Source organism: Gordonia sp. McavH-238-E (assembly GCF_022348225.1).
Lineage (GTDB): Bacteria > Actinomycetota > Actinomycetes > Mycobacteriales > Mycobacteriaceae > Gordonia > Gordonia terrae.
The window spans coordinates 172,789-288,131 of record NZ_JAKRFE010000001.1 but is presented as its reverse complement, the minus strand read 5'-3'; the positions used below and the strand labels follow the sequence as shown (position 1 = coordinate 288,131).

78 protein-coding genes and 3 pseudogenes (2 of these 81 only partly in view) are annotated in these 115,343 nt (G+C 64.9%); 36 read left to right on the top strand and 45 right to left on the bottom strand.

Annotated features, from left to right (window positions below; translation table 11 throughout):
• Both MHN80_RS01185 and MHN80_RS01180 read right to left on the bottom strand, forming a co-directional pair.
• Window positions 1-2,057, bottom strand: the 5' portion of a protein-coding gene (locus MHN80_RS01185) for a branched-chain amino acid ABC transporter permease/ATP-binding protein (RefSeq protein ID WP_239398882.1). Its footprint begins 736 nt before the window's first position; only the first 2,057 of its 2,793 coding nucleotides appear in the window; its start codon is at window positions 2,055-2,057; its stop codon lies beyond the left edge, outside the window.
• A 66-nt stretch (window positions 2,058-2,123) separates the two neighbouring features.
• Window positions 2,124-3,359: an ABC transporter substrate-binding protein gene (locus tag MHN80_RS01180; RefSeq protein ID WP_239398880.1), complete on the bottom strand. Its 1,236-nt coding sequence runs from the start codon at window positions 3,357-3,359 to the stop codon at window positions 2,124-2,126.
• A gap of 360 nt (window positions 3,360-3,719) precedes the next feature.
• On the opposite strand from MHN80_RS01180, the gene MHN80_RS01175 reads away from it, so the two are divergent.
• Window positions 3,720-4,325, top strand: a complete 606-nt coding sequence (locus MHN80_RS01175) for a TetR/AcrR family transcriptional regulator (RefSeq protein ID WP_239398878.1) — start codon at window positions 3,720-3,722, stop codon at window positions 4,323-4,325.
• A 7-nt stretch (window positions 4,326-4,332) separates the two neighbouring features.
• Here the strand turns inward: MHN80_RS01175 and MHN80_RS01170 are convergent, their stop codons facing one another.
• Entirely contained in the window at window positions 4,333-4,617 is a 285-nt protein-coding gene (locus tag MHN80_RS01170) for a hypothetical protein (protein ID WP_239398876.1), read from the bottom strand.
• 164 nt (window positions 4,618-4,781) lie between these two features.
• Between MHN80_RS01170 and MHN80_RS01165 the strand changes: the two genes are divergently transcribed.
• The gene (locus MHN80_RS01165; RefSeq protein WP_239398874.1) at window positions 4,782-5,537 is read left to right on the top strand and encodes a M23 family metallopeptidase; all 756 of its coding nucleotides are present in this window, start codon (window positions 4,782-4,784) and stop codon (window positions 5,535-5,537) included.
• Window positions 5,538-5,621: 84 nt separating this feature from the next.
• Here MHN80_RS01165 and MHN80_RS01160 read toward each other — a convergent pair whose 3' ends face one another.
• The 5 genes from MHN80_RS01160 to MHN80_RS01140 all read right to left on the bottom strand — a co-directional run bounded on the left by MHN80_RS01160 (window position 5,622) and on the right by MHN80_RS01140 (window position 14,457).
• Complete coding sequence (locus MHN80_RS01160) at window positions 5,622-5,819, bottom strand: hypothetical protein (RefSeq protein ID WP_239398872.1); 198 nt, start codon at window positions 5,817-5,819, stop codon at window positions 5,622-5,624.
• A 696-nt stretch (window positions 5,820-6,515) separates the two neighbouring features.
• Complete coding sequence (locus MHN80_RS01155; protein ID WP_239398870.1) at window positions 6,516-6,932, bottom strand: hypothetical protein; 417 nt, start codon at window positions 6,930-6,932, stop codon at window positions 6,516-6,518.
• A gap of 29 nt (window positions 6,933-6,961) precedes the next feature.
• Window positions 6,962-13,420, bottom strand: a complete 6,459-nt coding sequence (locus MHN80_RS01150) for a putative T7SS-secreted protein (protein WP_239398869.1) — start codon at window positions 13,418-13,420, stop codon at window positions 6,962-6,964.
• Complete coding sequence (locus MHN80_RS01145) at window positions 13,421-14,068, bottom strand: hypothetical protein (protein WP_239398857.1); 648 nt, start codon at window positions 14,066-14,068, stop codon at window positions 13,421-13,423.
• Window positions 14,065-14,457, bottom strand: a complete 393-nt coding sequence (locus tag MHN80_RS01140; protein ID WP_239398855.1) for an SseB family protein — start codon at window positions 14,455-14,457, stop codon at window positions 14,065-14,067. Before MHN80_RS01140 ends, MHN80_RS01145 begins: the two co-directional genes overlap by 4 nt.
• 673 nt (window positions 14,458-15,130) lie before the next feature.
• Here MHN80_RS01140 and MHN80_RS01135 point away from each other — a divergent pair.
• Window positions 15,131-15,799, top strand: a complete 669-nt coding sequence (locus tag MHN80_RS01135) for a DUF3558 family protein (protein WP_308219740.1) — start codon at window positions 15,131-15,133, stop codon at window positions 15,797-15,799.
• Between the two features lie 139 nt (window positions 15,800-15,938).
• On the opposite strand, the gene MHN80_RS01130 is transcribed toward MHN80_RS01135, so the two are convergent.
• Entirely contained in the window at window positions 15,939-16,202 is a 264-nt protein-coding gene (locus MHN80_RS01130; RefSeq protein ID WP_239399272.1) for a helix-turn-helix transcriptional regulator, read from the bottom strand.
• 214 nt (window positions 16,203-16,416) lie between these two features.
• Here MHN80_RS01130 and MHN80_RS01125 point away from each other — a divergent pair.
• The 4 genes and pseudogenes from MHN80_RS01125 to MHN80_RS01110 all read left to right on the top strand — a co-directional run.
• A pseudogene (locus tag MHN80_RS01125) lies at window positions 16,417-16,998 on the top strand (LLM class flavin-dependent oxidoreductase); the annotation flags it as partial.
• 6 nt (window positions 16,999-17,004) lie between these two features.
• A pseudogene (locus MHN80_RS01120) lies at window positions 17,005-17,511 on the top strand (flavin reductase family protein).
• Window positions 17,512-17,535: 24 nt separating this feature from the next.
• Window positions 17,536-17,847 (top strand): hypothetical protein, encoded by a 312-nt coding sequence (locus MHN80_RS01115; RefSeq protein ID WP_239398853.1) that lies wholly within the window; start codon window positions 17,536-17,538, stop codon window positions 17,845-17,847.
• Between the two features lie 245 nt (window positions 17,848-18,092).
• Window positions 18,093-18,698 (top strand): trans-aconitate 2-methyltransferase, encoded by a 606-nt coding sequence (locus MHN80_RS01110; protein WP_239398851.1) that lies wholly within the window; start codon window positions 18,093-18,095, stop codon window positions 18,696-18,698.
• Between the two features lie 35 nt (window positions 18,699-18,733).
• Here MHN80_RS01110 and MHN80_RS01105 read toward each other — a convergent pair whose 3' ends face one another.
• A complete protein-coding gene (locus tag MHN80_RS01105) occupies window positions 18,734-19,219 on the bottom strand; it encodes a nuclear transport factor 2 family protein (protein WP_239398849.1) in 486 nt (161 codons plus the stop codon).
• A gap of 346 nt (window positions 19,220-19,565) precedes the next feature.
• Between MHN80_RS01105 and MHN80_RS01100 the strand changes: the two genes are divergently transcribed.
• The 6 genes from MHN80_RS01100 to MHN80_RS01075 all read left to right on the top strand — a co-directional run bounded on the left by MHN80_RS01100 (window position 19,566) and on the right by MHN80_RS01075 (window position 30,268).
• Window positions 19,566-20,837 (top strand): VWA domain-containing protein, encoded by a 1,272-nt coding sequence (locus MHN80_RS01100; protein ID WP_239398847.1) that lies wholly within the window; start codon window positions 19,566-19,568, stop codon window positions 20,835-20,837.
• 87 nt (window positions 20,838-20,924) lie between these two features.
• On the top strand, window positions 20,925-22,409 hold the full coding sequence (locus MHN80_RS01095) for an ADP-ribosylglycohydrolase family protein (RefSeq protein ID WP_239398845.1): 1,485 nt from the start codon (window positions 20,925-20,927) through the stop codon (window positions 22,407-22,409).
• A 51-nt stretch (window positions 22,410-22,460) separates the two neighbouring features.
• Complete coding sequence (locus tag MHN80_RS01090; RefSeq protein ID WP_239398843.1) at window positions 22,461-23,189, top strand: hypothetical protein; 729 nt, start codon at window positions 22,461-22,463, stop codon at window positions 23,187-23,189.
• A 119-nt stretch (window positions 23,190-23,308) separates the two neighbouring features.
• Window positions 23,309-23,686, top strand: coding sequence for a hypothetical protein (locus tag MHN80_RS01085; protein ID WP_239398841.1), 378 nt, complete (start codon window positions 23,309-23,311; stop codon window positions 23,684-23,686).
• Between the two features lie 464 nt (window positions 23,687-24,150).
• Entirely contained in the window at window positions 24,151-25,263 is a 1,113-nt protein-coding gene (locus MHN80_RS01080; RefSeq protein ID WP_239398840.1) for a DNA cytosine methyltransferase, read from the top strand.
• A 190-nt stretch (window positions 25,264-25,453) separates the two neighbouring features.
• Window positions 25,454-30,268: a DEAD/DEAH box helicase gene (locus tag MHN80_RS01075; RefSeq protein ID WP_239399270.1), complete on the top strand. Its 4,815-nt coding sequence runs from the start codon at window positions 25,454-25,456 to the stop codon at window positions 30,266-30,268.
• Between the two features lie 21 nt (window positions 30,269-30,289).
• Here the strand turns inward: MHN80_RS01075 and MHN80_RS01070 are convergent, their stop codons facing one another.
• Window positions 30,290-33,139, bottom strand: coding sequence for a DEAD/DEAH box helicase (locus MHN80_RS01070; protein ID WP_239399268.1), 2,850 nt, complete (start codon window positions 33,137-33,139; stop codon window positions 30,290-30,292).
• A gap of 81 nt (window positions 33,140-33,220) precedes the next feature.
• Here MHN80_RS01070 and MHN80_RS01065 point away from each other — a divergent pair, with 81 nt between their 5' ends.
• On the top strand, window positions 33,221-35,563 hold the full coding sequence (locus tag MHN80_RS01065) for a DUF262 domain-containing protein (protein ID WP_239398838.1): 2,343 nt from the start codon (window positions 33,221-33,223) through the stop codon (window positions 35,561-35,563).
• Window positions 35,564-35,566: 3 nt separating this feature from the next.
• Here MHN80_RS01065 and MHN80_RS01060 read toward each other — a convergent pair whose 3' ends face one another.
• From MHN80_RS01060 to MHN80_RS01020, 9 genes are all read right to left on the bottom strand, one after another.
• The gene (locus tag MHN80_RS01060; protein WP_239398836.1) at window positions 35,567-37,339 is read right to left on the bottom strand and encodes an ATP-dependent helicase; all 1,773 of its coding nucleotides are present in this window, start codon (window positions 37,337-37,339) and stop codon (window positions 35,567-35,569) included.
• 269 nt (window positions 37,340-37,608) lie between these two features.
• Complete coding sequence (locus tag MHN80_RS01055) at window positions 37,609-39,771, bottom strand: UvrD-helicase domain-containing protein (protein WP_239398834.1); 2,163 nt, start codon at window positions 39,769-39,771, stop codon at window positions 37,609-37,611.
• Complete coding sequence (locus MHN80_RS01050) at window positions 39,768-46,031, bottom strand: DEAD/DEAH box helicase (RefSeq protein WP_239398832.1); 6,264 nt, start codon at window positions 46,029-46,031, stop codon at window positions 39,768-39,770. The genes MHN80_RS01055 and MHN80_RS01050 overlap by 4 nt, the downstream gene beginning before the upstream one ends.
• Window positions 46,028-50,764: an Eco57I restriction-modification methylase domain-containing protein gene (locus tag MHN80_RS01045; protein ID WP_239398830.1), complete on the bottom strand. Its 4,737-nt coding sequence runs from the start codon at window positions 50,762-50,764 to the stop codon at window positions 46,028-46,030. The genes MHN80_RS01050 and MHN80_RS01045 overlap by 4 nt, the downstream gene beginning before the upstream one ends.
• A 3-nt stretch (window positions 50,765-50,767) precedes the next feature.
• On the bottom strand, window positions 50,768-53,491 hold the full coding sequence (locus tag MHN80_RS01040; protein ID WP_239398829.1) for a DEAD/DEAH box helicase: 2,724 nt from the start codon (window positions 53,489-53,491) through the stop codon (window positions 50,768-50,770).
• A gap of 107 nt (window positions 53,492-53,598) precedes the next feature.
• Window positions 53,599-55,365: a DUF1998 domain-containing protein gene (drmB, locus tag MHN80_RS01035; protein ID WP_239398827.1), complete on the bottom strand. Its 1,767-nt coding sequence runs from the start codon at window positions 55,363-55,365 to the stop codon at window positions 53,599-53,601.
• Entirely contained in the window at window positions 55,362-58,553 is a 3,192-nt protein-coding gene (locus MHN80_RS01030; RefSeq protein ID WP_239398825.1) for a helicase-related protein, read from the bottom strand. The genes drmB and MHN80_RS01030 overlap by 4 nt, the downstream gene beginning before the upstream one ends.
• Window positions 58,550-60,364 carry a UvrD-helicase domain-containing protein gene (locus tag MHN80_RS01025; protein WP_239398823.1) on the bottom strand — a complete coding sequence of 605 codons (1,815 nt, stop codon included), beginning with the start codon at window positions 60,362-60,364 and terminating at the stop codon, window positions 58,550-58,552. Before MHN80_RS01025 ends, MHN80_RS01030 begins: the two co-directional genes overlap by 4 nt.
• A gap of 293 nt (window positions 60,365-60,657) precedes the next feature.
• Window positions 60,658-61,119: a very short patch repair endonuclease gene (locus MHN80_RS01020; RefSeq protein WP_239398821.1), complete on the bottom strand. Its 462-nt coding sequence runs from the start codon at window positions 61,117-61,119 to the stop codon at window positions 60,658-60,660.
• 250 nt (window positions 61,120-61,369) lie between these two features.
• Here MHN80_RS01020 and MHN80_RS01015 point away from each other — a divergent pair, with 250 nt between their 5' ends.
• A complete protein-coding gene (locus MHN80_RS01015) occupies window positions 61,370-62,035 on the top strand; it encodes an EcsC family protein (protein WP_239398819.1) in 666 nt (221 codons plus the stop codon).
• A gap of 370 nt (window positions 62,036-62,405) precedes the next feature.
• Here MHN80_RS01015 and MHN80_RS01010 read toward each other — a convergent pair whose 3' ends face one another.
• Window positions 62,406-63,536 carry a hypothetical protein gene (locus MHN80_RS01010; protein ID WP_239398818.1) on the bottom strand — a complete coding sequence of 377 codons (1,131 nt, stop codon included), beginning with the start codon at window positions 63,534-63,536 and terminating at the stop codon, window positions 62,406-62,408.
• 51 nt (window positions 63,537-63,587) lie between these two features.
• On the opposite strand from MHN80_RS01010, the gene MHN80_RS01005 reads away from it, so the two are divergent.
• From MHN80_RS01005 to MHN80_RS00995, 3 genes and pseudogenes are all read left to right on the top strand, one after another.
• Window positions 63,588-63,986, top strand: a complete 399-nt coding sequence (locus MHN80_RS01005; protein WP_239398817.1) for a hypothetical protein — start codon at window positions 63,588-63,590, stop codon at window positions 63,984-63,986.
• Between the two features lie 189 nt (window positions 63,987-64,175).
• Window positions 64,176-65,188, top strand: a pseudogene (locus MHN80_RS01000) (IS481 family transposase).
• 205 nt (window positions 65,189-65,393) lie between these two features.
• The gene (locus MHN80_RS00995; RefSeq protein ID WP_308219738.1) at window positions 65,394-67,358 is read left to right on the top strand and encodes an AAA family ATPase; all 1,965 of its coding nucleotides are present in this window, start codon (window positions 65,394-65,396) and stop codon (window positions 67,356-67,358) included.
• Window positions 67,359-67,559: 201 nt separating this feature from the next.
• Here MHN80_RS00995 and MHN80_RS00990 read toward each other — a convergent pair whose 3' ends face one another.
• The 3 genes from MHN80_RS00990 to MHN80_RS00980 are packed head-to-tail and all read right to left on the bottom strand — an operon-like array spanning window position 67,560 to window position 73,302.
• A complete protein-coding gene (locus tag MHN80_RS00990; protein ID WP_239398815.1) occupies window positions 67,560-70,904 on the bottom strand; it encodes an ATP-binding protein in 3,345 nt (1,114 codons plus the stop codon).
• Window positions 70,901-71,794 (bottom strand): DUF4194 domain-containing protein, encoded by an 894-nt coding sequence (locus MHN80_RS00985; RefSeq protein ID WP_239398814.1) that lies wholly within the window; start codon window positions 71,792-71,794, stop codon window positions 70,901-70,903. Before MHN80_RS00985 ends, MHN80_RS00990 begins: the two co-directional genes overlap by 4 nt.
• The gene (locus tag MHN80_RS00980; protein ID WP_239398812.1) at window positions 71,791-73,302 is read right to left on the bottom strand and encodes a DUF3375 domain-containing protein; all 1,512 of its coding nucleotides are present in this window, start codon (window positions 73,300-73,302) and stop codon (window positions 71,791-71,793) included. Before MHN80_RS00980 ends, MHN80_RS00985 begins: the two co-directional genes overlap by 4 nt.
• Window positions 73,303-73,426: 124 nt before the next feature.
• Here MHN80_RS00980 and MHN80_RS00975 point away from each other — a divergent pair, with 124 nt between their 5' ends.
• Window positions 73,427-74,542: an alpha/beta hydrolase gene (locus tag MHN80_RS00975; protein WP_101818921.1), complete on the top strand. Its 1,116-nt coding sequence runs from the start codon at window positions 73,427-73,429 to the stop codon at window positions 74,540-74,542.
• Between the two features lie 72 nt (window positions 74,543-74,614).
• Here MHN80_RS00975 and MHN80_RS00970 read toward each other — a convergent pair whose 3' ends face one another.
• Window positions 74,615-75,301, bottom strand: coding sequence for a ZIP family metal transporter (locus MHN80_RS00970; RefSeq protein WP_239398810.1), 687 nt, complete (start codon window positions 75,299-75,301; stop codon window positions 74,615-74,617).
• Window positions 75,302-75,882: 581 nt separating this feature from the next.
• Between MHN80_RS00970 and MHN80_RS00965 the strand changes: the two genes are divergently transcribed.
• From MHN80_RS00965 to MHN80_RS00905, 13 genes are all read left to right on the top strand, one after another.
• Complete coding sequence (locus MHN80_RS00965) at window positions 75,883-76,407, top strand: MSMEG_0572/Sll0783 family nitrogen starvation response protein (RefSeq protein ID WP_004019804.1); 525 nt, start codon at window positions 75,883-75,885, stop codon at window positions 76,405-76,407.
• A 55-nt stretch (window positions 76,408-76,462) separates the two neighbouring features.
• Window positions 76,463-77,368, top strand: coding sequence for a carbon-nitrogen hydrolase family protein (locus MHN80_RS00960; RefSeq protein ID WP_239398808.1), 906 nt, complete (start codon window positions 76,463-76,465; stop codon window positions 77,366-77,368).
• On the top strand, window positions 77,361-77,858 hold the full coding sequence (locus MHN80_RS00955; RefSeq protein WP_308219736.1) for an MSMEG_0570 family nitrogen starvation response protein: 498 nt from the start codon (window positions 77,361-77,363) through the stop codon (window positions 77,856-77,858). Before MHN80_RS00960 ends, MHN80_RS00955 begins: the two co-directional genes overlap by 8 nt.
• Complete coding sequence (locus MHN80_RS00950) at window positions 77,855-79,126, top strand: MSMEG_0569 family flavin-dependent oxidoreductase (protein ID WP_239398806.1); 1,272 nt, start codon at window positions 77,855-77,857, stop codon at window positions 79,124-79,126. Before MHN80_RS00955 ends, MHN80_RS00950 begins: the two co-directional genes overlap by 4 nt.
• Window positions 79,127-79,468: 342 nt before the next feature.
• Window positions 79,469-80,524, top strand: a complete 1,056-nt coding sequence (locus tag MHN80_RS00945; protein ID WP_239398804.1) for an MSMEG_0568 family radical SAM protein — start codon at window positions 79,469-79,471, stop codon at window positions 80,522-80,524.
• 1 nt (window position 80,525) lies between these two features.
• Window positions 80,526-81,956, top strand: a complete 1,431-nt coding sequence (locus MHN80_RS00940) for an MSMEG_0567/sll0787 family protein (protein ID WP_239398802.1) — start codon at window positions 80,526-80,528, stop codon at window positions 81,954-81,956.
• 64 nt (window positions 81,957-82,020) lie between these two features.
• Window positions 82,021-82,869, top strand: a complete 849-nt coding sequence (locus tag MHN80_RS00935; RefSeq protein WP_239398800.1) for a carbon-nitrogen hydrolase family protein — start codon at window positions 82,021-82,023, stop codon at window positions 82,867-82,869.
• A gap of 20 nt (window positions 82,870-82,889) precedes the next feature.
• Entirely contained in the window at window positions 82,890-84,002 is a 1,113-nt protein-coding gene (locus tag MHN80_RS00930) for an MSMEG_0565 family glycosyltransferase (RefSeq protein WP_308219748.1), read from the top strand.
• Window positions 83,999-85,111, top strand: coding sequence for a DMT family transporter (locus MHN80_RS00925; protein WP_239398798.1), 1,113 nt, complete (start codon window positions 83,999-84,001; stop codon window positions 85,109-85,111). Before MHN80_RS00930 ends, MHN80_RS00925 begins: the two co-directional genes overlap by 4 nt.
• On the top strand, window positions 85,077-85,487 hold the full coding sequence (locus MHN80_RS00920) for a nuclear transport factor 2 family protein (protein WP_239398797.1): 411 nt from the start codon (window positions 85,077-85,079) through the stop codon (window positions 85,485-85,487). The genes MHN80_RS00925 and MHN80_RS00920 overlap by 35 nt, the downstream gene beginning before the upstream one ends.
• Window positions 85,484-86,518 carry an LLM class F420-dependent oxidoreductase gene (locus tag MHN80_RS00915; RefSeq protein WP_239398795.1) on the top strand — a complete coding sequence of 345 codons (1,035 nt, stop codon included), beginning with the start codon at window positions 85,484-85,486 and terminating at the stop codon, window positions 86,516-86,518. Before MHN80_RS00920 ends, MHN80_RS00915 begins: the two co-directional genes overlap by 4 nt.
• A complete protein-coding gene (locus tag MHN80_RS00910) occupies window positions 86,518-86,982 on the top strand; it encodes an SRPBCC family protein (RefSeq protein WP_239398793.1) in 465 nt (154 codons plus the stop codon). Before MHN80_RS00915 ends, MHN80_RS00910 begins: the two co-directional genes overlap by 1 nt.
• Before the next feature lie 29 nt (window positions 86,983-87,011).
• On the top strand, window positions 87,012-87,620 hold the full coding sequence (locus tag MHN80_RS00905) for an FKBP-type peptidyl-prolyl cis-trans isomerase (protein ID WP_239398791.1): 609 nt from the start codon (window positions 87,012-87,014) through the stop codon (window positions 87,618-87,620).
• 205 nt (window positions 87,621-87,825) lie between these two features.
• Here MHN80_RS00905 and MHN80_RS00900 read toward each other — a convergent pair whose 3' ends face one another.
• From MHN80_RS00900 to MHN80_RS00885, 4 genes are all read right to left on the bottom strand, one after another.
• Complete coding sequence (locus MHN80_RS00900) at window positions 87,826-89,241, bottom strand: cytochrome P450 (protein ID WP_239398789.1); 1,416 nt, start codon at window positions 89,239-89,241, stop codon at window positions 87,826-87,828.
• A 100-nt stretch (window positions 89,242-89,341) separates the two neighbouring features.
• Window positions 89,342-90,616, bottom strand: coding sequence for a glycosyltransferase 87 family protein (locus tag MHN80_RS00895; RefSeq protein ID WP_239398779.1), 1,275 nt, complete (start codon window positions 90,614-90,616; stop codon window positions 89,342-89,344).
• Between the two features lie 71 nt (window positions 90,617-90,687).
• The gene (locus MHN80_RS00890) at window positions 90,688-91,134 is read right to left on the bottom strand and encodes a globin domain-containing protein (RefSeq protein ID WP_239398777.1); all 447 of its coding nucleotides are present in this window, start codon (window positions 91,132-91,134) and stop codon (window positions 90,688-90,690) included.
• A gap of 113 nt (window positions 91,135-91,247) precedes the next feature.
• Window positions 91,248-92,519 (bottom strand): reverse transcriptase family protein, encoded by a 1,272-nt coding sequence (locus MHN80_RS00885; protein WP_239398775.1) that lies wholly within the window; start codon window positions 92,517-92,519, stop codon window positions 91,248-91,250.
• A 459-nt stretch (window positions 92,520-92,978) separates the two neighbouring features.
• On the opposite strand from MHN80_RS00885, the gene MHN80_RS00880 reads away from it, so the two are divergent.
• Complete coding sequence (locus tag MHN80_RS00880) at window positions 92,979-93,509, top strand: glyoxalase superfamily protein (protein WP_239398773.1); 531 nt, start codon at window positions 92,979-92,981, stop codon at window positions 93,507-93,509.
• A 419-nt stretch (window positions 93,510-93,928) separates the two neighbouring features.
• Complete coding sequence (locus MHN80_RS00875) at window positions 93,929-95,170, top strand: HNH endonuclease signature motif containing protein (protein WP_239398772.1); 1,242 nt, start codon at window positions 93,929-93,931, stop codon at window positions 95,168-95,170.
• Between the two features lie 522 nt (window positions 95,171-95,692).
• Here MHN80_RS00875 and MHN80_RS00870 read toward each other — a convergent pair.
• The 5 genes from MHN80_RS00870 to MHN80_RS00850 all read right to left on the bottom strand — a co-directional run bounded on the left by MHN80_RS00870 (window position 95,693) and on the right by MHN80_RS00850 (window position 102,091).
• Window positions 95,693-98,101, bottom strand: a complete 2,409-nt coding sequence (locus MHN80_RS00870) for an excinuclease ABC subunit UvrA (protein WP_239398770.1) — start codon at window positions 98,099-98,101, stop codon at window positions 95,693-95,695.
• Window positions 98,102-98,307: 206 nt separating this feature from the next.
• Window positions 98,308-98,718: a VOC family protein gene (locus tag MHN80_RS00865; protein WP_064572129.1), complete on the bottom strand. Its 411-nt coding sequence runs from the start codon at window positions 98,716-98,718 to the stop codon at window positions 98,308-98,310.
• A 19-nt stretch (window positions 98,719-98,737) separates the two neighbouring features.
• Window positions 98,738-99,169, bottom strand: a complete 432-nt coding sequence (locus MHN80_RS00860; protein ID WP_239398768.1) for a helix-turn-helix transcriptional regulator — start codon at window positions 99,167-99,169, stop codon at window positions 98,738-98,740.
• Between the two features lie 25 nt (window positions 99,170-99,194).
• Window positions 99,195-100,865 carry a phospho-sugar mutase gene (locus MHN80_RS00855; protein ID WP_239398766.1) on the bottom strand — a complete coding sequence of 557 codons (1,671 nt, stop codon included), beginning with the start codon at window positions 100,863-100,865 and terminating at the stop codon, window positions 99,195-99,197.
• On the bottom strand, window positions 100,862-102,091 hold the full coding sequence (locus MHN80_RS00850) for a glucose-1-phosphate adenylyltransferase family protein (RefSeq protein WP_239398764.1): 1,230 nt from the start codon (window positions 102,089-102,091) through the stop codon (window positions 100,862-100,864). Before MHN80_RS00850 ends, MHN80_RS00855 begins: the two co-directional genes overlap by 4 nt.
• Window positions 102,092-102,203: 112 nt before the next feature.
• Between MHN80_RS00850 and MHN80_RS00845 the strand changes: the two genes are divergently transcribed.
• A complete protein-coding gene (locus tag MHN80_RS00845) occupies window positions 102,204-103,379 on the top strand; it encodes an NAD(P)/FAD-dependent oxidoreductase (RefSeq protein WP_239398762.1) in 1,176 nt (391 codons plus the stop codon).
• A gap of 20 nt (window positions 103,380-103,399) precedes the next feature.
• On the opposite strand, the gene MHN80_RS00840 is transcribed toward MHN80_RS00845, so the two are convergent.
• The 6 genes from MHN80_RS00840 to MHN80_RS00815 all read right to left on the bottom strand — a co-directional run bounded on the left by MHN80_RS00840 (window position 103,400) and on the right by MHN80_RS00815 (window position 107,638).
• Window positions 103,400-104,407, bottom strand: a complete 1,008-nt coding sequence (locus tag MHN80_RS00840) for an oxygenase MpaB family protein (RefSeq protein ID WP_239398760.1) — start codon at window positions 104,405-104,407, stop codon at window positions 103,400-103,402.
• A gap of 120 nt (window positions 104,408-104,527) precedes the next feature.
• On the bottom strand, window positions 104,528-105,253 hold the full coding sequence (locus MHN80_RS00835; RefSeq protein ID WP_239398758.1) for a VOC family protein: 726 nt from the start codon (window positions 105,251-105,253) through the stop codon (window positions 104,528-104,530).
• Window positions 105,250-105,573 (bottom strand): hypothetical protein, encoded by a 324-nt coding sequence (locus MHN80_RS00830; protein ID WP_064572134.1) that lies wholly within the window; start codon window positions 105,571-105,573, stop codon window positions 105,250-105,252. The genes MHN80_RS00835 and MHN80_RS00830 overlap by 4 nt, the downstream gene beginning before the upstream one ends.
• 96 nt (window positions 105,574-105,669) lie before the next feature.
• Window positions 105,670-105,891, bottom strand: coding sequence for a DUF3263 domain-containing protein (locus tag MHN80_RS00825; RefSeq protein WP_004019024.1), 222 nt, complete (start codon window positions 105,889-105,891; stop codon window positions 105,670-105,672).
• Between the two features lie 218 nt (window positions 105,892-106,109).
• Window positions 106,110-107,276, bottom strand: a complete 1,167-nt coding sequence (locus MHN80_RS00820) for a DUF475 domain-containing protein (RefSeq protein WP_239398756.1) — start codon at window positions 107,274-107,276, stop codon at window positions 106,110-106,112.
• Entirely contained in the window at window positions 107,273-107,638 is a 366-nt protein-coding gene (locus MHN80_RS00815) for a hypothetical protein (RefSeq protein WP_374206298.1), read from the bottom strand. Before MHN80_RS00815 ends, MHN80_RS00820 begins: the two co-directional genes overlap by 4 nt.
• A 293-nt stretch (window positions 107,639-107,931) precedes the next feature.
• Between MHN80_RS00815 and MHN80_RS00810 the strand changes: the two genes are divergently transcribed.
• Window positions 107,932-108,276, top strand: a complete 345-nt coding sequence (locus MHN80_RS00810; protein WP_004019027.1) for an RNA polymerase-binding protein RbpA — start codon at window positions 107,932-107,934, stop codon at window positions 108,274-108,276.
• Window positions 108,277-108,353: 77 nt separating this feature from the next.
• On the opposite strand, the gene MHN80_RS00805 is transcribed toward MHN80_RS00810, so the two are convergent.
• From MHN80_RS00805 to cobN, 5 genes are all read right to left on the bottom strand, one after another.
• The gene (locus tag MHN80_RS00805; RefSeq protein ID WP_239398754.1) at window positions 108,354-109,172 is read right to left on the bottom strand and encodes a polyprenol monophosphomannose synthase; all 819 of its coding nucleotides are present in this window, start codon (window positions 109,170-109,172) and stop codon (window positions 108,354-108,356) included.
• Window positions 109,156-110,850 (bottom strand): apolipoprotein N-acyltransferase, encoded by a 1,695-nt coding sequence (gene lnt / locus MHN80_RS00800; protein WP_239398752.1) that lies wholly within the window; start codon window positions 110,848-110,850, stop codon window positions 109,156-109,158. Before lnt ends, MHN80_RS00805 begins: the two co-directional genes overlap by 17 nt.
• On the bottom strand, window positions 110,847-112,481 hold the full coding sequence (locus MHN80_RS00795; protein WP_239398750.1) for an amidohydrolase: 1,635 nt from the start codon (window positions 112,479-112,481) through the stop codon (window positions 110,847-110,849). The genes lnt and MHN80_RS00795 overlap by 4 nt, the downstream gene beginning before the upstream one ends.
• Before the next feature lie 105 nt (window positions 112,482-112,586).
• Window positions 112,587-113,096 (bottom strand): FxsA family protein, encoded by a 510-nt coding sequence (locus MHN80_RS00790; protein ID WP_239398748.1) that lies wholly within the window; start codon window positions 113,094-113,096, stop codon window positions 112,587-112,589.
• A gap of 145 nt (window positions 113,097-113,241) precedes the next feature.
• Window positions 113,242-115,343, bottom strand: partial view of a cobaltochelatase subunit CobN gene (cobN, locus tag MHN80_RS00785; RefSeq protein ID WP_239398746.1) — the 3' portion only. 1,660 nt of this gene lie beyond the right edge of the window; the window shows 2,102 of its 3,762 coding nt (coding positions 1,661-3,762); the start codon falls outside the window, past its right edge; the stop codon is at window positions 113,242-113,244.

The window sequence follows — 115,343 nt, the reverse complement described above, 5'->3', positions numbered from 1 at the left end:
TTGTCGACAGCGGTCACCGCCCCGTAGCGCACCGTGACGTCGCGGGCCGAGAGGAGAACCTCGCCGTTGGTCGGCGAAGGTACCGGCGCAGTCGCGACGGACTGATCGTCGACCTGCGTCGGTGCCGGTCGGCGTCGACCCGGCAGCGGGATCTTGTGCAGGTATCCGATGATGCCGTCGGGACTGGTGACCACGGTGAGTACCAGCAGGATCCCGCTGATCAACATGTAGTAGTCGCCGAACGAGGCGTACTTGTCGGCGGCGAAATACATGACCCCGCCCGGGGCGATGATCCCGGCGAGGATCGCTCCGGAGATCGACGTCACCCCTGCGATGTAGAAGACCGCGAAGAGTCCGATCCCGGCGAAGACGGCGTAACTGCCCGCGGTGGCGAGGGTCTGCTGGTATGCCAGCAGCGATCCGCCGAGGCCGGCGAGGAAGGACGCGATCGCGAAGGCGATGAGTTTGGTTGCGCCGACGTTGATCCCGGCCGCGGCCGCGGACCGTTCGTTGGCGCGGACGGCCAGCATCGACGCGCCGAGTCCGCTGCGGCGCAGAACTGCCACCGCGTACGCGACCAGGGTCAGCACGACGAGGCATAGGACGCCGAAGGCGATGCGCGGATACCCCTCGCCCGCACCGATTCCCAGATCGATGCCGAACAGTGACGGCGCGTCGACAGGCGCACCCTGCAATCCGCCGTTGAGGGACGGGTTGCGGAACCAGAACGCCTCGCAGAAGACGGCGAGCGCGAGGGTCGCGACCATGAGCGGCAGCCCGCGGACCCGAAGCGCGGGCAGGCCCACGATGACACCGATGACCATCGCAGCGCAGGCGGCGAGCAGCGGTGCGAGCGGGAACGGGATGTTCAGGTCGTCGGTGAGTCGGCTGAGCGCGTAGGCGCCGACGCCGGCGAGGGTCAGCTGCGCGAGGGACACCTGGCCCGCGTACCCGGTGACGACGACCTGAGACAGCGCGATGATCGCGTAGATCATCGTGGCGATGACTGCCAGGCGGAGACTGCCGGAGGTGGTGATGAGCGCCAGGACCGCGACGACGACACCGACGATTCCCGGGATCAGCAGATGATCGGGACGCGGCGACCGGCCGAGGTCATTGCGCGTCACCGCTCCCCGACCGGGAAGTGGACGTCCACGGATGAGCAGGAACCCGATGATGAGGATGAGCGGGACTGCCTCGGCAACACCGGCGTCGGGCATCCAGTCCCAGGTGGTCTGGAGCTTGGTGGCTTCCGACTGCAGCATGCCGATGACGAGTCCGGCGCCGACGGTGATCGAGATCGCGGTGAAGTTGCCGACCAGCGCCGCCGCGAGGGCCGGCACGATGAACATGGTGTAGGCCACCGGGTTCAGCGGAACAATCGGTGCGATCAGTACACCGCCGAGTCCCGCGGTGGCGGACGACAGCGCCCAGTTGGCGACGGCAATGCGGTCCGGCGAGAGTCCGGTGACCAGTGCGCCCTTCTCGGATTCGGCGGCAGCCTCGGTCGCGACGCCGAAGCGTGTGTAGCGCAGGACGAGTCCCGCACAGACGGCAAGGCCGACGATGACCACGGCGAGCATCAGACGGTCCGTCGGAACCGCGCTGGAGCCGATCGTGAACGTGTCAACCTTGAAGATGGGGCCGACACTCGGTGCGTTCTCGCCGACCCGAAGCGCGATGAGTGCCTGGATGACGAGCATCAGACCGATCGCGGCGACGGCCTTGGCCAGGGCCGGGGCGGCGCGCATCGGGCGCAACACCAGCAGGTAGAGGATGACTCCGAGGATCGCTGCGACGACGACGGAGATGAGCAGCGCCCCAGCAACTCCCAGGTCGGAGCCGAGGGAGATGGTCGCCGGGAAACCGGGTATCGGGTTGAGGAGTTCCCCCTGGCGCAGAAACGCATACGTGTACGCGGCGTACAGGGCGACGGCTCCGGTGGCGAAGTTGACGACGCCGGAACTCTTGAACGTCATCACCAGCGCCAGGCCGAGGGCGGCGAAGACGGCGCCGTTGCCGAGGCCGAGGACCAGGAACGCGAGATGGTCAGTCATGGAACTCCCACTGGGAAGTGCGGGGATCGGGGGTCGCGCGGACGCGACCCCCGATCTGGAGAGGAACTAGTTGTTGGTGACGACGGTGTTCTCGAGCTTGGCGTCGGAGGTCACGTCACTGACCAGGATCGCCTTGCTGCACAGCGACGTCAGCGGCGGGAAGGCCTTGCCGTCGCAGGTGAAGGTGATGCCGGGTGCGGCCGGAAGCGGGACGTTCTTCGCCTGCGACAGTGCGGTGGTGAACGTCTGGGCGCTGACGGTGCCCTCGAGCCCGGTCAGTTCGCCGAGAGCGGTCATGACCTGGTACCCGATGTAGGCGAGGCCCGCCGGGTCGGTGTCGGGCGCGTATTGCGCCATCACGCTGCGGTATTGGGTGACGCTCGGGTCGTCGGAGCTGAGGTTGACCGTGGTGAACGCCTTGGCGCCGGAGACCGCTTCGTTGCCGACGGCGTCGAGAACGGGCTTGTCGAGGCAGCTGGCGATGAGGTACTTCGAGGCGTCGGGGGCGACGGTCTGCAGCGTCTTGAGGACCGAGATGCACTGGCGGGTGTCGCCGAGGATGCTGACCGCATCCGGGTTGTCGGCGAGACCGGCGGTGATCTGCGGTGTCAGGTCGGCGGCGCCGACCGGCACGGTGACGACGTTGAGAGCAACGCCGGCACGCTGGAACATCGGGTCGCCGAGCGCTTTCACCGATGCGGCTGCGTCACCGGAGTCGCCGATGATCAGGGTGACCTTCTTGAGTCCGTCCTTGGCCGCGGTGGCGGCTTGTCCCGCGAGAACGGCGACGATCCCGCCGGACAGCATGAACGAGCCGGGGGTCGCCATCTCGGCCTGTGACACCGGAGCCTGTGCGACGAACGGGATCTTGGCGCCCGCGATGATCGGCAGCATGACCGCACCCTGCGCGCCCAGCGGCGACACCACTACCGAAACCTGCTGCTCCACCATCTGATTCGCGCATTTGGTGGCCGAGGCGGGTTCTTCTTGCTGCTTGCACACCACCAGTTCGATCTGATGGCCGCCGATGCCGCCACCGTTGTTGTTCAGGTATTCGACGGCGGCTTCGCTGCCCTCGCGCACCATCGGCGTCGTCACCGCACCGCCCTCGGGCACGATCAGGCCGACCTTGACCGGGTCGCCCGTCGCCGGATTGCTGGGGAGCTGGCTGGTTTCGCCCGCGGTCGAGCTCTCCGAACTGTCGTCGGCGCAGGCCGTCAGCGCTCCGAGCGCGAGCACCCCGGAACAGCCGATCACCGTCGCGGTCCGAAGCACACGCCTGAGTGCACTGGGTGATTTCATGCGATCCCCTTCGATCGTGATTCGACACGTCGCCGTCCCCTGGTGTGGGAACGGGACGAAATGTCGGATTTGATGGCTCGGTGGCGACTGTAACCGTCAGGTTGTCGTCGCTGGATGGTTTCGAAACAATCTGTCCTGCAATGAGTCTCGGTCACCGAGGCGATCCATGCGCACGGCAGCATCGATCGTCGGTCCGGCGCCGGAAGACCCCCCGCGGTCGACTCGCGTGGCCTCGTCGACGTGCTGCCGACGAACTCACACTGGACTCAGAGGCAAAAGTTAGACGACCATCCAAACTTTGGTGGCGGAATGCAAGAATTGGTCGGTCGGGGTCGCCCCGCCCGTACGGAAGGCACCGCATTGACCGAAGCTCCGGCCATGGGCCGCCGGGAACGCAACAAGCAGCAGACGCGTGAGCGCCTGCTGATTGCTGCGCGCGAGCTGCTGGCGTCCGACGGGAGCGCCGCGACGGTGGAGCTGATCGCCGAGCGGGCCGAGGTGTCGCGCGCGACGTTCTTCAACTACTTCCCGAGCAAGGACGATCTGCTCACCGAGCTGTACGGACAGCTGATGGGGACGTTCTCGCATGTCGTCGACGCCATGCTCGGCAAGCCGCTCAGCACGTATGAGCGCGTGGTGGGCGTGTTCGTCGACTTCGCGCGGTCGTCGGTCGCCGACCCGGACTACATGCGGACGGTGACGAGCGAGATCGAACGGATCTCGTCGATGTCCGGGACACTCGGCGAACGCAGCCATGTGTTCACCTCGGAGGTACTGCGGCTCATCGAGCGCGGCGTCGAACAGCAGGATGTACGCACCGACCACCCGCCGGAGTTCCTCGCCCAGATGGTGGCCGCGATCTATGTGTCGAGCATGCGGTACTGGCAGATCGATCCCGGCTTCGAGGTGAGCGAGAGCTTCGAGCGCGCCGGCCGGTACGCTGCGGAGTCGCTGCTGCCGCGGTAGGCGGCGGTCAGGCGTCGGGGCGGGCGACCTCGGCCTCCCACCGTTCGCGGCGTTCGTCGTCGGTCTGCTCCCACCACGGGGTGCCGCGCTCCCCGAGCGCGACCTTCGCCGCCTGGACGCCCTGACGTGACTCAGGTGCGCCCTTCGTCCGTTTCACGTCCCGACGCCACGCCATCAGAATCGACTGGAGTTCGGACCGGCGCTCGTCCGGGATCAATGGATCCGTCGCCCGCCACTTCCGACCGTTGACGACAATGTGGTGGCCGTCCGGGGTGTGTTCGGGTTCGGGCATGTTTCCACCGTGCCACGACCGTCTCGGGTGCTGTGACCCGGATCTCTCAGGCCGCGTGAGCAGGGATTCTGTACGCGCTGATCCTGACTTCTCAGGGTCTGCTTAAGTCGCCGTGGGTAACCTCGCCGTGTCCTTGCCGATACCGAACTGTTACCCAAACTGAGATGGACAACGCTTTGCCTCTTCACCGACTGAACACCGACTCTGCGACGCGCCCCGCCACCCGCGCACTGTTCGACTCGACGTCGAGCACTCGGCGCCCCGGACGCCATCGTGCCACCTCGCGTTCTGCCACCCGCACAGCGCTGCACACGGGCGCTCTGGCCGCGTTCGTCGGCGCGGTCGGCCTGACTGCCGGAACCGCCGCACAGGCGACGGCGCAGCCCGCTCCCCCGCCTGCGCCGAAGATTGCTCTGCCCGACAACGTGAAGCTCCCGGCCGGTCTGGTCCTGCCGCCCGAGATCGACGACCTCGCTCGCGACGTCCTGCCGCCATCGGCGTTCGGCCCGGGCAGCTCCGACCTCCCCGGAATCAAGAAGGCAGTGAAGCCGGTCAGTGGCACCGTGACCTCGGGTTACGGCCCGCGCTGGGGCACCCACCACAACGGAGTCGACATCGCCAACAAAGTCGGAACCCCCATCTACGCCGTGACCGACGGCGTCGTCCTCGAGTCCGGCCCGGCCTCCGGCTTCGGCCAGTGGGTCCGCGTGAAGCAGGACGACGGCACCGTCGGCGTCTTCGGACACGTCAACGAAAGCTTCGTGCACCCAGGCCAGAAGGTCCGCGCCGGTGAGAAGATCGCGACCGTCGGCAACCGCGGCCAGTCCACCGGTCCCCACCTCCATTACGAGGTCTGGGATGCCAACGGCACCAAGATCAATCCGCAGGCCTGGCTCAACAAGCGCGGCGTGCATCCCTGACGGTTGCCTGATCCTGCTCCACAAACGATCCCACCGACACGGTCGGTGGGATCGTTGTTTGCTTCCTGTCTGCCGACGAGTAGCTCAGCCGAATAGCCTCCGAATCTCGGCTCGTACTTGATCGATATTCGCGTGGGGGGTCTCCCCTCCCATCTCATAGAGCGATAGCAGGAAAACGAGCTCCTCGTATTCCTCCACTTCGTCCAAATCCCGCTTCAGAATTTCGCCCTCCAGGTTTGCGACTGCTCGCGGATTCTCCGGGTCTTGCATGACCTCGCTCATCGCTCGTGTCAGCCCAGGATCGCAAGAAAGCTTCTCGTCGATAGCGATCACCCCTTCGGTGCCATGACGGTCACAATGTGTTGTGGACCTGTTCCGCTCACAACTACGTATGCCCTGCCCTGAAACACTTTCACGGTGTCATTGTCGGGCCTGTAGGTGAGCTTTGTTGGGTTGACAACGGCCCGTATGCCCAACAGGCCAGTCGGCGAAGCAAGTTTCAATCACCTGACTCGCCGGCTCGACCTCTGACTAGCCCCCTGTCTAGCCGTTCGTGACCGAACGGCCGGCGACTTCGGCGTCACCGCCTACCTCGCGGTGCCCGCGAGCAGGTGGCGGTCTGTATCGACCTCGTGGAGGGGACAGCTCACTCGTGGTCGCCGGCGACTCGATGGGCACCGTCCTGCCGTCCACACGGCAGCTGGACCAAAAGTGAGGCTTGGAGTGTCAGATACGTTGCGCACGAGATGGATCAGCGATCGGCTGCCCGCGTTCACCGATCGGACGCTGACCGACGCGGCGGCATCGACTCAGCTGCGCGAAACATCCTCGAGCAGCAGCTTCGTGAGGGCTATCCTCAGACACCCGCCGGGCACACCATGACCGCTCATGCGGCCGCCCGAATCGCAAATGGAGGCGGAGGTAGTCCGCCGGTTTCCCTCGAGCGCGTCGACGACATTCTGGATGCCTGACAGCAGACTAATTCGACCCGTTGATATCACTAAGGATTCGTTGCAGTTCTTTTCCATTAGTAGCCTTGGCTTTGTTCGCGAATTCGGTATCGGGAATGACAAAAAAGCGCACCCACCCTTGGTGATACAGTCGGTGGACGCTCGTCGTCTCGAAGTCGAGTTCCTCTCCCTCAATTGTGAGGGTGAAGAGATCGCCATCCAGGGTCGTCTCGGTAGGCTTGACTGTAAACCCCCAGCCATACCCGAGGTCCGCGTGGATACGGTTGCCAGGTAGCGTGTCGACAGAAACAAGTTCCATGTACGAGTCGAGCGCCCTTCCTCTAGGTACGTCAGACAATTCCAAGAATATCGGCGTTAACGTCGAATATGTCTTGAAGAACTGCGTCAGAGCGTCGATTGCTAGCTGACATTGGTTCTCACCCATTACTGCACCTATCTGACCATGAGCTCGGTCTAACGAATCCATGAATTGGGAATCATCATGCCCGGCGCGAAGACTATCTGATTTCCGCCACCCAGAAGCACGCCACCTCCGTAGATTTCCTGTGGCGCGACAGCTCCCTCGAAGTACTTCGTGCCGGCCGGAACTTCAATCCTGGTCACAGCCGTGGCTTGATTCAGCCACTCGGGGTTCAGTGCGCTGTCGATACGAGCCTGCATAGGGCCGCTCGGTTCAGTCCGAGTCCAGAACTGACCCAGAGGCCGTCCGCCTTCTGTGTACGTCCTGTACAACGTCATCGGACTCTTCGAGACCCTTTCTGTATAGCTGCCGCCTCGGAATGTCTCGGCAAGCCACTTTTCCAGCGGCCCATCTACGTGAGGACCGTATCTCTTGACCGTCTCATCGCCAGAGCACGGGGTGAGGCCGAGCGGATCGATAGTCGCGGTCGGGTTGGTGGGATAGGTATGTGCATTAGGAGCAGGGGCAAGTCCCAGCGGGTCCGGACTCAGATACCTTCCGGTCCCTGGTTGGTAGTACCGGTAGCGGTTGTAGTGCAGCCCGCTCTCAGAATCGACATACTGACCGGGGAACGCCCACGGAGTCGACGAGCCCACCCACTTGCTCTCGCCGTAAAGCGTTCGTTCCGAATGCCCGGCGACTTCGCCGGTGCCCGAGTCGACGAGCGCTGTTGGCGTCGCGATCTGGTCAGTGACGATCGCGAAGAACTCCCGATCGACTTCGGTCTGCGTCCACTCGACCGGCTTGGACGGCGCAACCGTAGGTGAGCCCAGATTGAGGCTCACGTCTGCGTCGGGTCCGTTGTTTCCTGAGTCAGCATTGTCCGTCGCCGTGATCCATTCTGTGCTACGCGTCTGTGCGAGAGGTGTGTACGCATCAGGGGCGAACGTCCAGGTGATCGCCGTGAGGCCAAAGTCGGACTCGGCGTCCAGCACGTCAGCCGTCGACTCCGTCTGTTCGATTAGCTGTTCCCCGTGCCAGTGGAACCGAGTGACTGCCCCGGTTGCCGTGTTGGTTTTGCTGAGTCGTCGTCCCAAGTGGTCGTAGGTGTAAGCCCACGTCGTCCCGTCGGGAGTGGTCACGCTGCGCAGTCGATCGTGAGCGTCCCAGACGTAATGCCACACATCGGGTTTCCGCGACAATCGCCTGCGACTCATCGAAGTGAGGCGACCCGCTGGGTCGTACCGGTACGACGTCCGGCCGTCGTCGACGAGCAGGGTGCCGGAGTATCGCCAGCGGGGACCCTTCGAGGCTCGGCTAGCGCCTCGCACCTCAGGGAGCGGAGGCTGACTGCCGCCTCGCACCTCAGGGAGCGGAGGCTGACTGCCGCCTCGCACCTCAGTGAGCGGAGGCTGGCTGGCTTCCCGCGCATCAGGGAACGGAGGTCGGCCGGTGTCTTGCGCATCAGGCGACGTGATCGCTGAGGTCCCGTACTCGGTGATGTTGCCCGTCGCGTCGTAGGTCAGTTGCTCGGAGCCGGTTGGGCTGATTGCGGCAGTGATTCGCCCGAGCACGTCGACCTTGTACTCAGTCCGGCCGCGATCGGCAAGCGTCGTCGTCGAAGCAGTGAGGATGCCATCAGCGCGGTACGTGTACTCAGCTCGTGCGACAGCGCGTTCCTGTCCCCCACCAGCAGCACCGTCCGACCCGAAGTTCAGAGTCGCCGGATTGGCGGACACCGTCGCAACCGACCGACCGATGAGCCGACCGACCGGATCCCACGACGAGTCGATCGCCGTACCCTCGAAGCGTCGTCGCTGCTCGCGGCCGGACGCGTCGGTCGTGATGTCGCAGGTACGACCCGCCGACGAGATGAAGTCCAGCACGCCGCGCGGGTCGTACCCATACCGCGTATGAACCGCCGTCGGCGTCGTCACCGACGCCATACGGCCCGCGCCGGTCCACCCCGACTCGATGATCCAGTCGGTGGACCCGTCGTTCACGCCGGTCAGTTGCGGCATTCCGGCCGCGGTGTACGTCGAGTGCCACCGTCCGAACGGACCCACGACACTCTCTGGCCGACCGGCGGAATCGTAACTGTACTCAGCAACCTCCCCGTCGAAGTTGGTGTAGAGCGGGTCGGAACTGCGATCCGCGACAACACGACCAGCCCCGTCGTACTCAAACGCCACTGTCTGCCCGGCAGCGTTCGTCCGCGTGGCGAGTCGTCCGCCGGCGTTGTAGGCGTAGGTGGTTATCGCGTTGTTGAAGTCGGTCTCGGACTGCAACGAGCCGTCCGCGTTGTAGGAGTAGCTCCACACCAGACCGTCGGGGTTGGTGACCGCGACGAGCCGGCGTGCGGTGTCGTAGGTGAACGCGGTTCGCGATCCGTCCGCGTCGACCCGCGCCACCGGCAGGTTGTAATGACCGTACTCCCAACGAGTGGTCGCGCCAACGGGATCAACGTAGGTGATGCAGTTACCTTCGCCGTCGTACTCCCACCGCGACTGCCCACCATCAGGAGCGACGAGCCTGGTCCGGTTCCCCATCGCGTCGTACGCGACAACGGTTCTGGCACCCTCGGCGTCGACGACCTCGACCGGCCGTCCAAACGCGTCGTACGCAATGCGCGTCGAGTTGCCGAGCATGTCAGTGATCTCGGTCGGCAAGCCGGCCGAGTTGTTGCGGTACCGCACCACCACGCCGTCGGGATCCGTATGCGACGACAGCGCGCCATGTTCGTCGTAGGTGTACGACGTGACCGCGCCGGCGTTGTCGGTCACCGACAGCGGACTCCCGCTGTCGGTATAAGTAATACGTGTCGTCATCGGGCCCGGTTCGACGATCCTGTCCGGACGACCCGGACCCGCGTATTTCACCTCGGTCGCCGTGCCGTCGGGACCGACGATCCGCTCCACATCACCGAAGGTGTTGTAGTGCAACCGTGTTGACACGCCATCCGCGCCGCTGAGCACCAACGGTTGCCGACTGTCGTTGTAGTCGGTCCGGATGATCCGTCCCAGCGGATCGATCTCCTGCCGCACCCGACTGTCTGCATCGATGCCGTACAGCGTCGTCGCGCCGACGGCGTCGGTGTAGGTCGTCATCGACCCGGAACCCGCCGTCCTGAGCTGGTAATCGAACCGCCCGGACCACACTCCGTTCATGCCGGACTGGATGGTCACCCGGCCGAGGTCGTCATACCGGTTCCAGTACTCCATCCCGATCGAGTCCCGCCACCAGGTCATTCGCCCCGCGTCGTCGTAGCCGAAATGGGTTGTCGCACCGACGGCGTTGGTCGACGCTGCGAGATGGCCGCGATGGTAGGTGAAGGTGCGCAGCTGCTGGTCAACGGGGACGCCGTCCACCCCAGCGACCAGGCGGTACCCGAGGATCCGGGCTCCGTCGCACTGGACGTCGATGCGATAGCCGGCGGAATGTTCGACGGCCGAGGGCCTTCCGTGCTCGTCGAAGACGAAGCGGATCCGGTTGCGATGCCGGTCGGTCAGGGCTGAGACCGCAATGCTCCCCGCCCGCACATCAACGCCGTCCAGTTCCGGGATCGGGATGAAAAACCAGTTGATGAGCGTGCGCACATGGGTCAGCTGGTAGCCGTGTGTCGCCGTCGCGCGCAGTTCCCAGTCGGTGTCGTTCACGCTCCGCGACACGGAGTCCGCCTGCGGCTTGGGGAAATTCGTCATGGTGCCGTCGGCGTCGACGATGGTCACCAGGTCGTCGGTGACGATGGCGCGGGCGTCGAAGGTGGATGGTGTCGTCGGTCCGAGCCAGCGTCCCCACCGGTACCGCGAGCGATGGCGATGGGTGAGGCGGAGCGGCAGTACACCCGGGAGGTCGACTTCGGTCAGCGGAAGGAAGTACTCACCGGTTGCGACGTTGACCGGCTCGCCGTTGCTACGACACTGCTCTGGAGTTTCGTTGCCTTCGCTGGTGTCGGCGCGTTCGGTCGAGCCCGAGTCGGTGCGATCTGGGTGCCCGGCGTCGTGTGATTGGCCGGTGTCGTTGTCCGGGGTGGAGTTGGTGCCGTCCGGGTTGTCGCCGTCAGGTCGGTTCGACTGATCGGGGTCGCGCGGTGACGACGGCGCGTCGGGGCTCGCCGGGCGCGGGTTGGCCGCCGAGGGGCGATCCGGTGTGAACGGGCGGTCCGGGACCACGGTCGGTGGGATCGGCCGATCGTCGGGGCCGCTGCGAGGCGGGTGAGGCGCAGAGTCCGGGGCGTTCCGAACGGTCGGATCGGGCACATGATGGGTGTTCGACGGGACCGGACGACCGCGGTCGACGTCGCGCGGTGTGGTGGATTCTGGCGTGGTGCGCGCAGGAGGCGTGCGGTCCGGGGTGTGGTCGGGAGTGCGCGGAGGGGCCGCTGGGGCATCCGCCCGGCTCGGAGCGCCGGGAGTGGTCGGCGTCGGGCCTGGCTTCGGTTGCGCAGCATCCGGTGTGGCGTGCGGCGTCGACACCGGGTGATGACCGGCGACCGGCGCGACGGGTCCGGTTGCGGGTGTGTCGGCCTGGTCGGGCGTGCGCGTAGGGGCCTCGACGGTGTTGGGTCGAGTTGTCGGCGCATCCGGATGCGCCGAAGTCGGTGACGGACGTGGTCCAGGCGCGTCTGTGTCTGGTCGCACATGAGGTGTGGCTTCGTCGGCTTTGAGCGGGTGGCCGCCGGCCGGCTCGTCATGCCGGTTTGGAGTTCGGTCGACGACGGGCTCGTCGGGTTTGGGCGCCGACGGTTCGTCGTGCATCGGGCTCGGTGCGCCGTCGCGGTCGACGGCGTTGGTGCCGGGGGTGGATTGGCCGGGAGAGTGGTCGCCACCGGGCGCGGCTGCGGGCGTGGTGGTGTCGCCGCGGTTGGGTCCGGGCGGGTCGTCGTCGCCCAGATTTCGCGGGCCCGTGGGATTGTCCGCGGGTCCCGGCGTCGGGGATCCCGGCCCGTCCGAAAGAGGCGACGGCGCAGGCTCGGGTCTCGGCGCGGGAGCCGGAGTGTCGGGATTGGGTGCATGTGGCCCGGTGCCGTCGACAGGTCCGCCGGCGACGGGCTGATCCGGCGACCCTGCGTCAGGGCGCGGTGCGGGCGGTTCCGGCGTTCCCCCGGTGGGCGGAGGGTCGACGGCTCCTGCCGGTGGCGCAGACGAATCGGGCGTGGGAGCCGGATTAGGCGAGCCGGCAGGCGTCGGGGGCTCGGAGGCCGGAGCCTCAGGGGTGGGACCGTCGGCCCTGGGGACCGGTGGCGCGTTGTGATCGACGGGGATGTCGGGACCGTGCCGCCCGGGTAACTCGGCACTGGGACTGGCCCAAGGTGCATTGGGCGACGATCCGTGCGGGGCGGGTGACGGATGTGATGACGCGGGCGGGGCGTCGGGGTGATGTGGGGACGGGCTGGGGTGCGGGCTCGGTGACGGGGTCGCCGCGTCGCGACCCGCCTTCGATAGCAAGTTCAAACCCTTGGGTCCTGGGGCGCCCGCCAGCCCCACGTTGGCGAGAACATTCCCTAGCGATTGGGCTGGATCGGTTGACCATCCGGATCCGGCGAAGTTCCGCACGAATTGGTCGGGATGGGCGATCTGATGAACGATCCCCGTGACCATGGACGCTGAGTTGCGCATGTACTCATGAGGATTAGCGATGTTGTATGGGTTCTGGGGGCTCAGCATGTTGAGCCCTTTGAACAGTTCGGTGACCGCGCCGAGCCCCCCGGCCCCGAAGTGCGCGATAGCCATGGAGCCGGCTGTGCCGACGTCGGTGGCAGTCATTCGCGCCTGGTCGAATGCTGACGGCATCGGCGGCGCCATGTCCGCCGCGCCGCTCAGTTCGGCCTTGACCCCCGAAGCTGAGGCGTTTCGGTGGTCGCGGCCGACTTGCAAGACTCGCTCTGCCTCGGCCTTGTACCCGGGCCACGGGTTGGGTCCGGGATGAGTGGGCGGCGTGTCGCGTCGATCGTGCTTGTAGTCGTCGAGTTCGTCGTTGTAGGTGTTGGCTTTCGCGACCCATTCGTCGCGTTTGCGCTCGCCCTCTTCCCAGATGCGGACGGCCTCCGCGGCCTTCTGCTGTGCGAAGGTGACGACCCCGGCCCAACCGGCTAGTGCAGCAGCAGCTTTGGTGGCTGCGTCGCCGGCTTCGAACCACAGCGGTACTTGGTGGGCCGTCGCGTCTTGAAACCCGGATTCGCCGGATCCGGCCCAATCGCCGACAGAGATCCCTCGCAAGCCTTCTCCAGCCTTCATGAAGTTGCTGGCAAACCCGGTGAACTTGTCTGCGAGAGCGGTGATCCCGGCAGGGTCGCCGAGTACCAGTTCTTTCGGATCTTTGGTCTGCTCGAGGTTCTTCTCGCCGGGCATGGCGCCCAGTGAGTTCGCGATGTCGTCGCCTAAGTCCTCGACGCCGGTGGCGATGCTGTCGAGACCGATTGCGCGCAGGCCGCCACCGATGACATCAGTGGCGTCGTCGACCAGACCCCCAACGAACTCCTTGCCGTCTTCGAGGGCATCGAAGAGACCCATTCAGTTGGTCTCCCCGGTCGGACTCCGCTCGCCTTCGTCGCCCGGGTCGGGCGGCGAATCCGCGGTGAACCCGTCGGTCTTGAATCCTTCGATCGTGTCGGTGATCAACGTCGACGGGTTGAGCTGGTGACGAACAATCGTCTCGAGATCGTCGACCACCGACCTGTTTTCCTCGGCGAACTTTCGATGCCGCTCCATCTCCTCCGGGGTGAGAGCCCATTTTGGGTCCGTGATGGCGTCACGGTGGTGATCCCAGAGCTCACCCCACGACTTGTCTTTGACTTCCTCCGGCGACAGTCCTGGATCACCGACGAGGTCGGTCACGTAATTCTTGAGCTGGTCACCCGCCCACTTCTCTTCGCGCTCGTAGTGGCTGGCGCCAAGCTCTAGGCCGATCGAGATCTCGGCTGCGCCGGTAACCAGCGCTCGAACGCCCCATTCCCAGCGGTCGCAGTACTCCTCGAGCCCGCTTTTTGGGTCGGCATGGCCAATCGTGCGGCCGTCGAGGTCGAGGTCGCCGTAACCACGGCCGATCGCGGCGCTGTAGTCCGATCCGACGCCGGTGTCGGCGAGACCCTCGATGACACCGTTGATGCCGTCGCGAGCCATTCCGAGAACCACAGGGTCAACGCGCAGGTTCTCAATCATCGGACTACCTCGCCCACATCGTCGTAGTAGCAATGCGGTGTCAGCTCGCGGGAGGGCGGAAAGGTCATCGTCGAGGGCGTCGCGGGGTCGACGACGAGGCCGGTGGGTTCGGGGGCTTGGTCGAGGACTCGGTCGATGAGCGCGTGACCGGGAACGTCGAGGTAGCGGACCTCATCTAGGTCGCGGTCGGTGAGTTCGGCGAACTCGCGCAGGCGCTCCGGCGTGGTGAACGCCAGCATCCACGGGATACCGGCTTCCACCAGCGTGAACAGGCGTCCGTTGAGATCAAGTGGAACGGCGAGGGTGGCATCGCGAAGGGCTTCGTAGAGCCGAGGCGGATCACCGAAACCGGACAAATACGCCCGCACCTCATCGACATATGTCGTCATCACCGGACTCCCCCGCAGTCATCACCGTGTGCCGGTTGATGCTAGATCATGGAACTTGGATTCTCGCGGTGGTGTTCACAGGTCGGTGGACGCCATATTCGCGGCGACGCCAGATAGAGTACCGCCCGACTGTTGTCCGCGAAGGCTTCGGAATCTAGTTTCTGCTGAGGCCCTGTGATCCGGGGTGGATCCGGTATCCGCAACAACGCGCGTGCCGTGACTTCTCCACAACACGGCAGCCCCCATCACGATGACCCCACGTCGTACTAGTCTGTTCGACGAGTCGGCCCCAGCACGGGTCCGTCACCGGGAGGGGGACCCATGAGCACGCCATTCGCCGACGACTCTCTGCTGCCCCAGGCCGTCCCAGAAATGCCGGTCAGCCCGCACGGTCGAGGAACTGTACTGCGATCAGAGCGTGCTGACTGGGAGCGTCGGGCCACCGCGGCCGCGTCGGCTGCGGCGGAGTTGGCGGAGGCCTCAAAAGCTCTAGCGGGTGCCGCTCGAACTAACGTCTTTGGAGATTGCGTTGAAGGTAAGGCATTCCACGAGCGGCTCGTTGGTGCTGTCGGGCGACTATCGGAAGCGCTGACTGATCACTTGGATAGGGCTCGCCTTCTAAGCACACAGTGCCGCTCGGCGGCCGATCTGATCGAGGCCTCTGACGACGGGGGTGCGGCGAGCTTTGGCACGTGACAGCCGACAGCTTCGAAAGACTGCGTACACATTCGTGGCCATTGTGACCGTCGCCGCATCGGGGGCCTGTACAACTGAAGGTCTCCCGGAAGCCTCGGCACCGGCACCTTCGGTTTCTGCCTCCTCGCTCGCGGTTCGGCAAACTGACGACTCAGGCCGAAGGCTTCCATTCGAAACACCTTTTCCCAATCGGTGGAGCATCAATAACAACGGCAGTCCATATGAACCGTGTACACAAATCGCACCTGAAGTGATTGAGGTCTCCGGTCTAGTCGTGGCGTCAGTGAAAGATGCCGCTGCTTCTGATTTTCAGACCATACGAGGATGCGAGTGGACCTACCTCGATGACGAGTTGTCATCGCTTTCTCAGATCGTCGGAAACATCATCGATCCTGACGCTGGGCTAGAAGGCCACAAAGCGCTGAATAGTGCTGCAACGGACTGGTTTCCCGATCGAGAGATTCGCAATCGTCGGGTGCTAGTCGGTTCGATAACGCCCTCCGACTGTGCGGTATACGTGCGCTCAGGAGACGCTGTGGTGGTCACAGCAGTCACGAGATTTGATACCGACCGACCCTCGACCGAGCGCATATGCGACATGGCCGCCGAATTTCTACAGGCCACAATCGATGGCATACCGAAATGAATTAACCCGAGCCGGCGCATTTAACTCACAGTGGTGACCGTCGGAGTTAACTTGAACTCGCGAAATTGACTGCACAGTGTGCCAGCCACTTCCCTAGTCTGGGTTACTAGGTCCCAAGTTCGCCGCAAGCTGATCCCTCTCAATCCAGCCTATCCAAACAAACCAACTTGACCAATTCCGCTCGATTGCGAACGCGCGCAGCGACAAACACGCGACTGACGTACTTCTTCACTGTGTCGACCCCAAGATGGAGGATTGCGGCGATTTCCTCGTTGGTGTGGCCATCGGCGACCAACTCCGCGAGCTCGAGCTGTCGCGGTGAGAGGCGGTCGCGCCAGGACGGAACTGGCTGTCCTGGAAGCAGTTTCGCGTAGTTCGACAGCTGCCGCGACAACAGCCCCATCGCTTGCACCCGCGCACGATCGGGCGCCCTTCCCTCGGAATCGAAGAGCCCGACGAGGCCGTGGCAGTCGTGCGCGAGGTCGAGGTGCATCACCGAGGCGCTGTGCAGACGTTTGCGGTACAGAAAGTCCTGGAGATAGGTCACCGACGGATCCGACAGACCTCGCAGGTGGTCTGCCGACAGCGCCGGATACTTCGACAACGCGGCCCGCGAGGCGATCGGCGCCACACTCTCCGCCGACGGCTTCGACGCCCTTGGACATCACTGGAACGTCATGGAAGAACGGGCTGCGGCCACCAACGTCACGGTCGACCGCAGCAAGTGGACCCTGGCCGGTCCATTCCACATTGCCGAGACGGAGGCGGAGGCGCGCCGCCAGGTCGAGTACGGCATCGAGCAGTGGTTCGACTACTTCCAGCACGTCGCAGCCTTCCCGCAGATGGCGGTCTCGGGGAACAAGCTGACCGAGATGATCGACTTCATCAACGAGGCCGGCATCGGCGTCATCGGCACCCCCGAACAGGCGCGCGCTCAGGTCCAACGGCTGTGGGACCAGTCCCAGGGTTTCGGATGCCTGCTGCAGATGGGTCACGACTGGGCGAATCCACAGGACACGATGCGTTCCGCGGAACTCTTCGCACAAGAGGTGTTCCCTCACTTCCAAGGTCAGGCGCAGGCAACACTCGACGCTGCGGAGCACGCTCGCGCGGTTCGAGAAGGCCACGCCGCCAAGCAGATGGAGGCCGTCGACCACATGACTCGCAAGTACGAGCAGGAACTGGCATCGAAGGGCTGAACGACGATGTCTACCAACACGACAGCCACGATCTCGCTGGCCACGTCGTTTCGCGATGCGATGGCTCACGTGTGCTCCCCGGTCGCCGTCATCACGGCTTTCGACGGCGACCGGCCACACGGAACCACTGTCAGTGCGTTCATGTCATTGTCGATGAGCCCGCCGATGGCAACCATTGCACTCGACTAGAACTCAGAGCTGCTCGGAGTGATCCGCCGCCATGGCTCCTTCGCGATCAACGTGCTGGGCTCACACCAGTCTGACGTTGCGCTCAGCTTCGCGACGAAGGGGCACAACAAGTTCGACGGCATCAGTTGGGCGAGGACCGAGACGCTGCCGGCACTGGACGGCGCAGCGATCTGGATGAGCTGCACCGCTGAGAGTTTCGTTCCCGGTGGTGACCACACGATCATCGTCGGCGCTGTGCAACACGTCGTCCGCCAGGAATCGCCGCCGCTGACCTACCACGGTCGGGTCTTCGGCACCCACTCGCCGTTTCCAGACGCCATCTGACACAACCTAGGAAGGACCTTCACCGTGTACGTATCCGTCCAGCCCGGTCGGGTCGACGTCGTCGAACGCACAGACTACCGGCGGTTCCATCTGCAGGCCGATGCGAACGTCTCCCTTCCCGAGATCGGCGCGCTGCTTCAGCGGGAGCGGCTCGGGGGTGTCGATGACGGTCACGCATGGATTCGGATCGACTCGCTGAGAGAGCGACTCGCGGGATTCACGGACTTCGACGCCGAGCAGTTCAGCGAGATGGTCACCTATGCGACCCAACGGGGGTGGGTGTCACCGGACGGTGCAGCGCTGCGTACACACATCCAGTTCGGAGATCAGCGCTAGCCTCTGCTCGGCGAGCTCTGGGCGTACACGTGAATCGTGAATGCCCCAGTCAGCGAGCTAGTTCAGTGGCGCAACTCGTCCGAACCACGCCCACCCGGCGCGATGTCGAGCAGATGTTGCGGAGCTGTCGATGAGTTTGCCGGTGAGAGTCGGCACCCTCATCGAGGCTCTGACCGCTCGAGGAGGCCGTGGTCGTTCGCGCGCCCGAACGATCGCACCTTCCCGTCTTTGCCAGAATGAGGGGCATGGTCGAACAGAGCATCTGGATGCAGAAGGTCGCCGAGGATCCCAACCACTCGAGCTGGTACGTCGAACGTTTCCGTGACCTCGCCCGGGAGGGGAACGACCTGGTCGGCGAAGCGCGGCTCATCGACGCAATGGCTGCGCGTGGATCTCGCATCCTCGATGCCGGGTGCGGCCCGGGCCGCGTCGGCGCCTACCTCGCGGAGGTCGGACACGACGTCGTCGGCGTCGACGTCGACCCGGTCCTCATCCAGGCCGCCGAAGAGGACCACCCGGGCCCGCGCTGGCTGATAAACGACCTCGCCGAACTCGACCTCCCGGCCCGCGGCATCGCCGAACCGTTCGACTTGATCGTCTCGGCCGGCAACGTGATGGCGTTCCTCGCCCCGAGCACGCGCGTCACAGTCCTCGAGCGACTGCGCGCGCACCTCCGCGACGACGGTCGCGCCGTCATCGGATTCGGCGCCGGTCGCGACTACGCGTTCGACGAGTTCCTCACGAACGCCGCCACCGCCGGCTTCACCCAGGACCTGCTGCTGGAGTCCTGGGACGTCCGGCCGTTCACCGAGAAGTCGGAGTTCCTCGTGGCGGTCCTGCGACCGGCGTAGCCGATTCCGTCTGGACGCCTGGGGGCCGGGCCAATTCAATCCTCGAGACTCGCGGCGAACGTTCCCTCGGTGATCTCGACCTCTGGCGCTAGCGGTTGCCGCATTCGCCAGCGTTCGATCAGCGTCGAGGCGGCGATCTTCCACTCACCGTCCTCGACGACGTACTCGTCGTCGTACTCCCCCACCATGACCGTTTCGGTTCGATCGAGCAGGTTCACCTGACGGAAGCGCAACGACCATCGTCCCACCGCGGTCGTCTCGCTGGTGAGGGTGATGGCGGGATGCATGCCGTGGTGCATGTCGAGGATGGCAAACCGACCGTCCTTCTTGTGCAGTGCGACCCGGCGGAAGATGTCGGTGAGTGCATTGGCATCGTCGTATGTGCCCATCGGTCCGTAGTCGATCCGCGCTCCGGAGCGCACGAAGCAGTCGCGAAAGGCAGTCACGTCCTTGGCATCTGACGCCCGCCAGTAGCGAAATTCGAGTTGCTTGATCGCACCGACCTGTTCATCTGCAGCCATCGTTCCCGCTCTCGCACCTAGGCGCACCATCTGTCGCGCCACTCCGACTCGCCACAGGCAGCCTATGTCCGCGCGATGTTCTCTTGAGTGGATTCACTGACAGTCGACGAAGCAGTCACCCCAGCGTGGCCAGAGGCTGAGCCTGCGCTCCGGAACGCCTACCTGCATCGAGGCATCCGAAATTGTCGGTGGTCGATGCGATCATGCGGGAGTCATGAGGGGTTCTCGTCCCGATCTGAACGAATCAGCACCCGGTACCGCCGTCACACGCGCACACCGTGTCGCGGCGTCGTCGCCGTGGCCGGAGGTGACCTTTGGTCGAGACGAGTCGGAGGAAGGAAGACACATGAAACTCTCTGCTGCGCTCGATGTCGAGGTCGTCGCTCACGAAGCCGCGGACGAGGTGACCGTGCTGCTCGAACTGCAAGCACCCGCCGGCCCCCTCACCAACAGAACTCCGACTGCTTTCCAGGTCGTGCTCGACCGAAGTGGCTCCATGTCCGGCGCCCCGCTCGACGGTGCACGCAAAGCTCTCACCGGCGTTGTCGCGCAGCTCGATCCCGCCGATGTCTTCGGTGTCGTCACCTTCGACGACGCGGCTGACGTCGTGGTCCCTGCCGCCCGTCTCTCGAACAAGCAACGTGCCACCGACGCCATCGCGGGCATCTCGAGCGGTGGCAGCACAGACCTCTCATCCGGCTACTTGCGAGCGCTGCAGGAGGTGCGCCGCGGCATCGGTGCGGCCAGCATTCGCGGCGGGACCGTGCTGATCATCAGCGACGGCCACGTGAACCGGGGTATCCAGGACGTCGACGATCTCGCGTCGGTCACCGCCAAGGCCGCCGCCGACGGGATCGTCACCTCGACACTTGGTTACGGCCGCGGGTACGACGAGACGCTGCTGTCCGCGATGGCGAAGGCAGGGAACGGCAATCACGTCTTCGCCGACGACCCCGACGCAGCAGGGGCCGCGATCGGCGGCGAAGTCGACGGACTGCTGGCCAAGGCGGCGCAGGCGGTCACCCTCACCGTGCGATCCGTTCCGCAGGTGACGCAGCTGACCCTATACAACGACCTCCCGGTCCACCAGATCGCCGAGCACGAGCTCATGATCGAGCTCGGCGACCTCCACTCGCTGGAGCAACGGAAACTGTTGTTGCAGATGAAGGTCGACGGACTTGCAGCGCTAGGACTTGTCCAGGTTGCCGACCTCGAGTTGCGCTACGTGGAAACTGCGACGCTGACCGAGCACACCGTGACCGTGCCGATCTCGGTCAACGTGGTGCCTGGCGACGAGCTGGGAGATCGGATCCCGAACCCGAAGGTGCACTCAGAGAAGCTGTACCAGGAGGGACAGGCCGAGAAACTCCGAGCGTCGCGAGCCTTCGAGCATGGTGACATCGAAGGCGGCGAGTCCGCACTGGGTGTTGCGCGTGCTCGTCTCACCGAGGCTGCCGCGTTTTGTCCCCCGGAGGACCGTCAGACGATCGACGACGAGGTGGGCGCGCTCGATGGGCTCGCCGCCGACATCCGCACTACAGGTGCGGGTTACGTCTCGAAGGCGACCCGCGACTCGTATCATCTCGCCAACCGCAAGCGCGGCCGACGCCGGGAGTGACTTCGTTCACGACGACGCTCCGCGTGGTCGTGAACGAGAACCCGGCCGCCGCCCAGCCGTCGAACGATCCTGACTCGAAGGAGCCTCATGAAACTCACTACCGCGCAACTCGACCGAGCCGCAGGCGTTCTCCTGGCCACCGCCGCCGGTGACGCGCTCGGCGTCCCGTACGAGTTCGAGTCCCGCGTTCTGCGGGACGACGAGTCCCCGCAGATGCTCGGCGGCGGCCTCGGCGACTTCGCACCCGGCGAATGGAGCGACGACACGTCGATGGCGATGGCGATCGCGGATGTCGCCGCCACCGGTGCGGACCTCACCACCGACGACGCGCTCGATGCCATCGCGAACAACTTCCTGCGCTGGTTCGACGGCGGCCCCGCCGACGTCGGCATCCAGACCCGGGCTGTGCTGAGCGCGACGAGGCGTCGGCTCAACCGCGGTGAAGTCGGCGCGGGCGCGATCATGCGTGAGGAAGCGGCCACCTACGCCGAGGAGCACACGCACTCGGCCGGCAACGGTGCGCTGATGCGCACCGCGCCCGTGGCGCTTGCCCACCTCGACGATCGGGACACGCTCGCGGATGCTGCTCGTCTGGTCGCCGGCCTGACGCACGCCGATCCGCTGGCCGGCGACTCCTGTGTCCTGTGGTGTGAGGCCATCCGGGTCGCGGTCTCCGACGGCCGAATCGACGTCCGTGCCGGGCTGGACCTACTACCCGGCGAGCGGGCCGACCAGTGGTCGGCCTGGCTCGATGCTGCCGAATCCGAGCCTCCGAAGTCGTTCTCGCCGAATGGCTTCACGGTCACCGTTCTGCAAGCGGCGGCCGCAGCGATCACGCAGACACCGGTCCCCAACTCGATGTCGTGCCGTCATCTGCAGGCCGCGCTCGACGCCGCGATCCGAATCGGCAACGACACCGACACCGTCGCCGCAATCGCCGGCGGTCTGCTCGGCGCCCGATGGGGTGCCAGTGCGGTCCCGTGGTTCTGGCGTCGTGCCGTGCACGGTTGGCCCGAGCGCGACGGGCGTCCCAGCGACTCGCACGACTTGGTTGCGCTGGCGACGTTGGCGGTCCGCGGTGGCGAACCCGATGACAAAGGCTGGCCGCTGGTTGACGACGTCGCATACTCCGAGCACGCATTCACCGAAGTGGTCCCCCACACGTTCGACGACGGCGTGCTGCTCGGCACGCACGCGACTGTCCGCCATCGTGCCGATGCGGTGGTGTCGATGTGCCGTGTCGGACGACGCCAGGCGTGTTTCGGTAAGGCGACGGAGTTCGTCGCGTCGCGGCTCATGGATTCAGACGATCCTGCGGATAACCAGAACCTCGATTTCGTGCTGGCGGACACGGCTGACGCTGTCCGTGCGTTGCGCGCCGAGGGCAAGACCGTGCTGCTGCACTGCGTGGCCGGACACCAGCGGACACCGAGCGTCGCCGTCGAGTACGGCGTGATGCTGGGGCACCCGATCGAGAAGGTGCGTGCCGCGGTACTCGAGGTCATGCCTGGTGCACGAGGCCGTGGGGTCGTTTGGGCGGCAGCCGGCGAACGCCGGCCACAAGGACGATGACGTAGGCACCATGGGTGTCTTACTTGTAGATGAGAAAGAGGGGGTTCTGCGATGTCCGGAGAAACACTGTCCGCGGCTGATCTTCGGATCTGGATCAGTGCGGCGCTCGAGCCGCTGGTCGGCCACGAAGCTGTCACTGACGATGACGGTGACTTCCCAATCCCGTTGGAGACGGGCGGGGTGTTCATCCGCGCAGTCGAAGAAGAGCGGTCGATCCATTTGTTCTCGACCCTGGTCGAGGACGTGATCAAGACCGATTACGCGGCGTTCCTTGTGCAGACGCTCAACCGGAACAACCTGCTGCTCAAGTTCTTTCTGGTCGGCGACACGATTCGATTGCGCGCAGTGCTGTACGCAGACCCGCCAGTCGAGTCGCACCTGGTTCGATGCCTAACCGAGTTTGAAGCCGTGATGGGCGACGGCGCCGCAATCGCGCACGACGTAGGCGGTCGCTTCGCCTGGGATCCTGACTCATCGAACTCGGGTGACGATGACGAGCTGCCGACACCCGTCCAGATCTTGATCCAGCTCGATAGTGAGGGCGACGAATTCTTGTCACCCGAGGACGTCGCACGGATCTGTCATCACGACGCCGAGGCAATCCTGGCGTACATCCGGACTGTCGAAGAGCAGATGATCAGCTGGCGAACCCGTGCAGACAACGCGTCTGCGGAGGGTGACTCCGAGGAGGCCGCAGCGTGTTCGCACGAAGCGCGCGCGTGGGAGAAGACCGCGCGCGATTTGCGCGGCGCCTTGCGACACGTGGCGCTCAGACCCTGATGTTCTCGGGCGCTTCCCATGGTGGTGCCGGCGCGACACTTGGGCCGGGCAGGACGCGCCGCCAGGCGACGGCCCTGGTAAGTCCAATTGTGCTGTCGCAGAAGCGCTAGTCTCGCCACATGGCATCGTCCGTATGGCAATTCTGGGAAGTGACAGACAACGACGGCGAGTTGCGGTGGCTCGGCGCCACGCGGCCCGGCGGCCGTACGGCAGTCAGTCGTGCGATCGTGTGGACGCTCATCCCCAGCACCCGAATATTCATCGCGAACTGGTTCGTCAGCGAAGCTTGGTCGACTGAGGGCAGCGGGCTGTCCTTCGAAGACATCAATTCGACGTACGCGCAGAGAATCGCGCCCGACGTGCCGCAGCCCACGAAAGAGGACCTGGAGCGGATCACGCACCCGGAACGGCTGCTCACGCTGTCCGATCTCACGAGCTACCCCGTGCTCAAGGTGTTGGGCAAGCGAGTCGACACCAAGCTGCAGGAGCGACGGTGAGCGTGCAACACGTCTGTGAGGGCGCCCTGAGCCGGAGCGAGATAATGAGCGGCCCCGGCCCCGGCCCCGGGCCCGGGCCGGATAGAGCAAGTTTGTGCGGCGGCGCCGGTGGCCCTACCTGGGCGACGGCAGTAGTTTGGCCGGTCGCACGTGCGGCAGTGTGCTTTGCGTGAGACACGATCGCCACTGCTCCCCGGCGCGGCGAGTACTCGGGTCGACGCAGATTTACGGAGTCGAGGCCGCGATCTGACGCTCGACGCCGATAGCACCAGATTCGCAGCTTACGTCGGAGTCAAGTGGCCGATCCGATAGGAAATGCCAACCCATGGGAACCTCTGATAACCGAGCGCCGGTATGGCCCGTCCCGCCTGCCTAAAGCCGCAAACCACAGGTGAAGGCGACACTCTGCTTGAACGGCTGGCACACCGTCCACACTCGTCGTGCGGCCGGCTACGATCAGCACCATGGCACCGGGACCGGACGCGGGTAGCGCACAGCCCTACATCATCGACCTCTTTGCTGGTCCTGGCGGACTCGACGTAGGCGCTGCATGGCTCGGGGTCCCGGTTCTGGGCATCGAGCTGGACGACAACGCGTGTGCGACCCGCTCAGCCGCAGAGTTGGCCACGGTTCAGGGAGACGTACGAACATACGGTCCGGCGAAGTTCCATGACGCCAACGTTCTGGCTGGAGGGCCACCGTGCCAGACATTCACCGTGGCGGGGTCCGGTACCGGACGGAAGGCACTCGATGAGGTCATCGCCATCGTGGAGAAATTGGCTGATGGCGACGATGTCGAAGAGAGCCTGTCAATCTTCGACGATGAACGCACCGCCCTTGTTCTGGAACCCATACGGTGGGCGCTCGCAGCGCTGAATGCCGACGCGCCGTTTGAGGCGATCGTGTTGGAGCAGGTGCCGCAGGTGCTTCCTGTGTGGGCTGCCTTTCGTAAGGTGCTCGAACGGTATGGCTATGGAGTCGACCACGGCATTCTTCGTACCGAAGAGTTCGGGGTTCCCCAGACTCGCCGCCGTGCCGTGTTGGTCGCTCGACTGGATGACGAGGAAGTCGCTCTGCCGGCACCGACCCACCACGCCTTCCGCAGAGGTGCGTCACGTCAGGGCTCACCCGATCTCAAGCCTTGGGTGTCGATGGCTGAGGCGCTAGAGCGCGACCCTACATTCACCGTGATCTCGAACTACGGAAGCGGAGGCAATCCGCGCAACCGCGGGCGACGGCACGCCTCCGAGCCATCGGCAACGATTACTGGAAAGGTGATGAGGAATCGGCTGGAGGTTCCCGGACGTCCCGACAATCGGTTCACCCATCGCGAAGCCGGCCGCCTGCAGACGTTCCCCCCCGACTACCCCTGGTCCGGACTCGACGTCGCGCAGCAGATCGGGAACGCGATACCGCCCCGCCTGGCTGTTCACGTGCTTGCTGCGGCGCTGAACTGGTCGGTTGATGACGAAGAGCTGGATACTGCTGTCCGTACACCGTGGAAGATCTCCAAGACAGGGGCCCTGCAAGTAGAGCGGCGGACCGCTGGTCGCGAGCTCGTTACTCTGCTCGACTGAATTCGTTCCGAACGGCAGGCGACTATCGCCCCCATCTGGCACGATGCCGAAACGCGCGTGACGCCCGCTCACCCGCCGACCGACCTCAGCACGTGTTGTCGGTGGGATCGAGTAATCGTTTAGGGCTCACCAGAATTCGGTCTGAGCCCACATCACTGCATGTGGAACAACGAATGAGAAGCGAGTGGTGATGATGGGCGTCAACGGCAACGCGAGTGTCCTCGAGACAGTCGAGGCACTTACTCAGCTTGCGCTGCGAACGTACGAGGTCAATCCCGGCCTGATCGAAGAGCACGCAAATGGCGAGCGACGGATCCATCAGGGCGGCTACGGAGACCGCCAGCTGTTCGAGCTGGTTCAGAATGCAGCAGACGAGCTCCGCGACCTCGAGTTCCGCGGTGGCCGTATCGAAGCGGTCCTGACCAAGTCGCATCTCTACTGCGCCAATGAGGGCTCGCCCATCACCGCTGCCGGTACCGAGACGATCCTTCGCATGGGCGTCTCGAGGAAGCGCGGAGGACAGATCGGCCGGTTTGGCGTCGGAGTCAAGTCGGTTCTATCCGTGACCAAGACGCCACAGTTCTTCAGCTCGACCGGCGCTTTCGGTTTTGACGCAGACTGGTCGGCTGACGAGATCCGGACCGCGGTGAACAAATCGATGGTCGAGCAGGGACGTCAAGAGATGGACTTGGCAGACACTCCGGTCCTGCGACTCGCCAGACCGTTGAACGTCCGAGATGAGCGCGTAGCCGACGAAGTTCTGGATTCTCTGCTGGCATGGGCGACAACCGTGGTGCGACTTCCATTGCTACCCGGAGCCGCCCAAGAACTCGCCAAGAGCATGCACAAGGTCAAGAACGGCGGCGTGAGCCCAGTTGAGGAGTTCCCCACGCTCTTTCAACTGTTCTCGCCGCACGCCGGCACCGTCGTCCTGGATGATCGGCACGCCAAGCCGCCCGTCCGTCGCGAACTCAAGGTCGGGCACACCGGCCCGGTGACGATCATCCACCAGACGCGAACCGGGTCGAGGCCCACGGATGACGGTTTCCGGGTTTTCACGATGCAGCACAGCGTCACCGACGCGGTTCGCTCTACATCAGGTGAACTACACGATCGCGCTCTCCTCGACGTCTCCTGGGCGGTCCCTGACTATCGCGTCGAGAAGCCGGCTGATACCCGGCTCTGGACTGTGCCCGCCGAACGTGGCGTGTTCTGGTCCTACTTCCCCACGAAGTACCCGATGACCCTCAGTGGAGCGCTGAATGCGGCGTGGAAGACCAACGAAGACCGCCAGAACCTGCTGGATAGCGCGGAGCTGAACCGAGAGCTACTGAATGTGGCCGCTCGACTGGTGATCGAATCGTTGCCCGATCTGGTCGTCGATGAGGACCCGGCGGCATTCCTGGCGCTTCTACCCGGCCGAACCAGAGAATCGCCGAACTGGGCATGCAAGTACCTGACCGGCAAGGTGTGGGAACTGGCGTCCAAGAACCCATCGCTACCCGATCAGGACGGCAAACTGCGAGAACCACAATCTCTGCATATTCGGCCTGAGAAGATCTCGCACGGCACTCTCAGCCTCTGGTCTGAGTACGAAGGCGGACCGTCGAATTGGGTTCATCCGTCGGTCGACGCTATGGCGATCCGTCGCGGCAAGATGGCCCACATCCTCGAGGCCACGCCTGGTTGTCAGCCCGAATCGATCGATTCGTGGCTGGAGGCACTGGTCGAGGACCAAACTGCAGAAGCATCGAAGGCCGCTTTGCGCGTCCTATACCGACTACTCACGCACGATTTCTCTGGCGACGCAGAACTGATCGAAAGTGCCAAGTCGGCGCGCATCGTGTTGACTTCACGCAACGAGTTCGTTGCCCCGACATCCGGCCAGGTGTACCGCAAGACCTCTGACGATGTGCTGGAAGACGATCTCGAGTACATCGCCGACGCCATCGCAGATGACCCGTCGATGGGGGCAATCCTGGATCTGCTCGGAATCCGGGAGGCGGACACTGACGGCCGCTTCCGCAGCGTCCTCGATCAAGGATTTGATGGGTACACCGACGCCCATTGGACCCGGTTCTGGGAACTGGTGCGCGTCGCCGGTGGCGCAGGCCAGAGCAGAACGATTCTCGGCAAATACCCTACCGCCCGATCCGTCCTCAGGGTGAAGAGTCTCGCCGGCCGATTTGTTCGACTATGTGAGTGTCTGCTCCCCGGACCCGTTGTCCCAGATGACGGTTCTCGCGACGCGGATGTGACCGTGGACGTCGGGTTCCACGCCGACGACGTCTCGTTGCTGCGGGCCCTCGGCATGAAGGACCGACCAGAGATCGGCAACTACGACCCGACCAGTGAGCCGTGGTTTTCTGACTACCGCCAAGCACAGTACGAGAGATACTGCGAGAACCTCCCCGGCACCAGCCATAGAGTGCAGCCGCAGACCCTACGGATCGAGGGCGGTGCCATGGCAGGCCCCCTTCAGATATTCACGAGATTGTCCGAAGAGGGCAAGGCGCGGTTCATCGCGGCAACCCCGCCTGATGGCCTCGTCACCAACTGGACGCGTCAGGTCGGCCGCAACGCTAGCACTCGTGCGCAGATCCCCTCCCCGATCCGGTGGCTCTATGTCCGTCATGGCTTTGTCGACACAAGCCTTGGACTGCGTAGGACCGGCAAGGCAGTGGGGCCCGAACTGAAGGCTTTCGAGGAGTTCCTACCTGTCGCCAGGCTGACACCCACACTGTCCAATCGACTCAAACTACGGTCGAAGGCTGAGGAGGTTCCCTCTCAGCAGTGGGCTGCTCTCCTGGAGCGGGTCAAAGAGAGCACCGATGACGACTTCATCGGACGTTCCTATGCGCTGCTGCTCCGCGTGGCAGACGACCTGCTCAGCGAGGAGCCGGGCGTGCGTTGCCGAGTCGGATCCAACTGGGAGATCCGCACTGATCAGGAAGTCGCGGTTGCACTGAATCGGAACGAGTTCGATGAGCTCGTTCGCCAGCAGCAACCGGTGGTGCTTGTGGACCGGAAGCAAGACGAAGCCGAAGCCGAGTTCATGCTCGATGTGTGGGAGATGCTCCGCTACGAAGACGTCATCGAGAAAGAAGTCAGGTCTGTGCTCGCACGTCCTGCCGTCGCCCTCGGCGATGCACTGCCGGCCTTCAAGACCAATCCCGGCGAACGCGCCATCCGCGCATTCCGTCTGCAGGAGTGCGAAGAACTCGAAGAGGTCACTCGCACGCCGTCGGGGACCACGCGGCAGCCGCTGAAGTCTGCCCGGGATGGGGACACCGTCCTGGTTCATGTCGGGCTCGCACTCCCTGAACAGATGGCCGTGGTTGATGCCGAACTGGGCTTCGGACTGGGGCGCCATCGCTGCGAGAAGCTACTCGTTCACTACGCAGATCTTGTCAAGTCCCAGGAGTTCCGCGCTCGACTTGCGGCAATTCGCGACGAAGAGTCGATCGCGGGCAAGCTGGCGCTCCTGCTGAGCGCCAAGCAGCTACAGGCCGGGCTTCCCGGCGGACTGATCGCCCGCGAGATCAGCCAGTCAGGTCTAAATATCACGCACGCCCGCTTGGCGGAACTGGCCTACAACGCCTTCGATGACGGAGTTCTGCGTCAGTACTCGGCAGACGTCGGTGCCGAATACCAGAACGCCCCCGGCCGTTTTGATGGTGGTGCGAAGGCTCTCGAGTTCGTCACAGGCCTCGGCTTCCCCGATTCGTTTGCGGGAGCACGGATTCCTTCCCCGCCACAGCGGGAGGAGGCACGAGGCCCCGTCGATTTCCCGGCGCTGCACGAGTATCAAGACGTGATTGCTCGTCGCTTCGTCGACTTCCTGTCGGCTCCCAAACCCCAGCGCGCCATGCTCAGTCTCCCGACCGGCGCAGGAAAGACCCGTGTGGCAGCCGAAGCCGTCATCCGGTGGATCCGACAATTCGGCGTCCCGTCGGGCCCCGTGCTTTGGATCGCCCAAACAGGCGAACTCTGTGAACAAGCTGTTCAGTCGTGGCGCTTCGTATGGGAGCACGTCGGCCCGGGACAGAACCTGGTGCTGGATCGGTTGTGGAACACCAACTCGGCGACACCGGTGACCGGTCGACCACATCTGGTTGTGGCTACTGACGCAAAACTCGCGTCATGCTTGGGCACAGGCGAGTACGAGTGGCTTCGACGAGCTTCATTGGTGATCGTCGATGAAGCGCACGTGGCGATTTCCAAGGAATACACCGGCATCCTCGAACAGCTGGGACTGACGAGGAGCAAGACCGAGCGAAATCTCATCGGTCTCACCGCTACACCATTCCGCAACGATGAGAACCTGACCCAACGGTTGGCCGGACGATTTGGACACCAGCGGCTCGACGAGGAAATTCTAGGAGACAATCCTGTCGCCCGGCTTCAAGAGTTGGGTATTCTCTCGCGAGTTCAACACCGAGAGCTACCTGGCGCCGAGCTGACTCTCAGCAAGTCCGAGTTGAATGACCTGGCTCGGATGAACATCGACGGCGTACTCCCACGAAGCGCCGAACGACGGTTGGCCGCCGACGAAGCACGAAACTCGAAGCTGCTCGACGAGATCTCCGAGATGCCGCAGGACTGGCCGGTGCTCGTTTTTGCCACCTCTGTCGACCACGCCAAGGTCCTGTCGGCCGGCCTCAACGACAGGGGTATCAGGTCCTTCGCCATCGACGGCACGACGCCAATTGCCGACCGGCGCAGGAGCATCGACGAGTTTCGCAAAGGAACGATTCGGGTCATCACCAACTTCGGCGTGCTCTCGCAGGGATTCGACGCCCCCGCAACGCGTGCCGTCGTGATCGCCCGACCCGTGTACAGCCGCAACATGTATCAGCAGATGGTGGGTCGAGGTCTGCGCGGTGCGAAGAACGGCGGCAAAGAGGAAGTTCTGATCCTCGATGTCGCGGACAACGTCACGAACTTCGATCGAAAGCTCATCTTCAACGACTTCGAGCATCTCTGGTCGAGCGACGTTTCTTGAGCAGAGTGTGTCCGCCGGCGATCAAGTGCCGGCGGACACACTCATGCGAAGCTCGTCATCGACATAGCCTGCCAAGGTCTCTTGGGTGTTCTCATCTACTATCCAGTTGTCAAACCCCACGCCGAACATGGTGCGCCCGGACAGTGCCGACATCACTGTTCCGGCGGCGATAGCGGGATTTCGGAATTCCCTACCGGCCAATTTTGCTGCTCCTGGAGCCGCGGCGATCCGGAGACGCGAAGTTCGCGGATCGAAGAATCCGACGACCCTTGCGTTCTCGTGAACCAGGATCACTCGGACTTCGCCCTCGGGTGAGTACTGGATATCGGAGGGTCGCGTTATCGGTTCGGGCTCCCTCTGGAACTCGATGTCCAATCGTTCTGCACCAGGCTTCCCCTGCGAGGTCCTGGGGGAAGGTTTCTGCTTCGGCCACAGCAGATCCCACCGATCCAACCCGTCCTGAACCACCCACTTCTCGATGTTCACATGGCCGGACCGGTTGTCTCGTGGATGAGACTTCACCCACGCGTCGATCACGGCTCGCACGCGCTTGACGTAGGGAGTCACCGGAGCGATGTAGAACGCGGGGGGTGTGGCTCCCCGGTCGGTGAAGACAATTGCATCGACACCGTCGCCTGTTGTGAGCTTTGCGTCTGCTTGGCTGACCCGCCAGCTGCCCGCGATTCCGCTGTGCACCCGAACGGTTCGTTGCACCCCGTCGGGCCCGACAACATGTAGGACGCCAGAAGGGCGGCCGGTCGGTAGCTGCGCTGTGGCTCCGTGTGCCTCGAGCTCGTGGATGACGGACTGGATCGCCGGCCCTGCCCGTCCCGTCTCAGTGGCCCGCGGGATCGCCTCGGTGTCGACTCCCAGTGATTCGCCGTGCGCATCGTCGGAGCCGTCACGGCCTGCGGGCTCCGGGACCGCGGAGGATCGATCCACCTCTGGCCCGGTCACTTCGCCGCCGAGGTTTTCCCACACATCTTGCAGTCGTTGATGGGGGATGAATCTGAACTCTCTGGCGACGGCCTCGACTGTGGCTGCGATGTCCGAGACTGCGACGGGCTGCGTTTCGCGTGCTTCCAAGAGATTCGCAAGGTGACCGAGCGCCGCTATCCGTTTGTCTGCTTCTGTGAACCGACGCCCACCCATGCCGAGAAGACACCGACCGATCCTCATCCAGTTGATGGCGTCTACGCCATTCATGAGTGTTTGTTCTACCTCGAGGTCAGGCAGAACCTCTCGCAGTTCATCCCACGTGAGCAGTCCGTGGTACTCATCCACTATGTCGAGGATCGCGTCCTCCGGGTCCCACTCGTCGGATACGACCACGTCCGTGTCGACCTGGGCAGGCTCCTCACGTGGTTCCTGCGTCGGCGAGTCGACGGCCAGCCAAGAAGTCAGATGCCGGACAGCGTCACCCGCTCCCACATCGAGATGCTTGGCGGCGATGGCCATCAAGTCCGTGGCGTGGCCCTCCAGGCCCCCGAGGTCGGGATCTTCGACTGTGGCGTTGACGTAGACGAGAACGAATGCCGTGCGGCCGACCCAGTCTGTCGGGTGGATGACACGTCCCATTCGCTGGAGCATTTGGGCTCGAGAGCGCGCGGACGCCAGCACCACGCCGACTTGTGCCGTCGGTACTGATACACCTTCGTCCATCAACCGATTCGTCGCCAGCAGAGAAACCGCACCGCTCGTGAACCGCCCCAAGACTGACGAAACGTCGTGATTCGAGGCGATCGGTGCGGCTGAGACACCCGATGGCAGAACGGCGTCTACGACTCCGAGGGAGGCGGTGTCGGATGGAGTGAAAACGATCGTCCGCGTCGCATCGCCGAGGCCGCGCACCAGGCTCCCGACAGCACTGACCTTGGAAGCGCACTCGTCGAGTACGCGACGACGGGCGGCAAGCGCGTCGAGATACTCTCTGGCGAGAAAGCTGATCTCGCCCACCAACGCGCCGGAATCGATCTGACGTGCGGTGTCATACAATCCGGCGCTCAGGTCGACGCCGGTGTCGCGGAGCTTCCGTTCGGCGGCTGAGAGGCGCTGGGAGCACGCTTCGTAGGCTTCGCGCTCGTGCTGCAGGAAGCTGACCCCGACCGTGAGAATCAACGGCCGGGCGAGAATGCCCTCTTCGACTGCGCGCTGATAGTCGCAACCCTTGATGAGGTCCCCGAGGTACGGACGGACTATCCGCTCCGTATGAGAATTGGACCACTCGTATGCCGCGGTCAGCCCGAGTCGCTCGGTGATCTCGGTTCGGGGGAAAACCACGTCGGTGTAGTCCGCCACGGGTATGCGTTGCAGCTCGTCGACGATCAGTAGTCCCGCTCCGCGAAATGCCGTCAACCGGCGCTTGCCGAGTCCTGTCGGGGTGCAGACGATGAGCTGCTCCGGCACGGCCAACGCCTTGGAGCCGTCGGGCGTGCCGACCTTGATCCCCGGCAATGACTTCTCGAGTATGCGGCGCCAGTGATCAACGAGTTCGCGATCTGGGACGAGGATGAGCGTCGGGACGCCGCGGCGACGCGCATCCGCAATGGCTGCGATACCCACATCCGTCTTGCCTGCACCGGTGACTGCCTCGACCACGCCAACTCGGCCCGAACCGATCCACTTCTGGAGTGCCTCGATCTGCCAGGGACGCAGGGGTCGGCTCATACCGAGTCGTTCTGCCAGCTGCTCGGCCGAAACCAGGGCCCATGCCTCGGCGCCGTCGATCGGAGGCGCGAAGACTGCGTCGTGGCCCAGCAGCGCTCCTTGAACCTCGGTGACCGACACCGAGAGGCGGTCGGCGAGCTCGACCGAAGTCAATGGTCCGATGCGAGACATCTCGCCACGGATCGAATCGCAGAGTGTCTGCATGGTCACTTGCCCCCTTACTGCCGTGGTCCGCTAGTTTGACTCTCAACCAATAGATCTACCAACACCTACGGAGTCATCCACATGAAGGCCGAGGCGAAGCTGGTCCGCGAACTCTTCGAGGGCGAGCAGTGCTTGGTTGTCCCTGTGTTCCAGCGTCCGTACGTCTGGACGAGGACCAAGAACTGGGAACCCCTGTGGGCCGATGTCGTCGCGATGGCTGACACGCTATCTCGGAATCCGTCGGCCGAACCCCACTTCCTCGGTGCAGTGGTGCTCGATTCCACCGAGAAGGACTCGGCCGATATCAGCGTTATGCAGGTGATCGATGGACAGCAGCGGATCACCACGCTTCAGATCGCTTTGTGCGCAGTTCGGGATGCCTTCGAGACCGCGGGTATCCCCCGAAAGTTCGCCAGCGCCATCAACAAGCTGACGGTGAATGAAGATCAGCTCTCGAGCGAGAAGTTCGCGCCCTACAAGGTGTGGCCTACCCTGCGTGACCGGGAGGCGTTCACCGCGATCGTGGACCACAAGGACACGGGCGACGGCGACGACTCTCGACTCCGTGACGCGTACGAGTATTTCTTCGACGAAACGCTCGCTTGGCTGGGCGAGGCGGATTCGGATCACGCCAGAATCAAATCGCTGGTCGACGCCCTCCGGACAGGTCTTCAACTAGTTTCTATCGAGTTGACCGGCAACGACAATGCGCAGGTCATCTTCGAGAGCCTGAACGACCGCGGAACTCCCCTCTTGCCGAGCGATTTGGTCAAGAATTCCCTGTTCCAGCTGCTGGAGCGCGCCGGCGTCGATGTCGAGCAGGCATTCGATGACCACTGGCGCCGCCTCGAAACCACCTTCTGGCAGGAGGACGTTCGTCAGGGCCGCATCATCCGGTCGCGCCTGGACGCATTCTTTGGCCACTACCTGACGATGAGGACTGGCGAAGAAGTCACCACCACGGGGCTCTTCAACCGGTTCAAACGTCTGACGTCGACGATGGGTCGCGACGAACTCATCGAAGTGCTTGCGGATATCGCCGAGTGCAGCGAGACCTACAGGACCATCGTCGACCGCTCCGGGACCGACGTTCACGATCGGCTCCTCGAAACCGCCGATGCCCTGGACACGACCGTTCTCGCTCCCGTCGTCCTCTACCTCGACCGCAACGCGCACGTCGACGACCGGGTCCAAGCATTCGGATATATCGAGTCCTGGTTGGTTCGTCGCGCGGTACTCCGGTCGACAAGCAAGAACTACAATCGGATGCTTCTCGACCTCCTAAGGGTTTTACACAACACACAAGGTGCGTACGGTGAGGCCGTTCGGGATTTCTTCCAAGCGAACACTTCGGAGTCGGGCCGCTGGCCAACAGATGCCGAGATCCGCGAAGCGCTTGTGTCCGCACCGATCTTCAAGAATCTGACCCGCACCCGGGTTCAACTTGTGCTCCGTGGGTGCGAGCGAGGGTTGGCCGCCGGACACAGGGACATCACCAGGTCGGACGTGGTGTCCGCCTTACTCGCGACGGCAGATGACGACGTGGACGACATTCATCGACCGTCGCTCGGCAATCTGACGCTTGTTCCTTCGGCGATCTCGCGCGAACTGGGCAGAGCCCACAACTGGGAATCTCGTCGCCGCATTCTCGAGTCGACCGACCTCCAACTGAATCAGTCACTCCCCGAGACCCTCTCGGACGTTCCCATCAGCGTGCGGGGGTCCGAGCTGGCGACAGGCTTCATCCGCACCTGGCCCCACCCAGATTCGGTTGTTCCTTCCGGTGACGCGCCCGAGACCTACCGACAGGACTCTGCCCAGGGCGACTCGGACTGGATGAGCGATGTCTGGTCCGAGATCGAGGGTTTCTTCGCCGACCTCCCCGTGGGTTCCGTCTCGCGATTGGAGGATCGAATTGAGGTCGTCGACACCGATGGCAGGTCATCGCTCGAAACACTGACCCAGTCACCGTCAGACGGTTTCGCCTTCCGCGAGATCGCCGGCACCCTTTACATCGAGAAAGTGCGCTCCGCGATGTCGACCGCGATGGAGGAAGCCGACGACGACACTGTCAGCGAAACGCCGACGTCCGCGCAGTCCCAGGGCATCGATCATCAGCAGACAGCGCGGACCCGCACGGTCCACAGCGAGTCCATCAGCGAACTGATGCGTGCGGGCCTCATCACTGAAGGTGACCACGTCTACCACGAGCAGCCCCGCAAAGGAACGTCTTTCACCGCGAAGATCACGAGGGCAGGGCAGTTCCTCACCGGCGGAAGACATTACGCCAGTCCCTCTTCCGCCTTGTCCGACCTGACAGGTTCAAGCAGAAACGGCTGGCGAGACTGGCGGTTGGAACGTACCGGGGAGACGCTGGAACAGATTCGTGAGCGGTTCCGTCGGGAGCGTGAATCCGCGGAGTAGCGGTCAGCGCTCGGGAGTCACGAGTCCGAGCACTCTCGGAACCAACCAGAAGCCCGACGGACCGAGGCCGGCCGCGTCCGTCAAATGCGGATCGCAAGCGGCAGACTCCACCGATACCAAGCGGAGTCCTTCGATCGTGACGCCGTCCCAGCCGTCCTCGAAGCGGTACCCGAACTCGTAGTCAAGGGCAGCCCCGAATCTGTCGCTGGTCCAGCCCAATTCGGCGCTGTTTGCGGTGCTTAACACAAAAATGGGCATGCCGTCGCGTGACAGAGAGTCATAGACCCCGGTGATGAGCTCGCCGGGTCGAACCCTGGTCAGCTCGCGTTGCATCTCTCTCTGCCGTTCTACGTCATTGGGAGCCGGTGAAGTATCACGTACATCGCGAGGTCCGAACTCGATCGCGAACGTATATTTGTTGCCTTGCTTACTCTTCTTGCGTTCGCGCTGACGGTTGTCCCGCGACTCGAACCATGTCCACTGGCCGGGGACGTCGATCACCGCGACCTCGTCGCGCGCACGGCTCAAAGCGACGTAACGCTGACGTATCACCGACCACTCGGTCATGTCAGCGGCAGGGCCGTTGGGATGTGCGAAGTACACCCTGTCGAACTCCAACCCTTTGGCACGGTGAACCGTCGACACGATGATCCGTGCGTGATCGGGTTCGGTCAGCGTCAGGGGTAGTGAACCGGACGATACCAACGTACGAAGCCGAGGAAGGTTGAGCTGTTGCATGGTTCGGTTCCGTCCCTCCGCGGCCTTGAGCAGGTACCACGCTTCGTCCTGCAGATCAGGGTCCAGGTGTGCCTCGATCGCAGCCTCGACATCGGAGCGAGCGACCTCTGGACCTGCCATCCCCTCGAGTACCCTCGCAATCCACGGAGCCGCGCCGAAATCCTGTGCAGGCCTGCGAACCACGTGGTCGACGCCTTGATTGGTCAGGAAGCGGGATACGCGGAGCACCTCGCCGTTGGTGGCACACAGGACCGCCGTCCGCCCGGTGTCAGGGTCATTCAAGAACCCCCAGTCCTTCACCTCACCCGAGTGAGGAAGGGTGTACTCGAACTTCGTCACCGATTCAGCCGCATCGTCCCGACCCTTGTCACGGACGGCGTGGCCGAGGTCGACGACTGCACGTGGAAAGTCCCCTCGCGCACGATAACTCTTCTCCAACTCGACGACGCTCGCCCCGAACTTCCCGGTCAGTTCGGCCATGAACTCGGACGACGTCCGTTTGCTGTGGGAATCCTCGAGCGTGAAGTCGTAGATTCCCTGCAGCGGATCACCCAGGCAAGTGAAGCCGACCGACTCCTCGAGACGCGTCAGCAGTGCGAGCACCATCTCGGCGCGGTCCCCCACGAGGTCCTGAACCTCGTCGAGGATCACGTGTTCGACGTCGTCCAGTTCATCGAGTTCGTCGGTGTCAGACTCGAGCTGTTTCGTCGCCTGGCGCACGCGATGGTCAAAAGAGCCGACAGGTTCGACGCCGGTCTGTGAGATCAGGTACGCCGCGAGCGAATCGAAGGTGCGGACGTTGGTTGTCGCGATGTCACGGCCGGCGAGCCGTGTTCGAACAGCCTGGACGGCAGCTCTTGAGAAGCTGAGCACCATGATCCCGGTGGAAGCCGACAGATCCTCTTCGTCGACGAGATGGGCTATGCGGGAGGCCACGACCTCGGTCTTACCTTGTCCTGCACCTGCGATCACGAGCAGGCGCGAATCGGCCGGTGCCTCGGCAACTGCTCGTTGGGACTCATCGAGTTCGAAATCCATGCCTACCTGTCCCTATCTTATATGGTTACGCCGGCATCGACGAGGAGCGTCCAACGTAACGATGCCCATCGGTAGACGCGTTCATGAATCCGCAACATACAGGACACAGCGGTTGCGCTTGAGCTCGAGTTCGACGCCGGGGGCACGCGGTTGCGACGAACCGTCAATCACCCCGTCGTGACGCTCGAACTGCCGCTGAGTCTCTCGTCGGCCCGGTAGCAGACGCAGCGCCCCGGGAGAGTCATCCGGCCCTTTCGTTCCGTGATACCTCAGGGCGACCGCAGCATCTCCGAGGGCGATCCAGTACAGATGATTGCCATCCGCTCCCTTGCTCGCGAGCCCGCGACGTACAGGACACTGCGCAGCTTCTTTGTCTCCCGCTCGCGCGCCTCACCCTTCAACCGGGCGACATATTTCGGTGGAAACTCCGTAGCACCGGTTCGGGCGAGGATGACGCCGCGAAATTCCAGCCCCTTCGCACGATGCATGGTCATCACGCGGACCACGTCGCCCAGCTTCTCCTCGCGTGTATCCGCCCCTACGACGGCATTGTCGACGCCGGCCTCGCGAAGCGCTTGCGCGATGTCCTCGACATGGCGTGTCTCGTAAGCGAAGACTGCGATGCCTGCGGGCTTCATCCCGTCGGCATTCCAGCGCTTGATGACACTCACGATTCCGTCGTTCTCGTCGGTGACGCCGGCGAAGGCGAGAGTCTCCGGCTCTGGGCCGCCGAACACCGACCGTGCGCCGTCGAGCGTCTCGGCGTCGTTGTCGAGATCGTCTACTTGCGGGTCAGCCACTTTCAGTGTCCACCGCAAGATCTCCCGACTCGTACGGTAGTTGATCGTCAACCGGCGCGACCTTCCGCGGGTCTCGACTCCGTACCGCGACAGGGGTGTGGGCCGTCCATAGATTCGCTGATGCGCGTCACCGACGATGAACAGATCGTCGGTGTCGGGGGCGATGAGGGCCCGCAGCATCTTCCAATGGGCAGGGTGAAGATCCTGCGCCTCATCAACCACCGCATGCCGGTACCCAAACATGTTCCGTAGGTTCGTATCCGAGTCGAGCGCGGCCGCGGCCCGAGCGGCCAACTCGGTGAATGTGATCAGACCTTCAGCGCGCATGAGCCTCCGGAACTGCTCTACCGCCAGCCAGACATCGGCCCGCTGGAGCCGGCTCAGCCTTTGCGAGCGGCCGCTGCGCGGAACCCGCAGATAGTCCTTCTCCTCTTGAATTGCGTTGCCGAGCACGACCAACGACCATTCGTCCGCCAAGAAGGCCGCGTCCCAGTCACCCGAGGAGACCTGGGCGGCGCCTTTCCAGAGGTCGATTACCCGACGATCGGTGTCGTGGACGAACGTCGATCCGTGCACCAAACCGCGCCCAGAATCGGTCGCGGCAACGACTGATCGCGCCAGGGAGTCAACATTCTGCACGTCGACTTTCTTGAGGATGGGTGGCCCGGCGAGCTCGACGACCTGCGCTTCGATCGCCTTGGCCAGGTTCTTGGTGAAAGTCGTCAGCAGTACCTTCGACGTCGACTCCGCCTTTTCCAGTCGTTCGGCGAGATGGCGGGCGCGATGGACGGCGGTCACGGTCTTTCCCGTACCTGCACCCCCGGTCACGCGGAACGGGCCGTTCCACCCGTCGTGGTAGGCAAGCTTCCGCTGAAGCGGGTGAAGCCACACACGCCATTTCGCGAAATCGCCTTCCAGAACCGCCCGTAGTTCGTCCTCGTTGTCGGCGGCCGCAGCCGTGAAATTGAGCCTCGATATCGGCCGCTGAAGAGCCTTCTCGACGTCGTCCACATCGATCGGTCCGGTCTCGTCGATGCCGTAATCACGCCAGACCTCGTCGGGGCTCTTTCCGAATGCCAGGTCGAGGACGGCGCTGCCCTGAGTGGCCGGAAGCGCTCCGGCGATGGAAAGAAAGGCATCCTCCCCAGTGACCTTGGTCAGACGCTCAGCGACCTCCGACGCCACCCCGAACCGTTCCAGGTCCAGTTGCCGAACGGTGCTCGGCAGATACGGTCTCGACTCGGTCGAGGTCGCGATGTCGGCGTTGTCGAGCGCCGTCTGCAGCGCGAGCGGTTGATACAGCTCTGCGGCGCCCGTCTTCGCATTGACTTCGAGACGCAGTGAGTTGGCGAACGTGTAGGCATCGTCGTGCTTCTTGACTGCAATCAGCGACAACAGCTCGGTGTCGCCGGCCGACCCAGACGTGACGAGAACGGCGCGATAGTTGTCGGTCACCCGTGCCGTACGTACGTAGCTGGGTGCGCCCTGCGGATGCTTGAGATCGAGGCCGGGCGAGTCGGGTTCTCGTTGGAGTCGCACCATGAAGTTCAGGACCCGATTGCGGATACTGCCGTCCAGTCGGTCGTAGGAGTCCTCGAACTGCTGATGCATCAGAACCTGGGTGTTCGTCATCGTGCCCCCTTTGAGATCGCTGCGTCGATCTGCGTCGCGAGTTCTTGCGCGTCGTTGTCACCACGGAGCCGCGCGACCGTCCAACCACTCTTCTCCAGCCATACGTCACGCTCTGGTTCGGAGTCGACAACGACCGCCACCAGGTCGTCTTCCCATGCCAACTCCACCTGCCACACCGAGTCGACGGGCCCGACCTCGAACCCGGGTTCCGGTGCTTCGACACCGTTCTTCGCGAGCGTCCGGATGAGCTCGGCCAGGACCGGATCCGTGTACTTGTCGACGAGTTGCCATTCCGCGGACATCTCGAAAGCGATGTCTACCCGGTCTCCGGCTCTATCCGCCAAGGGAATGGGCTGAGCCAGGAACTCACCGATGGTTCGGTTCGTCCAGATCGCCGCCATGCGTCGAGGCATGACTGCGCCGAACCGGGGAGTGTCGACGAACTGGAGGACATTCGACCACCTCAACCAGTCGCGCCACCGCGTCTCATGGACCGGACCGCCGACCTCGTTGTCGGAGTCGTCGAGGACGGTGAGCACTCCCAGTGTGGCCTCGAAATCGGAGGGGTCGGCGCATACCCACACCGGCAGGCCGCTCCAGCCGAAACGCGGCACCACCATGACGGAGCCACCGTCCCCAGACGTTGCGGCTCCGCCCGCGAGCGAGGCCAGCATGTCACCGAGTCGGGATCCGTCCGTGTGTAGTGGCACAGTGTCGCCGTGCCGAGGGGAGGGTGCGACAAGAGCGAGAACGGTCGCGGCGGCCCCTTCACCCCAGACATCCGCGTCCGGGTCGCAGAGATACTCCACGAGGAAGTCAATGGGATTGGCCCACATGTGCCGCACGCGCGCATCTGTCACCATCTCGGCCGCCGCGTTCTTCACGTGCTGATGCAGCATCTCGGTGGTCGTGACCTTGGCCGAGGTGCTCTCGAACGCCGAAACGTCATCCCAACTGATCGACCAGACGCGATTGTCCGCGCGCCGAAGCGCATCCCGCTTCACCGCATCATCGGCGGTGCGATTGTGCTCCACGCTCGCGTGAAACTGCTTGCCGTCCAGATAGATCGCCACGTCGGCGGTTTGCGCATCGACGCGGGTGAGGAGGAAGTCGGGTTCGGTCGCCGTGCCGAGTTCCTTGACCTGGACCAGCGGGCGCATGCGCCAGCGACGCACCTGGCCGTCCGGTCCGGGCAACCGGATGTCGAGCTCTTGCCCTCGTGTCCCCATGGACACCTCGAAGGATGCACCGTCATGGTGCTCGAGGTGTGCCTTCAGTGCCTCCCGGAACCTGATCTCGAGCTCGCTGAGCTGGACGGAGCCGATGTCGACTCCCGTCACGGAGTCGATGGTCTCGACATCCCAGGCCGACAGGAACTCCTCGATCAGCTGTAAAGCGTTATCCCGGGTCGCATTCGGCATCTCGCGAGGTGAGAGCACTCCATACAGGCACCGATGGCACGCCGCTCGTTCTTCGGTTCGGCATGGGCATGCCGCCAGCGCGTCGCGCGCCAGGGTGAGGATGTGTCGCAAGCGTTCTGGTTCACCGAATCGGTCGAGGTACCCGGTGCCACCGGGCACGGTGTCATGCAGGACGAGGAAGCGTCGCACAGCGCCGGACGTGTCGGACATACTCGACGCGACCACCGACAGGTGCTGCGGGTCTCCCCCGAAGTCCTTGCGGAGCCCGAGCAGAAGCGCGCCCTTGAACGAGGTCAACGTTCCCTCGAAATGCAGCAACGAGACCGGCAGCAGCAGCCGAACCGCCTGGGTCCGCAATTCATGCGCAAGGAGCAGACGCGACCACTTCGGATCGGTGCCGCGGCGGGTGGCACAGAAACCCCTGTGCCGAACCTCGTCCAAGGCCGACGCCCGCTTGGCGACAACGCCACAATGTGCGCAGGTCATGAAGCCCGGCGCGTTGCGCTTCTCGCCGGCGATCGAGAGTTCCTCTCCAGGAGCGTCCCCGAATCCGGTGTTGATCGATCGGACGAGCGCGGTTCGGGCGTATTCCGCCCCGAAAGCCTTCTCTTTCAGACACCATGCCCTGCCGATGTCCGCGGGTTCGATGTCGACTCCGGTGATGGTCCCGAAGAAGGTGCGTGTCCGGTCTTCGGCGTCTTCGTCGATGAGCACGTCGTCGAGTCGGTGGACGGCCGAGACCTTGCGCAGTTCGAGGACGTCATGCACGGAACCCGAATCGGCGACCGCCGACGAATGGCATCGCGGGCAGGATGCAACTGGCGCGGGATCGGTGGCCCCCCAGCCGCAAGCAGGGCATAGACGCGTCGCCCGCCAGTGCGGACGTGACGACGGTCCGATGTCGACTGCGTCGATCTCCACCCGTTTGCCGCCCGCATAGAAGTAGGCGCCCGGAGCCAGTTCGGTGAGGGCAGTTGAGCTACCCCGCTGGTAGCTGAGGTCCAGTGCTTCTGTCTGAGGTCGTCCACCCGGTGTGGTTCCCGTCGTCCACCACAGGTGCACGTCCAGCGTGGTCGAGTCGTCCAGGAGGTTGTAGTTGGGCAGCAGTCCCACGCCGGACAGTCCGGTCAATGTCTCGAGCTTTCCACGCTCGTAACGCTGATCGCTCAGTGCCTTGAACTCTCCCGCACAGCGCTTCCGGTCCTCCTGCTCCTTTTCGTCGAGATGCCCATGCTTGTCGATCTGATCGATGGTGGCCGCCAGTTCGTTGAGACGAGTTCGGATCTCGACGCTCTCCTGCTCCCATCGTGCGGCTGCGATGGCCACCACTTCGCGAATGCCATCGGATGCAAAGTGCCTGAGTCCCGCGCTTGACTCGTCACCGAGACGCGCGCCGAAGAGCGCCAGGAACTCGTCTGTGAGATCTGGAGCATTCGTGATGCACCAGTCGACCACCGAACGAAGCCATTGCCCCTCCGTCATACCGTTCTCCAGGCACTCGGAGAGTCTCGTCGGCATGGGCTGCGGGATCCGGCCGATGCCACCCGACAGGCGGTCGAGGCAGAAGGCCAAATACTGACGTTGAAGTAGCTCTGTGGCATCCAGGTACGCGCCCGGCGGGAGGACCTCGCCGGCGATCAGGTGCTCGGGTTCGGCGAAGAAGTAGAGATCACGAGGCGATGTGGGGACGGCGGCCATGACGAATGCGTTGCCGGTCGAGCGCCCGGCACGCCCGACACGCTGAAGGTAGTTCGCGGTGGATCGCGGCAACGACGCCAGAGCAACAGTGCTGAGATCGCCGATGTCGATACCCAGTTCGAGGGTCGGGGTGCAGGCGAGGATGTTCGGGTCGGACGCAGAACCACCGATCTTGAAGCGCGTCTCGACCTCCTCCCGGTCGGCGCGACTGAGCAGACCGGTGTGTTCGGCGCTCACAATCCGCCTGATCCGACCACTGCGGTACATGCTGCGGTAGAAGTTCGACGGTTCGACCTCTCGGATCGTCAGTCGGCCAACGCATCTCATCCGCGGGCACGGAGCGTCTTCCCAAAGATGGGTACGAGATCCCGACGACGGTTGCACGTGGTGACAGACGGGACAGTCGAGCCGCGCCACGTCGTCCGGGTCGAGCAGGATAGATGTCGACCGCAACCCGTAGATCTGAGAACCCCGTTCACCGGTCCGTCGTTCGAGTGGACCGTCAGCGGCGGCAAGTTGCTCCACCACATCGACAAGCAAAGCTCTCGCTTCTCCCGGGGCGACCTCCAGACAGCGTCTGGTCCAGTCCGTCAACCAGGATTCGCCTTTCGGAGAAAGGGATTGGAAGTCTGTGTCGCCCGCGGCCCCTGTGGTGTAGAACGACGGCGCAGGACGCCCGCGAGGGAACTTCGGCATACCGTCCGGGCTTCCGCCCCAGATGGACCACCGTTTCCCTTCCTCATTGATGTAGGTAGCGAGCCATGGGTGAACGATCCCACCGTTGACCCTCAGATGATCGAGAAGCCCGAGCATCCAGACCTCGTAAAGTGCTGGCGACTTGGCCTCGAGGAGGCTCAGCTGCGGCAGGTTTTGATGTGTCTCACGGGCGCGTGTGGCGAAGTCCGTCAGATCGACGTCGATGTCGACCGACAACGCTGCGGTGAGCTCGAGAGTGCGCCCTGTCCGCGCGCCCAGGCCGACCTCGAGTTGGCTCTGGAAGGCCAACCGTGTCGTGAGCAACCCGCGAAGTCGCCCGCCAGAATCGTGGTCGAGCCAGTCGGCATCGGCAGCCAGGCGGCGGACGAAGTCCGGCGGGGCTATTGAGTACAGGTCGCCGGTCGATGTACCGGTAGCCAGACGCTCGGTCGCCGAGGGAAGGTCTGTTTGCTTGCCGCCCACCGCGCGGAACAGAGCTGACCGGAAGTTGAACGCGAAGGCGCGTCCTTCGATGAAGGCCGCGCGGTGTGCGGCGTCCTGCACGGAGTCCGTGAAGACCAGGGTCTTCTTCTCGTCGTCGGCCAGTACATTCGACCCGAACTCGGTGGTCAACCCGACGCTCAGGAGCGTGGCGACACTGGAGCCCATGTAGCGGATGGCATTTCGAGCGCCGCAAGACGGGCACACTTCGTTCGACGCATCCTCATCGTCGGTGGAGATCAGGACCGGAATGGTCGCCGGCCCGGCCGTGGTGGAAATCTCCAGCGTCTCCGCATCGAGGTGATGTGCACCGTCCTCCCCGGAGTCGGCGACGAGCACCGCGCGGGTCTTTGCGCGTGTGTGTGGGCGCGCACTGTTACGCCACACCGTGGTTGCCTCCCCTGACAGGCTGTCGCCGAGCTCGCTGGTCGCGGCCATCCAGCCGGCTCGTCCGCACACCCGGCAGAATGCCGCAGGAAGTTGACGTGGCCCCTCCCCCGGTCCGTCGTGCCACCAGTGAAATTCGGGCTCGGCTGCGACGCCCCGCATCATTCGGCTGACTTCTCGAACCCACAGCTGTACTTGGACGTTGACCAGCGGGCCGATTCTTCCAGAGTCGTCCCGCAATCGGGCCACCGACAGCAGTGCGAGGAAACGAAGCAGTGCTTCTTGGACCTCGCCGGGATGTGTCGAATTGTGCACACCCCACGGGAGAACGCCTGCCTGTGCCACCTCCGTCACGGCGTCCGAGATCGACCGAGGATTGCCACCGAGTACGTCGATCACGACCCGGGTGAGGAAGTGCCGCTGAAGGCCTTTGCCGATCTCGACCGGGTCGGTAAGGGCTGATTGTCCTGAGCTTCTACCGCCGGTGCCGAGGATCGCGGCGGCCAGAGGTGCCCAGGTGTCCGGTTCGGACGATCGAGGGATCGGGGTGCGGAGGATGTCGTCGACCGTCGGGATCTCCAGAGCGAAGTCCACATCTCGCACGACATCGGACGCGGCGAGTGCAAACTCTGTGACCAAGGCTTCTGGTTCGAACGGAGTTCCGAAGACTGTCTCGGCGAACTCACGCAACTCGGTGGTCCGCGACCCGCCGCCCAGCGTCGCCGATGTCGCGACCGGCGTAACACGTCCCAGCGGTCCCGCCTCTCCCGCCACATTGATCTTTGCTCCGAGCCGGCGGATGAGCATCGCGACGTCGGTGCCCTGAGCGCCGTCGTAGGTGTGGAACTCGTCCAGGACCAGATACTGCAACGATGTTGCGGCGTTCGACCACAACGGAGTGTCGGCCGAGCGCAGTAGCAGGAGGTCAAGCATGCGGTAGTTGGTCATGAGGATGTCTGGAGGCGTCTGCCTCAACGTGTCGCGATGATCAGTCAACGCGTAGCGGCTGGACTGACGACGCTTGCCTTCTCCGCCGATGTACACGCCCGCGGTGACGTCCTTCAGTCTCGGGTCGTCGTGGATGTACTCGGCCAGCCTGCGGGCCTGGTCCGTGACGAGAGCATTCATCGGGTACAGGACGATCGCCTTGATGCCCTCCTCTCCCCGAGCGGAGGCACGCTGAGCGTGGTCGAGGAGCGGAAGCAGGAACGACTCCGTTTTCCCCGACCCCGTACCGGTCGTGACGATTGTCGGCTGCGCCGGCTTTCCGTTGGTCGATAGTCGCTGAAACGCCTCGGCCTGATGCTGGAACGGACGAAACCCGCTGGGTAGCCACTCCAATGGCGACACCCATCCTTGGCCGACGGATTGGTAGGGCGTCCGGATTTTCAGGTACGGGCCACGAAAGATCCCCGTCTGCGGATCCGCCAGGAACGCTCTCAATGAGCGCTGGGTCGCCGGATCGGACAACGCGAAGGTTGTGGACAGGTACTCGATGATCGAGTCACGTGTCTCCCGAGCCAGCAGCGAGGGGAAGGTCGGTTGGGGGCTCGTCACGTGGCGGCCAGCCTATGTTCGAATTCCGCGTATGCAGCACGCATCTCCGCCTCACGGTCAGGCTTGTAGAACCAAGGTTCGTCGTGTTCCGCGTCGGGAGCGAAAGGGGTGTAACGATCGAGAAGGTCACCGCAGTCGTCGCCGATCATCCACGCCTGCAATAATTTGTAGTCGTCCTTTCGCTGTCGGACACCGTGCGCGTGATGATCCTTGGCGATCCTTCGTCCGTTGGCATCGAAGTACATCTCGTACTCGTACTTGCGAAGAGTCGGAAACTGCGCCCTGAACATCAACCCGAGGTGATCCGCAGTGAGTCCAAGCATCAGCGCCGCAAGAGCGTCAATCTCCACAAGCGCGGCTCTTCGCTCAAAATCGGTCCGAAGCGGAGTACGCATACTCCAGCTCCGTTCACAAACCGCGAGCATGCCGGGACCGGTGAGACAAGGCGCAAAAGACGGAGTCCAAGCATCATCCGCGAAACGCTTGAGGTACTGGCCCTCCCACAATGGCGCATAGTCGCGGGTGAGGCAGTTCAGGCGCAGTGTGCGTTGGAGCAGGTACGGCCAAGCAGGGTTGTCAACAGGAGCTGGGAGACGATCGATCAGGTCCGCGTGCACGTCGGCCTTACCACTGACCTTTACGAGGTAATCGAACGGAATCGAAGCCCACAAGCCCGCAACGAGCACGGTATTGAGCATGTCCTTTGGCTGAACAGACAGACTACCGCCACTAGAAGGGGTCGGGGAGGCGCATACCGTGCAGGAGTGCACGGTATCCACATGCGCTAATCCAGGGGGGACTAGAGCAGCCTCAAAAGTCCTATACGTCGAAGAATCCACACGCCGTCGCCACGCAATTCGCCAGTAATCAGTCGCCAACATCCCATCCCATCGAGGAATTCCTGCATCGTACTTATCCCGGCTGCAGGCGCGTTGATAGTTGGTGCGAGGAATAACAGATTGTGGCAGCGCTTCAAGATTCCAAGCTGTGTAGTCGTTCTTGCTCTGGCAAAACTCATTCGGCTCTTTGGCGAATGGCGTGGCCACCGTAAAGTGCGGCCCCTGGTAAATGACTTCGGACCACGAGGCCGGGTACTGCGTGCGCCACTCTATGCGGCGATCATTCTTTGCCTTCTTTTCATCCCAAACTAGCGTCCACCTATATCCGAGGTCTGCCAGCCTCGTTGGCTGAGTAGACAGAATAGAGAGAATCTCTAAATGCTCCTTCGTTAGGGGACGAAACAGGCGCGCTTCGGCCGCCGACGTGCCGACAGGGTCGAATAGCTCGGCGCACTGCTGGAGTACCGATAAATCGATACGTAAAACCCTGGAACTATGTGGACGAAGATCGCGCTCGCCCCAAGCGTACGAGATCCCCGGAATTTCGCCTGAATATTCTTGGGTAGCGTAGCTTCCGTTCAACGTATCTACCGACTGTAGGTTCGTCACCATATCGAATCCGACGCTTTCTCGCGCCGATTTCTGATAGAAATGGAGGCCAAACGCCTGCGAAGGACTTTCGACTCCGTCAAACCAACGATTCGCCTCGATGAAATTGAAGTATTTTACCTGCCATTTGAACGCCTCCGCCCTGAGGCGGCCCGCCTTGGGATCAACGAAATGGCCTTCTGGGTGGATCAGACCGGCCACGCCACCTACACCCGCGTTCCACCAAACCTGTTCCATGAAGTTGGTGTAAAGGTTTACCTTTAGACCGACCAGCCTAGGATGCTCAACCGCCGATCCCAGGTGTTCGACTGTCCCCGCCCAGCCGGAGAGGTCTCCCAGATACCGGCCGAGGGCTGGAGCCTGTTCGAGAATCGAGCGCCGGCGTGTGCTGAATTCAGTCGTTGGGATCTTCTCCTGCAAGGCGAACGAAGGCTCGAACTCGGCGAGTGTAACGTCGTCCTTCCACGATGGCCGCACCCAAGGCGGATTGCCTACCTGAAGATCGAATCCGCCGCGTTTGAACACCGACGCAAAGTCCAATTCCCAGTGGAAGAACCCCTGTTCCTGCCCGATCGTCCGAGCTATTCCCAGCCATCGGTGGCGCATCAGTAGATCAGGGATCGAGCGCATCCCCGAGAACTCCCGATCCTGATCATCGATCAGGGCGAGCTCATCGAAGCCCTCTGCGAGATCTTGAAAAGACGTCTGGTCCTTGTCGACCTTCTTGACTCCCGCCGCACCGAGTAATTCTTCGAGAGTAACGATCCATTCGTCGAGATTGGGTGGTTCCGGGGGGCCTTCGCCGGAATCCTCTACCGATCCCGTTAGCGGCCAGAACCAGAGTGCGCACCAGGCATCCATGGCCAGACGCAGACGTTCATAAGGCCCCTCCGGATCGTGCAGGTCTCCTTCGACCCGAGCCCGGTCTACTGCGTCGTCTACTGCAGGAAGGTTGGCACCCCACACATCAATCTGACGCGAGATCTGCTGCTCGCTGATCTCCAGGCGCCTGAGGACCAAGGACCAGAGCCGCTCCACGCGGGTGGCCAGTGCCTTAAGGCGGTCGAGCTGCTTCGCGCTCGGCCTCTTGGTGACACTCTTTCGCCATTCGCGAAGCGCGGACGCTTGGTCGGGTGCCAACTCCTTGGCCTGCTTGGCGTCAGCGACGGCTGCCCAGCCATCGGTCGGCAACAGGAAGTGGTGGATCTCGCCGTCACCGATCGCCCCCTCGGCCAGAGGACGATCCGTGGGAGATGTCTTGAGCCAGTTCTTCTTGGCACGTCCGAGCGAGGTGAAGTCATATGTCGCTCGGCGGGCTCCGATCAAAGAGTTGCCACGCCGTAGGTGCAGGCCGAACCACGGCGCCTGGAGACCGGAATGCATCACGTTGAGCCACAACGAGACCTCGGCCAACTCCACTGCCGTCGAGTTGAGGTCGACGCCATAGGTCCGGTGTAACGCAAGGTAAGCCTTGACCTTCTGGAACTCGGTCGTATAGGCCTCTGGCTTGATCCGCTGTTTCAGTTCGTCCTGCCGCCGGCTCAGGTACTTGGCCGCCAGTTGGTTGATGGCCTCGTTCAAGAAGGCGCCGCTGCCGAGTGCGGGCTCACAGATCCGGTACTCGAGGATATCCGCCGCGGCGGTCTCGTCGGTGATCAACTCGGCCAACGCGTACTTCACCACGCACTTGGTCAGAACCTCCGGCGTGTAGTACGAGGCGCTTCGCTGCCGGTCGCGCCCTGACAACCGGAACACAAAGCTGCCCTTCGCGTGTCGGACGATATCCTTGCGGCCGGTCAGGCGATCTTCGCGCCAGACGATGTCCTTCTCGTCGTAGTCGTGTGATCGTGTAGACGGCACCAGCCAAGAACCTCTGTCGGCGTCCCCGTCTTTGGCGACCTCGACCACGTCGTCGGAGGCGATCAACCCGGAGTACGACATCAGACCCTCGTATACAGCCCCGAGCTGGTTGATGCCGAGTTGCGCGTACGAGATGTATCCGCGCTGCCGGTTCTTCCTCTTGGAAGGCTTAGAGAGGAGTAGTAGGTTCAGCACCTCTTGCAATACGCGATTGCTGAGGCGCATACCCTCGCCATCAATCAGCGGGGTCTTCTGCGGATCGAACAGGTCCGAGCGCAGCGGCTCGAACACCATCGCGTCGGTGTCTTCCCTACCCGGGTTATGGCCCGTGTTCACCAGGCGGAAGAGCCGATCGAGGGACTCATGGAGATGGTGCCCATCGGCGGATCGTCCCGTCAGGGGCACCTGGACGAGCTCGCGCAACCGATCCAGGCCGTAACCCGACTCGTACTCAGGGGTCCCGACCGGCAACACACCCAGCTCTGGTCGTGCTTCGGCAAAGAGCAGAAACAGGATTCGGTAGAGAAACCGAAGTGACTGCGTCGTGAGGTCACGGGGTAGTTCCGGAATCCCGTCCACCGACAGGCCTGCCTCACGCCGGCGGGTGAGGACCTCGTTGGCGATCTTCTCGATCGAGATGCGAAGTCCCTCGCGAAGATCTTCGCTCACGCCGACAGCGTGCTTCTCCGAATCCTCCGTGTAGTGATCTAGCTCGGTCTTTCCGTCCTCATCGGGCAACAACGCGTCCGACGACCACAGTCCTGCGTGGTAGGCGAGTTCGCCCGCCGCCTTCTCGTCCCGTCGATCGAGAGCGGTCGCCAAGTCAAATGCCAGATAACGTCCTTCCGCCCAGCGCGCGACGTCGGTGAGGAGTAGCGTGCCCCCAGCAATGACCAGCAGATAGCGTGGCGGGTCGTCGGTGACGAAGAGTTGAGTGATCGCGTCGGTGACCGAGTCCACCGGATCGGTTCTCTCGCTGCTGACGTGCACACGGAGAGGTTCGATCAGCTCCGCGTCCCCGCCAAAGAGTCCGTCGGTACTTTCGACCGGGACGGCCTGCAGGATGTGCAGGGCATCGGTACTGGTTGCGCTGGCAAAGCGCCCCAGCAACGGCACATCGATCGTGGTCTCGGCTTGCGCGGTCTCGAGGACTGTCGGGACTGCCTCGAATCCGACGGCGGTCAAGAGTTCGATGTGCAGTTCGGTCACCCTGCGGACATAGTCGGCCGATGCCGGCGACGGCAGGTCGCCAAGGGCGGTCAGATACCGGCCCGAAAGCGAGGTGAGGCCACGCAGCGGGGTCTTCTTGTCCCGGTCCGCGAGTTCCTTCCACCGTCGCGAATGCTCCTTGAGCTTGGCGGGGAACACCTCGGCGAGCCAATGCTCAGAGAGGAAGTCGTTGACGTTTTGGATCGAGTCAAACATCGGTCAGACTCCCTTCCTGGGGATGACGACACCCACGACGCGGACGAACGGATCGCCGGACGCGGCCAGCGAGTTGATGATCTCGCTCCAGTCGCCCGCCGTCTTCTGGACCTCGAGTCGAGAGTTCTTTCGGCTGCCGGCGGCGGTGGTGATCGTCAACGCAGTCTGCTCCCAGGTCTCGAGACTCGTCCGATAGCGTTCGACTCGGTCGAGTAGGTCGGCTTCGAACTCGTCACGTCGTTCGCGTAAGTGGGCAAGAGCGGCGTCCACGGCAGCGGGTACGTAGTGCCGGAGACGCTCGATGTCGGCATCGCCGATGCCCGTGTTCGTTGCGCCCTCCCGGAGCCCCGCTCCGTCGACAATGTCGTCGAACGAATGCACCTCAGGTGTGTCGGGCAGTCCGCGAACCGCACCCCAGTGGGCGATCGATGGACTTCCGGCATCGTTGGACCACACCGCCTGGGTGAGGAAGTACGGTTCGTCGACGGCACCACTGACGACGGGAATCTCGTTCCGTCCGAATCTGCCGACCGCCCGGTCACCTGCCCAGTCGAGCACCGGATGAATGGGCGCGAGGAAGTGGACGTCCGGCCACGAGGTCTTCTCGGCCTCCTGAGCGCGGGTGAGGCGTTCTTGCGCGAAGCCTCTGCTGCCGGAGAGACGGAGCCGCCGTTCGATACCCTGCTCCTCCCGATAGTCCGCGGGTAGGTCGCGGAACCTTGTCACCAGGTCGTCCGGAGGATCGAAGGCGATCAGGTCCGTGTCTTCGTCGCGATGGAAATCGAAGTCGGCGCTCTGCGTTCCGGCAGCGATGTCGGTGAGTTCGTCGAAGAGGTAGTTGTCGTCGTCATCGAAGAACGACAGTCTCTCGGCGGTCTCCGGTGCGGGATCCGACCTGTGTTCACCACCCGAGACCATCAGCGCCGCAAACGGATTCAGCTTGGCCGGGGTGACTTCTGGGGTGATCGCGTCGAGGTCCTGACCGGCACTGATCGCCTTCATCACCGTGTCCTCTTCGATTCGAGCATCGTGCACGTCGAGCAGGACACCGGCGTCGCCGAGTGCTCGGTTGGCCTCGTCCTCCTTCTTGAGGAGCTTGGTGACGACATTCATGTCATCGGTCACGTCGGCGGTCGTCGTGAGTGCCAGCGCGGTGATCTGGGGAGAGTGCATCTGGCCGTACCGGTCGATTCGGCCATTGCGCTGTTGGATCCGGATGAACGACCACGGCAGGTCGTAATGGACCAGCTGATGGCACTCCTTGTGCAAATTTAGCCCTTCGGACGCCATGTCCGAGGCGATCAGGACCCGAAGGTTGGATGTGCTTTGTCCGAAGCCTTCGACGATTGCCTGGATCTTCTCGTCCGAGAGACCTGCATGCATCACCTCGACGGCGTGGAGACCGTTGACCGCCTTGCCGGACAGCTTGAGTCGTTTGGTGATCTCGTCGTGGAGCCACCCGAGCGTGTCGATGCGTTCGGAGAAGACGACCACACGGGTGTCCGAGTCCTTGCCTACACCGATGGCCCGCAGGTGCTCGATCAACGCCGTGAGCTTGGCAGGCACGCCCGCTTCGGCTGCGGCAGCGTGTTCGTCGAGTCGACGGAGCGCCTGCGCCTCGCGACCCAAATCATCGTCCACGTTGCGTAATCGCCGCTCGATACTCGACCGAAGTGCTGTCGGGGACGAGAGGAATGCCTTGTACAGCGTCCACGGGAACAGCTGCCGACCCTGGCCCCTGACGACGTGCGGTCCCGTGGGGTGCAGCCAGACATCCTCGAGTTCGCGCAGGACATCGAGTTCCGCGGGCGTCGGTTTCACACCGATGATGTTCGGTTGCTTGCGTTCTTTCCACTTGTGCGCGACATCCAGTTTGACGTCGGGCGAATTGCGATGCCGACGGACGTAGAGATGTTCGATGTCGTTGGCCGTGTAGTCGGCGGCGTCCGCGATAGCAGTTGGGTCCAGGAGATTCACGAGTTCCGCAAAGGACTCTTGCTTGCCGTTATGTGGTGTGGCGCTTGCAAGGATGAGTGCGTCTGTCTGCGAGGCGAGCAACCTGGCCAGTTCGTTGTTCTGTGTGCCCCGGTTGATGAGGTTGTGGCACTCATCGATGACGACTGCATCCCAGTGCTGATTCTTGAGGTGGTGCTTGTAGCGGGCCGGGTTCTTGAGCGTGTCAATGGAGACGATGACCCGCTTGTAGTAGCTGAACGGATTGCGAGAGGCGGGTAGTTCGCGTTTGACCTTCTGGATGCCCGCCGAGTCGAGTCGGATCAGCGGGATTGCGAATCGGGTCCAGAGTTCTTGCTGGAACTGTTCGAGGACAGCACGTGGGGTGACCACGAGTATGCGCTCGCCTCGTCCACGACGGATCAACTCAGACAACAGGATTCCGATCTCCAGCGTCTTGCCCAGGCCTACAGCATCGCCGATGAGGATTCGCGGTCGGAGGTTCTGCAGAGCCTGCGCGGCCGGTCGGAGCTGGTAGTCCATCCGGTCTAGGAGGGCTCGGTGCCCGACGGTGATCCGGGTGTCCGCTGTGGGGACCGGGCTGCCGCGGCGGACGGACTCCAACCACAACCTCGTCCGGCGAAAGCCAGGCGACGTATCCGCGACGAGACGACCGTCCTTCGGATCCAGCCGGTCGATGCTGTCGAGTTCGGGATGGTCGAAGAAGACCGCATCCTGATCGCGGACCAGCTCGCTGACACCGGTCACTTCCACGCGGGTACCGTCGAACTCGGTCGCTCGCACCGCGCGAACGAGCCACTCTTCGTCACGAACGATCACTCTCTCGCCCGCGGCAATGTCTGCCACCGTCGTGCCCTCTCTTAGGCCTGGACCTGAGCCAAGTATTCGCTGAACAGACCCGCGTTTTCCTCGTCGGGTTCGTGAGTGCCGAACAGCAACGCTCTGTCGAGCAACGTGTTGTTCAGTTCGCACGAGGTCTCGGGTGCGAGCACGCACGCGTGGCACGCCGCGAGATTGAGCGCGTCGCTGCCTGAAGCGGTCGACTCGATGCAGACCGGATCGGATGAGCACCAGGAGAGTCGGATCAGTCCTTCTCGGACGGCGCTCGCGAACTGCTTCGGATCTGCTTGAGAAGCAACGCCTCCGAGACTGCCGGCCGAGTCCGAGCTCGCCGTGTAGATGAGGATGCCTGCCATCTCCTCATCGACAAACAGACGTTCGCGCAGTGACGATGCCGGGTAGCCGGCATCGAGGGAGAGCTGGTCGATGAGGACGTGTGCGAAGGTGTGGAGGGCGACCTTGACGATATCAACCTTCATGGGCGCCTTCTTGAACTGCTCTCCTTGCTCGTTTGCAGCAGCCTGAAGCTGTTTCCTTTGCTTCTCAGCGAACGGCTCGTCTGCCCACGAGCTAAGCGCATCGCGGTCGAATGCCAGAAAGATTCCTTCACCGATCACTTCGATCGCTGGAAGCCAGTCCTTGGGTTCCCCAGAGAGCTTGCACATGCTATCGGGGTCGACCGCCCCGCTTAAGCGAGAGAATCCATACAGAGCCCGTACCTCTCTTAGACGGGTCACTTTGCGCAAGTCCGTCACTACCGCCGGGACCGGCTCGGGAAAGACACCATCAGATGCAGTCTTCTCGCAGACGAAATCCGATTCGTCCTTGCCCGCTTCCCTACCTTCCAGCAGAGCACTGAACTCCTGCTTCCGAAGCTGGTCCTCCCCGATCGCTTCGCCTCCTTCGTCGCCGCGGCGTCGCTCAGACTCCGCAACGATCTGGTCAACCGTGAAGCGGCCTCGAGACTCCTCGGCAATGTTCCGCAGCAGCACGTCATTGACGGCTGCTGGATCCCTCAACGAAGTCCAATGTTTGTTCACAAACTTCGCCAGCGGCTCTGAATAGGGCGGAATCGAGATTGCCGATCGGACCGCTGGGAACCATACATTGGACGCACCACGTTGCAGAACTCGCGGAGTCTCCCCGCAGTCCTCCGCGTACTCCGGTCCCAGCCAAGGACGCTTGCCCTTACAGGTCAGGACTCCCTTCATGGCATTGAACCGCGAGGCTCCTTCCAGCGACCGTTCCTTTACACCGCAACTGCACTCGAGGACCAGGTCCTCGAGCGATGAGGTCCGGCCGAGCGACTTCATGACCATCTGATGCGTGTCGCCCGGTGTGGTGACTTGATGGTTGTGGAGCCATTGAAAGAATGGGAACTCATCGACATGCCCGCGCATGCAAGCTGTGATCAGGCGAAAAGGCGAAAGCGAAGCTCCGGAGGGCCCTAACCTTCGTTGGCACTTGCACTTTTCGGCGTTCCAGTCGCCGCCAAGATCATGAGTTCTGCCGATCTTGCGACAAGCCGGACAGATCTGCGTTTGGGGGAAACGGACCACCGGCACATCCCGAGTTTTCTTATCCTTCGGGCTGGCTGGGGGCATCTTGAGTTCGCGTACACCGAGAGAGCGTGCCAGCCTCGGTTCACTGACCATCGGTGCGCGATCTTCACTCCAGTAGTCGAGGCCTGCAATCATGAAACTTGATGTCTCCGAGGGGAAAAGACCGCCGATACCGTACGTGCTTAGCAACTGGCTACGGCGTGCCTTGGCGTCGATCTTGCTCATGCTTTCCCCTTCATGACCACTTGAAACAGGCCGCTCTCGGCGTCGACATCACGCATGCTCTGCAGTGTGGGCCACGGAACCTCATCCTGCGAATAGTCGATCTCGTCCTCGGTCATCGCGTCCTCCGGCGTGATCAGGAGTGAGGCCTCGTGATTAGTGTTGCGATACTTCATGTTCGGCCGCGCCTGGCCCGCATTCGCCCAGACGTCTAGCAGGGCATCGACCTCGTCGCACGTCGCGTCCAGCTCGTCCGGATTCACTAACGCAGCCCTGGCCTCGATCAGACCTGCAATCTCCCGAAGCTCATCCCAATACTGGTCCGCAAGGTAGGCGGCGTTGTTCACGGACATTCCTGGGATGAGAAGACGTGCGAGGGAAACCAAAACACCGTGAAGCCCTCGATCGCGAGCACGGGCTGCGAATGGTGTCGCGCTCGTCGCTTCGACCGCGCGGTAGAGAGCCTGATGAAAGGGCGTAAAGCTCTCATAATGGGACCGGTCGCGCGACCGTGCCGAATTGAAGATCGTGACGACCAGACCCGGATGTTGGCGGCCTACGCGGCTTGTTGCCTGGATGTACTCGGCGCTTGCCTGCGGCTGCCCCATGACCGTCATCAGGCCCAGCCGGTCGATATCGACCCCCACCGAAATCATGTTCGTCGCGAGGACGACATCGATCGGACGACTGTCACCGCCCACGCGATTCTCGAGCTGCTTGAGATTCGCTGGTATCTCCGATGACGGGACACGGCTCGTCAGCTCGCTCACAAGATCTAGGTCGCGTTTCGTGCTTCCGTGTCGGGTCGCAAGCAGTTCAAGACGCTCGCGAACGTCACCCTCGACCTGGAGGTTGGCGCTCCCCAGCACCCTGAGGCTGTTGAAGTATCCGAGAAGAGTCCAGTAGGGGTCTCGGGTCTCGTGTTCACCCTGGATATCCTTCGCCGCCTGTAGGAGAGCCGCGTACACCCGGACGAGAAGGGTGGCGTGGCTAGTTCCCGAAGCCATGACACCGACGTAACGCCGGGTACCGACCATCTTCTTGTCAGAAGGCTCTGCAAAGAACGACATGTCAGGATCAACACCAGGCGGCGGAAATAGTGCGGCCTTGCGAGCGAACACCGCCTCGATCTGCTTGTCAGCGCGGCGAATGGTCGCGGTCGACGCAATCACCTTCGGGCGAGCCCGATTTGTCTCGTCCTGCAGGGAACTCACCGTGCACGCGGAATCGACTGCGGTCTCGTATAGCCCGACCATCGAGCCAAGGGGACCCGAGATGAGGTGCAGTTCGTCCTGGATGATGAGCTCAGGCGGGCTCCCTTTGCCATCGCGGGCGAACAGTTTTCCGACGTGGTCGTTCCAGCTCATCATCGCAAACTTGTCTACTGTACCGAGGATCAGCTCTGGCCTCGCCTCGTACACGTCGTCGTCAATGAGGTGCACCGGCAGCCCCGCACGGAAGTCGCAACGGGATTGCTTGCACGCAACAATCAGCCGGTTGTGCGGATCACGTTTGACCTTATAGTTTTCGTGGGTCAATGGTGCGCCACACCATGGACATTGAGTAAGCTGAACCGGATTCTCCGATTGCAGCTCTTGATTGTTCGCCAGCTTTCGAAGTGAGGCTTTTGCGTCCTTGATACAGTTGGGAGTTGCGCCTGATCCCACCCAAAGACCGATCGAGAAGCTGCGTGGTCCAAGTTCAGGGTTGTCTTTGCGCACCGTCTCCAGCGAACACATGAGCATGGACGCTCGTTCGAATTGCTGAATTGTGAGCAACCGCAACGTGTATCGCATGATGACAGCTACACCCATCGCGGACGAGTTCTTGATCCGCCGAAGGAAGATCACGAAGGCCACCAACCCGAGATAGGCCTCCGTCTTTCCGCCACCGGTCGGGAACCAGAGAAGGTCCGCCACGTCTCGGTCATCGTGCTTCGGATCGGCGATCCCCGGCAGATTGAGGAGGACGTAAGCGATCTGGAACGGGCGCCAAGCCGACTCTGAACCGTCGGTCAGTTCCCCATCCTTTGCCCCCGAGCGCACCCAGTCCTGTCTTGCTCGTTGGAGCTGCATTGCGCGGTTGGCCAGGCGGAAAGCCTTGAATGCGTCGGGATCGTCTTCCAGGAGCCGGATGCCGGCATCGATACGGCCTGCGGCCGAGCGCATGTCGTCGAGATGGCCCTGCGCAATCGGCCGTAGTTCGGTGGCCACGGCCACCTTGCCGCTGTCGATGTTCTGCTCCAGGCCATCGATCCACTCGCGGTACTTGGCCGTCAAGCCTCGGAGGTTGGTTGTCACCACGTCGACCGGCTGGTCCGCCAGTGTCGCCATGCTGAGATCGATGCCTTCCAACCGCCCGGGCTTGGCTCGATGCACCTCGTGGGAGGGGATGAATGTCGTTGCGACCTTGGACACGCTCCCGTTCTGGATCGCGTCGAGGTCCCAGTCGGCCGCGCATCCGTGTCCGATGGCGAACGTGTAGGCGTGCCGATACATGAGCGCCGCACTGGCAAGATCCGGGTCCTGCTCGATATTGCGCGGTGCGGAGCGGTCGACTATGTCGGCGTTCTGTGTGTACACGGCGATGCCGACCTGGAACCACGCGAGCGCATCGCGGAGATCGCCTTTGACGGCCTTGTGGGTGTTGTTTAGCGCAACGGAGACCGTGACGATGCCGTTCCGTTCGGGTCGCACGTACCGGTACAGCTCGAGACCTGGCACGACCTCGGTGCGGTACACACCTGACTTGTCCAATTTCTGACTGTACGAGTGGCCGGTGAGCGGAATTCGCTTCCAGTCCAACGCTGCCTGATCGTCGTCGACGGGCTGTTCGTACCTTGCGGCAGCGGGCTCGATGGTGATGTGGCCCGCCGTCGCACGGACGGAGAATGTGAATCCGACAGACGATGGAAAGCGCATGCGGGCCTGGGCAATCGGGCTGCCATCGTCGGCCCCCTCTCCATCGGCCTCAGCGCCTTCTGGATCAGCTCCGCGCTCCTGCTCGAGCTCGTCTGGCAGCTCATCGTCTGCAGGGCGCGGCCACAGGGCGCCGATGATGTACCGGCTCAGTGGGGCTTCCTCGATGGTCTCGTTGTCGCCTCCCGCCGGCCCGATTAGGTCGGCTGTCAGCGCATCGACCATCTCATCTCGGAACCTGTACTTCTCTGCGAGTTCCTCGTGTGTGCTCATCCCACTGCCTCCATCACATCCCACATCGGCCTGGCCAAGCCCACTACTCGTGGGACCAGCCAGAATCCGCCCGGCCCGACGCCGGCTTTCTCGGTGATTCCCGGGTCGCCCGCAGCCGTCTCTACCGAGACAAGCATCAAGTCGGTGAGTTCGGCGGGCCAGACACCTGGCTTGACGTTGAACGCCTTGGCGAACGCCGCGCCAAAGTCGTCGCTGGTTCTGCCGATCGGCACAGCGTCGACGGTCAGTGTGTAGATCGGGAACTCGATGTCTGTGCGTTCTCCATCGATGACTGCTCCGACCGGTGTTCCGGCGCGCACCGTCTGCAGCGTGCTCTGAATGTCGGCTGCGTCCCGCTCCCCGGCGCGTGTAGGGCGAGCTGCATACACGTCACCGGGACCGAACTCGATTGCTTTTGCGCGGGATTTACCGCGCGGTCCGTGCCGCTCTTGAAGTCGATTCGGTAGCCATCTGTGCTCGCGTATCACCGACCACTCGCGCGGTTTCGCCGGATGAACGATCACTACATGGTCCCGTGCGCGCGTCAGCGCGACATACCGTTCGCGAACCCGGGCCCACGGATCGTTGTCGACGGGTTCGTATCCGTCGTCGACGATGAAGACGTTCTCGAACTCGAGCCCCTTCGCCCGGTGGATCGTCGACACGATGATGTCGGCGTCGTCACCCTGAGTGAGCGTAAGAGGTACGGTCGCGGACCTGATCCGGTTGCGTAGTCGGCCCAAGTCGATCTGTCCTTGGCTGCGCGAAGAACCCTCGGCTGCTTTCAGCAGATACCACGCGTCATCGCTGTCGAGGTCCGCGACCACCTGTTCGAGTCTTGTTTCGACGTCGCTGCGCGCGACGAGCGGACCCGAGAGTTCGCCGAGTGCGGGGGCGATCCACCGCGCAGCACCGAAGGACTGTGCGGGGCGACGGACGGCGTGTTGGACACCCTGGTCGGCCATCTCCCGGGAGATACGAAGTACGCCCGCGTTGCTCCGACAGAGGATCGCCGTCCTCCCCGCGTACAGGCTCACGAAGCCCCAGTCCTCGACGCGCTCCATCTGTGGCAGGGAGTACTCGAAACTTTTCAAGCGGTCGAGCGCGGCGTCCGCGTCATCAAGCGCGCGGAGGGCCGGTGCAAGTTCGATCAGCCTGAGACAGTCGTCGCCACGCGCTCGGTAGTTGCGGGCGAGCGTTACCTTTTCGGCACGATGCGCGGTGGTCAGCCGCTCGTAGAACTCCTCGAATGAGGTCACGCTCTTCGAGGCATCCAGAACGAAGTCGTAGATCCCCTGTAGGGGGTCTCCGAGGACAGTGAGTCCCGCGGCATCAGGAAGCTTTGCGAGGATCTCGAGAACGAAGTCGGCCCGGTCCCCGACCAAGTCCTGTACCTCATCGATGATGACGTGCTGCAGCTCTTCGACAAGATCGGGCGCGTCCTCTGAGTCACGCAGGAGCTGCGTGGCCTGCCGGATTCGGTCATCGAAGCTTCCTGTCGGCTCGATGTCCCAATCAACCAGCAGCTGTGAGGCGAACGAATCGAATGTTCGAACGTTGACTTCTGCCATCTCGCGGAGCACCAGTCGCGTGCGAACGGCGTGCACAGCTGCGCGGGAGAAGCTGAGCACAAGAAGTTCAGTCGACGCAGAGAGCGCTTCGGACTCGATCAGGTGAGCAAGTCGTGACGCCACCACCTCGGTTTTGCCCTGGCCGGCACCTGCGACCACGACAAGCCGCTCGTCCACGTCTGCCTCGGCGACGCGGCGTTGATCATCGTCGAGCAAGGGCTGGGTGTCGTCCATCATCATCTGCATCTCATCGTCTCGGCCCAGGATGTCGGCCCGGTTGGCACGACTGATCCACGTTCACGTCTACAGCACTCACGCGGATAGATGCGAAGGTCCCGAGGAAACTCCGGTTTCGCGCTGTGTGCCTTCGACAGTTCTACCGTGGCCGACCGACAGTTCCGGAGATATGGCCGGCGCGGGTCGGAATCGGCTCGACAAGCGCCGCAATGATTTTCGAACATGCGATCGACTCGGCGAGACCTGATCGCGACCCGTGTCGTTCGAACGGTGGACATCGTTCAGACGGGTCGAGCTCAGCGTTTCGGCCGCTCCCGGAGTGAGTCGAGCAGCCTGACGATGTCCTCAGCGACTGCCTCCGGCGGTTCGTGTTCCCAGTACCGACGAACTGTCCAGCCGCGTTCGGTCAACATCCCATCTGTACGTCGGTCGCGGGCCTTGTTCATCTCGAGTTTCTGGGCCCACCACGCGGCGTTCGCCGCAGGCCGTGTTGCGTGTTCGGGACAGCCGTGCCAGAAGCAGCCGTCTATGAATATCGCCAGCTTGAGCCCGCGCCATGCAAGGTCAGCGCGGGTGCGCAAATCTGGCTCAACTTTGACGTCCGTTCGAAAGCGCACACCACGTGAGTGGAGCGCGCGCCGCACCTGTGTTTCGGCAGCCGTGTCCTTGCTGCGCTGCCGGCTCATCCGGGCGCGGACGGACTCCGACGATGCGCGAGGCCGGTCGCCCAGCGGACTCGGCGCGTCGTCGGATGGCATGTGGGCAGTTTAGGGGCGCCACGGTGTCGGCCGTTACGCCTGGTTCAGCGGCACCAAGCAACCACGACGAAATCGGTCAGAGTACGAACTGGCTCCCGTTGCGCGCAGCGACTCGGGCGTGCCCTTGATATCCCTCCGTACGCTATGTAACAGAGCACGAAGGCTCGGCGATTACGCGACGGGGCCCGGTTGTCGGGCCCCATGATTTGCTCGGCCTGCCGACGTCAGTTCTACATACCCCCGGAGAGACATGCGTAAGAACGCCGACCCATCGTCCACGACCACGCCTTCTGAGGGTGACTCGTCACACGCATTGGAACTCACCGAGAAGATTCTCGGAATGGCTGTCACGGGCGTCGGACCGTTCAAGTCAGCAGAGACGGTTGCCGAGGAAGTGCTCCGTACTCACAAAGATCCCGAGGTCGCGATCCAGAGGCTACTCGCGTCGCACCGGCGAGTTGTGGGTGCAACCGGATTCGCAACCGGCGTCGGAGGACTCGTCACAATGCCGGTCACAATCCCGGCCGACGTGACCACGTTCTATGCGAACGCGGCCCGCATGTGCGCTGCTATCGCTCACATACGCGGATACGACATCACATCGGACGAGGTGAGGAGCGGGATTCTGATCTCGCTACTCGGTGCGAGCGCAGGTGCCGCGGTGGGGGCCGTCGGAATCGAGATCGGCCACAAGATCGCAATCGCCCAACTGACCAGGCTCCCGGGGTCCGTTCTCATCAAAATCAACAAGGCGGTGGGCTTCCGGCTACTCACCAAGTTCGGAACCAAGGGTGCCGTCAATCTCGTAAGAGTGGTGCCGTTCGTCGGTGGTGGTATCGGTGCAGGCGTCAATGTCGTGACGCTCAACGGGATTCATCGCTACGCAAGCAATCTGTTCACCCCAGTCGGCCAGTAGAAGGTTCCGGATTTCGTCGCGCCGAGCGAAGCACCCGGTACGCCAGTAGAGGCCACTCGCCCGTTCTGAAGAGTTTGGAACCGGCCGCACTTGAACGCCCGAACAGTCGCACCGAGCACATCGCAGGTCAGCACCGTAGCGGAGCCGAAGAGCTGCGAGCCACCGTCCTCCCCGGGCCTACCGAGCATGCACAGAGCTTCGGGCGCCGACTCGAGGCAGCGGTCGACTCCTGCAACTGCGGGACGGCACGGTCTCTGCAGGACGTCGGGGACGAACCGAAGGGCGTCGAGTGAAGTTCCGTGCACTCGACCGTCGCGTCGCGAACTGACTCGTACGGAAACGCCGGTCTCTGGAGCAGGATTCTGCTCGGTCAGCAGTTCAAGTAGCGAACCGGGTTCGCTTCCCCGGCCTTATAGAGGTGCTTAACTTTCGTATTCTTGTAATCGGCTGCAAGCGACTCAGCTACATCACCCTGGAAGCGCCAACGGTCTGGCGGCCTATTCTGGGGCTCGGTTGTCCACGCCCCGTTGACGACCCAACCAGGCTCCCAGCTATCGATTCGATACACCTCGCGAATGATCCCTTGGGCGACTGCAAAAGCGTATCGAGCGTTTTGCCTTCTCTCGCCCAGACGCCACCATTGACGAGTGGCATCGTACAACTCGATCGCGTCCATGGTGGGCTTCCAAAGTCGCGGAATCTTGATCAGCAACGCAGGAACAGTAATTGGCGGCGCCTGCGCGTTAGTTATCACACTCGACGCCGAATCAAGGTCGACGCTGGCCAATCCGCCTCCCGAAGCGTTTGACGCGACGTTGAAGTCGCTTAGAGTGAAAAACTGATTGTGCAGGGCAGGATCGACCAGAGCGAGCATAGTGGTTATAGCAGCTGCGATCCCCGAAGCAACGCTCGCAGATTCCAAGCCACTCCGGATGATGAAGCCGTGGATCGAAGTTTCCTGGGTACTGGCAGCTACATGCGTGTGTTGAGTCGGACCTACGTCACTCCGCTCCCACTCCCTTTGCAGATGTACGGCATGAGTGAAGACACGGTCTCCGTGGCCCTCGCCGACGAACAGCACCCGGCCAGTCGAGGCATCGCGAAGCGCATACACATACCAGCCGGCACTTGGAGTGACAAGGTCGGCCAATGTCCGAGGGTTTCCTGGAGGTGGCGAAATCCGAACCCCGATAGACGGTCCGACTTCCCATCCCTGTCTCGGGTCCAAGTGTTCCGCATAAGCAATTGGTAATGCTTGGTGTTGGTTGACGCGTTCAAGCATCCGTTGGTACCAACTCGTGTAAGCAGGGTCAAACCCCACCCCTTTGTTGGTGAGCTGATTCAGAATCAACTCCGCGACGTGTTCGGGGTGGGTCGTGCTGTGAACGCGTACTCCAGCGATCCCTCGCCCATCCGCGGTGCTCCAGCCGAAGCTTGCTTCCCAGTTGACCAACGTCGGATACCCAACGTCGTCCATGTTGTCGACGGCAGTGACGTTCACTCGCCAGTACGCACCGGACGGTGATACGCCAGGGAGAATCCGCAACCGAGCATGACCGCGAAGATGCAGAACCGCCACAGCGGAGAGAATCAAACGCCCGACATCGGCGGCCGTGAACTCGTCGTCATCCGGGTCTCGCATAACGACATCCTGCCGCAGTGCGCGCACCAACTGTGTCATTACGACGAACAGCGCGCGGAACGATTTCTGTGCCCACGAGTCCGGTGGCTGGTGCTCGCGACGCGTGTCGAGGGCACCCGTGCCAGAAGCACCCTGTCGACGAACCCTGCGAGCTTCAGCCCCTTCAGGCTAGATCGGCTCGTGGAGCATGACAATCTCGAGCTTGATGTCTACCCGGAAACGGATTCATCGAACATGTGGCACACGACGGACAGCGAGTTCGGGCTCGGTGATGCGAGTCTTCCGCTGACTCATTCTCGACTGGACTAATGGGCAACTCGCAGGCGGACGGTGCGGCGACCGCCTGCGAGGGGGTCGCCGCGACACGGACGTTTGACCCACTAGATGTACTGACCCGGGACGTTAGGTACGGCGTTCGGCGAGTCGACGTGACATAGGGAAGACCTCCGAGTGAGGTGTGGAGCTGTCTAGGAACCGCTCCTCAACCCGGAGGTCTTCGTGTCTCACCGTAATTCACCGTTGTCCCCGACTGGTCGGTTGCGTCTGGCTCGGTGCGTCGTGGACGACCGGTGGCCACTGCGTCGCGCGGCTGATCGATTCAACGTGTCGGTCACCACGGCCAAACGGTGGGCCGACCGCTACCGCGAGGCAGAGTCAGCCGGAATGGTCGACCGCTCCAGCCGACCCCGGTCGTGTCCGCATCGCACCAGCCGGCGCCGGGAACGCCGGGTCGTCGGGTTACGCGTCTCCCGCCGCTGGGGGCCTGGCAGGATCGCGTTTCACCTGGGGGTGAACGTCTCCACGGTGCACCGCATCCTGACCCGGTACCGATGCCTACGGTTGTCATGGACCGACCCCGCAACAGGGGCGCCCGTACGTGCCCGCAGACGCGAGATTCATCAGTACGAACGCCAAGCGCCCGGAGACTTGATCCACGTCGACATCAAGAAACTCGGCAGAATCCCCGACGGTGGCGGACACCGCATCCACGGCCGCGCCCTGGGCGCCCGCAACTCCAGCGCCCACCGCGAGCCCGCACGACCCCGCAAAGTCCACGGCCGCCCCAACCTGGGGTACGCGTTCCTCCACCACGCCGTCGACGACCATTCCCGCTACGCCTACTCAGAGATCCTCGGTGATGAGAAGAAGGAAACCGCGACCGCGTTCATGACCCGGGCAGTGGCGCACTTCGCCTCTATCGGTGTCACCACCGCGCGGGTGATGACCGACAACGGGTCATGTTATCGGTCCCGAATGTTCCGACAGTTGTTGGCCGACAACGGGATCAGGCACAAGTGGACCCGCCCGTACCGGCCGCATACCAACGGCAAGGTCGAACGCTTCAACCGCACCCTGCAGGAGGAATGGGCCTACGCCCGCCCCTACCTCAGCGAAACCGAACGCGTCGCAGCCTTTTCCTTCGCATCTACAATCACGAACGCGGCCACACCGCACTGCGAGGCAACTCACCCGTCAGCCGCGTACCCAACCTGGCGGGTCAGTACAGATAGACGACCGTCGCTCTTAGAACTGGACCAATCTTCGAACTTCACACGCGGCCGTAGTCTCGACCAGTCCGTCTCGATAGCATCGCTGGAGCAGCCGACACCCGATCCTCCGTCGGGGCCCTTCGAACTTCGGTCGACATGTCTTCCGGAACGTAACCGTCGGAATGTCAGCAAGTCGGACAGGGTAACCGCCCCAGCGGCCGTTCCGATGGTTGGCTACAATTGGCAACCGGTAAGTAAAGCAACGGGGAGAATGGTGACAATTCAGATCGAGAAGTTACGAAGTCGATTCCGCGCAACAGCTGTGCCACACATAGAATCGATTCGGTTTCCACACTTCAAAGCACTTGAGAAAGACCTCAACATCGATTTCACATTTCCCATTACCGCACTTGTGGGCCAGAACGGATCCAACAAATCATCAATTCTTCATGCACTGGATTGCGCTCCGGGCCGACGCAGTATGTCGAACCATTGGTTCTCGACCAGTCTAGACCCAATAAACCGGCTAACCAAAAAGGACCAACATCGGTTTATCTATAGCTACATCGCACGAGCCAGTGATGGAACGTCACGTTTAGCAGAGGTACGAAAATCTCGAGTTACGAAAGAGTTTCGAAATGATTGGATCCCTCAGGCCTTGCGGGGCCAGAAGGATCCAGACTATTGGGAACCCACGAAGCGTGTCGATATTGACGCAATGGCTCCTTTGCCTACCGATAGTCTTTTCGATAGCTTCATGTCCCCGACGAAGGATAGGTGGAATGCCCTCAAGAAGCCAGTCATCTATCTCGACTTTCGTGACGAACTGTCGGCATACGACAAATTCGTTCACCATACTGCGGCCGACCAATGGACTAGAACATCGACTGGGCGGCGCTACCGGGTGATAACTCGATCGTACGAACTATCCGAGGCTTTTACCACCATGAAGAGGGTGGGCGACAGAATCCTCGAAAAGCCAATCGAGTTGTCTTCGGATGCTACAGCATCAGTATCTCAAATACTTGGCAAGAAATTCGATCGCATTCGCCTAGTTCGACACAAGTGCTACGGCGTCGAGGGATACTCGGCGCTTATTACTCTGGCAGGCAAATCCTACTCCGAGGCCCATGCAGGGAGTGGTGAATTCGCCGTTGTCAGGCTGGTCGCGGAAGTCTCGGAAGCCCCGGAATCGGCACTAGTTCTTTTGGATGAGCCGGAAGTCTCCCTGCATCCCGGCGCGCAGACGAGACTCATGGACTACATCGGAAAGATGTGCTTGAAGAAAGGACTCCAGGTGGTCCTCTCTACTCATTCCCTCTCAATTATTCAGGGTCTTCCTCCAGACGCAATCAAATTGCTGGGGACGAATGGTCAGGATAGCACTGTCAGACTGTTGTCAGACCATACATATCCCCATCAAGCTTTCTTCAATCTCGGGTACGTAAGTACACGAACTCACGCGAAGGTACTGGTCGAGGATAAGTTCGTGGAAGAGATCGTCAAGACGGCAATGCGTGTCCACGAGCCCAGCACGCTGCAGTCCGTTGAACCAACAGCCGTCCCCGGTGGTGCAGACCGAATTATTCGTACCGTCGTTCCTACGCTGGCAGTAGCGGGAACGACCGACACCGTCGTTCTCTTGGATGGTGACCAGCTCAAGGCCCTGCCGGAGGGATCAGGTAACCCGCACGAGCCCACATGGGATCGCATCGATGAACTCCCCACCGATGCGTCTACCCCCGCTGAAGCGGCAGCACTCGTGAAGCGATGGCGGGAGCTCGTTGAGGAAATCCTCGGCACGGGATCAAGCTTCGAGATTTACGGGCGGGATTCCGACTCTTTCCGGTCGGATAAGACCGAAGTATCCGAGATCAACCGGAATCTCCGATGGTGCCGGAGTCACGTCCGATTTCTCGCTGGCTACGTTCCCGAGGCAATGCTCGCCCATGAGTTGGACGATCAATACGATCTGATGACACCAACGAGCGAGGCCAAGAAGTATTTCGTGCATCTTGCCGAACAAGATATTGATCCAGAATACGAGCGCGTTACTGCAGAAGACATTCTGGCAAAACAGAAAACGTGCCTAGTTCGCCTCGCAAAGAAAAGCGGCGCGAAGAGCGCGTTGCTGCAGTCGGCGTACGATGCCGTCCGAACCGCATTGCAGGATGCACCAGCAGACCTCTAGGGATCGACCTGACTGTGCCTTGCTCGCCCACCAGGTTGGCCTTCCGCAGGGCAGTTAGGCGAATACCGCATCCTAGTTTGGTCAACATCTGCTGGTGCTGACGAACGAGATCCTCTGCGAGGTCCGACTTGCGCTTGATGCTGTCCCTGGCTGCCAACCTAGCTGTGGTGCGGGCGTCAGCTCTTGCAGCGTGAGATCCCCCTACACCGACAACTGACTTCCCGACCGCCGAAGTTCCGAGAACGCCTTGATCCCCGTCGACGTAGCTGTGGCAACAGGCCGCAAATCCGGCCCAGCCTCGGTCTTCGACACCATCACGACGTTGTCGACGTACGGCTGGATCGTGCTGGTGTTCTGGACCGTCGCCACGATGATCAGCTGGAACCCGAACTTGCGGAACGCGCTCAACGCCTGCTGAGCGAACTGCGGGTCGGACTTGGAGAACGCCTCGTCGAGCATCAGCTGGGCGAAGATGGGCCGGTTGTCGTTGCCGTGCGGGCTGGCGAGGTTGAAGCTCAGGGCGCCGGCGAGACAGAACGCCATCAGCTTCTCCTGCTCACCGCCAGAGTTGTCGCCGGCATTGGAGTAGGTGCGGATGGTCTCCCCCGACTCGGCGTCGTGCTCCTCGCAGTAGAAGTCGAACCGATTGCGCACGTCGAGCGCGTCACGCGTCCACTGGCGGTCCTCCGGGGTGTTGCCGGCAAGGCGTTCGCGCAGCAGCAGGATGTCGGAATACTGCTCGAGGATTGCCTGCTCGTCACCGAAGCTGACCGCGGTCGCGCGGTTGGAGATCTGGCGGGCCTTCTCGGTCAGCTCCTCGACCGCGGCGAGCTTCTTGCGGCCCGGTCGCAGGCGCAGGCGGGTGCCGCGGTTGAACGCCACCGCGCCGAGGCCGGTGTTGACGCGCTCGATCTGCTCGACGATGCGTCGTTCCTCGGCGTCGGCAGCCATGTGCAGACCCAGGATCGCGCCCGGCGCCTGCTCGGTGATCAGACGTCGCATCCGCTCGTAGGCGGCGGGTAGCTCACGCTCGTCGATGCGGCGGCAGACCGCGACGTAGTCGTGGAGACGTTCGTCGAAGTCGTCGCTGTCATTCGGGATGGCGTCCGGGAACTCCTCGTCGTAGGTGTCGAGGATGCGGGCCAGCTCATCGCGGGAGCGTCGTGCATCCGACCGCATACGGTCGCGCTCACGGCTCGCGGCCTTGACGATCTCCTGGCGGTACGGCTCCGGGTTGAGCACGTCGAGGATTGCCGAGAGGTCCTCGCGGAAGCCGTCGAGAGTCTTCTCCGCCTGCGCGGGAACGTCTTCGGGCTTCAACCGGTCGATGAGGTCCAGGAGCTGGGTGCGGCGGGAATCCTGGCGAGCGATCTTGTCCTTCACCAGCGCGGCCTGCGAAATCGCGTTGCGCACCTGCTCCCACAGGTCCTCGGCCTTGCGCTGGAGGGCTTCGACGTCGGGGTTCTCTTCGATCAGGAGGTCGTACTGGTCGGTGAGCTGGTCGACGCGATCATCCACGGAGTCGACGTCGATCTCGTTCCACTGCGTGAACTGCTCGCACACACGGCGATACGCGTCGCGACGCTTCTCCTTGGCGCTCCGCTCCCGATCGAGTTCGGCGCAATCCTGGCGGGCATCCTCGAACGCCCGCTCCTCGTAGTCGAGTTCGTCGCGCAGGGCTGTGATCTTGGATGCGACGTCACCGACGAAGATGTACTGCGACCGGCGGAGCTGCTGGCGGTCGTCCTTAACCGCGAGCTTCGCCGAGTCCTTGCGCAGGCCCTGGTCGGTCACGGCCTTCGCGTACTGAGAGAACTCGCCGGGGCTGTCGACGCACATGTGGTTGCCCAGCTTGGACAAGACCGTCATCGCCTCGGCGGCACACGGGTGCGCGGAGTCGACGGGACGCAGCTTCGAGGCCAGGCTCCCCGGCTCCAGAACGGGCATCGGGCGAGAGTCGGCCTGGTGCAGCTGGATCCGGCCGCGCATGTCGTGCGAGTTCACGAAGCGCAGCGCGGCGCGGAAGTGCCTGTCGGGCACCAGCAGGCGCAGGCCGACGTTCCGCAGCACCTTCTCCACGGCCAGACGCCAGCGCTCTTCGTCGGGGTCGAGTTCGACGAGCTCAGCGACGTACTTCAGCTCGGACTCGTCAATCTGCAGTCCGTGGGCGATGGCGCGACGCATCTCGTGTTCGGTACGCGGCAGTGCGGAGCCGGCGTTCTCGACGCGGCCGAGTTCCTCCATCGCGGCGTCGCGGCGGGTTCGTGCCGCGACCTCGCTGGCCAGCGCCTCGGCGTAATGGGCGCGACCTGCGTCGAGCTGACCGTCGATCTTGGCGGCCTCCTCGGTGAGTTCCTCGCGGAGCAACCAGAAGCCCTCGGCCCGGGTGGGCGGGGTGAATCCGAGCGCGGAGACCTTGTCCTCGTACGCATTGCGTCGGGCGGTGACCTCGGTGCTGAGTTTCTGTGCACCGCCGAGCTGTTCGCGCAGCGGGGCGAGGTCGCCGGTGGAGGTGGCGATCCGGGACAGCAGCAGGCTGTGGTCCTGGCGGAGCTGGTCGTGCTGGGTGGTCAGCGCGGCGAGATCACCGTCGAGGCGGGTGATCTGGTCGTCGAGGTCGGCGACCTCGGGCTCCGCGTTGCGGATTCGCAGGTTGTTGACGTAGCTGCGGATGGTGGTGTTGTCGATGGTGTCGAGGACGGAGAAGGTGGCCGCCTCCCCCGCGTACCGCTCGTGCACCTCCTCGATATTGCCGAGGATGGTGCGCTTGCGGCGCGCGACGTCGAGCAGTTCACGGGCTTCGACGAGCGGATCGATCTGGTCCAGGGCGTCGGCGATGCCGACGATGCTGGTCGGGGCGTCGAGCATGAACTCCCGCACGAACTGTGCGAGCCCGCCGACGCTCTTGAGCGACTTGGCCTTTCCGAGGAGCTGCTGCGCGGCGTCGGAGCCACGGATGCCGATGAGCGAGTAGAGCGTCGAGAGGTATTTGCCCTCGCCGGGGCCGCCGCGCCAACCGCGGTCGCGGAACTTGGCCGAGTTGTAGTTGTTGGCTGCCCACTCGTTGCAGGCCTCGACGATGTCGGCGTCGCCGTCGTAGAGGAAGTACGAGCTGTGCGCGTCGGTCATCTTGCCTGCGGCAAGCCATTTCAGGACGAGGCCAGTGATGGCCTCGCCGGAGCTGGAGGTGTAGGTGACCGAGATGGCCGCCCACGCCGGTCCGGTGCCGCGCAGGTACATGATCTCGCGGTGAGCGTTGGTGCCGTCGCGCCGCTCACCCCAGGCGCCGCGCACGTACTTGCCGACTGTGCGCTTGCCGCTGGACGATCCGGCCGCCGTCGCATCACCGGAGGCGTTGAAGTTACGCCGGTGGTCGGGCAGGAACGCCAGCGAGATGGCGTCGAGCAACGACGACTTGCCGCTACCCGACGAGCCGGTGATCAGAGAACCGTTGGGACTGAACGGGATCGAGTGATATCCGTCGAACACGCCCCAGTTGATCAGCTGCAACCGGGACAGGTGGTACCGGTCGACCTGCCCGTTCACCAGTCGTCTCCTTCGTCGTCTCCGTAGGCGTTGTCGAGATCAGCCGCGTCGTCGTCGCGCTCGGCCGACTCATCGGCGAGGTCTTCCGGCGGTATCTCGCCGGTGTCGCCGGACCCGATGAACTGCTCGAATTGCCGCTGCAGGTCGGTGATCACCGACGCCGTCATCACAGCGGAGATCACCGGGCTGACAATGAAGGTGTCGGCGTCGTCGCGCTGCTTGCGGAGGAACTCGAGCTCCTCCATCTTGTCGAGGGCGCGTTCGATGCGCTTGTCGAAGAGCGCGAGGTCGCGGTCGATGGTGTTGGTGACGCCGACGAACAGCTCGTGGATCTCCTCGCGGGTGATCAACACCGGCTCGTCACGAGCGGCGCGCACATACTTGGCCAGGTGCAACGCCAGGATGGCGTCGTAGGTGTGAATCGTCTCCCGCTTGAGAATCTTTCGGCCCCAACGGGAGTCGTAACCCGCCTGCTCGACGAAGGCGACCTGCAGTTCGTCGACGATGCGCAGCCGGAGATCGAGTTCGGAAAGCCGCCCCCGCAACACGTCCTGGTACTCGGCCACCCATGACCACAGCTGCGGCTGCCGGTCGCCGCTGATGTAGCGGCGGGTCAACAGGTTCTGCAGCGCCCAGCATGCGCGGTCGGGCAGCTCGCTGACGTCGCCGTCGAAGCGCGGTGCGTTCGGCGTGTGGGTCGCCGCTCGGTTCGCGACGGTGGGCAGGTCGTCGAAGCCGGCGAATTCGTCGGGGGTTGGGGCGCCCTTCGTGGCTCGCTGCGCTCGCACCTCAGGGGGCAGAGAGTCGTTCGCTCGCACCTCAGGGAGCGAAGGATCGGTGTCGCCCTTCGTGGCTCGCTCCGCTCGCACCTCAGGGGGCAAAGATGTCATTCGGCGTCGACCTCCGCAGTCGGAATCGGTTCGGTGAAGGTCAGGTCGGGCACTTCGATGGCGTGGTCGTCGCCGATGAGGGACCGGAAGCGGACGGTGGTCATCGGTACCTTCTCCCCTGCCGCTTGCTGCTTCGAGGCCCAGGACCAGAGGACGATGACGTGCGCGAGGTATGGCTCCTCAAGTCCTTCGATGACGTCGGCCAGGGCAACCGGCCCCGCGGCGACCGCGGCGTTCACCGTGTCGGTGAGTTCGGTCGTGTCGACCTGGCCGGACAGCGACGCGAACGAGGTGAGGTCGGCGTCGGCAGCGGCCGGGAGCGCGGGTGCGGGCGGTACGTGTTCGCGGATCTCGAAGGCGAGTCGGCCGATCGAGTTCACCGTCGGCGCGGCCAGGGGTAGCTCGTAGCCGATGCGGCGGTCCGCGAGCGACGTCTTGAGCAGCTCGTTGGCGGTGGCCAGGGCGTCGTTGAGCTGACGGGCGAGGCCGCGGCTCTGCTCGAGGGTGCCCGACGCGACAAAGCGTCGAATACGGCGCGCGCAGCGTTGCCTGGTACGCCCGACCTCGGCCATCTGCTGGGTGACGAGGCCGAAGAAGTTGTCCATCACGGACCGCAGGCCCGCGTCCATGCCCGGGAAGCTGTCGATGATCGTCTCGATGTCGGACTTCAGGCGCGCGCGACGCTCCGGATCCTGGATCAGGTGCGAGAACGCCTGGTACGACGCGGACTGCGGCGAGTCGAGGAGTGCCTCGTAGTCGTCGAAGAGCTGGCGCTGGCGGTCGCGGTAGGCGAGGTCGGAGTCACCGGGGTCGTCGAGCAGCGCGGTGGTGATGCGGTCGAGCATCGTGCCGTACTGACCGATGTCGGAGACGATCTGCTCCATCTGGTACCCGATGGTGCGGGCGGCGTCCTCAGCGACGCGCAGGTCGACCGGGGGGCGTCGGCCGGCGTCGAGGTCGGCGAGCTCAGCGTCGAGATCGGACATCTGTGCCTCGATCTCCGAGCGGATCTGGTCGGGATCGTTGCTGACCTGACCGGCGACGCGTCGGAGTTCCGACGCGATACCGGTGATGGAGCCGCCGGTGGCGATCGAATCCTCACGCCGCTGACGCCGCATGAAGTCCAGAACCGACCGTGCCTCGCTGGTCAGATGGCACAGGTTGGGGGCGTGCGGGTCGGAAGTGTCGGTGACTCGGTGCAGCCAGCCCTGCCGGGCCCAGAGTTTGACCAGCTCGAGGCCGGTGGCCTGGTCGGTGAGGTCGAGGTCGGCGAGGTCGCGGTCCAGGCGCACCGTCAGCTCGGTCTCCGACAGTTTGGTGCCGTAGTCGAGGTGACGTTCCATCAAGGTGACGTAGAGAGCCGAGTTGGTGGCCGCGAAGAGTCGTCCCACGGACTTCTGGATCGAACGGTTCGATTCCCACGCGTCGGCCAGCGTGACCTGCGCGGACTCGGAACCGCTCGACGTGCCGGGGGCCTCGACCGGAGCCGGGAAGGCTGAGAACTCCATCGCCGCCTCACGGGGATCTCGGGGACTAGAGGACCCGGGTAGTCTGCCACGCCTGGCGGCTGCCGCCCCACCCGGTGGGTCGCGTGTCCAGCCGGGCATCGACACTCTCGTTACCCTGAGCGGCATGGTGATGGCTGATCGTCCGGAGGTCCAGACCGCGTCGGCGCCGGTGACCGCGCTGACCGTCGTCGGGCTCGCGCAGAGCATGGTCAACGGCCTCGCGCGGGTGCCGTTCCGCAAGCCGTGGTCGGGCCCGTCCGGACTGCTCGACAATCTCGGCCAGTCGGTCACCCGCCAGACCATCCGCGCGTTCATGGGCTACTCGATGGGACTGCCGATCGAGGAGTTCCGGTCGATGGAGAAGATCCTCGACGACGTGTGCCGCGTCGTGATGCCGCCGTTCGTCGAGCTGACCGACGGGGTCGAACTCACCGACGACATCGTCGGCGGCGTGCCCGGGCTGTGGTGTCGTGCCAAGGCGAGCACCGACGCCTACGTCGACGACGATTGTGAGAAGGAAGAGATCGGCGCGACGATCCTCTACCTGCACGGCGGTGGATACATCGGGACTTCGCCGATGATGTACTCGGCGTTCGCGTCGTCGCTCGTGCGGATCGCCGGGCACGAGGTGTTCATCGCCGACTATCGGATGGCCCCCGAATTCCCGTTCCCCGCAGGCGTTCACGACGCCGCGGATGTCTACCGCGGGCTGTTGGGACGCGGCGTCGACCCTGACCACATCATCGTCGCCGGCGACTCCGGTGGCGGTGGGCTCGCGGCGTCGCTCGTCGCCTACCTTCGCGATCACGACCTGCCGCGTCCGGGCGCGCTCGCGCTGTTCTCGCCCGAGATCGATCTCGACCTCGACCATCCGTCGATCACCGAGAACGCCCCCTACGACATCCTGCCGTGGAGCATCCCGGTGACGCCGTACCTGCACGGCGTGCAGCCGAACGATGCGCGGGTGTCGCCCATCAACGGCGAACCCGATCCGTCGTGGTTCCCGCCGACGTTCGTGTGCTGGGGCGGCAGCGAGATGTTCCGCGACGGCATACGCGACTTCGCGGCACGGCTCGAGGCGTCGGAGGTCCCGACGCACGCCATCGAAGAACCCGGGATGTTCCACGTCTTCCCCATCCTCATGCCGTGGGCCGAAGCGTCGAAGCGCGTGTTCCGGGCGTTGTCGGAGCTGGCGGACGGGCACGTCGAGAGTGACCCGGAGGCGGTTCAGACGCACTGAGGGTTCGCCCGTTGTGTGGCGGCGCCCACGCACCTCAGGGGGCAGTGGGGAGCCGTAGGGCGGTGGGAGCGCTCAACCGAGGACGAATGCGAGAAGGAATCCTCCTGCGGTCGCGAGGCCGACCCACCACCCGCCTTCGCGGTAGGCCTCCGGCATCAGTGAATTGGCGAGCACACCGAGCGTCGCGCCGCCGGCGAACGCCTGGACGACGCTGATCGCGGTCGACGGGATGGCGTCGGCCATCGCGTAACCGCCCACTGTGACAGCGACCAGGACGACGGCGGTGAAGATCCACATCGCGAGCGCCGAGCGGCCCGAGGCGTCGTGCTCGCGGCGCATCAACGACGCGCCGCTCACCGCTTCCGGGACGTTGCCGACCGCGATCGCCACCACCAGCACGAGCGAACCACCCGCGGTCAGCGAGACGCCGAGCGCGGTGTTCTCCGGCACACCGTCGAGGAAGACACCGATCATCAGTGCAGGACCGATCGCCGACGACCCGAGCTTGGTCTCGACGAGACGGTCGGCGACGACGTAGACCGCGGTCCCGGAGAAGAGCGCGACCGCCGCAACACCCGTACCGGCTTGGGTGAAGGCGGGTTCGAAGAGTTCGGTCGACACCGCCGCGATCATCGTGCCCGCACCGAACGCCATCAGCGTCGCCAGGATCGGATTCGGCAGGTTCCAGCGCAGACCGATCGCAGCGCCGACCGCGATGGGTATGGCAGTCGCGAGCCCGTAGAGAACTGCAGTGAGCATGACGTCAAGGTTGCTCCGTGTCGCGGTCGATGGCGAGTGGGGCGCGCACAGGTGTAGTGGCTGGTTGCGGAGACCCTTCGTGACGCGCCCTCCGCAAGCTCCGGGCGCTCCTCAGGGATCGATGGGGGGCACTGCTTGTTGGGTTCTTGAGCGCGTAGTGGTTCTCGGAACTTCACGGAGCAAGAAGCGATGAAGGATCTGCAATCCAAGAGGTCACAGAATTGCGGATACCTCGATGGACCGTGCTGCGGGGCGAGGGATACACTGGGTCTCGTCCGACGAACCGGTCAGACCCCCGACCCGACCGGTTCGTCGGATATTTTTATGACCGGGTTGCTCCGCGTGTCGGTCGACCGACCAGGGTCGTGTTACGTGAATCCGCGGTTTCTTTATTCCGCCGGAAACCATTCGGTAATCGATGGCGAGTGAACTGAGTGTCGTAGCAAGCAATCGCTACTCGATGAGACCGGATCTCCGGTCGAACCACTCAGGGCAATGATGCCCGATCCACCCTCGCACGTCGAGCCGCCATGCGGCCCGACCATCAGACACTGTCTCGTCTCGCCATCCCAGGAGTTCTTGTGCCTTCTTTCGACGAAACCATCACCGAGAACATCGCCGCGTCGCTGGCGGAGATCCCGCACCCCTCACTTCCCAAGGGCTCCAACATCTACGGCGGCACCAAGATCTTCCCGGACTACCAGGCCGAGAACGGTGAGTCGTACTTCACACTCGTGCACGGCATCGCGCATGAGTCGTCGGTGTCATTCGTCGCCGTCCTGCAGGCCACCCGCGCGCTGCGGAAGGGCTTCGAATCGGCCATGTACTTCTACGGCCCCGGCGCCATCAATTGCCTTGCCACACGCGGATTCCCGACGACCGGCGACTCCGGCTTCCCGGGCGAGCAGAACATCAACAACTCGCTGGAGACCTTCATCTCCGAGGGCGGCACCGTGTTCTGCTGCCGCTTCGGTCTCGCCCTGCACGGCGGACGCGAGGAGGACCTGATCGAGGGCGTCATCCCGGCGCACCCCCTCGACGTCCAGGACGCACTCATCCACTACGCACGCAAGGGCGCGATCATCAACTCGACCTACATGGTCTGACGCGACGAATAGCCGCTCCTCACAGCATCTTCCGACAACCGACTTTGGGAAGCACATGACCACCATCGGAACCGTCGCGGCGAACTTCACCCGCGATCTCGAGCAGAACTACGCGACCATCGAACAGTACGTCGCCGAGGCACGAACGCGGGGCGTCAACTTCCTGGTGTTCCCGGAGGCGGCGATCGGCGGATACCTGTCGTCGCTGGGCAACCACGGCGACACCCAGAAGAACAGCACACGATCGTTGCCGCCGGCGATCTCCCTCGACGGGCCCGAGATCGCTCGGGTGCAGTCCATCGTCGGAGATCTGGTGGTGGCGATCGGATTCTGCGAGCTCGGCGAGGACGGCGAGACCCGCTACAACGCGGCCGCCCTCCTCGACGGGACCCGCATCTACGGCAGCTACCGCAAGGTCCACCAGCCCCTGGGCGAGAACATGTCCTACTCGTCGGGCACCGGGTACGACGTCTTCGACACTCCCGTCGGCCGCATCGGTCTCCAGATCTGTTACGACAAGGCCTTTCCCGAGGCGGCCCGCATCATGGCGCTCAAGGGCGCCGAGATCATCGCGAGCCTGTCCGCCTGGCCGGCTGCGCGCACCGCGACCGCGGAGAACCTGCAAGACGACCGCTGGACCTACCGATTCAACCTGTTCGATTCCGCGCGTGCCCTGGAGAATCAGGTGTTCTGGGTCGCGGCCAACCAAAGCGGCACCTTCGGGTCGCTGCGCTACGTGGGGAACGCCAAGATCGTCGACCCCGGCGGGAACATCCTCGACACAACGCTTCTCGGCAGCGGCATGGCCGTTGCCGACGTGGACATTGCCGAGAGCTTCACCGCCATGCGAGCCGGCATGTTCCATCTGCGGGACCGTCGTCCCGAGGTGTACGGGTTGCTCGTCGAGGCGGACTCCGACGCAGGCGCTGACTTCGCTTGGCGGGACCTCGCCCATGCCTGAGATGACCGTCCAGGTGCGCTGGCCCGACGGCCTGTTCCGCCAGTACTACTCCCCCAGCCTCGTCCTGCACGACCACCTCGCACCCGGGACCTATCGCGTCGACGACTTCCGGTCGCGGGCCACCACCGCACTCGACGAGGCCAGCGCGCGGGTCCGCGCCGAGTACGGATTCGCTTGCACGTCGGCCGCGGCGTCGGCGGAGGAGATCGCGGTCGACGCCGGGAGGCATGCGGATTCCGCTGAGGTCGAGGTGGTGGCGATGTACCCGCCGTTACCGGGTGCGGAGGTGGCTTCGACTCGGGGCGTCGCTTCGCTCCGGCCCGGCTCAACCAGCATTGAGAGCTCAAGCAGCGGTGGTGGCTCGGGCGTCGATGGTGCGGGGGTGGTTTCGACTCGGGGCGTCGCTTCGCTCCGGCCCGGCTCAACCAGCAGTAAAGGCTCAATCAGGGGTGAAGGGTCAACCAGCGGCAAACTCGAGGAGCTCTCATGAACGCACATGTGCCGGTCGTCGTCATCGGCGGCGGACAGGCCGGCCTTTCGGTCAGCTGGTACCTCGGGCAGGCGGGCGTCGACCATCTCGTCGTCGAAGCCGACACCGCGGTTCATGCGTGGGCCGACAAGCGCTGGGACAACTTCACCCTCGTGACACCCAACTGGCACTGCAAACTCCCCGGATACACCTACGAGGGTCCCGACCCCGACGGGTTCATGACGCGCGACCAGGTCGTGGAGTGGCTGCACGGATGGCTGGAAACCTTCGAACCGCCGCTCGTCGAACACACGAAGGTCACTCGCCTGCAGCGACTGTCCGGTGATCGGTACGAGCTGACTCTCGACGGCCCGGACGGAATGCGGTCGCTCACGTGCGACCAGGCCGTCATCGCGACCGGTGGATATCCACTGCCGGTGGTGCCGTCGTTCGCGTCGTCGCTGGATCCGGCTGTGCACCAGGTGCACTCCGAGGAGTACTACAACCCCGAGCAACTGCCCGACGGTGCCGTGCTGGTCGTCGGATCGGGACAGTCGGGCACGCAGATCGCCGAGGACCTCCACCTCGCAGGTCGGCAGGTGCACCTCGCAATCGGAAACGCGCCGAGAGTCGCCCGGTTCTATCGCGGGCGCGACTGCATGACGTGGCTGTCGGACATGGGTCTCTACGACACTCCGACCCAGGAGTACCCCGGCGGACGGGCCGCGCAGGAGAAGACCAATCACTACGTCACCGGCCGCGATGGCGGCCGCGATATCGACCTCCGACGATTCGCGGTCGAGGGGATGAAGCTGTACGGCGTTCTCGACGACGGGAAGGACTCGACGCTGCGGTTCGCGCCGACACTGACCGCCGCGCTCGACCGGGCCGACGCCGTGTACAACTCCATCTGCGGTGACATCGACCGGCATATCGAAAAGCTGGGTATAGAGGCGCCGGAAGCGACGCGGTACGAACCGGTGTGGGCGCCTGAGGTCGATCCTGCGGAACTCGACCTCGCGGAAGAGGGCGTCACCTCCATCATCTGGGCGATCGGCTACCGACCCGACTACCGATGGATCGAGGCCAGCGCGTTCGACGGCGGTGGTCGGCCCATGCAGACGCGTGGCATCACCGAAGTGCCCGGGCTCAGCTTCGTCGGGTTGCCGTGGATGCATACGTGGGGGTCAGGGCGGTTCCTGGGCATTGATCGTGATGCTCGGTTTGTGGCGGAGCATGTTGTTGAAGCGGTACGCGGTGGGCGCGCGCGGTTGGTTGTGGCGCAGTAAGTTTCGGGTCCCAAATGAGTGCCGGGGTTGCGTTGTCGAGGTCGGGTCACCGGGTGGCTTCGACACGACGCCTCGCTTCACTCGGTGTCGGCTCAACCAGCAGAGGGGGCGCGCGGTCGGCTCAACCAGCGGGAGTCGGGTCGGGTCACCGGGTGGTTTCGACTCGACGCCTCGCTTCGCTCGGTGTCGGCTCAACCAGCAGAGGGGCTCGGAGTCGGCTCAACCAGCAGAGGTGGGGGCGGCGCCCTTCGAGGCTCGTCGCTTACGCTCCTCGCACCTCAGGGAGCAGAGGGGCGTCGCGCTCACCGTCGAGTATGTAGTTCATTCTTCTAAGGAGTACCCATGACGGTATCGACACGAGTTGATCTGGCATTGCTCGGGATTCGCGGGAACCCTCCGTTGCAGCGCAGCGGCGGTGCGGGGCCCAGCGATGACGGGCACCTGATGGTCGACGGATTGCATGCCGCGATACCGCGGAACCCGCGGAGTCCGTTCGTCTTCGACGGCGATCGTGTGCTGTATGACGGGGTCGACATCGGTGTCGAGGTCAGCGCGATCGGCCGGCCCCGGTTCTACGACCTGCAGACCGCGGACGGGGTGAGCTACGAGAAGATCGCCCGCTTGCACGGTCGGAATGTGCTGGCGACAACTGTCCTGCAGACCTGCATCCGCTACGCCGAAGACCAGCGGTGCCGATTCTGTTCGATCGAGGAGTCGTTGAAGTCCGGCTCGACGATTGCGGTGAAGAAGCCCGAGCAGCTCGCCGAAGTCGCCCGTGCGGCCGTCGATCTCGACGGCGTCACCAACATGGTCATGACCACCGGCACCAGCGGTGGACGCGATCGGGGCGCCCGTCATCTCGCGCGGTGCGTCCGGGCCATCAAGGCGGCGGTGCCCGAACTGCCCATCCAGGTCCAGTGCGAACCGCCCGCCGACCTGGCCGTCCTGACCGAACTCCGCGACGCCGGTGCGGACGCCATCGGCATCCACGTCGAATCCCTCGACGACGGCGTACGGCGTCGCTGGATGCCCGGCAAGTCGACGGTCCCGATGTCGGAATATCGCGCGGCCTGGGCCGAGGCGGTCCGGGTGTTCGGTCGCAACCAGGTGTCGACCTACCTGCTGGTCGGACTCGGCGAGGACACCGACGAGATGATCGCCGGCGCCAAGGAACTGGCCGACATGGGTGTGTACCCATTCATCGTGCCGTTCCGGCGGCATGCGGGGACCCTCGCCGTCGACGTCGACAACGCTCCCGCAGCCGACCCGACGATCGTCGAGAAGATCAGCCGCGAGGTCGCCGGTCATCTGAGCTTCATCGGGATGTCCGGGTCGGACCAACGCGCGGGCTGCGCGGCCTGTGGTGCCTGCAGCGTGTTGCCGACGGTCGGAGGCTGACGTGTTGTCACGGGGCGAACTGTCGATCCTGTCCGGGCTTCCGCGAACCACGCCACGGTCGGAGTTCCTGATCACCGTCGCGGACGGCCCGCGGGAACATGCCGCGTATCGCGCGCTGCGGCACCGCGAATTCGTCGAGCGGCAGGCACTTTTCGAGCGCACCGATCTCGACGACACCGACGAGGACCCGCGCACCACCGTCCTCGTCGCGACCCTGGCCGACGGGACGATCGCGGGTGGCGTGCGGATCGCCCCCACCCCCTGGGCGGGATCGGTCCACGCCGACATCGGATGGTGGTTCGGCTCGCGGCTCGTCGTCGCCGATCCGGGACTGGCAGCCGGAATCGGCGCAGCACTCGTACGAGCGGCCTGCGCACACGTCGAACAACTCGGTGCCCTGCGGTTCGACGCGACTGTGCAGGACCGTTATGCACCCATGTTCTCGAGACTCGGCTGGCTGGACCGCGGTCCCGGCCCGCGGATCGAAGGCCGGTCGCACCGCGAGATGCGCTACCCACTCGACAGAATTCAACGCACGGTCGACGGGACGAAAGCGGTTCTCGCCGATGCGCTCGCGCCGTTCGCGAACATGCCCGGCGGCCTCGGAGCCGCCGGGTTCCGCGGCGACGACGGTGTGCCGCTGCCCGGCACCGACGTGATCGCCGCCTGCGACGCCATCATCCCGTCGATGATCGAACGCGATCCCGAATGGGCGGGTTGGTGTTCGGTGCTCGTCAACATCAACGACCTCAGCGCGATGGGTGCCCACCCACTCGGCCTGCTCGACGCCGTGGGGGCGCCCACGACGTCGCACCTGACACGGATCATCCGCGGGATCTCCTCCGCGGCCGCCGCGTGGCGCACGCCCGTTCTCGGTGGCCACACGCAGGTCGGAGTGCCGTCGGCGTTGTCGGTCACCGCGCTCGGCACGACGGATCGCCCGCTCCGGGCCGGCGGCGGTGCGGTCGGCGACACCGTGACCCTCCACGCCGACCTCGGCGGCTCATGGCGGCCCGGCTATCACGATCGTCAGTGGGACTCGACGAGTTCGCGCAGCAGCGACGAACTCGTCGCCATGGCGTCGCATCTCGCGACCGTGCGTCCGGCGTCGGCGAAGGACGTCAGCATGGCCGGGATCGTGGGGACGCTCGGCATGCTCGCCGAAGCGTCGGGAACGGGCGCCGAACTGGATGTGACGGCAGTACCGCGCCCCGGCGACGCGCCGATGGGTGGGTGGCTCACCTGCTTCCCCGGCTATGCGATGCTCAGCACCGATCGCGCCGGCGCCCGACGCCCGGTCCCCACTCCTGCTCCGGTCACGACCGCCGACTGCGGCCGGCTGACCACGGAACCCGGCGTACGACTGCGGTGGCCCGACGGCGAGACGACCGTCGCCGTCGCATCGACGGTCACCAGGCTGGGGGCCGCATGAACCCCGTGGGCATGACTCTCGAGCGACCGACCTCGACGACGGTCTCGACCGGTACAGTTCGCCCATGAGGACGGTCACCCTCGGGGCCCTCGCCGCGCACTTCGGACGCGACGTGGAACGCGGTGTCGCCAAGGCGGTCGGCATCGTCGAATCCGCCGCGACCGACGGCGTCGACCTCCTCGTCTTCCCCGATGCCTCGCTCGGCGGCTACCTCGGCGATCTCCGTGAGCCCGATCCGACCGAGCTGCCACCCGCATTGGACCCCGACGGTCCGGAACTCGCCGCGATCGCCGCCGCCGCCGGCGACATGACCGTCTGCATCGGCTACACCGAAGCGGTCGGCGAGCAGCGATTCAACACCGCCGTCTGCGTCACGGGGGACGGCATCCTCGGCACGCACCGCAAGGTCCATCAGCCCGCCGGCGAGGCACTCGCCTACGCGGCCGGTGACTCCTTCGGTGCCTTCGACACCCCGGTCGGCCGCGTCGGCATGCTGATCGACTACGACAAGACCTTTCCGGAGTCCGCACGCACGCTGGCGCTCGACGGCGCACGGATCATCGCGGCGCTGTCCGCGTGGCCGGCCAGCGTCACCGACCGCGCCGCACGCCTACCGGCCGACCGCCAGTCCCGGTTGTTCGATCTCTACGACAGCGCCCGAGCTGCCGAGAATCAAGTGTTCGTCGTGTCGTCGAACCAGACCGGGGTGATGGGGTCACTGCGCTTCCTCGGACAGGCGAAGGTCGTCGGACCAGGTGGCGACACCCTGGCAACCACTCGATCGAAAGGCGGGATGGCCACGGTGACCGTCGATGTCGACGCCGAGGTCGACCGGGCGCGGCGCGTCCTCAGCCACCTCGCCGAACTCCGGCCGGACACGTACCGGTCGACGATGCCGGCGGAGCAGCGGTGACCGGTACGCAGAATCTCCGCATCGCTCTGCTCACCTATTCGACGAAACCCCGTGGCGGCGTGGTGCATACGTTGAACCTCGCCGAGGCGATGGCTCGGCTCGGCGCCGACGTCACGGTGTGGTCGCTCGCCCGCGGTGGCGACGAGGGTTTCTTCCGCGCTGTGGATCCGGCTGTGCGGGTGCGGCTCGTACCGTTCCCCGACCGGGAGAACGAGACGATCACCGAACGTATCGTGCGGTCCATCGACACCCTGCGCGCCGCCTTCGACCCGGCCGACTTCGACATCGTGCATGCACAGGACTGCATCAGTGCCAACGCCGTCGGGACGTGCATCCGCACGATTCACCATCTCGATCAGTTCACGACGCCGATCCTCGTCGACTGCCACGAGAAGGCGGTGGTCAACCCGTATGCGCGGATCTGTGTGTCGCGTGCCGTTGCCGACGAAGTCGAACACGGCTGGGGTTTCACTCCGACGGTGATCCCGAATGGCGTTGCGTATGAACGTTTCGCCGGAGCGGCGTCGGACTCCCCCACGTCCGTCGAAGCTCGACGACGCTGGTCGGATCGGTTGGGCGACTATGTGCTCGCCGTCGGCGGCATCGAACCGCGCAAGGGCAGTATCGACCTCCTGGAGGCGTATGCCGTGCTGCGCGAGAGGCACCCAGGACTGAAGCTCGTCTTCGCGGGTGGCGAGACCCTCTTCGACTACCGCGACTACCGTGCCGACTTCGACCGTCGGCGAGCCGAACTCGACGTCGAACCGGTCGTGCTCGGGAACGTGCCCGATGACGACCTGCCGTCACTGGTCGCGGCCTGCCGCGTGTTCGCGTTCCCGTCGGTGAAAGAGGGCTTCGGTCTGGCGGCGATGGAGGCACTCGCCGCGGGGCGGCCGGTCGTCGCGCGAGACCTCCCCATCCTGCGCGAGGTGTTCGGTGACACCGTGGCCTACGCATCGACCGTCGCGGAACTCACCGATGCCCTCGACGCGTCGCTCGCGCCCGACTCCGAACGCAGGACGACCGGCCGTGCCCTGGCCGCCTCGTTGACGTGGGACGACGCGGCCCGTCGGCACCTCGAGTTCTACGCGCGACATCCATATCCGGTGTCACCGGTCGGCGTTTCCGGATGACAAACTCCCGCCGGGCCGAACGCGCCGGGATGCTCGCGGTCGCGCTCACCGCGATCCTGTGGGGCACATCGGGCACCGCGGCGGCGATGGCGCCCGAACTCAGCGCGGTGACCATCGGTGCGATCGCCATGTGCGGCGGTGGCCTTCTGCAGGCGGCGGTCAACGCCCGCGGGATTCGAGCCGCATGGACGGCGCCGGGAGCAGAGCGAGCGGGCCGAATGACACCGGCGCCGGGAGCGGAGCGAGCGGGCCGAATGACACCGGCGCCGGGAGCGGAGCGAGCGGGCCGAATGACACCATCCCAGGTGACCGCCCAGTGGCCGGTCGCGCTGCTCGGCGGCATCTGCGTGATGATCTACCCGCTGTGCTTCTTCGGGTCGATGCGCGTCGGCGGCGTCGCGCTCGGGACCGTCGTGTCGTTGGCGACAGCGCCGCTGTTCTCGGCGGTGATCGAACGGGTTGCCGACGGCCGGAGGCTCACCACGCGGTGGACGGTCGCCTGCCTGCTCGGCATCGTCGGCAGTGTGGCCCTCGCGGTGTCGCGGAGCGAGTCGTCGCACGGAGATACTCTGTCCGGCAACCACTCCGCTGCGCTGGGTGTGGGGCTCGGAGTGCTCGCCGGCGTCACCTATGCCGGGTTGTCGTGGGCGATGCGTCGACTGATGAGCCGGTCGGTGCCGCGCGGCGCGGCTGCCGGAACCGTCATGGGTCTGGGCGGAGTGTTCCTGCTGCCGATCGTCGCGGTCGGCATACCCGCGGTGATCGAGCACCCCGAGACCCTGGGTGTTCTCGCCTACCTCGTCCTGGTGCCGCAGTTCCTCGGCTACGTGCTGTTCAGCCGCGGACTCGGCCGGATCGACAGCAGCACCGCCACCACCATCACCCTGATCGAGCCCGCCGTGGCGACCGCGCTGGCCGTCGGGGTGCTCGCGGAACCGATCACGGCGATCGGGTGGGTGGGCATGACCCTGCTCGCGACGGCGTTGCTCGTACTCCTGGCCCCTCGCCTGCCTTCATCAACCGGCCCGGCATCCATTAGCGTCGGAGCAGAATCACCGACAGGGAGGTCGACGCATGAAGCAGTTCCGAGAGGCCGTCGAGGCGCGTGACGAGCAGGCGATGAGGGCGCTGCTCGCCGACGATGTGGTCTTCACCAGTCCGGTCGCGTTCAAGCCGTACCCGGGCAAGGCGATCACGTCGGCCATCCTGCGTGGCGTGCTGCGGGTCTTCGAGGACTTCCGCTACATCCGGGAGATCAACGACGCCGGCGGACGCGACTCGGCGCTCGTCTTCGAAGCAGTCGTCGGCGGCAAGAAGATCACCGGCTGCGACTTCATCCACGTCAACGACGACGGCAAGATCGACGACCTCATGGTCATGGTCCGCCCGCTGTCGGGTGCGCAGGCCGTCGCCGCGGCGATGGGTGCACAGTTCGACCAGATCGCCGCGGAAGCCGCCGCCGAGTCAGAAGGAGTCAACCAGTGAAACTCGGTCTGCAACTGGGCTACTGGGGTGCGCAACCGCCCACCCATCACGCCGAGATCGTCGCCGCGGCCGAGGCCTCCGGCTTCGACAGCATCTTCACCGCCGAGGCCTGGGGCTCCGACGCCTACACCCCGCTCGCCTGGCTCGGGTCGTCGACCGAACGTGTCCGGCTCGGGACGTCGGTGCTGCAACTCTCGGCCCGTACACCGACCGCCTGCGCGATGGCCGCGCTGACCCTCGATCACCTGTCCGGCGGTCGCCACATCGTCGGGCTCGGCGTCTCGGGGCCGCAGGTCGTCGAGGGCTGGTACGGGCAGAAGTTCGCCAAACCCCTCGCCCGGACCCGCGAGTACATCGACATCATGCGCCAGGTGTGGGCCCGCGAGGCCCCGGTCAGCAGCGCCGGACCCCACTACCCGCTGCCGTTCGACGGTGACGGTGCGTCGGGATTGGGCAAGACGCTCAAGCCGATCACGCATCCGCTGCGCAGCGACATCCCGGTCATGCTCGGCGCCGAGGGACCGAAGAACGTCGCCCTGGCCGCCGAGATCGCCGACGGGTGGCTGCCGCTCTTCTACACGCCGCGGATGGCCGACACGTACAACGAATGGCTCGACGAGGGATTCGCGCGCCCGGGTGCACGCCGCAGCCGCGAGGACTTCGAGGTGTGCGCGACCGCCCAGATCGTCGTCACCGACGATCGCGAGGGCACCTACGCCGCGATCAAACCGTTCCTGGCGCTCTACATGGGCGGAATGGGCAGCGAGGACACCAACTTCCACGCCGAGGTCTACCGGCGGATGGGCTACTCCGACGTCGTCGACGAGGTGACCGCACTCTTCCGCAACAACCGCAAAGACGAAGCAGCACAGATCATCCCCGATGCCGTCGTCGACGACTCGGCGATCGTAGGCGACCTCGACCACGTGCGTGAACAGATCAAGTTCTGGGAAGCCTGCGGGGTGACGATGATGCTCGTGTCGCCGGGCAGCGTCGCCGAGGTCGAGCAGCTCGCCGAGCTCATCCGCTGATGCTCTCCCCCGTCCGCGTCACCGTCATCGACACCGTGGTGCCGTTCGATGCGCCGCTCGACGTCACCTTCGACTACCTCGCGGACCCCGCGAATCGTCCGGAGTGGCAATCGAGCCTGCGTCGGGTCGACGACCTGCGGCCCATCGGTGACCGGGCGGGTGACGTCGGCACCAGCTGGACCGACGTCACCGTCGTCCCCGGGGTGTCCCCGCGGATGGAGGTGACCGCCTGTGAGCCTCGCCGGACATGGCAGGAGATCGGACGGTGGCGATCGGTCGACGCGGTGCTGACATTGACGTTCGCCGAACGCGAGGCCGGCACCGACGTGCATGCCGAGGCGGTGCTCACGGTGCCGGCGGTCGGTGGGTTGGTGCTGACCGCGACGCGATGGCCGGCCGCGCGAGCCGTGCGGGCCGATCTCGAGCGGGCCGCACGGGTTCTGGGTGGTCGCGACGCTCGGTGAGCGGTACCTCCTCGGGTAGCGTTCCCTGGGTGAACATCAAGAACGCGACACTCGTCCTCGGCACCGCTCTCGTCCTGGCCGTCGCCGGCTGCAGCTCCGACTCCGATTCTGGTTCGGGCACAACCGAACCCACCGCGACCGCAGCGACCGGCGGCGCCGAGACCCCGGCAGCGGGAGCGGAGAGCTGCCCGAGCGCACCCGCGAACGCCGACGCCACCCCGCAGTGGACCGAGAAGGGCACCACCGGCGGTCTGCAGATGGTCGCGTCCACCGCGACCGAGGCCCCGGACATCACCGTCGAGAACCCGTTCAGCGTCGATGCCACCCAGGTCAAGGTGCTCGTCGAAGGTGACGGCGCGGTGGTGCCGGAGACCGCGACGGTGTCGGTCTGCTACGTCGGCGTCAACGGCCGCACCGGCGAGACCTTCGACAGCGCATACGCAAGCGGCTCCCCCGCGACCTTCCCGCTCGATGGCGTCATCCCGGGCTTCAGCAAGGCCATCGCCGGACAGAAGGTCGGGTCGAAGGTGGGCGTCGCCATGACGTCGGCCGACGGCTACGCTTCCGGAAATCCCCAGGCGGGCATCGAGGTCGGCGACACGCTCGTCTTCGAGATCAGCATTCTCGCGGCGTCGTAGGGGTTGGTGGCACGCGGAATCACTTGGTGACCTTCGGGTCACCGGGGCGATTTCGACTCGGCTCCTCGCTCCGCTCGGTGCCGGCTCAATCAGCGGAGGGGGCTCCTCGCTCCGCTCGGTGCCGGCTCAATCAGCAGAGGGTCACAGAGTTGAAAACAGAAGCGCCACTTCCCGTTTGTCGGAAGTGGCGCTTCTGTTCACCAGGTCAGATCTTGCGGTGCCGCAGGTTGATCGGCAGGCCGTCGGCGGGGGTCGGGCCGGTTCCATAGGTCAGTTCCGGGCGGTAGTCGGCGGGGACGTCCCACTCGAAGCGCAGCAGCATCTGGTGCAGGATCGACTTCACTTCCATCCCACCGAAATACAGGCCGATGCACTTGTGTGCGCCGCCGCCGAAGGGCGCCCACGCGAAGCGGTGGACCTTGTCCTCGCGGCGCTCGGCGGAGAACCGTTCGGGGTCGAAGTGGGTGGGGTTGGGCCACCACTCCTTACGGAGCATCGTCGCCCACGGGTGGATGCCGAGCAGTGTGCCCTTCGGGATGTAGTGACCGCAGACCTCGGTGTCCTCGATCGCCATCCGGAAGAGCATGCCGACCGGGGCGTTGAGCCGCAGCGTCTCCTTGAAGGCGAGCTCCATGCTGGGGAGCTTGTCGACGTCGTCGTAGTCGATGGTCGGCTTGTCGAGGGCCAGGGACTCCTCGCGCAGGCGCTGCTGCCATTCGGGATGGCGGCCGAGGAAGTAAGTCATCATCGACAGCGCGATGGTGCTGGTGTCGTGCGCGGCCATCATCACGAAGATCATGTGATTGACGATGTCCTCGTCGGAGAACGTCTCGCCCTCGTCGCTCTCGGCGTTGCAGAGCACGCTGAACAGGTCGTCGGCGTCGTTGCCGCGACGCAACGGGATCTCGGAGCGGAAGTACTCCTGCAGCACCTCGCGGCCTCGGAGCCCCTTGGCCCAGGTCCAGTTGCCGACATCCTTACGCACGATCGCCTGACCGCCACGCACGGCCGCCTCGAAGGCGTGCTCGAGGCGGTGGGCCTCGGACTCGCTGACGTGGGCGCCCATGAAGACCTCGGTCGCCAGCGACAGCGTGAGGTCCTTGGTGCGGGAGTACATCTTGAAGCCGTTGCCCACCTCCCAGTTGGCAAGGGTCTTCTCGATGTGCGGGGTCATGATGTCGAGGTAGCCGGTGAGCCGGGGCTTGCTGAAGGCCTGCTGCATGATGCGCCGATGCTGCATGTGCTCGTCGAAGTCCATCAGCATGACACCCCGGCGGAAGAACGGGCCGATCATCGGCTCCCAGCCGAGTTCGCTGGAGAACGCCTTCTTCCGGTTCATCCAGACAGCCTCGATCGCTTCCGGGCCGACGAGCGTGACCATGTTCATGCCCAGCGCACCCGACCACGAGACCTGCCCGTAGCGATCGAATCGCTCCATCGCCGACTTGAGGGGGTCGACGAGCGCTTCGAGCGTGTTGCCGAGCCACGGAATCCCCGGGTCACCCATGACCGGCTTGAGGTCGGACCCAGCGGGCGGCTCGGCCAGCGGGCGTTCCGAGCTCGGGTACATGCTGCTCGCCTTCGCCAGCACGCTTTGGATCTGCTTCTTCCGACTCGTCATGAACCTGCCACTCCCCGTTGATCCGATGTGCGTTACATCACTATGCACCATTGGAACGGATTTTAGCGCTTGTTTCAAGGGGGTGGCGCGGACGGGGTGTTCATGCAGGCTGGGCGAGCGTGTCGACCGCCCTCCGCGAAGCGAGCACGCGCGGCGCCGAGACGCCCAGAGCGATCAGCACGGCGAGGCCCCAGAGCAGGTACGACGACCCGACGAGGTGCTGCCACCAGGCCCAGGACAGCTCGGCGTCGTACCGCTGCGGGATGCGCTGGTGTGGTGCGACGGCGAAGATGACCACTCCCAGGCCGAGGAGCCACCACCACATCGACGACGCGGCGGGGCGCGTTGCGAGGTAGGTCAGCACGAGCAGCAGCGGGACCACCCAGACCCAGCTGTGGTCCCAGGCGACCGGCGAGCAGTACAGCGCGGCGAAGGCGACCGCGATGAGGGCGGCAACGTCGTGCGGTGTCGTCGTCGGCGGGTCCGCCGGTGCCGACGACAGCAGGCGCCATGCCACCCACGCGATGAACAACCCGACGACGAGCGAGACCAGGAACCACGCCGCGTCGGACTCGGTACCCAGGCGCCCGAGTTCACCCTTGATCGACTGGTTGTTCGCGAAGTGCGGGCTCCCGATGCGGTCGGTGTCGAAGAGGGTCGAGGTCCAGTAGGTGGTCGAGTCGCTCGGTGTCAGCAGGTGGCCGAGAGCGGCGTAGCCGATCGCTGACACCGCGGCGACGGCAAGTGCGCGCCAGTCCCGGCGGACGAAGAAATACAGCAGAAAGACCGCGGGGGTGAGCTTGATCGAGATGGCGAGGCCGACGAGCAGACCGTTCCACCATTTGCCCCGGCCCAGTAGGGCGTCGACGACGACGAGTGTCATCAGCACGATGTTGATCTGCCCGAAGTTGAGCGTGTCGCGGACGGGTTCGAGCCAGAGGGCGACTGTCGTGGCCGCCGTTGCGAGCCACCAGAGGTCTCTGACCGGCCGGTCGAGGAGGCCGGACAGGACGATCCGGCACACCACGAGCAGGCAGCCGATGGAGATCGCGGTGAACAGGGCCTGGCCCAGGCCGAGCGGTACGACGGTGAACGCAGAGAACAGTGCGGCGGCGAGCGGTGGGTAGGTGAACGGCAGATAGGAGCCCTCGGCGAGCTGCGGCAGCATGCCGTACAGGTCGCCGCCGTCGAGCAGGACCCGGCCACCCATGCGGTAGACGTCGAAGTCGATGCGATACGGGGTGGGCGGTTGATTCGGCAGGACGACGATTGCGACCGCCGAACTGAGGACGAAGGCGGCGAGTGTCGCCCATCGGGCCCACGGCGTTCCCAGGTAGCGATCCAGCGCATGTCGGATGGTTCCAGCAGCAGTCACGAGCCCTCACTTCCGAGCGGGATCGTATCGCGGGGCGCACCCGGTGCAGCGGAGCGGAGTCCGGGGACTCCTCAGGCAGCCCCGGCGCTACGTCGAGGCGCGCGTGCCGGCATGGCGGGCTGGTCCGGGTAGCCGTCGAGCATGATCGTCGCGATCGCGCCGAGGGCACGGTCCCACGCCTGCGTCATCGCCGGAGTCCACGCATCGCCGCCGATCTCGCTCATAACGGCGATCATGCATTCCGCGAACGCGCAGTACATCGGCCGGGTGACGCCGAACCGGGCATGCTGCCGCCCCAGCGCGTGGAGCGTCGTCCTCAGCCACTCGGCGTCGTCGACATGCTCCACGACGGACACGATCGCGCTCCGCAGCCTGCGTGCCTGCACGCGGGTGTCACCGTCGAACATCGCGCGGACCGTGGGATAGCGCTCGAAGAGGACCTCGTAAAAACGGACGGTGAGACCCGAGTCGGGCAGGTCGACGAGAGCCAGACTATCGACGAGCAGTTGCTTGTCCATGGAGGGACTCTGTTGGTCGTGCGTTGCCGCTGGACTGGCGGTCCGGAAGCCAGAGGTAACAGTGACCGCACACCGAAGTGCACTCCGTGTGAGGTTCGGGATGGTTCGGACTTTCATGTGTCCCAGTCGACTGTTGCCGCCAGGTCCACAAGCCGACGTCGACGGGTCTCCCCCGACGCCCCGATCCATGCGATGAGTCCGTAGACGTGTGCGCGGAAGTCCGGGTGATCGTCGTGATTCTGCGACGAAGCACCGTGGCGGCGGGCGTTGTGGAGCAGCGCTCTCAAGTTGTCGTAGTCGGATCTGGCGACCTGGGGTCGGTCGTTGACGACGAGTCCGGCGAGGCGTTGGCGCTGATGGCGGTGCATGATGCGGACCTTGTCCGGGTGGACGGTGAAGCGCTCGGCTTCGACGATGCGAAGCATTGTCCACAGCGCCCGGTCGGCGTCGATCGCGTCGCCCGAGATCGCGAGGTCGTCGCCGTACCGGGTGTACCGAAGACCGTTGCGGCGGGCATAGCCGTCGAGCCGCCGATCCAGCGACCGCATCACGAGGTTCGCGAGATGGGGCGACGTCGGTGCGCCCTGCGGGAGATGACGTTCGCGAAGTAGAGCTGCGTGCGTGCGGTCGATTCCGCGGAGCTCGTCGACGGGGGTTGCCGTGGTGCACAATTCGGCCAGCAGGCGAGCTATATGCGATGGGTACCCGGCGTCGCGGAACACCGCACGAACGCGGTGGACGGTGATGGTCTCGAAGCAGTGCCGGAGGTCGACGCGCACCACCGCCGGACGGTCGGTGTGCGGCCAGGCAAACGCGGCCGGCGACGACCCGGGCACGAACCCGCGTGCCGCCGAATGTGCCGGGATGCGTTCGACCAGACGTCTGAGCAGGCGCCGTTGGGTTTCGCGCATCCGCGGCTTCGGGGCTTCGATGACGCGCACACCGTCGCGTTTGTCGCGCCGCCAGATTCGGTAGTGCCGCAACGGAGGACGTGCCGTTCGCAGCCACTGTCCACGGTCGGCGAACCACTCGAGTTCTGGGACGGTGAAGTCGAGCCAGTGCGCGAACTGTTCCACGTCGTAGACATCGGGCAGATCGTCGGGCACCGTTCCCGTCGACCCCGGTTCGTGCAGAAGGAGGGGCCGGCGGGGTTCGGGCGTCGGGTGGGTCCACGGAAGTAATGCCTCGAGGAGCACGGATGCGGGGTGTCTCGGTTCGTGCGGCGAGAGGTCGAAGAGGCGGTCGGCCACGTCGGTGATTTCTTCGGCAGGCAGAACGGTACGCAGCGCGTCGACGACCTCCGGCCACGTCCATGCCGAGTACGTCCGCGAGAACGCCGCAGCGACTTCGGCGGCCTCGTGTGCGTGGAGGAACGGGTCGGTCACGGCGTCGTCGCCTGTGTGCGGGTCGACGGCCGGTGATGAACGACGGGTGTGGTGACCAGAGCTGTGGTGCAGCGGCGCCGGGTGGCACGTGGAGCGTGCGCGCCGGCGTCGGACGCAGGAACCAACTGTGAAGTGCACCCAGGGGTTACCCCTGAGACGGATCGCGACGATCCCCTCTCACCTCGCCCGTCGTTCATCAACCGACATGGTGCCACGGTGGTGTGACAACCGAGCGGATGCCCAACGGTCGGCGAGCGGCCGTGCCGACGCCATTGTGCGGCCCTGCCAGCAGAAAACCCTGCCAGACTCATGCAGAGAGACTCCATGGTCGGCCGATCCCTCGCCGAGGTGTGAACGAATCGGGTGTGCGGTTGCGCTTCGAAGCGTCTTGGTTGAGGCACAGTGTCGACAGAGATGCGAGCGCCGGCCGTGGCCGGCAGCCCCCGAAGGGACCGAATGATGATGCCGTCGAATGTCGCGGACGCCAGACGAGCCGCACAAGCGTTGCGCAACTCGCTCGCACTGAATGGCTTTCCCGAGCCGACTGATCCACAAGCACTGGAGATCCTGTCCCACACCGCCGGGTACCCCGACTGGACCTCGTACAGCGCAGCACTGGCCGCGGCCCGCCCTCTGTTCGCGGTCCCGGTCCTACGGATCTTCGACGTCGCGGCGGCACGGCGCTTCTATTGTGAGTACCTGGGTTGTGAAGTGCTGTTCGAGCATCGATTCGCCGACGATCTACCTCTGTATCTGAGGGTCGGCCGAGGCGAGATCGAACTGGACCTCTCCGAACACCATGGCGATGGGACTCCTGGCAGCGTTGTGTGGATCGACGCGACAGGGCTCGATGCGCTGCACGCCGAGCTACGCTCGCGCGACCACCTGACGTCGATACGACCGGGGATCGATCGATCCGCCCCGGGTGGACCCACCATGGAGCTCATCGACCCGTTCCACAACGTCTTGCGAATATGCGAATCGCGGTAGGTTTCGGTCTGGTTCCGCACCACACCGCCCACGTCGTCCGATCGCGCGAGGGGTTACCGGATGAGGACGACCCGGCGCTCTGGCCGAGATCTGTTGGCACGCCGGGGGTGACACATGTGGGTTGTCGGTCGGCAGGTCCCGGTGAGGCAGATTCTCGCGAGTTGCCTTCATCCGATCCCCCTCATGAACTTTCAGGCGGTGGCCGCCGCTACAGATTCGCCGATTGTCGGCAGAGGCGCGGTTCTTGGTCGCGAATCCCAATACTGGTGTGACTGGAGTTCACCACTGTTGACGATCAACGCACAGTCAACGCAGGGAGACGCACAGTCGACGAAATCTCGTGCACAGTCGACGAATTCGTCGATTTAAGCCTGTGGATAGTCCTCGAGATCGAACGATTGTTCCCGTACAGTGGGGTCATGCCAGAGCTCGCCACACTCCTCGATCAGCTAATCGAGACCAGCCCGCCCGCCGATGACCCCACGGGTGCAGCAACATTCGACGCCTTGAACACACTGCGGTTGATCCGCAATACCGTCGATACTCAGATCGTCACCCACACAGCACAACTCGACGAACTCGGGGTCGCACACCAAGCCGGTGGCACCACCAAGCAGATGCTGATCGAATCAGGGCATGCGCCCGCAGCAGCCCTACGCATCATGCGAAGCGTCGACGGATTGGCTTCGCTGCCCGCTGTGGCTCGTCACGCCGCCGACGGACGCCTGTCTTCGGAGATAGTCGACGCCGTCATCCGCGGAATGAACCACGTCCAGAAGCGTTGCCCAGAAGCACTTTCCGAGGACGACAAGCAGGCGCACGAGATCGAACTCCTCGCCCAGGCCCTGTCCGGTGCGACGCCGGCGCAAGTATTCGAACACGCCCGCGCGGTTGGCAACGCTTTCGCCGACGCCGTCGACAGCGGAATCCCCGCCGCGGATAATCCATCTCTCAACACCGTCAATGCGCACACCACCGACGACGGCCGCGTCGACATCCGCGCCGACCTCACCCAGACCGTCGGCGAGAAGTTTCTGTCGATGATCGACGAACGGTCCTGCCCAAGGCCCGAACCCGACGGAGCCAACGACCGACGCACCGCCGAGCAACGCCGCGCGGACGCATTCGAGTTGATCCTCGACCAGGCCACACTGGGTGCCAGTATCGACAGCGTCGGCAGTCCACGGACCCAACTCATGCTGACCATCCCCGCCACCGGGATCGATCCGGCAACACTGCCATGGACCGGATCCGTCAGCCAGGCAACTACCCGACAGATCTCGTGCGACGGGAGCCTGACCGAGATCGTCCTCGACGACGGAGGTGTACCCCTGCAGATGGGACACACCCACCGGCTGTTCCCGCCGCATCTGCGCAAAGCAGTGATCGTACGAGATGGCTGTTGTATCAAATGTGGTGCACCACCGTCACATACCCAGGTGCACCATGTGCGCCACTGGGCCGACGGCGGCCCCACCGACCTCGACAACGGATGCCTGCTCTGCCAACGATGCCACACCCAGGTCCACCACCACGGCTGGGACGTCGTCATGGGTTTCGACCGGCATCCCTGGTTGGTGCCGCCCGCCTCGATCGACCCAGAACGTCGACCCCTACCCGCCTACAACCGCCGCACCACACGACTCGACGACGCCGCGTGACCTGACCACAGTCTCACGCGTAGCACTTTCCGCACCCGGGGCTTCCCGGGACCGCATCTGTACCTTGACAACTCCATAGTGGGATCTGACTGCGCCCGCGGGTGTGTGGGCGGAAAGCTGTTGCCGCCCTTCGTGGCTCGTCGACCTCGACGCGCTCCTTCGTCGCTTGCTCGGCCCGGCGGCTATCGCTCCTCGCACCTCAGGGGGCAGTGGGCCGGCTGGCGCTCCTCGCACCTCAGGGGGCAGTGGGGCCGGCTTGCGCGTCCAACTCTGGTCCCTGAGGAGCGAGCTTGCGAGCGTCACGAAGGGTTTCGCAACCTCGGTCGCCAGACCCTTCGTGACGCGCCCTCCGCAAGCTCCGGACGCTCCTCAGGGATCAGAGGGGTGACGCGCCCTCCGCAAGCTCCGGCCGCTCCTCAGGGATCAGAGGGGTGACGCGCCCTCCGCAAGCTCCGGACGCTCCTCAGGGATCAGAGGGGGTCGCTTCTTTCGGATAGACAGCAGTTCCCTGGGATTCCCTTGTCAGGCACCCACGTACTCGGCCAGGTGCTCGCCGGTGAGTGTGGATCGGTCGGCGACGATGTCGGCCGGTGTGCCCTCGAAGACGATCTGACCGCCGTCGTGGCCGGCGCCCGGGCCCAGGTCGATGATCCAGTCGGCGTGCGCCATGACGGCCTGATGATGCTCGATGACGATCACCGACTTCCCGGAGTCGACGAGACGGTCGAGCAGCCCGAGGAGTTGTTCGACGTCGGCGAGGTGGAGGCCGGTGGTCGGCTCGTCGAGGATGTAGACGTCACCCTTCTCCCCCATGTGGCTCGCCAGCTTCAGTCGCTGGCGTTCGCCACCGGACAGCGTGGTCAGCGGCTGGCCGACCTTGATGTAACCGAGGCCGACGTCGACCATCCGATGCAGGATCTTGTGCGCTGCCGGGAGTTTGGCGTCGCCGTCGGCGAAGAAGGCCTCGGCCTGGGCCACCGACATCTCGAGCACTTCGCTGATGTTGCGGCCGCCGAAGGTGTAGTCGAGCACCTCGGCCTGGAATCGTTTGCCCTCGCACACCTCGCAGGGAGCGGCGACTCCGGCCATCATCGCGAGGTCTGAGTAGACGACACCGGCACCGTTGCAGTTGGGGCAGGCACCCTCGGAGTTGGCGCTGAAGAGCGCCGGTTTGACGCCGTTGGCCTTGGCGAACGCCTTGCGGATCGGGTCGAGCAGCCCGGTGTAGGTCGCCGGGTTGGAGCGCCTCGACCCCTTGATCGCGCTCTGGTCGATGGAGACGACCCCGTCTTCCTTCGCCACCGTCGAGTTGATCAGCGAGCTCTTGCCGGAGCCGGCGACCCCGGTCAGCACGACGAGCACGCCGAGGGGGATGTCGACATCGACGTCGCGCAGGTTGTTCGCGTCGGCCCCGCGGACCTCGAGATGTCCACTGGGCGTGCGGACCTCGTCCTTGACGGCGGCGCGATCCTCGAGGTGGCGTCCGGTGAGTGTGTCGGCGACACGCAGTTCGTCGACGGTGCCCTCGAAGACGATCTCGCCGCCGTCGGTGCCCGCGCCCGGGCCGATGTCGACCACGCGGTCGGCGATCGCGATCACCTCCGGCTTGTGCTCGACGACGAGCACGGTGTTGCCCTTGTCCCGCAACGCACGGAGCAGATCGTTCATCCGGGTGATGTCGTGCGGGTGCAGGCCGATCGACGGCTCGTCGAAGACATAGGTCACGTCGGTCAGCGACGAACCCAGGTGACGGATCAGCTTGGTGCGCTGGGCCTCGCCACCGGAGAGTGTGCCGGCCGGACGTTCCAGCGACAGGTAGCCCAGACCGATGTCGACGAACGCGTCGAGATGATCGCGCAGCGCGGCGATCAGCGGCGCCACCGATGGGTCGTCGAGTTCGGCGACCCACTGGGCGAGATCGCTGATCTGCATCGCGCAGGCGTCGGCGATGCTGATGCCCTTGATCTTCGACGACCGGGTCTCGGCCGTGAGGCGGGTGCCCTCACAGTCCGGGCATTTTGCGAAGGTGATCGCGCGGTCGACGAAGGCGCGGATGTGCGGCTGCATCGCCTCCCGGTCCTTGCTCAGCATCGACTTCTGGATCTTCGGGATCAGACCCTCGAAGGTGACGTTGATGCCCTCGACCTTGATCTTCGTGGGCTCCTTGTAGAGCAGGTCGTTGAGTTGCTTCTTGGTGTACTTCGCGATCGGCTTGTCCGGGTCGAAGAAGCCGCAACCGCGGTAGATCCGGCCGTACCAGCCGTCCATCGAGTAGCCGGGAATGGTCAGCGCGCCCTCGTTGATCGACTTCGACGAGTCGTAGAGCGCGGTGAGGTCGAAGTCCGAGACGTCCCCGCGCCCCTCGCATCGCGGGCACATGCCGCCGGTGATGGAGAAACTCCGCCGCTCCTTGACCTTCTGGCCGCCCTTCTCGATCGTCACCGCACCCGCCCCACTGATCGAGGCGACGTTGAACGAGAAGGCCTGCGGTGAACCGATGTGCGGAGTTCCCAAGCGACTGAACAGGATACGCAGCATCGCGTTGGCGTCGGTGGCCGTCCCCACCGTCGACCTGACGTTGGCTCCCATGCGTTCCTGGTCGACGATGATCGCGGTCGTCAGACCTTCCAGGATGTCGACGTCCGGCCGCGCCATCGACGGCATGAAGCCCTGGACGAACGCGCTGTACGTCTCGTTGATGAGGCGTTGCGACTCCGCGGCGATGGTGCTGAAGACCAGCGAGCTCTTCCCGGAACCCGACACACCGGTGAACACGGTCAGCCGACGCTTGGGCAGATCGACGTTGACGTCCTTGAGGTTGTTCTCCCGTGCGCCGTGGACGCGGATGAGGTCGTGTGTGTCGGCGGGGTGGACGCCGTCGGCCCGCACGGCGTCGACCTTTGTCTCGGAACGGGTCGCGGTTCGGCTCATCGTCTCTCCATCAATGCGGCGACCGCACGTGGGCGGTCGCCGGGGTTCGGGGTGCTCGTGTCATCTCGGAGGGTCGGTCCCGCCAGATCGGTGCGCGGACTCCCGGTCGATCTAACCAGTCCGGAGGGCACGGTCGCGGCAGGTTCTCCATCGACGCCCGCGACGAGTGCTTCCGGGGGCGGGAATCGACCGGGTCCGCACATCTCTCAGCCGGCCTGGTCGATGCGGATGAGGTTGCCTGCGGGATCTCGGACGGCTGCGTCGCGCACCCCGTACGGCTGATCCATCGGCTCTTGCACGATGTCGACACCGCTGCCCTGCAGCTTCTCGAACAGGCCGTCGAGGTCGTCGGTCGCCAGCGTGAGAGCGCCGTAGCTTCCCTTCGCGATCAGTTCGAGAATCGTCTGGCGTTCCTCATCGGAGATGCCGGGGTCCGCGGCCGGCGGATGCAGGACGATCGACGTGCCCGGCTGACCGGGCGGGCCGACGGTCAGCCACCGCATGCCCTCGTAGCCGACGTCCTTGCGGAGCTCGAAGCCGAGGAGGTCGCGGTAGAAGCCCAGGGCGGCGTCGCCGTCGGTGTGCGGGAGGAAGGTGTACTGGATCGTGATGTTCATGGGATCAGGCTAGGCAGTCTCACCCACGCTGTGCTTCTCGATTCCTGATCGGTCTGGTGACGTTCTTCGCCAGGCACGCCGGTATCCCGTCCGTCGCGTCGGCCGACTGTTCGCGGTAGACCGTCGGCGGCACCCCGACGAGTTCGGTGAACCGGGTGCTGAACGTGCCCAATGAGGAGCATCCGACCTCGAAGCACACCTCCGTCACGCTCAGATCGCCGCGCCGGAGGAGGGTCATCGCGCGTTCGATACGACGAGTCATCAAGTACGAGTAGGGCGATTCACCGTAGGTCTGGCGGAACTTGCGACTCAGGTGACCGGCCGACATGTTCACCCCGCGAGCGAGTGCCTCGACGTCGAGCGGTTGCGCGTACTCGCGGTCGATGCGGTCGCGGACCTGACGCAGCAGGGTCAGGTCGCGCAGGCGCTGATCGGAATCGGTTCGCGGCACGAATCGATGGTAGTGCGCCGACGGTTCACAGCTGGAGCAATGCGGCGATGTCGGCGCCGAGTGCGTCGAGACGACGCGAGGCCTCGGCGTGGGGTACGACGCCGTCGGGACAGTCCAGCACGACCTCGAGGTAGCACTTCAGTTTCGGTTCGGTGCCCGAGGGGCGGACGACGACCCGGTCGTCGGCGGCGGTCCGCAGCAAGATGCCGTCGGTGGGCGGCAGATCGGCGGATCCGTGTGCGAGGTCGCGGTTCTCCACCACCGGCGAGCCGGCGAGACGATCGATCGGCGTGGACCGAAGACGCGCCATCATCTCGCCGATGAGCGCGGTGTCCTCGACGCGGATGGTCAACGGCGCGGTCGCGTGCAGACCGTGGCGGCGGGCCAGGTGGTCGAGTTCGTCGGTGAGCGTGCGGCCGTCGCGGGCGAGTTCCTCCACAAGGGAGATCACCCGGACCATCGCTCCGATGCCGTCCTTGTCGCGGACCGTCTCGGGGTCGGTGCAGTACCCGATCGCCTCCTCGTAGCCGAAACGCAGGCCTGGCGTGCGGGCGATCCACTTGAAGCCGGTGAGCGTCGCCGCGAACCGCAGTCCGTGGTCCGCGGCGATCCGGCCGAGCAATCGGCTCGACACGATCGAACACGCCAGGGTGTCGCCGGGTCGCGCCGGGTCACGCGCCGCCTGCTCCCCCAACAATCCGCCGATCTCGTCACCGGTCAACTGCCGCCATCGGCCGTCGGCACCGCGCGTGGCGACCGAGCAACGGTCGGCGTCGGGGTCGAGTGCGATCACGACATCCGCGTCGACGTCGCGCGCGAGATCCAGCGCGAGGTCGAGGGCCCCGGGTTCCTCCGGGTTGGGAAACGGCACGGTCGGGAAGTCGGGGTCGGGAGCGGACTGCGCCGCCACGACATGGACGTCGCCGATCCCCGCGGCGCGCAACACATCTCGGGCAACATCGCCGCCGACACCGTGCAGGGGCGTCAGGACGACACGAACCGGTGAGGGACCGGAGTCGCGTCGTAGCCCCGCGGTTCGCTGCACGTAGGTGCGGACGATCGCGTCGTCGAGGTGGATCACGGCCGCGGAGTCACGGGGCACCTGGTCGGCGGGTGGCGCCTGCGCGATCCGGTCGGCGATGTCGCCGTCGGCGGGCGAGATGATCTGGACTCCCCTGCCCGCATCATCGGTGGCGCGGCCGCCCAGGTAGACCTTGTAGCCGTTGTCGGCCGGCGGATTGTGCGAGGCGGTGATCATCACCCCGGCGTCGCAACCCAGTGACCGTGTGGCGTGAGCGGTCACCGGGGTCGGCAGCCTGGGCGGCAGCGCGAACACGGTGAGCCCTTGCGCGGCAAGAACTTCGGTCGCAGCGTCGAAGAACTCCGTGGAGCCGTGCCGGGCGTCGCAACCGACCACGACGCGGGCATCGGGACCGACCGTGTCGAACAGATATCGGGCGAGACCCACCGTGGCCCGGGTGACGACGGCGACGTTCATCCGCGACTCACCGGCACCGACCTCACCGCGCAGGCCCGCGGTACCGAAGGCCAGCGGGCCGTCGAAGCGGGACGCGAGATCGCCGGCCGCCGCGTCGTCGCCGTGCTCGGCGGCGTCGATCAGTGCGGTGAGCACGGCCCGGGTCGACGGATCGGGATCGTGGTCTCGCCAGCGGCGTGCGGTCTCGATCGTCGTCACCGGATACGACGGCCCGGGTCGACACGGTCACCGAGGGTGACGCGGGCACCTCGCAGGATCTGCGTGTCCATGCCGACGAGCGTGATCTTCTCCGTGGGCACCGGCCGGTTGCGAGGATGCCCGCCGATCACCGCGTTCGGACCGACGCGAACGCGTTCGTCGAGCACGGACCACGCAACCGACGCGCCGGCGCCGATGACGGCATCGCCGAAGACCACCGAATCGGCCACCACCGCACCCTTCTCGACGACCACGCCCGGTCCGAGCACGCTTCGCCGAACCGTGCCGAGCACATGGGCACCGCCGCTGACCAGACTGTCCTCGACAACCGCCCCGGTCTCGATGCGGGCGGCCGGACGTTGCGGCTGATTGGTGAGGATCGGGCGGTCGCCGCGGAAGACGTCGAGTGCCCCGGAGATCAGGTCGCGGTGCGCCTGCAGGTACGTCTCGGGACGACCGGCGTCAATCCAGTACCCCGGCATTGCGTGGGCGACGGTCTTGCCGCGATCGACGAACCACGGCAGCAGGTGCTCGCCGAAGTCCCCCAGGCCGGTGTCGTCCTTCGGAGAACTCTCCGTCGTCCGGCTCTCGAGGTACTCCAAGCCCTCGATGAGGACGGCAGGGTCGTAGACGAAGATCTCGGTGGCGATCGTGCGCGTGGTGGCGCGCTCGGGTTTGTAGCGGAACTCGCGGACCGTCCCGTCGCGGCGGGCCTTGACGGTGGCGTGCTGGGTGGCCTCGTCCAGCGGACACGTCGTGGTGACGACGGTGCATTCGGCCCCATGACGGCGGTGGGTTTCGATGGCGTCGCGGAAGTCGAAGTCGTACACGTGGTCGGCGCTCATCACGATGACCTCGGCCGGGGCGTGGGCGGCGATGCGGCCGCGGATGCGGTACAGCAGGTCGGCGTTGCCGGTGGCGAAGCCGTCTTCGGTCTCCGCGGCGTCGGTCTGCTCGGGCATCACGACGCGCAGACCGCCGCTCGTGCGGTCGAGGTCCCAGGGCCGACCGCCGGCCACGATCTGCGTGATGGTCTCAGCCTCGTACTGCACGCAGAGCCACACATCGTCGATGTGGCTGTGGTGCAGGTTGGACAGCGGAAAGTCGATGAGCTGATAGTTGCCCGCGAACGGCAAAGCCGGTTTCGCACGCCGATCGGTCAGCACCTCCATCCGCGAACCACGTCCACCGGCCTGCACGATCGCGAGAACCTCCGAATACCGCATCACCCCAGTCTGCCGCACTGCGCCGGGTTTGCCCGGATGGCGGGGCCACGGAGCGCTGGGTGGCATGCTCGACCACAGATCTGTCGGTCCGGTCTGACGAGGAGGTACATCGGTGGCGCGCATCCGACCGGCCGAGCACGCGACGACGGAGCGTGTCGAGGTCGACTGTCTGGTCGTCGGCGGCGGGATCGTGGGTCTGGCCGTGGCCCGCGCGTTCGCGCTGCAGGGGCGCGAGGTCGTCGTCTTGGAGGCCACGGATTCCGTTGGCGCGCAGACGACGTCGCGGAGTTCGGAGGTCATCCACGCGGGCCTCTACTATCCCGCGGGCAGCCTCAAGGCGAGGTTGTGCGTCGGCGGTCGACGGGTGCTGACGCGGTTCTGCGACGAACACGACGTGTCGTGGGCGCAACCGGGCAAACTCGTCGTCGCCACCGACGACACCCAGCGGGAACGACTGGACGAGATACACCGGCGCGGCCTGGCCAACGGTGTCACCGACCTGCGTCGGATCGGTGTCGACGAACTACGCGACCGCGAACCCGAGATCGACGGCGTCGCGGCACTGTTCTCGCCGTCGACCGGGATCGTCGACGTCGACGGCGTGGTCCGTGCACTCCGCCGGGACCTCGAGGCGCTCGGCGGCGCAATCGCTCTGCGCAGCAGAGTGATCGGCGGACACATCGACCGCGGCGGGATCACCGTGCACACGGATGACGGTGAGTCGGCCGTCACGCGGACACTCGTCAACTGCGCCGGGATCGGCGCGTGGCAGGTGGCCCGGAGCCTGACCGGATTCGACGGGCCCCTGCCACCTCGATTTCTCGCGAAGGGCAGCTACTTCGGGCTATCCGGCGTCCGAGCGCCGTTCCGGCACCTCGTGTATCCGGTACCCGCCGACGGTGGACTGGGCGTGCATTTCACGATGGATCTCGCCGGCGCCGCACGATTCGGACCCGACGTCGAGTGGCTGGACGTGACCGCGGGCGAGACAGCCACCGAGGACGCGCTCGACTATGCCGTCGACGATGCGCGCGCCGCGGCGTTCGAGCGCGCGATCCGCACCTACTGGCCCGGATTGCCCACGGCGGCCCTGGTTCCCGCGTACGCGGGCATTCGGCCGAAGGTCACCGGGCCGGGGGTTGCGGCAGGCGATTTCGAGATTCACGGCCCGGCGACGCACGGGATCGCCGGGGTGGTCAACCTGTTCGGTATCGAATCGCCGGGCATCACGTCGTCGCTGGCGATCGCCGAACATGTCGTCGGTCTGGTCACGCCCCCGACGACGTGACCAGGCCGACCGGAGAGAGCTCAGCTCTGCGGTGAGTCACCCGGCTTCGGGTGGTACTGGTATGCGGCACTGGCCTTCTCGCGAACCTTCATGGCCTGGATCGCGTCGTGGTGGCGCCGCGCGTGATAGGCCAGCGGGAAATACGTGAGCCGCTCGGGCAGGGTGCGGTAGGCGAATCGCAGATTGCGATGGATGCGCTCGAGGTGCCGCTGCTCGGCGTCGGTCCAGGTGAGCCCCAAAATCTCGCGGACCCGCGGGTCCATCACACCGACGGTGGTGAGGTAGTTGAAGTTCTGGAACGGCACCGACGCGGTGGCGGCCGCCTTCTTGGCGGCGGGCCGCAGGGCTTTCGGTACCGACTTCGGGATGACCGGTGCGGCACGCATCTGATCGATCAGCTCCAGGGCGACCGGGTGCCGGACCAGTTTGTTCTCGATGAAGTCGTCGAAGTACTCGTCGAACCCCTCGAGGGTTTCGGGATAGTTGTTCATCGGCACCTGGACGATCTTCGCGATCCGACGGTTGTCCCGCAGGAGTTCCCGGCGCTCCTCGAGGGTGAAGTGTCGGCCCAGAACCAGCGGCGCGGCGGTCTCGATCGTGGGTAGCGCAGTGGCGATCACCCAGGCGTACGCTTCCGGGTTCAGCGCGCTGATGTGCTTTCCTTCGGCATTGCGCATCTGCAGCGGCTGATGGAGCTTGCGGAGTCGTTTGCCCTCTTCGAGGGCCTCCTGCCCCCCGTAGGTCCAGCGCAGCACGGAGTCGGCCGACCGGATCGCACGGCCGACCGGATCGGTACGGAACACGGAGTATTTGCCGACGACGTCGCCGATGACCGGGTGCATCACCTGCATCACGAACGCCGCCCCGTTGATCGGGAGGAAGGTGTACATCCCTGTGAGCTTGGCGGTCAGCGAGTCCGGCGGGATCAGCTCGATCTCGTCATCGCGGTGGTTGAGCAGAGGCTCGGCCGCCACGGAATCTCCGGTTTCGGGTTCGATTGCTGTCCGCTCGTCATGTACCGCGGTCATGGTGCCCCCAACGATGGTCTCGGAAACTGCTAATTCGACAACATTCGTAGTCAGATTAGCGCAGCCGTTCCCGAAAACCCACCGTTTGCCGGATTTCAGGTGCTCGGAGGGGAGCCGGACTCAGGCCTCGGGGCCGATGACCACGGTCCGCGTGGCGAGTTCGCGATGACGGACCGTGAAGATCCGCGTGCCCTTCTTGCGGCCGACCCGGATCTCGCTGAGATCGAGCCCGGCTGCTGTCAGACGTGCGTGGGTGGCATCGACATCGATCGAGCGCCACGCGACGCCCCAGAGTGTGACCGGCGATGACGGCACCGGGTCGGCCGGCGGTCGTGGCGCCGCGACGACTTCGACGATCAGGTCGCCCCGCCGGAAGAACAACTGGCGGGCGTCCTGCCCGATCGGCTGATCGAGCCGGAAGTCGAGGTCGAAGGTCCCCGCGAACAGCGCGACGGCGACATCCCGGTTGTCGCAGGTGAAGACCAGATGGTCGAGACCGGTGAGGTCGCTGTCGGGGCCGCCCACCGGATCGGGGCGCGCCGCCATCCCGATCGGAGACGTCTCGCCGAGCGCGCCGAGCACGGAGTCGGTGAGTGGGTAACCGCGCCGACCGAGCAGGCGTCGGGTCGCCGGGACGTCGTCGACGGTGAAGTAGACGCCATGGGAGTCGGACCCGCCGGACGGCGCCCGCAGCGAGAGCACGACATTGCCGACGGCCAGCGTCCGGCGGCCGTCGGTGTCGGTACCGACCACCCGTCCGAGCAGTCGCTCATAGGTCGCGGCGGTCGACGAGGGATCGTCGCTTGCGAGGTCGACGAGGGCGTGCGGTCCGGGCAGTATCGTCACCGCTTCTTCTTACCTTTTCGACGACGGGCCGCCGGCGGCGGCACCCGTCGGTGGATCAATTGCGCGGAACTGGTGATATGCCAAGCGCCGCAGGAGCACTCGTAGTACCGCAGCTCCGAGGATGTGCCGATGAGGTGGCGGCGCAGCCGATCGATCCCTTCGCGCGCGTCCGCGGGTGAGGCGAACGGCAACTTGTCGGGCGTCGGGCACGCCGGATAGTCGACGCCACCGCGGCGGGCGCGACGAGGCTGATCGCGAAATGCGGTGCGTGCCTCGACGTCGCGATAGAACGCCTCGAGATCGTCGTCGGAGAAGGGCACCGGTCGATTATCCCCTGAGCCAGGCGTTCCTCGCGCCGGGCGGGCCTGGTTCTGCGCAAGCGGATCGAGAGCTGACGGATCGAGAGCAGCGGAGGATCAGCGCGCCATCCAGAGTCGGCGGCGGATGACCTCACGCATACGACGTAGCTCCGACGCTGTGAGTGCCGACGGCGGATCGGTGTCGACGAGACGATCGACCTCGGAGAAGAAGTCCCGATCCGTGAGACCGAACTCCTCGCCGATCTGCCGGGACGAACCCCCGCCCAAGGGGTACCAGTTCGTCTCGAACTGGATCATCTGCTGCTGCTTGCTGTCCATGGAAGCCACCGAATTCTGCGTTTTCGACCTAGAACCTGAACGTGCGTCGCGGAGCCCGTGCGGCAGTTACCTCTACCTGTGGGCCTACGCGTGATGCACGTCACCGACGACGTCATTTGTACACCTGTCGACCGACAGAAGACAGCGGGTGGCCCAGGCTGATTTCAAAGGTGCCGCAAACGTTCATCGCACGTTCGAGGAGGGCGCGGGACCGACCCTCAGACGGCCAGTCGGTCGGGGCTCGCCGCCCGTGCCTCGCGTCTGTTCGCACGAATGCTGCTCGCCAGGGACGCGCCGATGAACGCCACCCCGACGAGCCCGGTGACCACCTCGTTGATCTCGAACTCGATGCTGATGAGCAGGATCGCGGCGAGGGCTCCGATCGCCCAGTGCGCGCCGTGCTCGAGGTAGCGATACTCCCCCAGCGTCCCCTTGCGGACGAGATAGATCGTAATGGACCGCACGAACATCGCGCCGATGAAACCGAGCCCGAGCGCGATGATGATCGGGTCCGAGGTGATGGCGAACGCGCCGATCACCCCATCGAAGGAGAACGAGGCGTCCAGCAGCTCGAGGTAGAGGAAGAGGAAGAACCCGGCCTTGCCGGTGGCCACGGTGACCGGGTGCGGGCCGGACCGCCCCCGGTCGGCCTGCTCGGCCCCAGCCCCGTCTGCTCCAGCCCCGTCTGAATCTGCGTCGCCCTCAGTCGCCGGGTCAGCGTCGGGTTCGGCCATGAACAGCGAACTCAGTCCGTCGACGGTGATGTAGGTGACCATGCCGAGGATCCCGGCGATCAGCACCGTCGCGCGGACCTCGTCGGGTGCGAGGAACTCGGCGGTGAGCACCAGCGCGAGTGAGGCGATGACCACCGCCAACTGGTCGAGCTTGCCGAGTGTCGCGAGCGGCCGCTCGAGCCACGTGAGCCACGTCTGCGGGCGCTCGGTGAGCACGAAGTTGAGGAACAGCAACAGCAGGAACATCCCACCGAACGCCGCGATTTGTGGGTGCGCCTCGGTGAGGATCGTCTCGTAGCTGGGTTGACCGTCGGCGAAGTGCGTCTGGCCCTCGGGCGGCGGGTTCATGGCCAGGTCGAGCGCCTCGACGGGGTTCAGGTTGCCGGTGATCCAGACGATCACGAGCGGGAACAGCAGACGCATGCCGAACACCGCGATGAGGACGCCGACGGTGAGGAACATGCGCTGCCAGAACGCGCTCATCCGTTCCAGGATGGTCGCGTTGATGACCGCGTTGTCGAAGGACAGCGACACCTCGAGGACGCCGAGGATGGCGCAGAGCGCGAGTCCGGTCCAGCCGAGATAGAGGTAGGCGACGACCAGCGCCACTAGGGTGACGACGAGCGACGGTGCGAAGATGCGCCCGATCACCGCAACTTCTCGGCTTCCCGCGCGAGCTCGAGCAGGGTCTCGGTGAGGCCGGCGAGAACGTCATGGTCGGCGCGTTCGGCGACCGCGGTGCCGAGGTCCTCGGCGGCACACCGCAGTGCGAACATCCGGTCACCGAAGTCGGCGGCCTCGGCCGAGGACAGGATCACCGCGTCGTCGGGAATGGATGTGCCCTCGAGCAACGTTCTCTGCTCGTAGGCACGCTGCCTGCACGAACGTTTGCAGTACTTCCGACGACGCCCCAACTCGGAGTCCACCATCGTGCGGCCGCACCAGGCGCATGAGTAGGGCCGGCGCCGGCGCGCGGCGCCGAGTCGGTCACCGCCTGGGGCGCCGGTCTCCACACGGTGCGAAGTGCCTGGATCCACACCGAGACCGTACCGCTGTAGCCAGTCGCCCCGCTCGCTGCGCTCCCGGCGGCGGCCAGCCAGTCGCCCCGCTTGCGCTCCCGGCGGCGGCCGTGCCGACCGCGTCGGGCAACACGGGGCCGTCGCCGATGAGGAACCTGCGCGCGGATGCGCGTAGAATGTTCCTGTTGACGACCCGAAAGTCGTGCGCAGCGCTGCGTGCGAAGCAGGAATGCAACAGAGATCACCCGGCAGACCGGGAGATCCGACGAAGTTGAGAGGAACCCTTCATGGCAGATCGAGTACTTCGGGGTAGCCGCCTCGGCGCGGTGAGCTACGAGACCGATCGAGACCACGACCTCGCGCCACGACGCATCGTCCAGTACCGCACCGACAACGGCGAGATCTTCGACGTGCCGTTCGCCGACGACGCGGAGGTCCCGTCGAAGTGGCCGTGCAAGAACGGCATGGAAGGCACCATCCTCGAGGGCGCCGAGCCCGAGGAGAAGAAGGGCAAGCCGCCGCGCACCCACTGGGACATGCTCCTGGAACGTCGCAGCGAGGAAGAGCTCGAAGTGCTGCTCAACGAGCGCCTCGACCTCCTCAAGCAGCGACGCAAGGGCATCACCAACTGACAAAGCGGGCGCTCGACGCCCCGAACCGAACAGACCCGGCAGGATCACCTGCCGGGTCTGTTCGTCTGTTCAGCGGCTCACCGCGTCCGGAGAAGCCCCCAGCGTTCGAGCCTGCTCTGGACACCCCAGCGGGCGACCATCGTGAATGCCTCGGACATCACGCCACCGCTCATCTTCGAGACGCCGATCTCACGTTCGGTGAAGGTGATCGGCACCTCCCGGACGTCGAACCCGGCGCGCACGGTCCGCCACGCGAGATCGATCTGGAAGCAGTATCCGGCGGACTCGACGGTGTCGAGCTGGATCTTCTCCAGCACGATGCGGCGGTACGCGCGGAAGCCGGCGGTGATGTCGTGGACACCCGCGCCGAGGGCGAGCCGGGCGTAGGTGTTGGCCCCGCGCGAGAGGAACTCGCGGCGCTTGGGCCAGTTCACGAGCTTGCCGCCGGGGACGTAGCGAGACCCGATCACCAGATCCGCACCGTCGTTGACGGCGTCGAAGAGCCGGTTCAGCTGTTCGGGTGCGTGACTGCCGTCGGCGTCCATCTCGACGATGACGGCGTAGTCGCGGTCGAGTCCCCACGCGAAACCGGCGAGGTAGGCCTTGCCCAGGCCGTCCTTCTCGACGCGGTGCATCACGTGCACGCGTTCGGCATCGTCGCCCCGCGCGAGTTCGTCGGCGACGTCGCCCGTACCGTCCGGGCTCGAGTCGTCGACGACGAGCACGTGCGCCCCCGGCAGCACGTCCTGCAGTCGTCCGATGATGAGCGGCAGATTGTCGCGTTCGTTGAACGTCGGCACGACGACCAATGCGCCCGTGCCGTCGGCGCCGACCACGCGTTGCGGCGCGTCGTCGGGCCGCCGCTGCCCTGCCGTGGCGTCAATCCCCGATGCCATCGAGCTCCTTCGTGTCACCGGTCGCCCGTGCGGCGACCCTGCGTGGCCTGAGTGAGAACCTAGTACGCGAGCGCAGCGCAAACAAAAGCCCGACCACTGCGGCGATGATCGCCAGGACCTCAGGCCACGGGCCCAGCCGGGTCGCGAGGGTCATGTCGTCGTGCAGCGGAAGACGTCCGGTCAGCACATCCGAGGTGAAGATGCCCGACTGCCGACTGATGGAGCCGTCGGGCTCGATGACGGCGCTCACACCGCTGGTGGCCGCGACGACGACGGCCCGCCCGTGTTCGACCGCGCGGACCTGTGACATGGCCAACTGCTGGTAGGTCATCTCGGTACGGCCGAAGGTCGCGTTGTTGGTGGGGACGAAGAGCATCTGCGCGCCCTCCCGCACGGACTGTCGCGCGGCCCGGTCGAAGGCGACCTCCCAGCAGGTGGCGACCCCGACGGTCACCGTCCCGGAACGACCGGGCACGTCGACGACGGTGGGTCCGGTGCCGGGGCGGAAGTCTCCGGCCATGTCGGCGTAGGACGAGAACAGGCGGAAGAACGGCCGCCACGGGAGGTACTCCCCGAACGGCTGGACGATGTGCTTGTCGTAGCGGGCGACCGGACCCTTCGCCCCGTCCCACACGAGGACCGAGTTGGTGGGCCGGCCGTCGGGGTTGCGGATGAGGGTGCCCACCAGGATCGGTGCGTCGACGGCCTCGGAGGCGGCGGTGATCTCGGCGGCGGCGTCGGCGTTGTCCAGCGGTGAGATGTCCGAGGCGTTCTCGGGCCAGAGGACGAAGTCGGGTTGCTCGGTCTGCCCCGTGTCGATCGCCCGGCCGTAGGCCATCGTGGTGCGCACGTGATTGTCGAGGACGGCACGGCGCTGGGCGTTGAAGTCCAGCCCGAGACGCGGCACGTTCCCCTGCACGGCGCCGATGCGGGCCGAGGACGTGGCGATGTTCCGGTCGAGGCTGGCAGGGGTCGCCGCGATCGCGGCGATCGGGGCGAGCAGCGCGATGGCAACCGCCGTGGTGGCGATGCGCACGACACCCGAGGAACGTTCGGCGACCGGAACCGGGCCATCGGTGACCGGTGCCGGGGCCGGCGTCGGACCGCCATTCGAGCGGGTGCGTCGGTATGCGCGGACGAGGACCACGAGCAGCCAGGCGACCGAGGAGCCGAACAGCGCGACACCCGCCGACAACCCCGGTGCGCCGAGCGCCGAGGCCAGCGGCAGCAGCGGACCGTCGACCTGACTGAAAGCCGTTCGCCCCCAGGGAAATCCGCCGAACGGGAACGCGGAGCGCAGCGCCTCGACGAGCACCCAGCACAACGTGAACCACACCGGTGGCACGGGTAGCCGCATCGTCACGGTGGCGATCGCGCCGAAGAGCGCGAGATATCCGGCGAGTATCGCTGCCAGAGCGAGCCACGGCAGCGGGCCGACGTAGACGCCGATCCACGGGAGCAGCGGCACGAAGAACGCCAGGCCGAAGACGAAACCGATCCAGGCGCCGGTGCGCACCCGGGGCATCCCGACGTACAGCGCGGCGAACAGGAGGCCGAGTCCGAGGACGGCGAGGAACCACCAGTTGCGCGGCGGGAAGGCCGCCCACATCGCGACACCCGCGGCCACGGCGGTTCCGGTCTGTGTGAGCCAGGACCGGGAGATCCGCGGCGGACTCATCCGGCGTCCCGGTCGTACAGGGTCCGGCCCCGGTGTACGGTGCGTACGCAGCGCGGTAGGTCGGCCCCCGGCGACACGTCCGGCAGCGCCGGGACCCGCGACCGCGGATCGGTCGACCATCGCTGGACCTTCTCGTGGGATCCCGCGACGACGAGGTCGTCGACCTCCCACACCGCGTAGCTGGCGGGGGCGCCGGGCGTGAGGGTGCCGGTCACGCCGTCGTTGACGCCCCCGGCCCGCCAGCCGCCACGGGTCGTCGCGGCGAAGGCGCCGCGCGCCGAGATCGCGTTGGCCGGCTGATGGTGATGCACGGCAGCACGGATCGTCGACCACGGGTCGATCGCGGTGACCGGTGCGTCCGACGAGAACGACAGGGCGACTCCCGTTTTGGCCAACATCGCGAAATCGTTGAGAGTTGCCGCACGGGGTGCGCCCAGACGGGCGTCGTACAGGTCGCCCGGTCCGCCCCATTCGGCGTCGAACAGCGGTTGCATGCTGGCGATGACGCCGCAGCGCGCGAGAACCTCCGCGTCGGCGGCGGTGACCATCTCGGCGTGTTCGAGCCGGTGTGCGCACCGTGCGAGCGCGGGCGTGCCGAGTTCGTCGGCGAGGTCGGCGAGGGCGCCGACGACCACACCGGTCGCAGCGTCGCCGATGACGTGGAAGCCTGCCTGGATGCCCGCGATCGTGCAGGCCCGCAGGTGGTCGCGGATCGCCTCGGCGTCGAGATAGCTGATGCCGTGGGTGTGCGGATCGTCGGTGTAGGGCTCGGAGAGCCACGCGGTGTGCGAGCCGATGGCGCCGTCGATGAACAGGTCGCCGCCCAGGGCGTCGGCCCGCGTGATCGACATCAGTTCGCGGGCGTGGTCGGCGTCGGTGACAGCCTGTCCCCAGTAACGCCGGACCTCGACGGGGTGGTCGAGTTCGGCCAGCGCCAAGAAGTCGTCCATACCGCTGATGTCGGGTCCGCCGTTCTCGTGGACCGCGACCACACCGTGGGCCGCGGCTCCGTCCAGCGCACGACGCTGGGCACGCTCACGGTGCGCGGCGGTCACGAGGAGCCGGGCAGCGCCCCGGACAAGGTGGTGTGCCTCGGCGACCAGCGGTTCCTCCGGGTGGTACCCGACGGCGTCGGCCAGGTCCGGGATGAGGCGTCGAAGCGCGGTGGACGCCACCGCCGAGTGCTCGTCGATCCGGGCGAGATAGACCGGTCTCGTCCCCACCACGGCGTCGAGCTCGGTGGTCGTCGGGAACCGGCCGTCGTCGGGTTCGGCACCCTCCCAGGTCGAGTCGTCCCAGCCGAGACCCCAGATGAGGTCGCCTCCCTCGTGCGCGGATTCGGCGGCCACCGCCTTCTCCACGAGCCGCAGACAGTGCGTGCGGCTCGACGCCTCGTTGAGGGTCAATCCATCGAGCCCGAGTCCGGTGGAGGTCAGGTGCACATGGGAATCGACGAAGCCCGGACTGACGAAGAGTCCGCCCAGGTCGACGATCTCGGCGTCGGGGTGAAGCGCACGTCCGACGTCGTCGGTTCCGACCCAGACGACGATTCCGTCGGTGACGGCCATCGCGGTCGCGTCGGGGGCGGCCGGCGAGTACACGGCGCCGCCGAGAAGCAGTTGGGTTGCCACGATCGTTCAGTGTGCCTTGCCGTCGGTGAAGGGTGGCGAGGGGTCCGGTTGCCGGGCGTCGGGATCCCGGGCGGTGCCGCCAGTCCGACGCAGTACAGAACGGGCTCAGCGGCCCTGTGGCAGGCCCCGGATCCCGAACGGCGTGGTGGCCGACCCCGGCTCGGGCGTGTCGGATTCCACGACGGAGCCCTCGACGACGGTTGCGCCACGTCCCGCGCCGTAGACGCCGGTGGCGTAGACCCCGGCCCGGTCCATCGCGGTCGCGACGCGGCGCGCACCGACGGCCACGACGACCGGACGCATCACCCGACGGGTGGGCGGGAACAGCAGGAGGGTCCCGGCCACGGTCGACACGACACCCGGGATGACCAGCAGCAGGGTCGACACGGCGACGAGCGCGGTGTCGGCCAGCGGTGCACGGGCGTCGACCTCGTTCCGGGACGCCCGCTGCAGCTCGCCGAAGACCTTGCGGCCCTGCCAGCGCAGGACCACGACCCCGAGGACGACGGCGGCGAGGCTGATCAGCACCGCCCAGCCGAACCCGAGGGTCATGACCATCGCGACGAATGCGGCGATCTCCAGTACGGCGTAGGCCGCGAACCAGCGGAGAGCCATGATGCTTCACCTGTCCTTCGGTGCCCTTCGGCACCCGTTGACGTCAGGGTCTGCATCGGTAACGAACGAGTGCCCGATTTTTCTCCCGAGGGGTGGTTTCGACAAGCTCAACCAGCGGAAGACGGCCCAACCAGCGGAAGACGGCTCAGCCGGCGGAGGAGTCCTCGCCGCGGCCCTCGATGTCGCCCTCGGTCTGCAGGTAGACGTTGCGCAGGGCGTCGAGCAGCTCGGCCGGCGGCTCGCGCCACATGTCGCGTTTGACGGCCTCGAGCAGACGTTCGGCGATCCCGTGCAGCGCCCAGGGGTTGGACTGCTGCATGAACTGCTGGTTGGTCTCGTCGAGGACGTAGGACTCGGTGAGCTTCTCGTACATCCAGTCGGCGACGACGTCGGTGGTCGCGTCGTAACCGAAGAGGTAGTCGACCGTGGCGGCCATCTCGAAGGCACCCTTGTAGCCGTGGCGCTGCATCGCCGAGATCCACCGCGGGTTGACCACGCGGGCGCGGAACACGCGGCTGGTCTCCTCCGACAGCGTCCGGGTGCGGACGGAGTCGGGCCGGGTGCTGTCGCCGATGTAGGCCTCGGGCGAGGACCCGGTCAGCGCGCGGACGGTCGCGACCATGCCGCCGTGGTACTGGAAGTAGTCGTCCGAGTCGGCGATGTCGTGCTCGCGGGTGTCGGTGTTCTTCGCCGCCACGGCGATCCGCTTGTACGCGGAGCGCATGTCGTCGACCGCGGGCACACCGTCGAGGTCGCGTCCGTAGGCGTAGCCGCCCCATTCGGTGTAGACCCGCGCGAGGTCCTCGTCGCTGCGCCAGTCCCGCGAGTCGATGAGTTGCAGGATCCCGGCGCCGTAGGTGCCGGGCTTGGACCCGAAGACGCGCATCGCGGCACGACGCCGGTCGCCGTGTTCGGCCATCGCCGCACGCACGTGGGCGGCGACGAAGTTCTGCTCGTCGGTTTCGTCGTCGGCACCCGCGGCGAGCGCGACCGCATCGTCGAGCATCGTGACCACGTGCGGGAACGCGTCCCGGAAGAAGCCGGAGATGCGCACGGTGACGTCGATGCGGGGACGGCCGAGTTCCTCGAGCCCGATGAGCTCCAGCGAGGAGACGCGCCGGGACATCTCGTCCCACACGGGCATGACACCGAGCAACGCGAGGACCTCGGCGACGTCGTCACCCGACGTGCGCATCGCGCTGGTCCCCCACACCGACAGTCCCACCGACGGGGGGTATTCGCCGTGATCGGCCAGGTAGCGCTCGAGCAGCGAGTCGGCCATCGCCCGACCGGTTTCCCACGCCAGCCGCGAGGGCACCGCCTTCGGGTCGACGGAGTAGAAGTTGCGTCCGGTGGGCAGCACGTTGATCAGGCCGCGCAGCGGCGACCCGCTCGGCCCGGCCGGGATGAACCCGCCGTTCAGAGCGTGCAGCACACGCGGGACCTCACCGGTCGTCTGGCGCAGGCGCGGGACGACCTCGGTGGCGGCGAAGGTGAGCACGTCCCCGACCGCTGTCGGCAGTCCCGCGGTCGCGGCGGCGACTGCCTCGGCCGACCAGTCGTCCTTGGCGCAGGCGGCCACGAGTTCGCGGGCCTGGGCCTCGACGGCATCGACGGAACCCCGCTCGGCCGAGCCGTCCTCGACGAGTCCGAGAGCCTCGCGGAGGCCGGGCAGAGCCGATGTGCCGCCCCAGAGTTGGCGGGCGCGCAGCATGGCGAGGACCAGGTCGACCTCGGCGTCGTCGCGCGGGGGCTCGCCGAGGACGTGCAGGCCGTCGCGGATCTGGACGTCCTTGATCTCGCAGAGCCAGCCGTCGACGTGCAGCAGCATGTCGTCGAAGACCTCTTCGTCGGGACGTTCGGTCAGACCGAGGTCGGAATCCATCTTCGCCGCGGTGAGGAGCGTCCAGATCTGCTGGCGGATCGCGGGCAGCTTCGCCGGGTCGAGCGCGGAGATGTTGGCGTGCTCGTCGAGCAGCTGCTCCAGGCGGGCGATGTCGCCGTAGGACTCGGCGCGTGCCATCGGCGGGATCAGATGGTCGACGAGGACCGCGTGCGCACGTCGCTTGGCCTGCGTCCCCTCCCCCGGATCGTTCACCAGGAACGGGTAGACGAGCGGGAGGTCGCCGAGGGCGGCGTCGGTGCCGCAGTCCGCCGACATGCCGAGATTCTTGCCGGGCAGCCACTCCAGGTTGCCGTGTTTGCCGACGTGCACGATCGCGTCGGCGCCGAAGCCGGTGTCGTGCG

Coding starts and splice junctions, on each gene's coding strand:
- MHN80_RS01180 (WP_239398880.1), bottom strand. CDS start 3,359: ATGAAATCACCCAGTGCACTCAGGCGTGTGCTTCGGACCGCGACGGTG.
- MHN80_RS01170 (WP_239398876.1), bottom strand. CDS start 4,617: ATGCCCGAACCCGAACACACCCCGGACGGCCACCACATTGTCGTCAAC.
- MHN80_RS01165 (WP_239398874.1), top strand. CDS start 4,782: ATGGACAACGCTTTGCCTCTTCACCGACTGAACACCGACTCTGCGACG.
- MHN80_RS01160 (WP_239398872.1), bottom strand. CDS start 5,819: ATGAGCGAGGTCATGCAAGACCCGGAGAATCCGCGAGCAGTCGCAAAC.
- MHN80_RS01155 (WP_239398870.1), bottom strand. CDS start 6,932: ATGGGTGAGAACCAATGTCAGCTAGCAATCGACGCTCTGACGCAGTTC.
- MHN80_RS01150 (WP_239398869.1), bottom strand. CDS start 13,420: ATGGGTCTCTTCGATGCCCTCGAAGACGGCAAGGAGTTCGTTGGGGGT.
- MHN80_RS01145 (WP_239398857.1), bottom strand. CDS start 14,068: ATGATTGAGAACCTGCGCGTTGACCCTGTGGTTCTCGGAATGGCTCGC.
- MHN80_RS01140 (WP_239398855.1), bottom strand. CDS start 14,457: ATGACGACATATGTCGATGAGGTGCGGGCGTATTTGTCCGGTTTCGGT.
- MHN80_RS01130 (WP_239399272.1), bottom strand. CDS start 16,202: ATGGGGCTGTTGTCGCGGCAGCTGTCGAACTACGCGAAACTGCTTCCA.
- MHN80_RS01110 (WP_239398851.1), top strand. CDS start 18,093: ATGGTCGAACAGAGCATCTGGATGCAGAAGGTCGCCGAGGATCCCAAC.
- MHN80_RS01105 (WP_239398849.1), bottom strand. CDS start 19,219: ATGGCTGCAGATGAACAGGTCGGTGCGATCAAGCAACTCGAATTTCGC.
- MHN80_RS01100 (WP_239398847.1), top strand. CDS start 19,566: ATGAAACTCTCTGCTGCGCTCGATGTCGAGGTCGTCGCTCACGAAGCC.
- MHN80_RS01095 (WP_239398845.1), top strand. CDS start 20,925: ATGAAACTCACTACCGCGCAACTCGACCGAGCCGCAGGCGTTCTCCTG.
- MHN80_RS01090 (WP_239398843.1), top strand. CDS start 22,461: ATGTCCGGAGAAACACTGTCCGCGGCTGATCTTCGGATCTGGATCAGT.
- MHN80_RS01085 (WP_239398841.1), top strand. CDS start 23,309: ATGGCATCGTCCGTATGGCAATTCTGGGAAGTGACAGACAACGACGGC.
- MHN80_RS01080 (WP_239398840.1), top strand. CDS start 24,151: ATGGCACCGGGACCGGACGCGGGTAGCGCACAGCCCTACATCATCGAC.
- MHN80_RS01075 (WP_239399270.1), top strand. CDS start 25,454: ATGATGGGCGTCAACGGCAACGCGAGTGTCCTCGAGACAGTCGAGGCA.
- MHN80_RS01070 (WP_239399268.1), bottom strand. CDS start 33,139: ATGCAGACACTCTGCGATTCGATCCGTGGCGAGATGTCTCGCATCGGA.
- MHN80_RS01065 (WP_239398838.1), top strand. CDS start 33,221: ATGAAGGCCGAGGCGAAGCTGGTCCGCGAACTCTTCGAGGGCGAGCAG.
- MHN80_RS01060 (WP_239398836.1), bottom strand. CDS start 37,339: ATGGATTTCGAACTCGATGAGTCCCAACGAGCAGTTGCCGAGGCACCG.
- MHN80_RS01055 (WP_239398834.1), bottom strand. CDS start 39,771: ATGACGAACACCCAGGTTCTGATGCATCAGCAGTTCGAGGACTCCTAC.
- MHN80_RS01045 (WP_239398830.1), bottom strand. CDS start 50,764: ATGTTTGACTCGATCCAAAACGTCAACGACTTCCTCTCTGAGCATTGG.
- drmB (WP_239398827.1), bottom strand. CDS start 55,365: ATGAGCAAGATCGACGCCAAGGCACGCCGTAGCCAGTTGCTAAGCACG.
- MHN80_RS01030 (WP_239398825.1), bottom strand. CDS start 58,553: ATGAGCACACACGAGGAACTCGCAGAGAAGTACAGGTTCCGAGATGAG.
- MHN80_RS01025 (WP_239398823.1), bottom strand. CDS start 60,364: ATGATGATGGACGACACCCAGCCCTTGCTCGACGATGATCAACGCCGC.
- MHN80_RS01020 (WP_239398821.1), bottom strand. CDS start 61,119: ATGCCATCCGACGACGCGCCGAGTCCGCTGGGCGACCGGCCTCGCGCA.
- MHN80_RS01015 (WP_239398819.1), top strand. CDS start 61,370: ATGCGTAAGAACGCCGACCCATCGTCCACGACCACGCCTTCTGAGGGT.
- MHN80_RS01005 (WP_239398817.1), top strand. CDS start 63,588: ATGACCGCGAAGATGCAGAACCGCCACAGCGGAGAGAATCAAACGCCC.
- MHN80_RS00995 (WP_308219738.1), top strand. CDS start 65,394: ATGGTTGGCTACAATTGGCAACCGGTAAGTAAAGCAACGGGGAGAATG.
- MHN80_RS00985 (WP_239398814.1), bottom strand. CDS start 71,794: ATGACATCTTTGCCCCCTGAGGTGCGAGCGGAGCGAGCCACGAAGGGC.
- MHN80_RS00980 (WP_239398812.1), bottom strand. CDS start 73,302: ATGGAGTTCTCAGCCTTCCCGGCTCCGGTCGAGGCCCCCGGCACGTCG.
- MHN80_RS00975 (WP_101818921.1), top strand. CDS start 73,427: ATGGTGATGGCTGATCGTCCGGAGGTCCAGACCGCGTCGGCGCCGGTG.
- MHN80_RS00970 (WP_239398810.1), bottom strand. CDS start 75,301: ATGCTCACTGCAGTTCTCTACGGGCTCGCGACTGCCATACCCATCGCG.
- MHN80_RS00960 (WP_239398808.1), top strand. CDS start 76,463: ATGACCACCATCGGAACCGTCGCGGCGAACTTCACCCGCGATCTCGAG.
- MHN80_RS00955 (WP_308219736.1), top strand. CDS start 77,361: ATGCCTGAGATGACCGTCCAGGTGCGCTGGCCCGACGGCCTGTTCCGC.
- MHN80_RS00950 (WP_239398806.1), top strand. CDS start 77,855: ATGAACGCACATGTGCCGGTCGTCGTCATCGGCGGCGGACAGGCCGGC.
- MHN80_RS00945 (WP_239398804.1), top strand. CDS start 79,469: ATGACGGTATCGACACGAGTTGATCTGGCATTGCTCGGGATTCGCGGG.
- MHN80_RS00935 (WP_239398800.1), top strand. CDS start 82,021: ATGAGGACGGTCACCCTCGGGGCCCTCGCCGCGCACTTCGGACGCGAC.
- MHN80_RS00925 (WP_239398798.1), top strand. CDS start 83,999: ATGACAAACTCCCGCCGGGCCGAACGCGCCGGGATGCTCGCGGTCGCG.
- MHN80_RS00920 (WP_239398797.1), top strand. CDS start 85,077: ATGAAGCAGTTCCGAGAGGCCGTCGAGGCGCGTGACGAGCAGGCGATG.
- MHN80_RS00910 (WP_239398793.1), top strand. CDS start 86,518: ATGCTCTCCCCCGTCCGCGTCACCGTCATCGACACCGTGGTGCCGTTC.
- MHN80_RS00900 (WP_239398789.1), bottom strand. CDS start 89,241: ATGACGAGTCGGAAGAAGCAGATCCAAAGCGTGCTGGCGAAGGCGAGC.
- MHN80_RS00890 (WP_239398777.1), bottom strand. CDS start 91,134: ATGGACAAGCAACTGCTCGTCGATAGTCTGGCTCTCGTCGACCTGCCC.
- MHN80_RS00880 (WP_239398773.1), top strand. CDS start 92,979: ATGATGCCGTCGAATGTCGCGGACGCCAGACGAGCCGCACAAGCGTTG.
- MHN80_RS00875 (WP_239398772.1), top strand. CDS start 93,929: ATGCCAGAGCTCGCCACACTCCTCGATCAGCTAATCGAGACCAGCCCG.
- MHN80_RS00870 (WP_239398770.1), bottom strand. CDS start 98,101: ATGAGCCGAACCGCGACCCGTTCCGAGACAAAGGTCGACGCCGTGCGG.
- MHN80_RS00865 (WP_064572129.1), bottom strand. CDS start 98,718: ATGAACATCACGATCCAGTACACCTTCCTCCCGCACACCGACGGCGAC.
- MHN80_RS00850 (WP_239398764.1), bottom strand. CDS start 102,091: ATGCGGTATTCGGAGGTTCTCGCGATCGTGCAGGCCGGTGGACGTGGT.
- MHN80_RS00840 (WP_239398760.1), bottom strand. CDS start 104,407: ATGACCGCGGTACATGACGAGCGGACAGCAATCGAACCCGAAACCGGA.
- MHN80_RS00825 (WP_004019024.1), bottom strand. CDS start 105,891: ATGGACAGCAAGCAGCAGCAGATGATCCAGTTCGAGACGAACTGGTAC.
- MHN80_RS00810 (WP_004019027.1), top strand. CDS start 107,932: ATGGCAGATCGAGTACTTCGGGGTAGCCGCCTCGGCGCGGTGAGCTAC.
- MHN80_RS00805 (WP_239398754.1), bottom strand. CDS start 109,172: ATGGCATCGGGGATTGACGCCACGGCAGGGCAGCGGCGGCCCGACGAC.
- lnt (WP_239398752.1), bottom strand. CDS start 110,850: ATGAGTCCGCCGCGGATCTCCCGGTCCTGGCTCACACAGACCGGAACC.
- MHN80_RS00790 (WP_239398748.1), bottom strand. CDS start 113,096: ATGGCTCTCCGCTGGTTCGCGGCCTACGCCGTACTGGAGATCGCCGCA.